Raw genomic sequence first — 115,343 nt, forward strand, 5'->3', positions numbered from 1 at the left:
GACGCCCGAAGGCAAAAGACTCATTAACTCCTTTCCACCCATCAACTACTGGCAAGGCGGTCTTATTTTGACGCGAATAAGATTTTTTGGCGTTTGAATTGTGGCGCAAGTATGGCTGCGGACTTGCCCGGGCCCACTACTAAACTAAAAAGCGTATAAAAATATGAGCATATTGGCTGAAGTTCACAGCCTGCCAAATTTGATAGCTGGTCTCCAAATGGGGTGTAACTATTTATTAAATTATAGTTTTACATACATGTGGTCAGCTCCATATTTGGCAAAATCTTGTCATGAGACAGAATCTATCGCCCAAACAAAGTGCGCTTTCGGGAAAGGCAACAACAACACGGCACAACGTGAGGGTGTTTAAATTTGGCAGGTTCATCAATGGTGAATTTTAACAGGACGCTAGGTTTCACATAGTCATATTTTGGGTCTGCCTGGTCTACGAGATTTCTGTTTTAGGCGGCGTCAGGCAAAGCTTGGTCAGCTGCAAGCCCATTGGCCTTTCCGGTCGATGTGCTCGTGCGGTCTTTCATATGTTTTCGGGTCGTGTGGTGCCTCTAAGCAGAGGTTGGGTTTGTTCTGAAACGGGCATCAATATTCTTCGTGTAAACTACAATTTCCCTCTCGCACTCGTTCAAAAGCTTTGCTATTGAGCGGCATTCCGGCAGCAGCTGCTGGTCGTGCGGGTGTGGCGAAATTGGTAGACGCACCAGATTTAGGTTCTGGCGCCGCAAGGCGTGGGGGTTCAAGTCCCTCCACCCGCACCATAGTTCTGTGTATTGCATTGATTATATTTTATAAATTAGACCCAATAGAGCAACTTTCCCGATTGCCCTGGGACCTTCGCACGAAAGAAGACGCGCTTCTGACAGCTTTTCGAGACATTTTGGGTTTGTCGGATCACCTTAATGGCGAGACTGCGATTCCAACAAAAACAGCTACTTAGAGTTTTGAATTTTTGAGACTCCAGAATCCGCGATTTTCTAACCGAACAATTAACAAGCAGTCCTTCATTCAACGCGCAGAGAACGACTGCAATGAGCCCAACCCAGTCATCGCGGTTTCTCGCTGCGCGGGCTCGCAGCGCGAAAATCGCTGCACGTGCGCAGAGACCAACGCTGTTTCGCAGAAGGAAAACCGGCCATTGATATACCGAGCAGCGAGATTTTGTCAGCCACTAGGGTGAAACTCTCGCTGGCTGTTACCGTCGACAGAGATGGCTCAGAATTGTACCAGTTCTGCGCTTAGGTACGGTCAAAACATTGTATTCCCTGTTATGGATCGGGAACGCAGGCCAATCCGTTCCCGATCAGGTGAGGCAGGTCGTGTAGCATGAAAGATGCTTCGCGCTGCCGGAAGCCGTTCTTCGACACTCACTTCGAGATGGGGGACTCTGAGACCCTGGGGTCGCAACCGAACAGCGGCAGCAGTTTCATGCTACGAGCCAAATCTGCCACATACTGTTTTAGTTGAATAGCGAAATTGCTTCATGCATTATATTTGAAAATCGAATAGATACCCCATGGATATTGAACTCGCACGAACATTTCTGGCGATTGTCGAAACGGGCAGTTTTCTGGAGGCTGCCAACAAGGTTTACGTCACGCAATCAACAGTGAGCATGCGTATTCGGTCGCTCGAACAACAACTTGGACGACCAGTATTCGAGCGCGGAAAATCAGGTGCTACACTTACTCCGGCCGGGCACCGCTTTCACAAGCATGCGCAGGCCCTTGTCAGATGCTGGACACAGGCCCGGATCGACGCCTCCCTGCCTGATGCTGTGGAAGCTGCTCTGGAAATCGGTGCCGTGCCCAGCTTGTGGGATGGGTTTCTGATCGACACGATGCCAGAGTTGATGCAAGCGTTTCCGAATGTGGCGGTTCACGGGTCTACGGTTTCAACTGAAACATTGCTAAGCCAAACGACTGCGGGCGCTCTGGATTTGGCCGTAATGTATGATCCACGGAACACAGTCGGGCTGACCGCAATGCAGTTGTTCGAGGATGACTTTGTACTCGTGAGCAGCGATTTCGATACATCGCGAAACCTATTTGAAGAAAACTATGTTCTAATCGACTGGGGGCCTGAATTCCGAGCCGATCACTTGCTGAACTTTCCGGGAATTCCGACGCCAATGTTGCAGCTTGGTATTGGCACTCTCGGCCTGAACTACTTGAAAGCCCAGCCTAGCGCCGGATATTTCCCGTGGCGGGTTGTTGCGCAGGAAGTCGAAACCGGTTGGTTGAGGGTGATTGAGGATGCTCCTCGGTTTGCTTATGCCGCCTATGCCGTTTTTGCAGACGATGATCCTGAAAGCCTCCCCTGCAAGGCCGCCCAGCTATTGAGTGCCTTTGCAAAAGAACAGTTTCCCGTCACGGCCTGAGATAGCGGACTACTCGCAGCTTACCATGTAGAAGGCGAATTTTCAGTTTTCGGAAGCCTCCAGGGCTTCGGTTGCTGCGGGTTGCATTTTGCCAGACTCGAACATTAGACCTGCAGTAATCCCGACCATCAAAACGCCGCCCATGATGGCCCAGTACCTCCAACCAAAAGACCTGTGCAAACGCATTTTTCTCTCCACGGTCGTCCATCGAGACCAGAACAGTATAAGGAGGGATAGAAATCTGCCAAATCGTGGGGACTGACCCTCAAAGAGGCAATATACTGAAAACAAACATCTATTCAGATCGTCGATAACATGGTTGAGAAAAAATCATAAGGTTTTGCACTCCGAAAACGAACATTGATCTCCTAAACTAACGAAGTGGAGGGAAAGGAGGAATCGATGGATAGGCGCTGGGTAAATCGCGTTACCGAACATATAAGGCGTTTCATTGCGTCACAACGGTTCGGGGTCGTGAAGCGCTCGGTAGCAAAACAGCAGGATTTGCAAATCTCACAAGATTGGGACGATGCCGCCGAGATATGGGACCCGTCCGAATTCGACCCGGAAAAAGAAAACCGGGAACGACGTTTGCGCCCAAGCGATTACGAATGGGACACAACCGGCGAACTTCCTTGGCGCGGGCACAATCACCGATTCAAAGGAGGCTGAGGGAAATCCAAGGCCTGAACATTGGATATTACAGTCACAGGTGACGCAATACTCGCGTCCCTTGATCCTGCATCGTTTACCGTTTGGGATCCGAGAGCGCCGAAGGTGAATTCCCACTCCGGATAGCACGACCGAAAACACTTGAGATTGTGGAAAAAATTACGTCGCTTTCGGCCTCTTAGGTCGAAAACAGCGCAGCGCCTTCTGTGTGTTTTGGCAAAATTCAGTACCAATCAAAATGGTGTACAGAATGCTGGAAGTTCATTCGATTCCCGGTGCATTTACCGCGCGGGAATGTGAGCAAATTGTTGCTGCATCACAAAAAGCCCCGGCGAACGAGGCTCTGCTTGTCGGGCAAAACAAGGATCACAATCTGCGCAGAGCGGATGTGACTTGGCTGGACGACGTCGACGGCTCTGATTGGGTGATGTCACGCCTGATCAATCTGGTTCGTCGCTCCAACACCAGCAAGTTTGACTTCGATCTTCGCGAATTCGCGGAAAGCCCGCAGATTGCATGCTACAAAGCATCAGATGGTGGTCATTTTGCGTGGCATTCCGATATTGGCGACGGGCCCGTTGCCCGAAAAAGAAAGCTGTCTATGGTCGTACAGCTCAGCAAACCCGGGATGTACGACGGCGGTGACTTGGAGATTATGCCGGGTGCTTATGCTGTAACGGCCAGCCGCCATCAGGGGAGCGCGACCATCTTTCCAAGCTTTTTGTTGCATCAAGTGACACCGGTTGAGAATGGTGATCGGTATTCGTTGACGGTCTGGGCACATGGCCCGGCGTTTCGGTGATGATGTCATCCGTAGACTGGCATTAACTCGTGCTCAAAATGAACTCATCAGATCAAAAGCGGCATCATTGCCGTCGCGAGGCTCAGAACAAGGAAGAACCCTGCCATGTCGGTGATAGTCGTCAGCAAAGGGCCGCTGGCGACCGCAGGGTCCTGGCCGATGCGCTTCAACAACAAAGGCAAAACACCACCGATTGACACAGCGATGATTGTATTGAGCCCAAGCGCCCCGCCGATCACCAAACCCAGAAACGGATTGCCTTTCCACATCCAGGCAACGACGCCGATCAGAAGCCCCAGAACGAACCCGTTGATCACCCCGACCGACACTTCTTTGAACCAGACACGCATTGCATCAATCGGTCGGGCAAGGCCGAGGGACAGTTCGCGCATGCTGACGGCGACGGCCTGATTGCCCGAGCAGCCGCTCATGTCTGACACCATCGGCAGGAACACTGCAAGCGCGATTACTGCGGCAAGGGTTTGTTCATAGGCGGCGATTACGCTGGCCGCGATCACATTGAGAACAATGTTGGCCGAGAGCCATTGAAGCCGTCGCCTCGCCCGAAGCGGCAGTGGCATCGACCGAAGCTCATCGCCGAAAACACCCTGGCGTTTCAGGCTGGACGATTCCGCGCGTTTCAGCAGAGCTTCATCGACGGCAGACCTGGAGACTACGCCCACCAAATGCCCATCCGCCTCAACGACCGGCAATCCAAGAAACGGGTTTTCATCGAACAGGTCTTCCAGTTTCTCCAGCGGCATGTTGGCTTGGACGGTAATTGGCGGCACCATGATATCGGTCAAACGCGCGCTTCGGCGAGTGGACACGAGGCTGCGTAATGAGACCACGCCAATTGGAGTGCCATTTGAGTTTAGTACGTAGGGATGCTGGCCCCGATACCGTTCGAGGTCATATTCTTCGTTGGCGAACCGCCTGAGCACTCTTCCCACTGTATCGGTCTCGGAAAACGTGAAGGCTTCTGCAACCATGAGGCCGCCCGCGACATCGTCCTCGTACTCGACCAAACGACGAACATCTGCGGCGTCTTCGGGGTCCATCCGAGTAAGGATCGCCTCCGCATCCGCGTCCTCAAGCTCTCCGATGACATCGGCCTGTACATCAGAATCCAGCTCTTCGATAACCTCTGCGGCCTGCTCCGACCCCATGCGCTCGACAAGATCGACCGCCAGCGCATTCGGCGCCTCTTCGACAAGTTCGGCAGCCAGCTCCGGTGGCAGCAACGACAGTGCGACGCTCCGCTGTTCTACCGGCAGATTGAGTAACTCACGCAATGCATCGCTCAACGGAAGCGGATCAAGCAGGTTGGCGAGCTCCGCCCCGTCACGCTCTGACAAAGCCTGCTGCAACTTCATTTCCAATTCCCTTGGGAAAGTATCTGTGTCGCTCATATTCTCTTCTTTGGTGTGGATTCTGGCCAATGCTGGACTTATAGCAGAATTTTTTTACCTATAGACAAATAAAAATTGCCAATATAGGTAAAAGTCATGCATGAAAATGACTGGATATCTATTACCGCCGTACGTCTGGCCGAACTTTACGATCAGGACTTTGGCGGCAAGCCAAATGGACGTTATCGAATTCCGGATAAGCTCTTGCGCCGGATTGCAGGGCGCAGGCGATTATACGAAACAGACATCCGCGCATTGTCGGTCTCGCTTTTCGAACTTGGGTACGTGTTAATCGATATGGACACATTTTATGTCGTGATGAGCGCTAATTCGTTTGTGAACTACAGGCGCGCCAACGATGACTGCGTAGAGTAGATGCTATGGTGAAGCGTGTTGCACACCCAGAAATCATAGGTTGGCGCGAACGTATCAGCCTGCCCGACTTCGGAATAGAGAATATCCCGGCCAAGATAGACACCGGCGCAAGAACCGCAGCACTCCATGCTGTGGACCAAACCGTGTTCGAGATTGACGGCGAACGATGGGTCGAGTTCATGATACCAGTCCAAAACCGCCGGTCGCCAAATCGCGTACGCACGCAGGTTGTCGACGAGCGCGAGATCAAGAATACCGGTGGTGTCCCTGAACGTCGACTGATCGTGAGAACGCAGCTTTTGCTTGGGCGACATCGCTGGCAGATCGACGTCTCTCTGGCCAACCGTGCGAAGATGGAATTTGACCTGATCCTAGGCCGCACCGCTATTCGCAGGCGGGGGATTCTTGTCGATCCGGGTCACTCCTATCTGCTGGGTTCCGGTAAAGCTCCAACAGGGATCAAAAAGAAATTAAGAAGCAGGGACCCGGAGGTACAACGCCCGTGAAATTTGTCATGCTGGCCCGGAACCCGGACCTTTACTCGCACCGCCGTCTGAAAGAAGCCGCCGAGCAGCGCGGCCACGAGCTTGATATCGTGAACACGTTGCGCTGCTACATGAACATCGCTTCACGCCGACCCGAGGTCTATTACGATGGTAAGAAGCTGGGGCGGTATGATGCGGTGATCCCCCGGATCGGAGCATCGGTCACATTCTACGGGTTGGCCGTGCTGCGGCAATTCGAAATCATGGGGGTCTTTCCGCTCAACGAGTCAGTGGCGATTGGCAGATCGCGCGACAAGCTGCGTTCTATGCAACTCATGGCGCGGGACGGCATTGGACTGCCTGTCACCACCTTCGCTCATGATCCGAAGCAAACCGGCGAAGTTCTCAAACTCGCGGGGGACGCTCCACTGGTGGTCAAGCTGCTGGAGGGTACGCAGGGCATCGGGGTGGTTCTTGCCGACTCAAACCGGTCGGCAAAATCCGTGGTCGAGGCATTTCGCGGCGCGAAGGTTAACATCATGGTGCAGGAATTCATCAAGGAAGCGGGCGGCGCGGATATTCGAGCGCTCGTGGTTGGTGGGCGCGTGATTGCAGCCATGCAGCGCAAAGGAGCCGAGGGCGAGTTTCGATCCAACCTGCACCGAGGTGGGAGCGCCCAGCCTATCAAGATCTCACCCGAGGAACGCTCTACCGCTGTGCGCGCAGCCAAGACGATGGGGCTGAATGTCTGCGGCGTAGATATGCTGCGCGCCAATCATGGGGCAGTTGTCATGGAGGTGAACTCCTCACCCGGACTAGAAGGGGTGGAAAAGGCAACTGGAATTGATGTTGCGGGCAAGATCATCGAGTTTCTGGAAAAGAACGCCGCCAAGGGAAACACCAAGACCAGAGGGCGCGGATAGCAGCCATGCGAGAGCCATTTGAAATCGGCGGTTTCAGCGTTCCGGCAGGCACGCGGGCTACGCTGGACCTGCCGGTGAGCGTGATGTCCGATCATACGCCGGTCAGCATGTCAGTGCATGTGGTTCACGGCCGCCGCCCAGGACCAGTCCTGTTTGTCAGCGCGGCAATTCATGGCGATGAGGTGATTGGCGTCGAAATCGCACGGCGATTGCTACGGGCACCTCAACTCGACAAGATCGCGGGCACGTTGCTGGTTGTGCCCATTGTGAACGCGTTCGGCTTCATGACCCAATCCCGGTACCTTCCGGACAGGCGCGACCTGAACCGGTCGTTTCCCGGCAGCGAGGGCGGATCATTGGCGGGCCGCCTCGCACATATCTTCATGACCGAAATTGTTGAGCGTTCCGATCTCGGTATCGATCTTCATTCTGCCGCGATCCACCGCACCAATCTGCCTCAAATTCGAGTGTCTCCGGCTTCTGATGCGACGATCAGATACGCCGATGCGTTCGGTGCACCGGTCGTCATGATTTCCAAGTTGCGCGAGGGGTCCCTGCGAAAGGCGGCACAAGAGCTCGGCGTCGATGTGTTGCTGTTCGAAGGTGGCGAAGGGCTTCGTTTTGACGAGCTTTCGGCGCGGGCGGGGCTCGCAGGTATTCTTCGGGTTATGAACGCCATGGGCATGGTTGCCAAGCGCGGGATCGCCGCTGTGCGTGAGGCGCCCGTTCACGCAAGAATGAGTTCCTGGGTACGCGCTCCGGCCGGTGGATTGCTAAGAACATTCAAGGCAGCGGGCGAATATGTGGAGGTCGGCGACTTGCTTGGCCGGATCTCGGACCCGTTTGGTGAAATCAGAATGGACGTTCTTGGAGAAGCGGACGGCATCATTGTGGGCCGCACCAATTTGCCATTTGTGCACGAGGGCGACGCCTTGTTTCATATCGCCAAAACGACGAGCGCAGATGTTGAGATGCGGGTCGACTTGATCGCCAATCAGCTCGACGGTGATCCAATGTTCGATGAGGACGAGATCATTTAGGTGACCTGAAATAGAGAGCGCGGGGCAGTTGCCCGCCCCGCGCCAGTCTACGAGACCGCTCGCAATCCGCGGCTCGCCATTACCTCCCATACAGCGAGCGCGATCAGCGCCGATCCCGTTAGCCATGCATTGGCCGTTGCCACAATGTGGCCAGTGAAGTTCAGCGCCGCAGGTGCGACGATTAAAGAAGCCCCCAGTGCTGATCCCGGAGCCACCCGTGCGAGAAGGTGGCTCCGGCCGTCAGCGCCGGACATAACCAGAACACCAATGCCAATGGCCATGAAGGCGAGAGCTTCAAGTTCAGCCATGCCCTGCAACAGTGTTTCCTCACGAAACAGGACAAACGGGGACAAAACCAACCAGATACCCATCGCGGCAAGCAGCCATTTGTGGGGCGGGACTGGCTTCCTCATAACTGTGACAATCTTTGCTTACTGATCCCCTGTGGGACCAGGGAGAAGTTCTGCGTCAACGGCGGCAGTCAATTCGTCGTCATTGATGAAACCGTCGGCATTTGCGTCGATCTCCAGGAAGAGATCATCCGAGACTTCAGGATACTTGGTCTGAAGCTCTGCCAGCGACGCCAGGCCATCACCGTCCATGTCAAGATCAGCGGGCATGGCGAATGCCGGAACAGCAAACAGTGAAGAGAGCAGAGCAACTATAGAAACTCGACTCATTTTGTTTTCTCCATGAGAAGATGGGCATTCCACCCATTGTTGGGTTAGTGTAGCGCTCCGGTGTCGGTGGCATCTCTACGGGTATAAGGTTGCAACGGTTCCTCAGGTCGAGATCTCCACTACAAACGAGAAATGTTGATTGGCGTTCCGATCTGGTAGGGGCACTTTCGCGCTACACAGGGTATATGGCACAATCACTTCATCCTGAATATCGAATTTTTTTCGTGGATAATATCGGGAAATCGAATAGAAAGTTTTGGGTACTAAGGTCTGTCCAAACTAGCCTCGATACGGTGGCCAAGCTCCACCTGCGATCCAAGAAGTGCGAGCGGGCTTCGACAATCTAGAAGCCGTCCTGAAAACGATTGGGCGGCACTCTCCTGAGAATCGCTTTGGGTTGCCTACTCTCGGAGACACGAACACACCAATGCGCGCGCCAAGTCCGGCAAATCAAAAGCCCCAACCATGCGGACACTCAAAGTAGCGTACCAAACAATGACTAAGTTCTTCGCCCTTCAAGTTCTGGAGCCAATCAGCGAAGAATCCGATTTGGAATAGTTAAGATGGCTTGGTCAAAATAACCGCTCTGACGAAATTACTGCGACGGAAATCTTCAGATGGCGCAATCATTCGGGTTCAATCTGGTGATATGTTGCGTGGGCGCTGTGGCGGGTTTGTCCGCACCTCGATAGTTGCACCCGACCGTAGCGAACGGGCAGGTCAAAAACCGGCGAGATCAACACCGGTGAACGGCTGGTTCGGTGAAATCTGCTGCGCCGCCGAATTTATCGCGCCGCAAGGGCGAGGGCCTTCTGCGCAAGCATTGGCTGCACTGGCAAAAGGCGGCTCCGTCCGCGTTGCGGTCTTTCCAATCAAGCCTGACGTGCGGCCGGTTCGTGCCACCAAACGACGTTGCCGACAGGGCTAGGTCGTGATAGCTGAGATCATGCCCTGATTGTTTTCCACTTAATCGCACCCAACGCGGATTTCTCCGTGCCTGCTGTTGTGCGGATTGAAAGGAAAACGAATGAAACGACCAAAGTTACCACCAATCCAAGGCAGACGTTTTGACGTCGAGATGCTCCAAGATACGGCATTTAGTCTGACCGAGCATGCTTCTAAGGGGCCGACGTGGCTTAGACATAGAGGACGAATTTCCTTCGTTGTTCTGACAGAGGAGCTGTTCGAACAAATTTGGCCTGACCAGCGGCGCGCTTGGAGCGTGGATGATATGCCAATTCGCCACGAGCAAATGTTGCTCGAAGCGCTTGAGGCTTCGCTTTCTCACGACAATGAAGAATAGAGCACAAAAAGCGTGAGGGCAGGGTGGTCGGGGGTTCTGTAAATCCTGGCCACCTGACGGAGTTCAGGAAAAACTAGACAATCACCCTTGCGACAGTTTGAAACCACGAGAAAACAACATCTCGCTTAACAGACATGCACAACAAGATATGTTATCTGTTATGAACAAAAAAATTTGCAGAGAACGATGACTAAGATCGGCGACAGCCTCATTAGAGGTTCAAAAGAAGCACTGGAAATTGCAAAGGGTAAACTCGACCCTGCTGGAGCATCTGTGCCAACACACAAAATACGGCGACTGGTCCGGCCATCATCGCACATCGAAGAGCATGCCATAAATTCGCAGGATGACTGCAACACGCGTTGAATAGGCGGATGAACCCAGTGGCGACGTCTCCGGAGGACGTAGATCGGGAATTTGAGGCCTGGCAGACTTGGTTGAATGTGCTTGCCAAATATCAAAAGAACATCAAGGTCGGGTAAACTGGTGAAAACCGCAAAAATCCTAAGGCGTTGAATTCAATGGGAGGCGCGTCTCAATAATTCAGTCTCATTATTTACGTCCTCCGACAGGGTTTCCGGTCCCGCAGTAAATATCGCAGAATGAAGATTATGTTAAAATAATGCGACATCCTTTGAATATCGTAGCTGCAATTCGATTTTAGGTGCTGGCTGCTGGACACAGTTGGTTCAGCCCGCGCTCATCATCGTCCAGCAAGTAGATTGTCGTATTGAGACAATTATGGGCGGCAGAGTTGACCCCTATGAAATCATCCCCCATCCTGAGCTGATCCGGTCACCGGCATGTATTTTCGCCTGGTGGCCAATTTCTTTTGTTTTTGGCAAGGTTGCATCATGTCTGACGTATCGGAAAAGCAATATGTGCTTGATACTCATCGCCTGCGAAGCCCCAGCCAAACATTGGAAATCGTAACGCCCTATTTGCGTGAAATGGGCATTACTCGAATTGCGAACTTAACCGGCCTGGATCGTATCGGATTGCCCACGGTCATGGTTGCGCGCCCGAATTCCCGATCGGTTTCGGTGTCGCTCGGCAAGGGATTGTCAGTCCCGGCCGCGCAAGCGTCGGGGGTTATGGAAGCGATCGAAAGCTGGCACGCGGAACGGGTAACGGCGCCTCAACGTCTGGCACGATTTACCGATATAGCGCGCGATGCGCCGGTGGTGGATGTTGATAAGCTACCTCGGGTGACTGGTGGCCGATTTGATCCTGATGCGAACAGATTGTGGGTAGAGGGTCGGGATTTGAATTCCACTTGCGCCCGTTGGGTTCCAATGGAGATGGTCGATACCGATTATACGTCTTTGCCGATGGGTGGGCAGGTTGCTTTTCCCAGAACGACAAACGGTTTGGCATCCGGCAACAACCTGTTTGAAGCCAGTTGCCATGCGATCTTTGAACTCATCGAACGCGATGCCACCACACTGTGGCAATTTCAGTCCGCGCCAGCACGGATCCACCCAGACACTATCGATGATGACAGGTGCAAGGACGCAATAAGCATGGTTGAGGCGGCGGGCCTGAACCTGGGCATCTGGGACACCACCTCGGACATCGGAATCGCCTGTTTCCGCTGTACGATCTGCGAGCCGGACGGGCAGAACGGCCACATCGGTATCGGTGATGGCTGCCATCCAGATCGCGCCATTGCTTTGTTGCGGGCCCTGACCGAAGCGGCACAAACCCGCCTCACCTATATCTCTGGCGCGCGTGATGATCTGGACCCAGAAGAGTTTACTGACCAGGCGCAGATAGAAAGATGTGCCTATATTCGCAATCAGATAGACAGTTCGGACGCGACGCAGGATTTTTCGAATACTCCGACATATGCCACCGGATCATTCCAAGAGGATTTGAACTTGCTGACTACCCGCCTCGAAACTGTAGGTATTTCGCAGGTGATCACGGTCGATCTATCGCGCCCGGAGTATGAGATCGCCGTTGTCCGAGCTGTCATACCGGGGCTTGAAGCGCCTCATGACGACCCCGATTACATCGCCGGGGAACGCGCGCAGCGTGTAATGGAAACATACGGATGAGTGTCGTTATTTTTGTGGGCCCGACGTTGACAGCCGATGCTGTGGCCCAATGCTTAGACCCTGTGATCTTGCCCCCGGTCCGGCAGGGGGACGTATATCGCGTGGCACGTGATCGTCCGCGCGCGATCGGGATAATAGACGGCTTTTTTGAGGGCGTCCCGTCGGTCTGGCACAAAGAGATTCTTTGGGCCATGAATCAGGGAATCCCCGTTTATGGCAGTGCCAGCATGGGTGCTTTGCGCGCGGCAGAGTTGGCTGATTTTGGTATGATCGGCGTGGGTCGAATCTTTGAGGATTTCTACAGCCGAACCCTGCAGGATGACGACGAAGTTGCGGTCCTGCACAGCCCGGCAGAATTGGGTTATTTGCCATTGAGCGAACCCATGGTCTCGGTCCGAGCAACGGTTGAGGAGGCGCATAATCTAGGCATGTTGGTCGCTGAACGTGCCGCAGAGGTTCTGCGGATTGCCAAAGGCATGAACTATCGTCAGCGCAGTTGGCCTAACATAATTGACGCGTTGAACGGGCTTTCTGATATCCAGAGTTTTGTGGACTGGCTGCCAAACGGCAAGGTTGATGCAAAAGCGCGTGATGCCATTGAGATGCTTGGGCGTATGGCCGAAGATCTGGCAAACGACCTTCCCTTCCCGGCGACGCAGCAACCGACCGAAGAAACGCTGATGTGGAAAGGGCTGCGTGCCCGAGTGGATGCCGATCAGAAGGCCGATCAGGCGGTTATCGACGAAGTCAGGCTGAACCCGGACATGTATACGCGGCTGCGTGAACGGGCCGCGCTGACTCTGCTGGCGCGGGAAGAGGCTGATCGGCGGGATGAAGAGCCTGACCGCCCTGCCCTGATGGCACAGATGGATGCGCACAGGCAAAAAGCCGGCCTGTCGCGCCGCGCCGCTTTGATGGCATGGCTGGACGAGAATGATCTGAGTGTCGAGGAATACGAGGCGATGCTGGCCGATGCCGCTCGGGTGCATGGCCACATTACCTCTCGGGCTTCGGTCCTTGAGTCATCGCTTTTGCGCGAGTTGCGCCGTGACGGGAGCTATGCCGAATTGCGGGATCGTGCCCATCGCAAGGCACTAAGGGGAGCTGAATCATTGACTGCCCGAGGCGGTCCCGCAAGCGGGCGCCTACCTATGGTTATGTGGTATTTTGAAACACAGCTTGACCAACCAGTGCCGGATGATCTTGAATCATATGCAGTTTCACTTGGATTGGCCGGGCGGGAAGCATTTTTTGATTTGATAGAAGCAGAGTATTTGTTTTGTCACGCGGATGCCGGATTAAATAGTACCGTTGACTAGCCGCCCCAAGGCGGATCCGAGGCGTGGCCTGAAAGGGGGGTATTGTGAACTTACCAGATCACCTTGATGACGAAGAGCCTGGAACGCGATTTCTGCTGTATCCGCAATCCCCTTTTCTGGAAGAGGACCCACAGCTTGAGCTAGTCGAAATATCGGCTCCGCAGGGCAGTATCGGCCCTGGTCCATCGGGTCCGCGCATGTACACGGTTAACCCTGTCGGAAAGACTACACCCTATGGGGCCATCGTGCCCGGACCGGATGGTCCGGGAATGTATCTGCCGCCCTGGAACGGATATATCCATCCCCCGGCAATGCCTGATGAGTTCGGTAACTTTATCCATATTGGCCCGTCGGACCCGGCTTTTGAGGCAGCGCATCTGTTTGGCTCGGCGCATTTCACGATGGACGTCTGGCAGGGCTATTTTGACCGACCAATCCCATGGCATTTCGCCCGTGATTTTAACCGGCTCGAACTGTCGCTGCTGCCAAGCCTGGACAATGCGCATATCGGTTGGGGTTTCCTTGAAACCGGGGGCACCCATGAACACGGGGACGAATATCGCCCCTACAGCCTGAATTTCGACGTGGTCGCACATGAAATCGGCCACTCAATCATTTACAGCGTCGTGGGCATGCCCACCGACGGAGATGTCTCGGGTGAGTATTACGGGTTCCATGAATCCGCCGCCGATATGGTGGCGCTTCTGGCCTCTTTGCATTTTGGCTCGGTGGTAGAGGCGCTGTTGGAAAACACCAAAGGCAATCTCTACAGCTTCAATCGACTGAATCGCTTTGCCGAGCTTTCGGAAAATGCACAGATCAGAACGGCCGCAAACAACCGGTCACTATCGGAATTCGCTGCCGGATGGTCCAGTGAACATGCACTTTCCGAGCCACTGACAGGTGCAATGTTCGACATTTTGGTGGACATCTATCATGAGCGCCTGTTGGTTCATGGCCTTATCACACAGGCAGAGGAAGACCTGTCCGATCAGCTAGAGGATTCACCCGATTACAGCGAGGTCATGCAGGGTATTTTTGACAAGCGATATGCCGAAAACCCCGATGGATTCCGCGTAGCACTTCTTGAGGCGCGCGATTTCCTGGGCACCTATCTGGCCGACGCCTGGAGCATGTTGGACGCCGATATGCTCAGCTATTTCGGTGTCGAAAAGGCCATGCTGGCGGTGGATCAGGAAATTACCGGGGGTGCCTTCCGGCGGATCATCGAAGGAAACTTTCGGATGCGTGATATCGGGGTGGCAACTGCCGGTCCGCGGCTGCCTGACCCTGATGAAGACAGTCACGCACACTCCGTCCGCACGCAGGTTCCAGACTGATGACAGCAAAATTCTTTTTTTTTCGGCAGATTTATGGCATTTAGAGGCGGGGTGATTTTTGAGGAGACACCGATGCGGTCATCCTCGGGATTTAATCGAAGGGGGTTCGGGTGATGGACCCATATTTGGGAGATGAGTTTATGGCGGAATCCTTGCTCAGTTTTTCGGAAGTGTTGATTTACGGCAGAGTTATCGACGATTTGGATTACGACCCTGCGAAAAAGAAAAGCAGAGGAAAAGGCAACAACAAACATCTTGATGAGCAACTCGCGAATTCAGGAAATGACGAAGCCAAATTTGCCAAGATCTACGGGTTTGCCTATGAAGGCACCTACTACGACCTGCCCGAGCCGGTGATTTTCCTGGTTCACGGCGATGGTCAAGATGTCGCCAAAAAGGGCGAGCCACCAAACCAGGCCTCGCGCGCGCCCACGGATCCTTCGATTGGCGGTGTTGCGGCGGCGGACTATCAGGTCGCTGACGGTATCAAGTTCTGGAGCTATGATAAGTCCGATCAGACCATGCGCATGGATGTCATGACAGGCCAGTTCGAACAGGTTCTTCTAGACCTCTATTTTGGCTTTGACAGCCCTGCTATCAGCGGTGCAAAGGTCAGCGGTGCCAAAGTGAGTGGTGCCAAGGTCAGTGGCGCGAAAGTCAGCGGTGCCAAGGTCAGTGGCGCCAAGGTTAGCGGAGCCAAAGTACGCGGCGGCGACTGATCTTCGGACAAAGTCAGCAAAGAAGGCGCGGGATCTCGCGCCTTTTTCCGTTCTAAAATCCCGCTTTTTTCAGCCCTTCGACAAAGTGCTGCGTGTCGTCTTCCAGACGGTCGGGCAGCACCTTGGCCCAGCGTGACAAAGAAAAGTTCGGGTGTGCGGCGCGGTGCTTTTCAGCAATCATACGTGCCATATCCATGTTGCCCAGCTGCGCATGGCTGGCGGCCAGCATCCGTTGACCCTCGGTCGGATTGTTCATCTTGTTGACGGTTTCGATAACATCTTCATAGCGCCTGAGATTGTAATAGGCGCCGCCGAGGTGCCAGAGATACTGATCCGGAAAGTACGGGTTCAGACGCATGGCCTGTTGCAGATGCGTGATGGCGGTCTCATTTTCCCCCGAATGTGCAAGCGCATCGGCGAAATCCGAATGCATATCCGCATCATTGGGGTTGAGAGCCAAAGCACGTTGGTAAGACTGTAGCGCCGCACTATGCTCCTTGCGATACAGATGGACAAATCCCAGCTCGCCAAATCCCCGTGCGTCTGTCGGGTCCAATTCGATCGACCGCTGTGCCAAAGACAGCGCCTGCTCGAATGCACTGCCTGGATCTTCGGTCCACGAGTATCGCCAATCCAGATTCAACGTTCGGGACAAGGCGGCGGCGGCACGGGCATAGTTGCCGTCCCTTTCCAGCGCAGATTGATAGAAATTCTGTGCCTTGCGGTTGTCGTTGCGCGTGTATTTGAAGATGTGCTGCTGCCCCTGCAGGACAGAGCCATATGCCTCCAGATCTGAAGGAACGGCCTGAACCATAACTTGGCGCTCATGGGATTCGATCATTACGGCCGTGGCCGCGACGATACATTCAGTCACCTCGTCCAGAATATCAAATATATCGTCAATGTTTCGATCAAACCGCTCACCCCAAATCGTGCGTTCAGTGTTAGCATCGACCAGTTCCGCAGTAATGCGGATTCGACTGGAAGAGCGACGCACACTGCCACGGGCGATATACCGGACATTCAGCTTTCTTGCGGCTTCCTTCGGTGGCATGGACTGCGCCCTGAAGAAGAATGATGAGTTTCGGGCAATGACGAAAAGGTTTCTGAATTTGGAAAGGTTCAGAATGATGTCGTCGGTCAGACCATCGGCAATCCAGCCGTCAGACTCATCCCCGCCGCTGATGCTGAACGGTAGCACAGCGACCGACGGAGTGTCCGGGCGTTCCAACAGATCGACAATAGCGTCGGGACGCATAGTGCCCGCCAAAGTAGCACCGGCAACCTCGCTGCGGACACAGTAGGTTGAAACCGGCGAAAGAATGTTCTTCAGATGCTGCGGACCAAGAAATTCGTACCCATACCGCAACCGGTTACAAACCTGATCATACACCGCAGAGCTGACATAGACCCGCTCGGGTTCCGCAATTTCTTGCAATCGCGCTGCAATGTTGACGTTGTCGCCATGAATTCCACGCTCATCTATCAGGATCTCTCCAAGATGGATGCCAACGCGAAACTTGATTTGCTGTTGATCTGATCCTGAATCGTTGTGCTGGGCAGAAATTTGGTGCAGCTCAACACCAAATTCGACCGCGCTGGTCGCTGTTTCAAACAGGGCCAGGATGCCGTCACCGCGCACTTCGACCACACGCCCCTGATAACGGGCGCATGCGGCTTCGATCTGCGATAGAAGTGTCTTCAAAGCGTTGTAGGTGTCGAGTTCGTTCTCACTCATCAGGCGAGAATAGCCGACGACATCTGCAAATAAGACTGCACCCAGCTTCTGAGTGATTGATGAATTCGGGTTAACTGTATTCACTGGCGGTACTCGATTCCTGAGTTCTGAACGAACCCTAACTTTTGTATAACAAAAAAAGATTTGAAATGATTGGTAATAACGTCTCTTAGTCCGACCCAGTCTCTTGCGGGGGCCAACACCAGCAATCCGAGGCATTATTGCCAAGCTTAACGATGGTTTCACCGCCCAATTCTTTCGCCAGTGAATTTCGGTTTTCGAACCAATCGCTGCTCAGCAACCCGACCACAACCATATCGTGAAATTGACCATCTGCAAACCAGGCCTGACGCATCGACCCCTCGATCTGGCACCCCAGTCTGGCAACCAGGTCTCTGCTGCTGACATTATCCGCCCTATAATACGAAGTCAGCCGGTTCAGCCCCAGTTGTCGAAAGGCGAAATCGGCGACCAAAGCCGTCGCCCTGATACCAACTCCATGGCGGCGCACCGAATGATCGACGAACATCGCAACGACAGCATCGCGATTGATCGGCGATATCCCCTCGAGGCCGCTCATGCCGACCAGTTTTCCCGCCGAATTCTCAACAACGAACCAACACCTGCGGCCGATGGCTGAGCCGGTGAACATGTCGCTCCAGCTTTCCTCTGTCTGTGCAAGATTAAGAGGAATGCGGGACACGCGTTCGAATTTGGCTAAATCCTCTACATTTTGAAACCAGGGCAGAATTGTCTCAAGATCGGATTTTTCCAGGGGACGCAGGACATAGGTCTTGTTGCTGGGCTTTTTTTTCACCGGAATTTCAACCTTTAATAAACATCAAAAAAATAACCTGTAGAGGATACCATGAAAACGCCGCAAACAGAAAAGATGATTATTGCAACCCAGTAAGACAAAAAAACCGGTCCGCCGATCGGGCGAACCGGTCCGTATTAAGCTGTCAGGCTCTTAGTCGTAAAGAACTGCCGCGATCTTCGGATCGTCAATATTGGAAGCATCGTAATAGTAAAAGCCGGTGTCGATTAGGGCGGGGACTTCTTCGCCTTTCATCGCCGCGACGGCCGCCTTGACCGTTTCATAGCCGATACCAACCGGGTTCTGGGTGATTGCCCCGGTCATCAGACCACTTTTGATCGCGTCTTTTTGGGCTTTGCCGCTGTCATAGCCAATGATGACAAGGCCTTCGGTGCCCAATTCCTGTACCCCGTTCACGACACCAATGGCAGAGCCTTCATTGGTGCCAAAAATACCATCCAGATCGGGGTTTGCAGTGAGGATCGCTTTTGTCACCTCGGTTGATTTCAGATGATCGCCCTGCCCGTACTGAACGGTGACAACCTCGATATCAGGGTATTTTTCCGCAATGCGGTTCACAAATCCATCGCGGCGGTCAATGCCAGTGCGGCTGGTCTGGTCGTGGGCTACCACTGCAACTTTGCCTTTTCCACCAATCTTTTCGGCCATTTTGTCAGCGGCAAGCCCCGCTGCAGCTAGGTTATCAGTTGTGGCAGTAGAAACAGGAATATCACTGTCGACACCGCTGTCAAAAGCGATGATCGGGATACCCTTGTCATTTGCCTGCTTCAGCAACGGAATGGCGGCCTGACTGTCGAGTGCGGCAAAGCCGATAGCTTTGGGATTGTTTGCCAGTGCTGCGGCGAGCATGTCGATCTGACGGTCGACCATCGTTTCGTTGTCCGGTCCTTCGAATGTGATTGTGACGTCAAACTCTTCGGCTGCCTGTTCGGCGCCCTGCTTTACCGCCTGCCAGAATTGGTGCTGGAACCCTTTGGATACCAGCGGAATATAGATTTCTTCCGCCATGGCCATCGAGGCCGGAGCTGCGAGGGTGGCTGCGCTGAGCGCCCCCAGAACGAAACGACGTGTTAACATGATATTCTCCTCCAGTTGGTCGTCATCTTCTTTGGTCCTAAAATTGTTCACCCGGTCTTTTTGCGCCGCGCCATGTCGGCATAGACGGCCAGAATGATGATCGCGCCGGTGACAACGGTCTGCCATTCCTGCGCTACAGATAGAACGCGCAGCCCATTGGTCAGGACAGCCATGATAAGCGCGCCGATGAGCGTTCCCAGGATCGTGCCGCGCCCGCCGGACAGAGAGGTTCCGCCAATGACCACAGCCGCGATGGCCTCAAGTTCGTATCCCAGCCCCAAAGCGGGTTGTGCCGAGTTCAGGCGCGAGGCGATCAGGATGCCGCCGATGCCGCAAATTCCCCCGGCCAGCGCGTAGATTCGCATCTTCCAGGCGTCGGTGTTGACACCCGACAAGCGGACCGCCTCTTCGTTTGATCCCAAAGCAAACGTATAGCGGCCCAAAACAGTGCGGCTGAGGATATAGGATGCTGCAATCGCGACCAAAAACAAGATCAGCACGCCGTTCGGGATAGGCACCGAGGGGATGATTTCTCCGATCAGAGACCCGCGCGAGATCTGATCGAAACCAGGCGTGTCATTGAAATAGATCGGTCGTGTGCCCGAGATAACCAGCGATAGACCCTTGAGGATCAGCATCATGCCCAGCGTCGCGATGAAGGGCGGGATTTTCATTTTGGCCACAAATGTGCCCGAACACAGACCACAAAACGCACCCGCTGCAATGGCTGCAGCAACACCCAAAAGCAGGGGCATGCCGAGATAAGTCAGGGCTACGCCCGCAATCACGGCGCAGAAGGTCATCAAAGTGCCAACCGACAGGTCGATTCCGCCCGTGATGATCACCAGAGTTGCGGCAACGGCCAGTACGCCGTTGACCGAAGTTGCCTGCAGAATGGCGATCATGTTCGAAGTTTGCATGAAGTTCGGCGATGCGATCGAAAAGCCGATCAACAGGGCGATGAGACTGGCAAAGGCCAGCAGCTTTTGATACGCGCCGCTTTCCGACAGGCCCGCAAGGGGCTTTTTTTTGTCTATATCCGTTGCTGTGGTCATATTGCTGTCCCTGTGACCTGCATCGCCGCCGTGCGTTGGGTGGCCAGATGCATGATGTCTTCCTGAGTGGTGTTGTTTCCGCCGGGCAGAATTCCGGTCAGCCGGCCTTCGCACATGACGGCGATGCGGTGGCTGAGGCGCATGATTTCCGGCAATTCGGATGAGATCACGATGATCGTCTTTCCCTGCGCGGCCAGTTCTTCGAGCAGTTTGTAGATTTCCGATTTTGCACCGACATCAATACCGCGCGTGGGTTCGTCAAATATCAGGATGTCGCAATCTCGCAGAAGCCATTTTGCGATGACTACCTTTTGCTGATTGCCGCCGGACAACAGGCGCACCTCCTGCACATCCGAGGGTGTGCGAATGCCAAGCTGGGCGATATAGCCCTTGGCGGTCGAGCTGATTGCGCCGTCGTTTAGTACCCCGGCAGCACTGGTGAACATATCCATCGAAGCGAGAGCGATATTGTCGCGGACATTCATCCCGGTGGCGAGGCCGAAATGCTTGCGATCCTCGGACAGGTACCCGATCCCGGCGCGCACCGCGTCCTGGGGTGAGCGGATGGGAACGCGGTGCCCATGCACGCGGATTTCGCCGCCATCTAAGGGATCAGCGCCAAAGATTGCTCGGGCCACCTCGGTCCGCCCCGCCCCCATCAGCCCGGCAAACCCCAAGATTTCACCCTTCCGGACCGAAAAGCTGACATCTTTCAGATCCGTGCCCCGCGTCAGTCCTGCGACTTCCAGAGAAACCTCGGCATCGCTCAGGTCCGGCACATCCAGAGGGTCTTCGGATACTTCGCGCCCAACCATCATCGCAATGATTTTGCTGATCGGCGTGTCACTGGCACCGACAGTGCCAACATATTCACCGTCGCGCATGACAGTCACACGGTCGGCGATTTGTTTCAGCTCGTCCATTTTGTGGCTGATATAGACAATCCCCACCCCTTCCGCCCTCAGGCGGCGGATGATGACGAACAGCTCGGCAATCTCGGCGTCGTTCAGGGCTGCGGTCGGTTCGTCCATGACCAGAACCTTGGAGCGATAGGACAGCGCCTTGGCAATTTCGACCATCTGCTGCTTGGCAATGGTCAACCCGCCGACCAGCGCTTTGGGATCAAGGTTCAGGTTCATCGCCCCGAAGATTTCAGCGGTTTGAGCGTTCAGCGCGGCCTCGTCCAGGCGACCAAAACGTTTCCGGGGCTCGCGTCCGATAAAGATGTTCTGCGCTACGGTCAGATCATTCATCAGACTCAGTTCCTGATGGATGATCCCGATCCCGAGGTTCTGAGCCTCACGCGGGGATGTGGGACTGGCTGATTTGCCTTGAATGGCCAAGTCGCCGCCATCGCGCTGATAGATCCCGGACAGGATTTTCATCAACGTACTCTTCCCCGCCCCGTTTTCCCCCATAAGCGCGTGGACTTCGCCCGAAAACAGATCGAACTGCACGGATTTCAGCGCGTGCACACCGGGGAAATACTTTTCGATCCCCTTCATTTCGACCAGTTTTTCCATCTCTCCTCCCATTTTGCCCCTACCTCTGACGAACCTGCCGCTACATCACAGCGCCGATTTGCCAGGGGACAAATTCAACGCCCCCAAAACCAAGCTCTTCGCTTTTTGTTTGATCGCCCGATGCGACACGGATCAACATTTCGAACAACTCTTCGCCCTTGGCCTCGATACTGACCCCGTCAGTGACGATGTCGCCGCAATTCAGATCCATGTCCTCGGACATGCGGGCGTACATTTCCGAATTCGTCGCTAGCTTGATGCAGGGCGTGGGTTGATATCCGGAGACCGACCCCCTGCCGGTGGTAAACACGATCAAATTGGCACCCGCCGCCACCTGACCCGTGACTGAGCAAGGATCGAACCCGGGACTGTCCATGAAGACAAAGCCCTTTTTGTCGATAATTTCGCCAAATCTGTAGACGTCGCGCATCGGGGCCGTGCCCCCCTTGGCCACCGCACCCAGAGACTTTTCAAGAATGGTCGTCAGTCCACCGCGCTTGTTTCCGGGGCTTGGATTGTTGTCCATCTCGCCACCATTGCGCTTGGTGTAATCTTCCCACCAATGAATACGGTCGATCAGTTTTTTGCCGATTTCCGGCGTTTCTGCGCGCCGGGTCAAAAGATGCTCGGCGCCATAAATTTCAGAGGTTTCCGATAGGATTGTTGTTCCGCCATGGCGCACAAGCAGATCAGAGGCATATCCAAGCGCCGGATTGGCAGTGATGCCGGAATAACCATCCGAGCCACCGCATTGCATCCCGACCGTAATCGCACTGATCCGAGCGGGCTTGCGGACGGCCTGATTGGCGAGCCGAGCGATCCCCTCCACCTCGGCAAGCCCGCGCTCGATCGTGCGGCGCGTACCGCCTTCGTTTTGGATGGTCATATAGCGCAAGGCACCGTCCTCGCGGATGGGGCGGCCATCAACCAGACTGGCCACTTGCATGACCTCACATCCCAGCCCAATCAGCAGAATGCCGGCAAAGTTCGGGTGCTGGGCGTACCCGGCCAGGGTGCGCATCAACGTAGCATAGCCGTCATCCTTGGCCGACATACCGCAGCCCGTGCCATGCACGATGGGCACCACCCCGTCCACGTTGGGATATGGATCAAGCAACCCACGTTTTGAGGCAGCTTCAGCGATGAACCGGGCTACTGAACCCGAACAATTCACCGTCGTCAGAATTCCGATATAGTTGCGCGTACCAACCTTCCCATCGGACCGGTGATACCCAAGAAAACTCCGCTCTTCGCCGATATGAGGCAAAGGGGTATTTGCGGTCGCATGGGCATAATCCTGCTGATGGGCCCCCATACCAAGATTGTGGACATGGACGTGATCTCCGGCTGCGATATCTGCCTTTGCCTGACCAATGATCTGACCATAGCGAATGACGTTTTCTCCGGCAGAAATTGGGGCAATAGCAATCTTATGCCCACGCAGAACCTGATCCCGAAGCGGGACATTCAGCCCGGAAGGCTGCGTGCCGATCTTCAGATCTCGGAGTGCAATGACGATATTGTCGTCCGGGTTCAACCTGACTGTATCGCGCGCTGCGGGCTGAGAAGCCTTTATTTTCTGATCTGGTTGCATCATTTTCCTGTTTGCTGATCCCGACTGCTAATCGTCGGACACGCACTTGTCAACTAACATGTTAGTATGCTAGATCACCAAATATGAGTAAACCACAGGACATAAACGCTCTGCACCTGCGCGATATTTCTACGTCTGAGGGCTCGTTGTCTCAGCGCGTTTACCTCTCAATCAAGCATGCAATCCTGTCGCTGGACTTCGCGCCGGGCGACAACCTCAGGAAGGCGCCGATATGCGAACGCCTTGGCGTTTCGCGTGCGCCCGTGACCGAGGCGATTGCCCGACTTGCTTCAGAGGGACTGGTGGATGTCGTGCCCCAATCCGGCACGCGCGTATCCTATTTCTCGATGTCCGAAATTCGCGAGGGCATGTTCCTGCGTGAAGCACTTGAACTTGCGACGGTCGCCAAAGTCGCGCGCGATTTGACCGAGGATCAGCGCAAGATACTGGGCCGCAACATGCGTCTGCAAGAGCTGCTGATCGAAGATGAAGATGTCCCCGGCTTTTACGAGGCGGATGAAGAATTCCACGGCCTGCTGATGAAATTCACAGGATTCAACAGGTTAAGCGACGTCGCGCAAACCGTTTCACTGCAAGTGACCAGAGCGCGAATGCTGCTGCTGCCTACCCCGGGCCGGGTGGTGGAAACGCTGGCCGAACACCGCGCCATTTTCAACGCGGTTCTTGAGAGAGATGAAAAAGCTGCACAGGACGCCATGCAACGTCATCTGGGGCAGTTGATGCCTCGGATTCAACGCTTGCAGCAGGAACAGTCCCACCTTTTCACGGACTCCCCTCATCCAATACGCGAGGCAGGATGACAGTTACCGCAACAGAGCTTCTAAATGGCCGCACGGCGCGACCCGTTCCGCTGACTCGGATGGGTTTTGGTGGCGCGCCTTTGGGGAATCTCTATCGCAAAGTATCAGACGAGGATGCGCAGGCTGCGCTGCAGGCAGCCTTTGATTTGGGTATCCGATTTTTTGACACCGCACCGCAATATGGGTTGGGCCGCTCCGAGCAACGATTTGGCCAGGCTATTGCCCGGTTCGGACGCGAAGAGATTCAACTTTCGACCAAGATCGGGCGTCTGCTGCTGGATTGCGCACCGCATCAGGTCACACCCGAAGCCTTTGTTGATGTGCCGCAGAAACGTATCGTTTTCGACTATACCTATGACGGGGTCATGCGATCCTACGACGCCAGCCGCGACCGGTTGGGTGTCTCATGCGCCGATATCCTGCTTGTGCATGACGTCTGTGCGTTCAGTCAGGGCAGTCAGGAGGCATCTGATGCCAAGATCCGGGAACTGTTCGATGGCGGCGGATACAAAGCTCTGGTCGAACTTCGTGAAGCCGGTGAAATCTCCGCCATTGGAGCCGGTGTAAATGAATGGCAGGTCTGCGAAAGATTATTGGGCTTGGGCGACTTTGACGGGTTTCTTCTGGCAGGCCGTTATACCCTCTTGGAACAAGACGCTTTAGACAGCTTTCTACCCCTTTGCGAAAAGCGGGACGTGGGCATAATTCTTGGCGGGCCGTACAACTCGGGTATCCTCGCAACCGGCGCTGTTTCCGGTGCGAAATACAATTATGCTGATGCACCCGAAGAGATCCTTGCCCGAGTTCGCCAGATCGAGGCTGTCTGCTCAGCCCATGATACACCACTGATCGCTGCTGCCTTGCAATTTGTCCTTGGCCATCCCTGCGTCAAAACCGTTGTCCCCGGCGCGGTGAATGCGGCCGAGGTGCAGGCCAATGCGGCCCTGCTCGAACGTCAAATCCCCGCTGCGCTTTGGTCTGATCTGTGTTCGGAAGGATTGATCCGTTCCGACGCCCCCCTTCCCGGAGAGGCTGCCTATGCTGCGTAATATTGATCCCATCCTGTCGCCTGACCTGTTGTACACCCTGCGCGCTATGGGGCATGGCGATGAAATCGTGATTGCGGATGCGAATTTCCCCGGCTCCAGCTCTGGGCCGGGCTGCATACGTGCCGACGGGTCAAGCGCCAGCGAAATCCTAAGAGCTATTTTGTCTGTCATGCCGTTGGACACATTTGTCCCTGACCCGGCCCTGACCATGCAGGTTGTTGGCGATCCGGATGCTATACCTGAGGCCATAGCCGATTTTCAGACCATTATCAGCGAAATAGCGGACCACCCGGCCACGATACAGGGCCTTGAACGTTTCGCCTTTTACGACCGGGCGGCCACAGCTTTTGCGATCGTGCAAACCGGCGAACGTCGGCTGTATGGCAACATCATCCTGAAAAAGGGTGTTCTTGGATGAAGATCGACGCCCATCAGCATTTTTGGACATTGGCGCGCGAAGACTATGGCTGGCTGACACCGGATCTGGGGCCGATTTACGCGGATTTCGCGCCCGCGGATCTGGCCCCATTGCTGAAAGGAGCGGGAATTGACGGTACGGTCTTAGTACAGGCTGCGCCGACAGCTGCTGAGACCGAATATCTGCTGTCACTCGCCGAGCAGGCCCCGTTCATAAAAGGCGTTGTCGGATGGGTTGATTTTGAGGCCGCCGACGCACCGGAACAAATCGCACGACTGGCTGCCCACCCGGTCTTTGTCGGTTTGCGCCCCATGGTTCAGGACATTCCCGACCCATTATGGATGCTCAGGGATGGGCTGACACCGGCTTTTGACTCTCTGCAACAGTCAAACCTTACCTTTGATGCGCTGACCCTGCCGCGACATCTGGGGCCGCTTCAACAGCTGCTGGAACGGCACCCACATATGTGCACGGTAATTGATCACGGTGCCAAGCCCCTGATCCGGGAGGGAGTCATGGAGGGCTGGCAAGAAGACATGTCGACATTGGCCCGAAATACAAATGCCTGGTGCAAACTTTCCGGGTTGGTGACCGAGGCCGGGGCGAATTGGACGGTAGAAGATTTGAAGCCTTATGTGAATCACCTGCTGAACACATTCGGGCCCTATCGCCTGATCTGGGGCAGCGACTGGCCGGTTTGCACATTAAACAGCAGTTATGAACGATGGCTCGAGGCGACCGATACGCTGTTAACCGGTCTGTCACCACACGAGCATCAGGCGATACGGGGCGGTAATGCTGCCCATGCCTATGATCTCAGGAACTAGATTGATCTTTCCGAGGCTGTATGCCGATGGGATTTTGCCGTCGTGGTTCCCAGAAGCTTGGATTTTAGAAGGAGATTGAATTAGATATGACATCATCCGAAAACCTTGGCCGTCTGGCTGGAAAAACTGCTCTGATCACCGCTGCGGGACAGGGCATAGGGCGTGCAACAGCCGAATTGTTCGCCGCCGAAGGTGCACAGGTTTTTGCCAGCGACATTAATGATACCTCTCTGGCAGAGTTGCAAAATATCCAAGGCGTTACGTCGGTAAAACTTGACGTAACCGATGCGGCGGCAGTGCAGGACTTCGTCGCGGGCACGCCCCCGTTGGATGTTTTGTTCAACTGCGCAGGATATGTGGCTGGCGGGTCCATTCTGGAATGTGATGAACGTGACTGGGATTCCAGTTTTGAGCTGAACGTCAAATCGATGTACCGGCTGATCCAATGTGCCCTGCCAACAATGCTGGAACATGGTGGCGGGTCTATCATCAACATGTCTTCGGTCGCCTCTTCGTTGAAGGGCGTTCCAAACAGGTTTGCATACTGCGCCTCGAAAGCCGCCGTAATCGGACTGACGAAATCGATCGCAGCCGATTTCGTTACTCAAGGCATCCGGTGCAATGCGATCTGCCCCGGCACTGTCGACAGCCCCAGCTTGCACGACCGGTTGCGCGCAACTGGGGATTACGAGAAAGCAATGACTGATTTTATCGCGCGGCAACCCATGGGCCGCATCGGAACCGCAGATGAGATCGCGGAACTTGCGCTCTATCTGGCCAGCGATGCCAGCAAATACACAACCGGACAGCCCTTTGCCATTGATGGCGGCTGGACGATCTGAAGCAAATGAGGAATGTGAAATGAAATTGCTACGATACGGCCCAGCAGGCGCGGAAAAGCCGGGCATAGTTGATAAAGACGGCACTATCCGGGACCTGTCGGGGATCGTCGCCGACATTGCTGGGGAAGCGCTTAGCGATGAAACCCTCGCACGGCTGCGCGCGCTGGATCTTGAAACCCTGCCACCCGTCGATGCCGACAGCCGTATCGGCGCCTGTGTTGGACGTGTCGGCAAGTTCATCTGCATCGGTTTAAACTTTGCCGATCACGCGGCCGAAAGCGGCATGCACCTACCTGCTGAGCCGGTGGTCTTTTTCAAAGCGACATCCGCCATCATAGGCCCCGATGACACGGTTGAAATCCCCCGCGGGTCAGTCAAGACCGACTGGGAGGTGGAACTGGGCGTCGTCATCGGAAAAGAAGCAAAATACATCTCGGAGGATGAAGCACTGGCCCATGTGGCAGGATATTGTGTGATCAATGACCTGTCAGAACGGGATTTTCAGCTTCACCGTTCAGGTCAGTGGGTCAAAGGTAAATCCGCAGATACGTTCGGCCCAATCGGTCCCTGGCTGGTGACACGGGACGAAATCCCTGATCCCCAAGACCTGCCAATGTATCTTGAGGTGAACGGGCATCGGTATCAGGATGGCTCGACCAGAACGATGCATTTCAGTGTCACAGCGGTGATCTCGCACCTGTCGCAATTCATGTCACTGCAACCCGGCGACGTGATCTCGACCGGGACACCCCCCGGTGTGGGTCTGGGGCAAAATCCGCAGGTTTACCTCAAACCTGGAGACAAGATGGAACTGGGGATCGAAGGTCTGGGGGTTCAACGTCAAAACGTTATACAGGGATAGCCCCTGGGACCTATCAAGTGGTGCTCATCCAGTCATTCTGGGTGGGTTTCCTCGGACCAGGATCGCCGGAAATTATGCGGTGATATTCTGAATCGGTTCCGGAAATGCACAGAAAGCCTATCCGTACTGGAAAACCCGGATGCAAAGGCTATCTCAGAAACGCTCAGGTTTGTTTCATTCAACAGGGCAAAAGCACGGTCCAGCCTGAGTTCATTATAGAACCGTCCCGGCGACATGTTAGTGTGCTGCCTGAACAGCCGCTCCATATGCCGGCGGGACAGGGACGCCTGATCCGCTATTGCCTCGAGGCTAAGCTGCGTTTCAATATTCTCGCGCATGATTTGCACCGCTTCGATCAATTTGGCATTTCGCGTGCCCAAAAGCGCCGAAACTGGCGATACCTGTTTGCTGCCGCCTTCTCCCAGCCTTCTGTGCAGGCACATTTCCGAAACATTGTTCGCCAAGGCGTTGCCAAACAATTCCTCGATAACTTCAAGCATCATGTCAGTGCTGGCGTGCCCGCCCCCGCATGTTCTAAGTTTCCCGTCAATTTCATAGAGGTTCTGGGTCGGCTCCATTGTTGGGAAGTTCTCACAAAAGCCAGGCCGGTTTTCCCAATGGACGGTAAAGTTTCTGGTTCCGATCACGCCCGCCTTTGCTAAGGCAAATGCACCGGTACAAATCCCACCGAACTCACATCCATGCGCCTTTTGTCGCCGAATCCAGTTCAGGACATTTGTGTTGAAAGACCTCATCGGTTGCGTTCCGGAACACACAAAGACAAACGCTCCCTTCTCCAGGTCATGGACCGAGTGATCCGCCTGAACACGTATGCCGTTGGAACAGGTCACGGGTTCTCCGTCGGTGGAGAGCACGTACCATTCGAACAGCTGCTTTCTGGACAGTTGATTTGATATGCGCAGAGGCTCAATCGCGGCACTGAAAGCCAGCATCGTCGTGTTGGGTAAAAGCAGAAAATAGAAGGCCTTGGGCGGCCCGTCATAGGAAACGTCCACGGAAATTGCGCCTTTTGGCAAAAAGCGCGGATTATCCATACGATCCTCTTTCATGTTTAATCCTTATAGAACGTGACCATTTTTACTGTGGCAGCCGAGGCGGCTTGAAATCAATCAACACTTTATATTCATTAGTGAATGCAAGGCTCTTGGAAAATCGGTGTCTATTTTGTATTTTGGATACAAAATTACACCAGCAGAGACTGTAACAATGCCAAGAACCCGCGCAATTCCCAGGCAAAGTTTGCCCGATGTCATCACAAATGACCTGCGCGAGCGGATTCTAAGCGGTGAGATGGCAGAAGGTGAAGCCATCCGTCAAGAAGCCCTGGCAGAAGACTATGACGTGTCACGCATGCCCATACGAGAAGCGTTAAAACGGCTTGATGCAGAGGGTCTTGTGCAACTGACCAACAATCGCGGCGCTGCGGTGACAAGACATTCGCTGTCAGAAATCGGTGAGATATTTGACCTCCGGATAATGTTGGAGGTCGATCTGTTCAGGCGTGCAATTCCACAGATGACCGAAGCAAATTTTGCCGAATGCGAAAGGTTTCTGGACGAAATGGAAACGTCCTACGAAGCCTATGATGTAGGGCGGTGGGGTGGTTTGAACTACGAGTACCATAATGCGCTTTACGCTGCTGCAGACCGTGGGATCACCAATGATATACTACAACGGATCAATCTACAGTCCGATCGCTATGTCCGTATGCACCTGAGCGTTATGGAACAACGCGAGCCCGCAAAAAAGGACCATCGCCAACTGCTGACGCTGGCCGAGAATGGGCAAGTTGAGGAAGCCTGCGCGCTGTTGACCCAACATATTGGGCGTACAAAAGACCATTTGCTTGCGATGGTCACCGCAACGCGCAGTTCCGAGAGCTAACCTAACCCAGCGGATGCAGGCATGCAGCCTGATGGGTTGTTCCTTGCAGATCGGGTGGTGCCGCACGGCATTCGTCAGTTGCCAGCCAGCATCGCTGAGCAAAGGCACATCCCTTGGGGATATTCATCGGTGAGGGCAACTCACCTTCCAGCTTGATCCGTTCCTTACGCGCCTCGGGGTCGGCACGCGGTGTCGTCGACAACAACGCTTTGGAGTAAGGATGCCGGGGCGCCGCGAACAACTGTTCTTTCGGAGCTTTCTCGACTGCACGTCCCAGATACATGACGATTACGTCATCAGCGAAATGCTTCACCACCGACAGGTCATGCGAGATGAACAGATAGGCCAGGTTCAGACGCTCTTGCAGTTCAACCAGCAGGTTCAGGATTTGTGACTGGATCGAAACATCCAGCGCCGATACCGGCTCATCCAAAACCAGAACCTTGGGGTTCAGCATCAGGGCTCGGGCAATCGCAATCCGCTGCCGTTGGCCGCCCGAAAACATGTGGGGGTAGCGATCATAATGCTCGGGGCGCAGACCGACAAGATCAATCATTTCGCGTGCGCGAGTTTCCCGTTCCGCAGTGGTCATATCGGGCCGGTTGATGATCAGAGGTTCCTGCAGGATCTGACCGATCCGTTGTCGCGGATTAAGCGAACCATAGGGATCCTGAAACACGATCTGCACGTTTTCGCGCATCTCAGCCCATTTTGACGGGGTGATATCGACGCCGTCGATGGTCAGTGTTCCCGAAGTGGGCTCTTCAATCATCGTTACGACGCGAGCGAGGGTGGATTTACCGCACCCGGACTCTCCTACAATGGCCAGCGTCTTGCCAGGCTCTAGGGCAAAATCCACACCGGAAAGGGCTTTGACCGTTGCCGATTTCGACAGCAATCCCCCTTTGACCTCATAGTGCCGGGCCAACGCGTTTGCCTGAACGATCGGGGCGGTCATGCCAATTCTCCAGCGGTGATTTCCTTGACGTGGTGACAGCGGGCCTTGCCGAAATCTGCTCCATGCGGAGCGGGTGGTGTGTTCCGGCACAAGTCATCGGCGAATTGGCATCGCGGGCTGAACAAGCAACCTTTGGGACGGTCAAATTGACCAGGAACAACACCTGGAATCGTCGGCAGCAATTTCGAAGTTGCCCGTTCAGGCAAAGCGTTCAGCAAAGCTGAGGTATAAGGATGGCGCGGTGTGCGGAACAGATCGCGTACCGGCTGTTCCTCGACCTTTTGACCGGCATATTGGACCTGAACCCGCTCGGCGGTTTCTGCCACAACACCCATGTCATGGGTAATCAGAACAAGGCCCATCCCCTGCTCATCGCGCAATCGGACCAACAGATCCAGAATCTGCGCCTGAATCGTTACATCAAGCGCGGTAGTGGGTTCGTCCGCGATCAGAAGTTTCGGGGTGCAGGCAATCGCCATCGCGATCATGACCCGTTGATTCATGCCGCCCGACATCTGGTGAGGGAACGTATTCAGACGGCTCTCGGGTGCCGGGATACCCACCAGGTCAAACAGCTCAATCGCGCGCTGATGACGGTCTTTGCGGTTTAGCCCCAGATGGATACGCAGTGCTTCCTTGATCTGGAAACCGACCGTGAAACAGGGGTTTAGCGAAGACATCGGCTCTTGAAAGATCATGGCAATATCTTTGCCGATGATCTTGCGCCGATCCCGTGCCGAGATTTTGGTCAGGTCGCGACCCTCAAAGCTCATTTCATCTGCAGTGATTGTCGCCGTCCATGGCAGCAACCCCATCAGCGCCAGCATTGACACGGATTTCCCCGAGCCGCTTTCCCCGACAATGGCCATCAACTCGCCCTTGTTGACAGACAGATCAACGCCATCCACAGCGCGGAACTCACCCGACGCAGTAGCAAACTCGACCGAAAGATTTCGGATTTCCAACAGGCTCATGTCGTCAGCTCCGTTTCAGCTTGGGGTCCAGCGCGTCGCGCAGACCGTCGCCCATCAGGTTGATTGCCAGCACCGTGACCAGAATGGCCAGGCCCGGGAAAGTTACCACCCACCAGGCGCGCAGAATGAATTCGCGCGCTTCGGCCAGCATCGTGCCCCATTCCGGCGTGGGCGGCTGCGCCCCCATGCCCAGAAAGCCAAGTGCCGCAGCATCCAGGATCGCGGTCGAGAAGGACAGCGCCGCCTGGACAATGATCGGCGCCAGACAGTTCGGCAGCACGGTTTTGAACATCAGGCGTGCCTTGCTTGCGCCGGCCACACGGGCCGAGGTCACATAATCCTTTTGCCGTTCGGCCAGAACCGAGGCGCGGGTGAGGCGCACGTAATGTGGTTGAAACACAATGGCGATGGCGATCATTGCATTGGTCAGAGACGGGCCCAGAATGGCGACCAGAACCAGTGCCAGCAGCAGCGACGGAAAGGACAAGATAATATCCATCACGCGCATGATCATCGTGTCGACCCATTTGGGTGCAAACCCGGAAAGCAGGCCAAGAACCACACCGCCTGAGACGGCCACACAAACCACGACGATACCGACAAAGAAGGAATAGCGAGATCCCATAATCAGCCGCGAAAGCATATCCCGGCCCAGTGGATCAGTCCCCAGCGGGAAGGCCCAACTGCCGCCTTCCTGCCACGCCGGAGGCTGCAGGATATGCTCGCGGAACTGTTCGGTTGGATCGTAGGGGGCCAGCAAAGGTGCGAAGGCAGCGCAAAAGACAAAGGCGGCGAATACCCACAGGCCAATCACCGCGCCGCGGTTTTCACTGAAATAAAACCAGAATTCGCGCAAGGCGCTTGGGCGGTCTTCGGTTTTGGGTGCGTTTGCGGATAGTTCAGCCATCACCGCCTCCGGATTTTTGGATTGATGATGCCATAAAGGACATCGACCAGTAGGTTCACCAGCATCACGATCACGGCGATCATCAGAAGACCGCCCTGCACCACCGGGTAATCGCGCCGGAAGATGCTGTCGACCATCCACTTGCCGATGCCCGGCCAGCTAAAGATCGTCTCGGTCAGAATTGCACCAGCCAGCAAAGTTCCAACCGACAGGCCGATCACCGTAATCACGGGGATCAACGCATTACGCAGAGCATGCAGCCCGTTGATCCGAGTGGGTGACAGACCTTTTGCCCGCGCGGTACGGATGTAATCCTCGCCCAGAACCTCAAGCATTGCCGAGCGCGTCTGACGCGCAATGACAGCCAGCGGGATCGTCCCCAGAACAATCGTTGGCAGAATCAAATGCCGAACAGCCGACGTGAATGCCCCGGGTTGCCCCGACAAAAGACTGTCGATCAGCATAAAGCCGGTCACGCTGGGGAAGTAATACAGAAGGTCGATCCGACCCGAAACAGGTGTCCAGCCCAAATTGCCCGAGAACACGATGATCAGCAGCAGCGCCCACCAGAAGATAGGCATCGAATATCCCACCAGCGCAGATGACATCAGCGCCCGATCAAAGAATTTGCCCCGGTTGACTGCGGCAATGACACCGGCGGGCAACCCAAGGGCCACCGCGAAGATCATCGCGCAGATTGACAACTCCAGCGTCGCTGGGAACAGGGCAAAAAACTCGTCCCAGACCGGTTTCTTGGTGACAAAGCTTTCGCCCAGATCGCCCTGCATAACGCCGGTCAGATAGTCCCAATATTGTTGGAGGACCGGCTTGTCGAAGCCCAGTTTGACCACCATTTCCTGATAGCGTTCCTCGGACATTCCGCGTTCACCGGCCATGACGATGATCGGATCACCGGGCAAAACCCGAATGAACATGAAGGAGATAAGCGTTACACCCAGGAATGTCGGAATGAACATACCGAGACGAGAAAGAAAGTAGCCAAACATCAGCGACCTATGATTGTGAGATCTTTGGGAAAGTGGGTCAGCGACCGACAGCCATCCCCTGTAACAAGCACGTCATCTTCTATGCGCACGCCGAAATTGTCCAGCGCGTAAAGGCCCGGCTCGTTTGTCCAAACCATGCCCGGCAGGATTTTCTGGTCGTTTCCACGCATGATATACGGCGCTTCGTGAACGTCGCGGCCCAGACCGTGGCCCGTTTTGGTGCGGATCCGATCGGCATAGGGCGACGCTTCGAGAACGCCGATCACGGCATCGTCGATATCATGCGCCGTGACACCGGGACGGCAGGCTTTGAACCCTGCCAGATTGGCGCGCAGAACGGTGTCATAGACCGCCCTGCCCTCGTCCGAGACCTCTTCGACAAAGAACGTGCGGGTGATGTCGGCGGCAAACCCATGTTTGCGGGCTCCGAAATCAAACAAAAGCGCATCGCCCGGTTTGATCTGGTAATCCGCCCGCGCCTTGCCATGGGGCCGCGCCGAGTTGTCCCCGGCGGCAACAATCGGCGAAAATGCCAGCGAGGCGGCGCCTTCCGCAAACAGTGCCTGAATCAAGGCCTGTTCAATCTGCAATTCGGTCTGACCGACGCGCACATCCGCAATCACGCGCTCTAACGCGCGTTCAGAGATGTCGATCGCGGCTTGAAGCGCTGCGATATCGTCTTCTGTCTTGATAATGCGCAAGCCAGAAATTTCACGCTCGGCATCGACAATCCGCAGGTCCGGTAACGCGTTGGTAAACGCTTTCGACACAAAGACTCGCATCACCTGCCCTTCCACAGCCAGCGATGTCAGCGGCATATGCTTGGCGAGGGCTGCAAAGGCGTCATCATATCCGGTCTGGTCGAACCAGTCGAAAACGGCGCCTTCAAATTCAACCAGGTCCCAACTGCCGAGCTCAAGGTTGGGAACGATGGCCGCAGGAGAACCTTCGCCGGGGACCACGACCACAAAGGGCCGCTCGTGGCTCATGAAAGGTTTTCCCAATGCACGGGTGAAATTTGGGCCGGGCACAAGGGCCACGGCATCAACTGACATGTCCTTTGCCAGTTGACGGTACTCGGACAAATTCGGCATCAGGGCCGACCTCCAATAAGAAACCGGAGCCGCCACGCGGGCGGCTCCGGTCGGTAAGTGATGAATTATTCGACGCTCACACCGTAGAAGATGTGGCCGCCCAGCGGGTGCACTTTATAGCCCTGCACTTCGTTGCGCATCGGCATAAAGACCACCGAGTGTGCGATCGTTGCCCAAGGCGCCTGCTCTTTGAAGACCACCTGAGCGTCTTCATACAGCTTGGTGCGTTCGGCCTGATCGGTGGACTGCTTGGCCTTGAGGATCAGCTCTTCGAAGGGCTCGTGGCACCACTGCGCCCGGTTCGAGGCTTCGCGTCCGTCACAACCCAGCAGAACCGCCAAGAAGTTGTCTGGATCGCCATTGTCACCGGTCCAACCCAGCAGAACGGCTCCGTCACGGTCCAGATCTTTCGAACGCGACAGGTATTCACCCCATTCATAGGACACGATTTCGACGTCGACACCAACCTTGGCAAAATCCGCTTGGATCAGCTCGGCCATACGGCGTGCATTCGGGTTATAGGGACGCTGTACCGGCATCGCCCAAACCTTCATCGACAGGTCGGATACGCCTTCGGCTTCCAGCATCGCCTTGGCCGCTTCGGGATCATACGCGTCATCGGTGATGGCGTCGTTATAGCCCCACATGGTTGGCGGGATCGGGTTCTTGGCAACTTGGCCCGAGCCCTGGAACACGACGTCGATGATCGCATTCTTGTCGATCGCCATGTTCAGCGCCTTGCGGACCTTCGGATTGTCGAACGGTGCCATGGTGGTGTTGTAGGCGAGGTAGCCGACGTTCAGGCCTTCCTGCTCCAACATGTTGATATCCGCATCGTCCTGCATCGCCTGAATGTCGGCCGGGTTCGGATAAGGCATGATATGACATTCGCCCGCTTTCAGCTTTTGATAGCGAACCGATGCATCCGGCGTGATCGCGAAGATCAGGTTCTCCACATCCGCAGGGGCCTTCCAGTAGTCGGCATTCTGCGCATAGCGGATCACCGCGTCTTTCTGATAGGCTACAAACGAGAACGGACCAGTCCCGATCGGTGCTGTGTTCAGCTTCTCAGGCGTACCCGCGGCCATCATCGCATCCGCATATTCCGCAGACAGGATCGAGGCAAAGTCCATCGCCATGTTGGCCACAAAAGGCGCTTCAGGCTTGGACAGGGTGAACTTCACTGTGTAGTCGTCGACTTTTTCAATCGACTCGACCAGGTCCGGCATACCCATGCCCTGGAAATATTCCCAGGTACCACCAGATACCTGATTATAGGCATGGCCTTCATCCTTCTGGCGCATGAACGAGAAGATCACGTCATCAGCATTGAAGTCACGCGTCGGCGTGAATTCGTCATTCGAATGGAATTTGACGCCCTGACGCAATTTGAAGGTATATTCCAGACCATCATCGCTGGCCTCAACGCTTTCCGCCAGACCGGGGATAACATTGGTAGTACCGGTCTCAAACTCGAGCAGACGGTTGTAAATCGGGTGTGACGAGGCATCAAAGGTTGTCCCTGCAGTAAATAGCGCCGGGTCAAAGCCTTCGGGTGATCCTTCCGAGCAATATACCAAAGTATTTGCTTGGGCCGCAGCACTGGACAACGCAATCGCTGCAGTTGCGGCCATCAATCTAAGTTTCATGAGTTTCTCCCAGAAATGTTTTTTCTTCAGATTTTCGCGTTGTTCTAATTTCTAGTCAGAACAATCTTTGATGACTGTCACCGCCGCGAAATCCCTGCCCAATGTATCCAAAATACAAAATCCATTGTCAACTGAGTTCACCGCCCAGCGATCAGGAAGTAAAAAAGAGGGCAGGTACAGCGTTATGATTTGCCTGGTCGAGCCTGTTTTCTAACTGATTTCGGTTCTTTGGCGATTAGAGCCAAGCAGTGGCGAAGCCACCGGGCAGGAGCGTCCGAACTCTTGAATGCCATCAATCCTAAATGCCGCGGGCTTCAGGGATCGACCTCCACATCCATATCTTGAATCGAGTCGATCCGACCCAAATGTCAGGCGCCGTAACGGGCCATGAACATGTCGACAGCCTGCAGCGCTACCTCTTCAATCTCAGCCTCTGAAAAGCTGCTTTGAATGCCGAATGTGGATCGGGGCCAAAGGCGGACCTTGCACAATTCCGAAAACTGTTCAGCGGCAAATTGAAGGTCCTCGATAACCAATTCGCCTTTGTTCACCGCTTTTTGCAGATATTCTGCAAGTTGCCGGGTGCCATTTTGCGGCCCCGCCTCATAGAAGGCGCGGCCAAGTTCGGGGAACCGATCTTGCTCGGCCACGCAGATGCGGAACACCTGCTGCGCAAAATCCGACACCAGAAATGCGGCCAGCTGGGTCGCAGCGATGGTCAGCACCTCGCGTGCGGGTTTTGTATCGTCAACCATCGAAACGACATTCTCGGCCATACGGCAGCACTCGTTCTGAGCGACCTCCATGAAAAGAAGACGCTTATCCGGGAAATAGCTGTACAAAGTCGCCTTGGAAACACCCGCCGCGCGCGCAATGTCATCTACACTAGCTCCTTCGAAACCATCTGCCATGAACACTGATCGGGCTCCTTGCAGGACCTGATCAAATTTTCGGCCTGTTCGCAAAATGGCAGTTGCTTCGGACATGCGCTCTCCTTCAGGGGTGAATTCGTCGAATCTATAAACTGATCAGTTCAGATACAACGATTCGCATAGGATTTCGGCCATGGGCAGGCGGGATTATGGTAATTTTTCCGTTAGGTCAGTCCGCGAAGGTCGTTCGGCGGGGCCTGATTGGCCAGGGGTTGCCGCCAGAGAAAACCGTGCTAACACTCTGGCCATGGCTGATATTTTTCTGCGTACGCTGCCGTTCTTTGCGATTATCGGCCTGGGGTATTGGGCTGGGCGCAGTCGGTTCTTTTCGGAAGAAGCCACGGCCTATCTGACGAAATTCGTGTTCTATTTCGCGCTTTCGGCAATGTTGTTCCGCTTTGCCGCCACCCTGCCCTTTGCCGAGATATTCGACGGCAGATTGGTCGCGGGCTATCTGCTGGGAACGCTTACGGTTTATGCTCTGGCCAGTCTGATCGCGTGGATGCGCGGCCTTGACATACCAACCTCGGCCGTCGAGGCCCAATGCGCTGCGATCGGCAATGTGGGCTTTCTGGGGCTGCCGATGCTTGCGCTTTTGTTCACCGAAGCAGCAATCGGCCCGGTCATGCTGGTATTGACTGTCGACCTTGTGGTGTTTTCCTCGCTGATCGTGATTTTGATCAATGCCGGACGCGATGGGCGGCTGACGCCGGCAACATTTAGGTTGATTGGCCTCGGTTTGCTCAAAAACCCGATGATCGTATCTATTTCAGCGGGGCTTTTGTGGTCAGCCTTCCAAATTCCCGTGCCCGTTCCACTGAACGATTTTCTGACAATCCTGGGCGGGGCAGCCACTCCGGGAGCCTTGTTTGCGATAGGGGCATCGCTCGCCAGCAAATCCGCCGAGCGTGTTCAGATCGCTGCCTGGCTGAGTTTTTGCAAGCTGATCATTCATCCGCTCTGCGTTGCTGTCTTCGTAATCTGGCTGATCCCGGCGGAAAGCTTCTCGGCTTCGGTTGCCATTGCAGCGGCAGCACTGCCGGTCGCTGGGAATGTCTATATGCTGGCGGCCTATTACGGGGTCGCACCCCATCGGGCTTCGGCCGCAATTCTCTTGTCTACCGTGGTCAGCATCCTGACACTGCCACTGGTGATTGCCATAGCCGGAACATTCTAAGCCACAGATAGGGAAAATACTCGCTGGCCGCAGGAACACAGACTTTACGCACGGACCGAGTAACGATAGCCATGGCGCGAACCTAACGTAAGGACGGAACCAAATGGAAACCCTTTCGGAAAACGCTTGTTTCGGAGGCGTCCAGGGCGTCTATCGCCACGCCTCGGCTGCCTGCCAATGCGACATGACTTTTGGACTGTTCCTGCCCGCCGAGGCAAAGGACGGCCCGGTTCCGGTTCTATGGTATCTGTCTGGTCTGACCTGCACCCATGAAAACGCCATGACCAAGGCCGGGGCGCAGGCCTGGGCCGCGGAACAGGGTATCGCCCTTGTTTTCCCTGACACATCCCCGCGCGGCGAAGGCGTCGCCGATCACGAGGACTACGATCTGGGCCAGGGCGCGGGGTTTTATGTGAATGCCACGCAATCACCCTGGGCACCGCACTTCAACATGTGGGACTATGTGGCCGAGGAATTGCCCGCTCTGCTGGTTGAAACCTTTGCAATCGACGCAGACCGCCAGGCCATTACCGGCCATTCCATGGGCGGCCATGGCGCCCTGACATTGGCAATGAACCTACCGGGTCGGTTCCGATCGGTTTCGGCATTTGCACCGATTTCAAACCCAACAAGCGCCGATTGGGGCCGCAAACAACTGAAGGCATATCTGGGCGATGACGCGGCCCAATGGGCCAAGCACGACGCATCGCTGATGATGAAGAACACCGGTTTCGACGGCCCTGTCCTGATCGACACCGGCGACAATGACCAGTTCATCGACCTGTTGCGCCCCGAGGCGCTGGCCCAGGCGATAGCCGAACGTCGCCAACAGGCAGTTTTCCGTCTGCAGCCCGGCTATGACCATTCTTACTTCTTTGTGTCGACCTTCATGGAAGACCACATCACTTTCCACGCCGAAGCACTGTATGGAGACTGAGGCATGAGCAAATACGACTATGACCTGATCATTGTCGGGTCCGGCCCTTCCGGTCGTTCGGCGGCGATTCAGGCAGGCAAGTTGAAACGCCGGGTGCTGGTTATCGACCGCAAGGATCGGTTGGGTGGGGTCTCGGTCCATACCGGGACCATCCCGTCAAAAACCCTCCGCGAGACAGTGCTGAACCTGTCTGGCTGGCGCGAGCGCAGCTTTTACGGGCGCTCGTACCGGGTAAAGGATCAGATCCGGGCCGAAGACCTCAAGGCTCGGCTGCACATGACGCTGGACCATGAGGTCGATGTGCTGGAACATCAGTTCAACCGGAACCACGTGGAAACCTTAAATGGTCTGGCAAGATTTGTCGGTCCCCACGAGATTGAGGTTGCAACCGACGCAGGCGAAACCACACGTCTGTCCGCCGCAAAGTTCCTGATCGCCACCGGAACCAAGACCTATCGTCCCGATTATGTGCCCTTCAACGGGAAGACCATCGTCGATGGCGATGATTTTCTGGAGATGGCCGAGATACCGCGCTCGCTATGCGTGATCGGGGCCGGTGTAATCGGTGTGGAATATGCCACGATGTTTTCCGCGCTTGATGTACGTGTCACCCTGATTGAACCCCGTGAGACGTTTCTGGATTTCATCGACAGCCGGCTGATCCACGACTTTACCCACCAAATCCGCGAAAACGGTGTGGATTTGCGGCTGGGCTCTGCCGTTGAAAAGATCGAAGATGGAGGTAGCCACGTAGAAGTGACGCTCGAGAATGGACGGCATGTCCGGGCCGAGATGTTGTTGTTTGCTGCCGGGCGGATGGGCGCGACCTCGGCCTTGAATCTGGATGCTGTCGGGCTGACAACCGATCACCGCAACCGGATTGAGGTCGATCGCAAGACCTATCAGACAGCGGTACCGCATATCTATGCGACCGGAGATGTAATCGGACATCCCTCGTTGGCATCAACCTCGCTGCAGCAGGGGCGCGTGGCGGCATGTCACGCGTTGGAGACCCCAACCCTGCCGGAAAGCCCCTGGTACCCTTACGGCATCTATTCGGTGCCCGAGATATCCACCTGCGGCATGTCCGAAGAGGAGCTACAGGAGCGCGATATCCCTTACGAGGTCGGCGTCGCGCGATTCCGCGAAACTTCTCGCGGGCATATCATGGGGTTGGAACATGGCATGTTGAAGATGCTGTTTTCGCTGAAAACCCGCCGGGTTCTTGGTGTGCAAATCGTAGGCGAAGGCGCGACTGAGCTGATCCATATCGCACAGGCTGTATTGAACCTGAAAGGCACAGTGGATTATTTCGTTCAAAACACATTCAACTACCCGACCTTGGCCGAGGCCTATAAGATTGCTGGTCTGGATGCGTTTAACCGAATGCCCATCCCTGAGGAGTTCAAGGTCAAGAAGAAGCCTGCCGAGAAACAGGCAAAGAAAGCGTGACAACCCTGTACATAGACGCAGATGCCTGTCCAGTGAAGGCCGAGGCCGAGCGTGTAGCGACCCGACATAAGATTCCGATGGCTCTGGTATCGAACGGGGGCTTGAGGCCTTCGGCCAATCCTCTGGTACAGGTTGTGATCGTGTCTGCAGGTGCGGATGAGGCCGATAAATGGATCGCAGACCGTTGTGGTATAGGGGACGTGGTTGTGACCTCTGACATTCCTTTAGCCGCGAAATGTGTTGAAGCAGGTGCGCGTGTATTACGTCACAACGGCGAGGCCTTTACCGCCGCCAATATTGGTCAGCAACTGGCGATGCGCGACCTGATGGCAGACCTGCGTTCAGCAAACCCTCTGGGCGCCGGGGGCGGTGGCAAGCCTTTTGGCAAGGCCGATAGGTCCCGGTTTTTGGATGCGTTGGAACGGGAATTGCGGGCGGCACTAAGGGCATGACCTTCCCGCCCGTCACAGACGCATAGGAGATGCTTCTCCTCCGGTTGGGCCGGGCAGCGCTGCGCGCTGCAGTTCCTGTCTTGAAAAGCGCAGCAAGGATTGATTCAGTCAGCCCCAGCAGAGATTCTAAGAAGGATTATTCATGCCAATAGAAGCGGTGGTTTTCGACATCGGGAATGTCCTGATAGAATGGCAGCCAGAACGGTACTACGACGCGGTTATTGGTGAAGACCGTCGCCGGGCCATGTTTGCCGAGGTTGACCTGCATGGAATGAATGATCTTGTTGATCAGGGGCAACATTTCACTGACACCATCTATGGCTGGGCTGATAAATATCCCCAATGGCGGGATGAAATTCGGATGTGGCACGACAAGTGGATCGAATTGGCCACGCCCGAAATTCCCCACTCGGTACGGTTGCAACGTGCGCTGCGCGCCAAAGGCATCTCGGTCTTTGCGCTCACAAATTTCGGGGTGCAGAATTTTGAGTATGCAACCACGGTCTATCCATTCCTCAACGAGTTTGACCGGCTGTATGTTTCAGGTCGCATGCAGACCGTGAAACCGCATGTCCCGATTTACAAGAAGGTAGAGGTCGATTGTGGTCTGGCGCCTGAGGCGTTGTTGTTCACCGACGACCGGATCGACAATATCGAAACGGCGCAGGCGCGAGGCTGGCAAACGCATCATTTTGAGGGCCCGCAAGGATGGGCAGACCGGTTGGTGGCAGAGGGGCTTTTGACCCGCGAAGAGGCCCGCTAGATCAGGCTGCGACGGAGAGCGGCCGGTTCTCGCGGATGGGAAGGTGAACGATGGCGCTGAAGGCGCCGATGGCCACGCCGACCCACCAGACAAAGGTGTAATCTCCGTACTGGTCATACATGCGGCCGCCTAGCCAGACGCCAAGAAAACTGCCGACCTGATGGCTGAAGAAGATGATGCCGTAAAGCGTACCCATGTAGCGCAACCCGTACAAATGTGCGACAAGCCCCGAGGTCAGTGGAACCGTTGCCAGCCAGAGCGAACCCATGACCAATGAGAATACAACGACCGTGATTGGCGTGATTGGCAGGATTATGAAAGCCGCCGCTGTAAGCGTGCGGGCGGCATAAATAGAGGCCAGAAGGTATTTCTTGGGAAAGTGCATTCCGGCCCACCCCGCCAGCAATGTCCCTCCGATATTGGCCAACCCGATCAATGAAATCGACACAGCCCCTAATGCGGAAGTTGTCGTTATACCAATGGAATGCAGTATTCCACCCGGCTGAATCGGGCCGCACATTTCGGTAACGAAAGCGGGAAAATGCGCTGTGATAAAGCCAAGCTGATAACCACAGCTGAAAAATCCCAGGAAAATCAGGGTATAAGACGGGTCCCGGAAGGCCTTACCCAGAATCTGGCCCATGTTCTCTTCGATTTCGGCTTTGGTTGCGGCTTGGGGCGCGCGCATGAAGGGCAGAGTCAAGACCAGTGCCAGGATGGCAACGGCAAACACGATGAAAACCTGTTGCCAGGGCATAAAAGACAAAAGCCATTCCGCCGTTGGAGCACCCAAAACCTGGCCAAAGCTTCCTGCCGCTGTCACGACGGCCAGAGACATAGAGCGGTTATGATCAGAGGACGCCCGTCCAACTACGGCAAGCACGACACCAAACCCCGTGCCGGCAATCCCAAAGCCCACAAGCCAGGCGTACATCTGATGCTCGAACGGGGTAACGGACCAAGCCGACAACACCATGCCCGCTGCATAGGTCAATGCCCCGAGCACAATCGCACGGCGATCCCCCACCTTCTCGGCGATGGCGGCAAAAATGGGTTGTCCAATTCCCCAAGCGAGGTTCTGGATCGCAATCGCCATCGAAAAATCGGAGCGCAGCCAGCCGAATTCAGTCGCAATAGGGATCTGGAATACGCCAAAGGATGCCCGCACGGCAAAACTGACGGCGATAATTATACAGCCGACGATCAAGATCGGGTTTAGCAGGCGCGCGTGTTGGGGCATTGAATCCTCGGGATGGCAGAGCCGCGACGGTACGCAAATTTGTACCGTGGTCAATTCAGGAGTTTTGACGCCGCGGATAAGCAAAATTGATGCATCTTCCAAATGCCTTCTTTTCAACGCCCTGAGGTGAAGGTATCCCTCGGGATATGTCAGATTTGATATCGCTTTACGAGACACGCATCGCCGATGGCACTTTGACGCGGGACGATGCGCAAGAGGCTGTCCTTCCGCATTTCGAACGCATTCGCGCGGCCTTGGCTACCCCGGTCAAGCGTGGTTTCTTTCGCAAGGCACCCCCGCCGCCCCAGGGACTTTATCTTTGGGGCGGAGTTGGTCGTGGCAAGTCGATGTTGATGGATATGTTTGTCGACGCGCTTGGCGACATCCCTGCCCGTCGCGTCCATTTTCATGCTTTCATGCAGGAAATCCACGCGGGAATGCATAAAGCTCGTAAGGACGGAGTTGAGGATGCGCTTGCACCGGTCGCGGACTCGGTTGTCAAATCCGTAAAACTGCTGGCATTTGACGAGATGCAGATCACCGATATCACCGATGCGATGATCGTCGGGCGGCTGTTTGATCTTTTGCATGCTGGCGGGGTCGTGGTCATCACCACATCCAACCGGCACCCGGATGAATTGTACAAGAACGGCTTGAACCGCCAGCTCTTTTTGCCATTCATCGCGCATATCAAGGAACAGCTTCAGATATGGGAACTGGTCTCGCCCACTGATTACCGACAGAACCGTCTTGAAGGTGCGCCAGTCTATTTCACGCCGATCGGCCCCGAGGCTCGACAGAATATCCGATCCGTCTGGAACGATCTCGCGGGCGGTGCGGCGGAACCGCTGGTGTTGCAGGTAAATGGCCGTGCTGTCGAATTGCCGGCCTTTCGGAACGGGATAGCCCGAGCAAGCTTTTATGACCTGTGCGGACGGATGCTGGGCCCTGCAGATTATCTGGCCGTTGCCGAGGCAGTCAAAGTTCTGGTTCTGGAGGACATCCCGCGCCTTTCCCGGAATAATTTCAATGAGGCCAAGCGCTTTGTGACGTTGATTGACGCCTTGTATGAGGCGCGGGTTCGCCTGATCTGTTCGGCGGCAGCAGAGCCCGAGATGTTGTATGTCGAGGGTGAAGGGACGTTCGAGTTCGAACGCACTGCCTCGCGACTGCGCGAGATGCAGGCTGAGGATTGGGGGGCATAGGGGCGCTGCCCTGTCACGTTTTGCGCGCCTCCCCCAAGGTATTTCAGCCAGGTGAAGACTTATCCGTTTTCGCGTAGGATGTTGCCCGCCAAATAGAGTGATCCGCAAATCAGGATACGGGCCTGAGGGTCTTGGTCTGTGATTTTCTGCAGGGCCGCGGATACACTCTCTGCTGTGTCGGCTTTCATGCCAACCTGGTCAGCAGCCTGCGCCGTATCTTCAGCGCTAAGCGTCGCGGCCTCACCCGGTATCGACACTGCGGTCAGGCTTTGAGCCTGCGTGGCAAGCGGTGCAAGATAGCCAGCGACATCTTTGGTGTTGAGCATTCCGCAGATCAAATGTGTCGGAGATTGCGGTAATTTTCTCAGCACTTCAGCAAGCGCAATTCCCGCGGCGGCATTGTGTCCACCATCCAGCCACAGCTCGGCCTGTGCGGCCTGTTCAACAAGCGGGCCGGATTTCAGACGCTGCATCCGTGCTGGCCACTCGGCCTTGGTAACGGCGGCCTCATAGGCCTGATCACCAAGTTCGAGATGGCGCAATACCGCTATTGCCGCACCCGCATTCTGAATTTGATGTGCGCCAAGCAGGTTGGGCAGCGGCAGATCCCGCAGCCCGATTTCGTCCTGATACACAAGACGTCCGTTTTCCTCGGTCACATGCCAGTGCTGACCGTGTACCAGCAATGGGGCGCCCAGACGGGCCGCTGTATATTCGATGACCTCAAGCGCTTCGTCCTGCTGTGGGCCGACGATACAAGGGACGCCCGGCTTGATGATCCCGGCTTTTTCGGCTGCGATCTTGCCCAACGTGTCGCCTAGAAACTGTTCATGGTCGATGGAAACCGGCGTGATAACCGTCACGGCGGGTTCGTGCACTACGTTTGTTGCATCCAGGCGCCCGCCAAGGCCGACCTCAAGCAAGGTATAATCAGCCTGTTTGCGGGCAAAGGCCAGCAGGGCCGCACAGGTCGTAATCTCGAAATAGGTGATGTTCTCACCACCATTGGCGGCATAGCACTCATCAAGGACGTTTGTCAGTTCGGCTTCCGAAATCAACTCACCTGCCAGCCGAATACGCTCGTGAAACCGGGCAAGATGCGGAGAGGTATAGGCGTGAACCGTTTTCCCCGCCCCTTCCATACCGGCGCGGATCATAGCCTGCGTAGACCCCTTGCCATTTGTCCCTGCGATATGAACGACCGGAGGCAATTTGGTCTGAGGGCTTTCCAGTGCGGCAAGCAGACGCCACACCCGATCCAGCGTCAGGTCAATGATCTTGGGATGCAGCGCCATCATCCGATCAAGGATGACGTCTGACGATGGCGAAGTCATTCCTGATCCGCGTCTTTCTCTGGGGCTTCGGGGGTGGGCGCGGGCAAATCACCTTTGACCGCAGGAGGCTGATTCATCAGCATGCGGGTAATCGTGATCAATTCGTCACGCATTTCGGTACGCTTCGTTACCCGGTCCAGCATTCCGTGGTCCAGCAGGTATTCTGCGCGCTGAAATCCTTCGGGCAGCTTTTCCCGAATGGTCTGTTCGATCACGCGCGGGCCTGCAAAGCAGATTAGCGCATTGGGTTCCGAGATATGGACGTCGCCCAGCATCGCATAAGAAGCGGTCACGCCTCCGGTGGTAGGATGGGTGAGTACAACGATATAGGGCAGTTTTGCCTCTTTCAGCATCTCAACCGCCACGGTGGTTCGCGGCATCTGCATCAAGCTCAGGATGCCTTCCTGCATTCGCGCGCCACCCGCTGCCGAGAACAGGATCAGCGGGCGTTTCAACTTCACTGCCTCTTGCGCCGCCGCAATGATGGCATTGCCGACATACATACCCATCGAGCCGCCCATGAACGAGAAATCCTGGGCCGCTGCCACGATCGGCGTACGTCCGATATCACCTTTGGCGACCAGCATCGCCTCTTGCTCGCCAGTTTTCTTCTGCGCTGCTTTCATTCGGTCGGGGTATCTCTTCTGGTCCCGGAACTGCAGCGGATCATCTTTGGGAGCGGGAACATCGACCTCGGTAAATATACCACCGTCAAACAGGTGCCCGAACCGGTCGCGCGGAGTGATCGCCATATGATGATCACATTGGGTGCAGACATTCTGGTTTTCCGCCAATTCGCGGTGGAACAGCATCGTGCCGCATTCGTCACACTTGTGCCAAAGGTTTTCCGGGACTTCCCGGCGTGAGAAGATCGAATTAATCCGGGGACGGACGTAGTTTGTGATCCAGTTCATGTCGGAACCTTGCTAGTACGGCGTTGACGTCACATAAGACGCTACGGAAAGAATTGCAATCAGCGCCTGAGCGCAAGGCGCGCGATAAACCAGCTGACAATCATCACGGCAAAATCCACATATAACCATTGCCGCAATGTCAGAGTATCGGTCATATCAAAGGGCAGTACAAATAAGGCAAGACCGCTGAGGGTGTCAGGTAGCGAGACAAACAAGAGCGCTATGACATTGTTGAAAAAATGCAGCGCTATGGCCGGGCCCAGGGTTCCCGCCCGCGCGGTCAAATCCGCAGCCAAAAGTCCAAACAGACCAGTCCACAGCACCAGCAACTCTGCATTGCCGCCCGCCGCATCGGGCGAATAGTGCCCCACCGCGAATAGAAGCGACGGTACCCCCATCCAGATGATCGGAGAACGGAATCGCGCCGCCAGGCTTTGCTGCATATATCCGCGGAAAAGCAGCTCCTCCGCACTGATTTGGACAAACACAGCCAATAGCGACAGAGGCAGGAATACCAGCCAAACCGAAAAGGACAGGTTTTGAACAAGCGGCGCGTCCATAATGACGTGCGGCACGGTTACGATAACCACGCCAAGCACCATCAGGGCGCGCAGCACAAGCCAGAACTGTCTGGCCGCTTTGCCCCGAGTCCCTAAAATAGAACCCAGGGACCGTTTCTGAAACTGTCGCGCTGCGGTCCACACACCAAATGTGACAAACCCAAAGCTTGACAGCAGGATCACCATCGAGATCGGGGTCGAGCCGTTCATCAACCCGCTGGCCCATTCCTGCGGTCCGGCCACGGTTACGACTGCAAACAGGATCAGATTGAAGACGGTTGCAACGACTACGATTGTTGCCAGGCCGGCCAGCAGGCGCCACAGCTGTGGTTTGTCGCGTGCGTCGGCGACCAGTTGCTCATGCGGGGCGTAAGAGGGCGCGCGGATTTCAGACATTCTGGTGGGAACTTTCGGTCTGGTCCTCATCATCGAAGAACAAGGTCGATGCTTTGGTGGCGTTGATCTTTTCCGAAATGGTTGTCAGGTATCCGGCAACTGTTTCAAGCAACTGAACCGCAACGCTTGCATCGCTTTCGATCACCGCGCGCAGTTCCACTGCACCAATCCGCAGGAATGAACAGTTTTCGCCTGCCACAAGATCCAACTGTCTGGTCTCACCGGTGATAACAGACAGGTCACCGATCAGGCGCCCGGGTTCAATGACAGATATGGACCGGGTCGAACCGTCTTCTTCGTGCCACATCAGCTTTGCATGACCCGAAATGCACAGATAGGCCGCATCCGGCGCCTGCCCACGAGAGAAAATGACCTGACCAGCGGCAGCATCATACCACTGCGCCGAAAATGCCAGCAATCTCTGGTTGCGACCGTCGATATTGGCAAAAAGCGGAGTTGACGAGATAATCTTCAGCTTTCGGCTGAGGTCAGCGGTGGTGCCGGATTCTTGTTCGAGCTGCGTTTTCGAGACACCGTCAATGCGGCCATCCTTGATTTCAACAAACAGATCATAGGCCTCGGGATGGGCGAAACTGTCCTCCATGAAAATCATGATGGAATCGGGCAGCAGTTCGCGCAGTTTCAACCGGGTGCGTAAACGGCTCTCAGAGTCATGGCTGGCCAACGCTTTATCCAGGATTAGCAAATCCGGCCGTTTAATCCCGGCGCGCGAGAAGGCAATTCGTTCCTGAAAGACGGTTGTCAGATTGTTCCCACCCAGCCCTGCGGACAGATCATAGACGATGGCCGCTGCCTGTCTGCGCAGACCTGCGGCATTGATCACTTCGGCAACCACATCCTCTATCTCGTCAGCATGAGCACCCGCCGTCACAGACACCCGCCCGAAAAGCGCATTTTCCATAACTGTCATACGCGCGATGTATGTGTCCGGTGTGACCGGTACAAATATCTCTTGCAGGCTTCCGCGTAGCCTCTCGCCCTGTTCAGTGCGGATTTTCAGAATCTTCTGTTTGTATTCATCCGGGAAATCAGGGCCAATCTGTTCGGCGGTCAGCAGGAACGGAACGGTCAGAAGAAAGGCGTGTTCGCGCTGCGACAGCTCGTCCACTCCTTTTGCCTTGCGCTTGTCTTCGATTGCCAGCAGCCGGTGGAACATATCCTTGCTCAAGCCCAGGCGCAGGAACAGCGGATGGTCGGTTCCGTCCCGCCCAAATGCATGGTTCAGCGTTTCTAGAACAGCGCTTGAGATACTCAGCGCGTCGTCATCAAGCTCATGTGTACGCAGCATTTGCATGAACCGATTATCGCCGGCCAAAATGTCCGGCGAGATTTCCTGCGACGGTGCTGCATAAAGAAGGTTGCCACCCAAAGGCACAGTTGGGTTGAACCTGTCCGGATCGAACCGGTAGACAAAGCGGTCCAAATCTTTTTCCACCAACTTGTCATGGATGGGGCCACGGAGGTCGATGATATTTTGCACAAACTCGGGATGCTGATCCGGATTCAACTGGCTGCGCAGGGTGCGGCGGAACATGAATTCATCCGTTCCCATCGCCTCGACCAGCTTGAACCACCAATCCTGGATGTCGTCAGTGTTGTTGAGCCCGGCCAGACCGGGATCAATCCATTCATCTGACAGCGAATCCACCGAGTTCCCCGCTCGCGCGGCCTCGATCTGGCGGCGGCTAGGGGCCCTGGCGGCGTCGGCTTCATGCTGAGGGCGTGTTTTCAGGGGCATCATCAAGTTGTCCCCAATCGACCCATCAAACAGATATGGTCGAGAATAGGCATATCCGATCCGCGCCGCGATGACGGATTGGTGCAAGGATTGGATGTCATGCCCGGCAATCGTGACGTCGCCCTGAACCGGCAGCAATTCGCGGGTCAGCAGCTGAGCCAATGCCCCTCTTTCGGCCGCATTCGAGGATTTGATGGCCACGCGGGCCCCTTTGGGTATGACGAGGTCTATATCCTCGAGAACAGTTTTCCCATCGTTATCCCGAACGGTAATATTCTGCAGCTTGATCTCGCCAGTCAGATGCGGAATGGAATCAGGCTCGCCCTCGAACAGCTCTTCGGGCACCATGTTGTCGGGTGCGAAGCGTTCGGTCACTATTTCCCACCGCAACGACATGTCCTGAACCTGATTGTAATAGGTCAGCAGATCCTTCCAAGGTCCGCTAAGATCCTTATACGCTCCCAGCGCCGCCACCAGCGCGCCCACTGTTACCTCGCCCGTGATCGCCAGGTATCCGCCCACCGAATAAAACAGGAACGGGGTCATCTGAGTGATCAGATTGTTGAGAAACTTCATGAAGAACTTTTTGTTATAGATCTTGAATCGGATCTCGAACAAAGTTCCCAAACGATGGCTGAACTGGGCCAATCTGTGCCGCCAGCCTCCGTTGGTGCGCAGATCACTAATCCCGGCTGCGCTTTCGCCGATTTCTGAGCTCAAGCGCCTAACTTCCTGGATTCGGTCTTTGTTCAACAGGTTGATCTGGCGCTGCAATTTTGGAATCAACCAAGCCTGCAGCGGGATCAGCGCAATACTTGCAAGACCAAACCACACGCTTTGCATGAACAGAAACGTCACAATGGTCATCATCTGACCAAACTGGAATACAGGTTGTGCGATCGCATCCCCCATCAGGCCGCCCATCGGTTCAGCCTCGGACGTGATCATCGACACCAACTCGCCCTGACTGGTGGTGGCAAAATAGGATTTCGGGAACCGCAGAGTTCGGTGGATCAGCGTGTACCTCAGTCGGCGCAACATGCGTTCGGCCAACACACCTTTCATCGTGTTGATCCGCATTTTCATCAGACCGCTGGCGATGACCGTCGCCAGAAAGGCCAGACACAGAATCAACAAATACTGCACCTGCGTCACCGTAACTCCTAAGAAAGTTACCGAGCTGCCTGGTGCACCAATCGCATCGTTAATGATCTGCTTGGGCAGTTCCAGTGAAGCATAGAGGAAGGGAAAAGAAAACAATGTCAGCAGCAACAATACCAGTTGCTGTTTCTTGGAATGCTTCCAGATGAATGCGAATAGAGTGGGTTCCATGCCCCGTCTTTGCCTCGGAAATATTGCTATAGGGTTGTAACGGATGGTCCACTGCAATCAGGTGTCAGACGGTACGCACTGACCGGGTCGATTGCAAGAACGGCGCCCTCCGTAACAGGTCACAACTTTGCTGCCTAGCCAAAAGCGTGTTCACATTTTCGGTAATTTACCGACGCTATGATGCAAATCGGCTTTATCCTCGGGTGGATATCCGACAAAAGATGTGTGGAGCAATAGATTGGGATCATGGGCAAGCTACTGGATCGCTATATTCACCGCAAAGCACTGACGCGCTGGCAGCGGGACGCCCGGGCAGCGCCCGAGGCTGTGCTTTCTGAATTGCGGCTGCAGCGTGATGATGCACGTCGCTTGCGATCCGAGCTGGATGCGCTGATCCTTCAGGCCAACAGCCGCCTTACACGGCCTGTGGCGGGATCAACCCATTTCCCGAAACCGTTGGGCACCGACTGGAGCTGGAGGCCTGAGCTGTGGCGCTATCCTCAGCCCCGCCCCGGTGTCGCCTCGGCCCCGCGTAAGGCACGTATCAACGATGAGGCAACGCTGTTTCACGACTGTCCGCGCCAGGAAATCAGCACGCGCCAGATCAGGAACACGCGCAAGCATGATCTGTCACCGTTCAGCTTGGCGGTCGAGGTTTTCGGGTTCGAGGGATCATTTCTCTCTCTCTCTATCGAGCTTCCACAAGAGGCTGTGCAAGGGCTGACGCGGCAGCATCTGATCCGAGTCGATTGCCATATTGAGGCCGAACGCCCACAGGAATTGTTCGCGCGGCTCAATATTCGACACGGCCCAAACGCCGAACAGGTTCTGCGCAAACTTGATCCCACTGGTCCTTCAAACAGCGTGGATTTTGATCTTGCACATTTACCACTGAATGAACGCCGCATGGACAAAGTCTGGCTGGATATCATTCTGGATAATCCTCGGATGAACCGGATAGTGTTGCAGGACCTGACCGTCTGTCGTCACCATCGCGCCGATTTATGAGAACCCAGCCATGACTAATCTGATACTCACATCACTGGGCCTGGAAAATGGCACCTGGATGGGCCACCTGCAGGCCGATACGCAGCCCGAGATCAGCGTGTCCTACCGTGGTGACGCGCTCGATGAGGTTCACCTGTCACCAGCCGACACCGGGTGGGAGCTTTGTGTACAGGTGCCTGATGTGGCCCTGTCTGACGGGGTCCACAGTTTTGTAATCTCAGATTCCGTTTCAGGGCTTAAACTGGGCGGGTTCTCGATCATTGCAGGAAACGCCGCCGCCGATGACCTGCGCGCCGAACTGGACCTGATGCGAGCAGAGCTTGATATGCTAAAACGAGTCTTTCGCCGGTCTCAGTAGGCGGTAGAAGGGCGGACGAAGTGCGTGCCTATAATTCAGGTGTCATTGTACGCTTACTGTTGGCCATGACCCGATCACATCGAAGAATCATCAATTACCAATGAGGGTTGAAATTTTTCTTTCGGCAGGAGCTTGAAGCGCGTTTCGCCCATTGAGACCCCAAGCATCCGGTCGCACCGAAATGTCCTTGGTTCGTTTCTCAGACGGTCGATCGCAACGACGTACCAAATGGGATACTTCAACAAGAGATACTGAGGCTCAATTTGCCGGTTGGAAATAACACCGTCTTCTCTTTGATATCGCAGCTCCAAGACCTTCTGATCGACGAAAGCCTGATGAACCGCTTGCACAATCCTTTTTGGCGGGGCGCTCGCGCTGGCTTGAACATAAGTCGAAGCCGTGACGCCTATGAGAATACGGGACTTGAGCTGGTTCACCTTGTTGCGTTTCTCGGGTGAAAACGAGGCCACAAGCTGCCGCCTTACCGATGCCAAGTTCGCAAGCAACATTGGTGATTTCATCTGCTCTGCGACAGCGATACTGATTAGCAGATCGACCGCCTCAGCGTATGTCAGGTTCATGCGACCAACGCCCCAGTTGCGGTCGAGGCGCACACCTCCTCCACGACCGCGATCAGCGTCTATCTGCATGCCTTGGTCCCGCATAAGCACAAGGTCGCGGGCTATCGTGCGCATACTGACACCATGCTGTTGCGCCAAGTCTCTAACCGTACAATGGGCATCTTGCTTGAGTTGAACCGCAAGCAATTCCAATCGCCTCAGTCTGTTGTGTGTATTAGCCCGTGCCATGAATCAAATAAGACATAAAATGGCACATTAGTCGATATAGCTTGGGTCACTGAAACCAATGCCTGACGCAGGCCACTCACTTGCAGGAGCTAAATCGATGAAAATGAATTACTTTGTTGTCGGAACGAATGACATGGCAGCTGCAAGAACCTTCTACGACACACTGTTTTCGCAATCGGGTCTCCAAAGCATGTCGCCTTCAGAAAGAATGACTTACTGGCTTGGAAAGGATTTTGCCTTCGCCGTGGCCAAACCCTTCGACACGTTGCCGGCCACCAACGGTAATGGAACGATGGTTGGATTTTGCGTTGGTGGCGAAGCAGAAGTCAGAAGGCTGCACGCTTTAGCCACAGATCTCGGGGGTGATTGTGAGGGGGCCCCCAACCAACGCGGGCCAAAGTTCTCTGCATACGTTCGAGACCTGGATGGAAACAAGATGTGTTTTTCTGACTAGCTTTTCACAGAGCGGACGTTGGTTGGGAGACAACATAGGTGGCATCGGGCTCTAATCAGCCACCTTACCTCGATCGGCAGCGGCCCCATCAGGAAAAGGGCCGCCTGTCAGGCGGCCCGGTTTCTTTATTGCGATGGCCCGTCCGGGTTGAAGGCTGACAGCCCCTTGAGGATGTCGATGGCATAGGCCAGCTGGTAATCCTCTTCCCGCAATTCGGCGGTGGCTTCGGCCTTGGCCCTATCTTCTTCGATCTGGCGGATTTCATCCTCGCTCAGGCTGTCATTGTTCAGACTGCCACGCAGATCGGCCTCGGAACGGGTGTTCCCATTGGCCTCTTCTTCCTCGGTCTCCGGGGCTGGGCGGGGCTGTTCAACGATGATGTCGGGGCTGACACCAAGCGCCTGAATAGACCGGCCCGACGGCGTGTAGTAGCGCGACGTGGTCAAACGCATCGCGCCATCGCTCCGCAGTGGCATGACAGTCTGGACCGAGCCTTTGCCGAAACTTTTGGTTCCAACAACGATTGCGCGGCGATGATCCTGCAGCGCGCCGGCTACAATCTCGGATGCTGAGGCGGACCCGCCATTGATCAGCACCACAATCGGCTTTCCTTCTGCCAGATCACCCACAGTTGCGTTGAAACGCTCACCATCGCTTGGATCGCGGCCACGGGTTGATACGATCTCACCCTCGTTTAGGAATGCGTCCGAAACCTTGATTGCCTGTGTCAGCAGACCACCGGGATTGTTGCGCAGGTCCAGAACGACACCATTCACCTTGTCGATCCCTCCGGCCTCTTCGATCTGCTCGGCCAGACCTTCCTGCAAGTTGGGATAGGTTTGGTCGTTAAAGGTGGTCACACGCAGAACCACACTTGTCCCTTCGGTGCGCGCGCGTACTGCCGTCAGTTTGATTGTGTCGCGGATGATAGGCACGTCAAAAGGTTCCTGTTCACCCTCGCGGACAACGGTGATCACGATTTCCGAGCCCACCGGCCCGCGCATCAGATCGACCGCTTTGTCCAGGGTCAGGCCCAGTATGCTTTCGCCATCGACATGGGTGATGAAATCTCCGGCTTCGATCCCGGCCTCATCCGCAGGCGTATCATCGATCGGCGAGACAACTTTGACAAAGCCCTCTTCCTGCGTGACTTCGATACCCAGACCGCCAAACTCGCCACGGGTCTGGACCCGCATTTGTTCGGCATCATCCGGCGACAGATAGCTGGAATGCGGATCCAGCGAGGTCAGCATACCGTCAATGGCCGCCTCAATCAGGTCTTCGGGCTCAACCTCTTCGACATATTGCGCGCGGATGCGTTCGAAAATATCGCCAAACAGATCCAGCTGTTCATAGACACTGGCCTTGTTTTCGGCTTCTTGGGCAAGCAACGGACCGGCGATCTGCGTCGTTACAATCAGGCCTGCTATAGTTCCAGCCAAACCGGCCATCACAAATTTCTTCATACTCGTTTATCCATCCTTGTCGGTCCGAAACCACGATTCCGGGTCCACGGGGCTGTTATCCTGTCTTACCTCTATATAGAGCGTTTCTGATCGGTCAGTTCCAGTGCCATCACCGCTTGTTGACAAAATTGCGCCGATTTCCTTCGATTCTGCAGGCATCAATCCGACTGGCGTCCCCCGGGGAATCACCTGACCGGCTTCTCCGTAGACCTCTTGTAGCCCGGAAAAGACAAATAGAAGCCCCGGTTGCGGCTCGAGGATCACCAGATTCCCCAACTCCAGTAGTGGCCCGCGATACCGTATCGTGGCCGCCGTTGGCGAGGTGACTATTGCGCGCGGTCGGGTGCCCAATACGATACCAGGGCGTTTGACACCGGCCGCATCGGTTTCATTTGCCCGGTGCAGGATGACGCCCTGCGTCGGCAGCGTAATTTGACCCTTGATACTTGATATATCCGCATCCGTTTCGGCGATTTGCCCTTCGGAGATCTGGGAAAGCCCGCTGGCAAAACCGTCAAGCGTTTCAGTCGATGAGATCAGGATCGCTGTGCGGATCGGGTCCTCGACAAAGCGGCGCGGCAAATCCGTTCGGTCTGCGATGGCGGTGCTGAGCTGGGTGCGGGCATTCTGAACGCCGGTCAAGCCCTCGACCAAGGTTTCCGAGGCGCTTTGCTGCAACAATCGCAGCGTGCGCACTTCCTGAAGATCACGCGCAAGAGACTGCGCTTTTGCGTTCAGACCCGGCGTAACCTCGGACAGCATCATACCGGCCCGGGCCGAGCCCAACGGCCCTGACGGGTGTAGCATCAGAACCGGAGGCGCCGTGGTTTCGATCGTTTGTAATACGCCCAACAGCTGTGCCACGTCCTTTTCCCGACTGCGCAACTCGGCTGTTAACTGGGCTTCGCGTGTTGCCGCCCGTCGTAGGCCATCCCGCATGGCCGACAGGCCCGCCTCATACGCCTGTATGGTTTCGGTCAGGGCACGGACCCGGTCGCGGGCGCTTTCGGCCTCGGTCAACGATACTGATGCCTGCTCAAGCATCTGCGCTGCATTCAATGCAGCGGTTGCGGGGTCGGTCTGGGCAACCGCCCTGGATGCAAAGAAAATCGCCAGAAGCAGCGCACGAAGCGTCATGAAAGCAGGCTCTTTCCAGTCATTTCAGGGGGCTGATCCAACGCCATCAGTTCCAGCAGTGTGGGCGCCAGATCGGACAGGCGACCATCCCGCAAGGATACCCCTGCTGGTCCCCCGACTAACGCCACGGGCACGGGGTTCAGCGTATGGGCTGTATGCGGCCCGCCGGTTTCGGGATCGACCATCATCTCGCAATTTCCATGATCGGCCGTTACAATCATTGCGCCCCCCACTTTTTCCAACGCGGCGACCACTTGCGCCAGCCCTTGATCCACAGCCTCACAGGCGCGGATTGCCGCTTGCAGGTCGCCGGTATGCCCAACCATATCCGGATTGGCATAGTTGGTTATGATCAGATCATAGCCCGCCCCGATGGCTTCGACGAATTTTGCGGTTACTTCGGCCGATGACATCTCGGGTTGCAGGTCGTAGGTCGCCACTTTGGGTGATTTAGGCATAAAGCGGTCTTCGTTCGCCTCAGGCACTTCCTTGCCGCCATTGAGGAAGAAGGTCACATGCGGGTACTTCTCGGTCTCGGCCAGTCGGAACTGGCTGAGCCCATTTTTTGCCACCCATTCGCCCAGTGTATTGATGATGTCACGTTTGGGGAAAACAGTGGTCATATAAGCGCTGTGCCCGTCGGAATATTCGACCATGCCCAGCAGGGCTGAAAGCTGTGGGCGCGGGCCGGTGTCGAAATCATCAAAGCCGGGTTCGCCAATCGCCCGCAGAATCTCGCGGGCCCGGTCGGCGCGGAAGTTGAGGCAGAAGAACCCATCTCCGTCTTTGATGCCGTGATAGCCGTCGAGGACGGTCGGGACGATAAATTCGTCCGTTTCCGACTGCTGATAGGCCTGATCCACGGCATTGCGCGCCGAAACAGCGCTGCGCCCCTGCCCTTTGATCATTGCACCATAGGCTTCGCTGACACGTTCCCATCGGTTGTCGCGATCCATTGCAAAATAGCGCCCGCAGACCGAGGCAACACGGGCGCCGTCGGGCAAGCGCTCCTCAAGCTCTGTGATATAGGTCAGCGCTGATTTCGGGGCCACATCCCGGCCATCCGTAACCGCGTGCAAGGCAACGGGCACACCAGCATCCGTTATCGCCTTTGCCGCAGCAATGATATGGTTCAGGTGGCCATGCACTCCCCCGTCCGAGACCACCCCCAACAGATGTGCGGTGCCACCTGCAGCCTTTACCTTACCGATAAAGTTCTGCAGCGCGGAGTTGGCAAAGAAAGAACCGTCCTCAATCGCCAGATCAATCTGGCCCAAATCCATCGCAACAACGCGGCCAGCCCCAATATTTGTGTGACCGACTTCGGAATTGCCCATCTGACCACTTGGCAGACCAACATCCGGACCATGGGTGATCAGCTTGGCGTGTGGGCCCTTGGCCATGATCGCATCAAATGTTGGCGTGTCGGCAAGGTAAGGCGCATTGGCCTCGGTGTCCTCGGACAGGCCCCAGCCATCAAGAATACACAGGACGACGGGTTTCGGGGCGGTCATTTCGGCTCTCCGGGTTTGCTGCTCTTGGTTGGTCTTGTATCGCCTGCCCCGCGCAGGGTGAACCGCCTTTTGCCCTGATCAGTCAGAATTCATGTTACAAAGGCTATTCCTTGCCGGTATGGTCCTGATAGGGGCGCGCTTTGCGGCCTCTGTATTTCACGGTCAAATCCAGTGGTGCGTCGTTTTCGTCATAGATTCCAATAACCACCCCTCTGCCCCGACTATTGGTGCGCATATCGATCAGTTGCTGTTCGGAACGTGTTGTGCGCTGCGACGGGCGACGCGCCCAAGTGAACAGATGGTCATACATCTTGGCGATGATATCCGCGTGTTCAGCACTGTTGCCAAGGTCTGTTAGTTCATTCGGGTCGTTTTCAAGATCGAACAGCAGTGGCCGATGCCCGCCTTCGCAATGGATCAGCTTCCATTTCTTGTTGGCCACCATGAACATCACTGCATCCCGAACCGAGGCATTCAGCTTTTCCGCCATGGGCGAGGCGGAATAGTCATACTCACTGATTGCCACTTCCCGAGGTGTCTCGACCTGATGGCCACGCAAGATCGGCAACAAGGAGTGACCTTCCAGAATGTGACCCGACGCTTCGCCTCCGGCTATGTCCAAAAATGTTGGGGCGAGGTCGATGGACTCGACCAGCGCGTCGCTGACAGTGCCACGGGTTGCCTCAGCCTCGGGGGATGGGTCATAGATGATCAACGGCACCTTGACCGATGCGTCCTGGAAAAAGGTCTTCTCACCCATCCAGTGATCGCCCAGAAAATCCCCGTGGTCCGAGGTTAACACGATCATCGTGTCCTCCATCCGACCCGTCTTTTCCAGCCATGCGAACAGCCGGCCCATTTGGTCGTCGGCCTGCTTGATCAGACCCATATAAGCGGGGATCACGGCCTCGCGCACCTCTTGTCGGGAAAACGCCTCGCCCACCTTGGTGCCCATGAACGCGCTCAGCACTGGGTGGGCATTCTGGCGTTCCGCCTCAGACCGGACCACGGGCAGGACATGTTCGGGGCCATACATCGAGGCATAGGGCTCTGGCACCACATAGGGCCAATGCGGCTTGATAAAGCTCAGGTGGCAACACCAGGGGCCGTCATGGGCTTCCATGAATTCGATCCCGCGCCCGGTCAGATAGGGCGTTTCGCTGTCTTCCTCGGCAATATTCGCCGGCTGGGAAGAGTTCTTGAGAAACCAGCCCGACAGAACATTGCCCTCAGCGTCGAGACCTGAATTGGCGAAGTCATGCCAGGGGTTGTCGCTGTCATATCCTTTGGCCGATAGGTATTTGTTGTATTCCTTGGCCCCGTCCGGGTCATAATACCCATCCGGCCCTTCGGGCAGCATTCCGTCATCACGCTCGAACACGTCGAACCCGCATTCGGCCACGCGGGCACCGATCAGACTGTCCGGTTCCAGCCCCAACCGCGCCATGCCTTCGGCATCCGCGCGCATATGGGTCTTGCCCACCAGCCAACAGTCCATCCCAGCCTTGCGCAGATGATCACCCATGGTCGTCTCACCCACTTTCAGCGGGATTCCATTCCAAGAAGCCCCATGCGAATGCACATAGCGCCCGGTATAGGTCGACATACGGGAGGACCCGCAAATAGGTGACTGAATATAGGCCTTGTCAAACCGCACACCACGCGCAGCCAAGCGGTCAATGTTGGGGGTGTGCAGATGCGGATGTCCGTAACAGCTCAGATAGTCCCAGCGAAGCTGGTCGAACATGATGAACAGGATGTTTCTTGCTTTGGCCAAATCTGCGCCCCCGTTATTCAGGGACCTGCTTAGCCAATTCCAACCGCCAAACGAAGCGCTAAGTTATTAGGCCTGCCGTTCCATCTGCTCAAGCATCTTTTGGGCGCGTTTGCACTGAAGCTTGTCGCGCAAGGGGCTGTTAGGGTCCACGTCCTTTTGGCAGACCACACATTTATCCGCCCCCGAGATCGCATTCAGGCCACCGCAGCTGCCCTTGATGGTCTTACCCATCAACATCACACCCAGCGACATGCCAACCATGATAATCAGCAGCAGAATGAAGGCCAGAATAAAAGTGTTCATCTCAGCTCAACCCGTCAGTTGGTGCCCAACGCCTCTTTGAACGCTGTGCTGTGTACCGTGATATAGGCATCCTCACCGCCTGTCACATCCCGCGAGATGAAATACACGGCAAGTTTATGCGTCTCGGCAAGTTTCAAACCCTTTTCCTGACCCAAGGCCAACATCGCTGTCGCCCAAGCATCTGCCATCATAGCATTTTCGGCCAGTACCGTGACTGAAGTGGTCCGATGCGTGATCGGGCGGCCAGTAGTTGGGTCAATGATATGCGAATACCGCACACCATCTTGTTCAAAGAAATTCTTGTAGTCGCCCGAGGTCGCCATGCCCAGATCATCAAGCTGTACGATCAACTGCAGATTCTGCGCATCGGCCTGGGGTTTTTCGATCCCGATCCGCCAAGTCTCACCCTTGTCGTTATCGCCTCTTGTGACCAGATCGCCGCCGATCTCGACCATATAGTCCTCAATCCCAGCCGTGCGCAGCGTTTCGGCCACGGCGTCGATGCCATACCCCTTGGCAATGGCGGACAGGTTAATGCCGACTCCGGCATCGGCCTTCGCCAAAGTTCCGGCATCGCGATCCAGTTGCAGCAATCTGGCCTGTCCGACCTTGCCCAAAGCCGCCTGGATGTCAGCATCTGCGGGCACCGGATCTTCCGGTTTGCGCGGACCAAAGCCCCAAAGCTCAATCAGCGGGCCGAGAGTCACGTCGAATGTACCCCCGGATTTCTCGTGCACATCATTCGCGGCATCAAGCACCAGCGCAAATTCATCCGAAATGGCTACAGGTTCAGTGCTGCCCGAGTCCGAGAAGGTCGAAACCTCGGAATTCGGGTCCCAGTTCGACATCTTTGCGTTAACTTCGGCCAGTGTCTGTTCGACCGCACCCGCCAGCGCTTCTTCATCAACATCGACACCGATGGCCGTGATGTTGAATGACGTCCCCATCGTTTCGCCTGACAGGCGTACCACCTCGGGCTCTTTGTCGAACAAGCAGCCGGAAATAAGTGTGGCGACAGCCAGGACTGGCAAGAAACGCATATGGGTCCCTCCTGAGGAAAAGCGTGCCCGGCATATGACAGCGGCCCCAATCAGAGTCAAACCTGCATCAGGCTTTCAGCGGCAGTAAGCCTAGCGCCAACAAACCGATTCCGGCGGGCACCCCGAACAGCCATGCTTTCTTCTGCCATCCCGGAGCCTGCTGTTTCCAGGTCATGCGAAAATTATGGCCACAAACGACAACCGCAAAAAAAATCAGCGCGGCAACAGGGGGGGTCAGATAAAAGTTGGACAACGGGCCGGATTTCCTTGGTTTTTGGCAGTTTTCCTCGGTTAGGGCATTTGTACCCTATACAGGTCATATGGCTGCGGTAAGGTGAAAAGCAAAGCAAGAGGAGATTGCCCATGGCCCCAAGCTCTTACCAGCCACCGACACGCGGCGACAAGGCCGCGGCTGCCTCGCATAGCCAGTCGGTTGAATCGAACCTTTCTCATACACAGACAACAGTCGAAAAGCTGCTTGTTGGCAAAGGGGACGCGGTTTTTTCCGTGCGCCCGAAAGACACAATTCATTCGGTGGTGAATATCCTCAAGGAAAAGCGGATTGGCGCTGTGGTGGTGACAGATCAGAACGGTACGCTTCAGGGTATCCTGTCCGAGCGTGATATTGTGCGCCGTATGGCCGATACTCCGGGCCAGACCCTGCCCCAATCTGTCGAAGATCTGATGACCCGGAGCGTACAAACCTGCGCGCCCGAGGATCTGTTGAACGATGTGCTGAAAACCATGACAGAGGGGCGCTTTCGCCACATGCCCGTCCTCAGCGATGGCCATCTTCGTGGCGTGATCACGATCGGTGATGTCGTGCATTTCCGCCTCAAAGAGCTGGAGTATGAAGCCCTTCGCATGAAGCAGATGATCGTCGGTTGACAGCTATTCCGGCTGCTCGTCGGTTGCGATGAACCGGACCTCGCCGGCGCGAATATCAGTGGCGGTCAGCCTGCCACTGAAGAAGGCGCCGGTGTCGATCGAAACAACGCCATTCTCAGCGCGGGGCTCTGACGTGATTGTATGACCATGGACAACCCACTGGCCATCTTCCCGCATCTGCCGTGAGAAATTCGGATGGCCCCACAGGCGGACTTGGCGTGTCTGCTCATCCAATGGCTTGCCCGGGTCCAGCCCTGCATGCACCACGGTGACATTGCCGCTGGTCCAGGTCAGGGGACGGTCGTGCAGCCATGACAGCAAATCTTCGCCCATTGCGCGTCGCAATCTGTCAGCCACCAAGACAGCATCCGCACCAACCGTGTCTTCATCCACACCGGTAATTCCAAATGAGGCGAGCGTTTGCAGGCCACCGTTTTGCAGCCAAAGCCTGCCGACCCGTTTTGGGTCATCGGTGAACCGCAACAGCATCTCCTCGTGATTACCCAGCAGGCAAATGAAATCATTGCCTCGGACCCGGCTAAGGTGCCGTAACTGGTGCAGCACCTGGGCGCTGTAATTGCCACGATCAATGTAGTCCCCGACAAAGATTGTGGGGCAATCTGCATCCAGCCTTGCCAGCAAGGTCTGCAACAGATCCAATCGCCCGTGGATATCCCCAACGGCATAAAACCTCTGGTCAGGCGCGATGTCAGAAACTGAATTCTGTGCCGCCTGAGGTTTTTTCCACCTGGTTTTGATCCAATCCCACACCATCGCAATTTCCTACCCTGACTGGCGGGCAACAACAATCCGCAAGTGAATTAGGGTTCCGGATTGCCCCAATGGCGCGGTTTGTGGGAAAATCCCCTTGACCTTGAGGGGCTGAAAGTATCCCTGATGTTTCAAATGGTTTTGGTTTGGGTCGAGGGTTAAATGAAGCGCGTATTAGTCACAGGCACAGCAGGGTTCATCGGTTTTCACCTGGCAAAACTACTACTGGCCGAGGGGTTTCAGGTTCACGGCTACGATGGGATGACGGATTATTACGACGTCTCGCTCAAGCAGCGCCGCCATCAGATGCTCTTGCAATCCCCTGGGTTTTCCGCAACCGAGGATCTTTTGGAAAACTACGACCAGCTTGCAAAGGTCACCGAAGAATTCCAGCCCGAAGTGATCGTGCATCTCGCGGCGCAGGCTGGTGTCCGCTATAGCCTTGAGGACCCGCGCAGCTATATCAATTCCAACGTGGTCGGCACGTTCAACGTCATGGAAATCGCGCGCGAGCATAAGGTAGACCACCTTCTGATGGCTTCGACATCCTCGGTTTATGGCGCCAACGAGGTCATGCCCTTCACCGAGGTCGAAAAGGCCGACACGCCGCTCACGATTTACGCCGCGACCAAAAAGGCAAATGAGGCGATGGGCCATTCCTATGCCCATTTGTGGAACCTGCCCACGACCATGTTCCGGTTCTTCACCGTCTATGGCACCTGGGGGCGACCCGATCTTGCGCTCTATAAATTTGTGGACGCCATCCTGGATGACCGCCCGATCGATATCTATAACCACGGCGACATGTATCGGGATTTCACCAATGTCGAAGACCTTGTCCGCGGTATCCGACTGCTGATCGACGTCCCTCCGGTGCGGCCGGACAGCGCAGATGAGATTGAAGAAGGTGACAGCCTGTCGCCGGCGGCGCCCTGGCGCGTGGTGAATATCGGCAATGGCGACAAAGTGCGGCTGATGGATTTTATCGAAGCCATTGAGGAAGCTATCGGCAAGAAAGCCATCCGCAATTACATGCCTATGCAGATGGGTGATGTTCCTGCCACTTGGGCGAATAGTGATCTGCTGCAAAAGCTGACCGGCTATCGTCCGCAGACAAATTTCAAAGATGGAATCGCCCAGTTTGTCGAATGGTTCCGCGACTATCATGGTAAGTGACGCATATGCTTGAAACCGACCCCAATTCCCGAAAGATTGCTGTGATCGGGCTGGGTTATGTCGGCCTGCCCCTGGCCGTGGCCTTCGGCAAAATTGGCAAGGTGATCGGATTTGACATCAATGCGGCGCGGGTCGAGGCACTACGCGCTGGCGTAGATGCAACGCATGAGGTTGAGCCACATGACCTGAGCGCGGCGGGCGGCCTGAAATTCACAACCAACCCCTCGGAGATTGCCGATTGCGATACCTATGTCGTAACCGTCCCCACGCCGATCACCGCAGGTAAGCAGCCTGATTTAGCCCCCCTTCTGGCTGCGTCGGAAACAGTTGGCCACGTATTGAAATCCGGTGATTTGGTGATCTACGAATCCACCGTCTATCCCGGCGCAACCGAAGAAGATTGCGTTCCGGTGCTGGAACGCGCCTCGGGCCTGACTTTCAACACGGATTTCTTTGCAGGCTACAGCCCCGAGCGGATCAACCCCGGTGACAAGACCCACCGTATCGCGGACATCTGCAAAGTCACCGCTGGTTCAACCCCGCAGGTCGCTGATCTAGTTGACGCGCTCTATGCCCGGATCATCACCGCTGGAACCTACAAGGCCGAAAGCATCCGCGTGGCTGAGGCCGCGAAGGTGATCGAAAACACCCAGCGCGACCTGAATATCGCTCTGGTGAACGAGTTGGCGATGATCTTCGGTCGCATGGGCATCGATACCGAGGCTGTGCTGCGCGCAGCCGGAACCAAATGGAACTTCCTGCCCTTCCGCCCCGGTCTGGTCGGCGGGCATTGCATCGGCGTGGATCCTTACTACCTGACGCACAAGGCCGAGGCCGTGGGCCATCACCCGCAGATCATCCTTGCAGGGCGGCGCCTGAATGACAGGATGGGCAGCTATGTGGTGTCGCAACTGGTCAAACGTATGACCCGTTGCGGTATCAATGTTGGCGCGGCCCGTGTTCTGGTGATGGGCCTGACGTTCAAGGAAAACTGCCCCGACCTGCGCAACACCCGTGTCGTCGACATTATCGAAGAATTGCAAAGCTATGGCATAAGCGTCGATGTCCACGACCCTCATGCCGACCCCAAAGCTGCGCAAGAAGAATACGACCTGGACCTGATCGACCAACCTGAGCCAGGGCTCTATGATGGGGTCGTCCTGGCCGTCGCGCATGCGGAATATCGGGCACTCGATCCTTTGCAGTTTCGAGCCTATGGCAAAGAAAACAGCGTAGTCTTCGACATCAAATCCTGCCTGCCACGCGAGGCAAGCGACCTGCGCCTGTAATCGAACCAAAAGACCTAAAATGAAACCGGCGCCACAGGGCGCCGGATAACTGATTACCCGCCGAAATCGTCGAGCATGATATCTTCGCGGTCCACACCCAGATCCAGCAGCATGTTGATGACCGACTGGTTCATGATCGGCGGTCCGCACATGTAGAACTCGCAATCCTCGGGTGCCGGGTGGTCCTTGAGGTATTCGTCGAACAGAACGTTATGGATAAAGCCGGTATAGCCTTTCCAGTCATCCTCGGGCTGGGCATCCGACAGGGCGACATGCCATTCGAAATTGTCGAACTCTTCCGCGAGGCTGTCGAAATCCTCGACAAAGAACATCTCTTTCTTGGACCGGGCACCGTACCAGAAGGTGATCTTACGGTCGCGATTCTCAAGCCGTTTGAGCTGGTCGAAAATATGGCTGCGCATGGGCGCCATACCAGCACCACCACCGATGAAGACCATCTCTCTTCCGGTCTCGCGGGCGAAGAATTCACCGAATGGACCCGAGATCGTGACCTTGTCACCCGGTTTCAGGTTGAAGATATACGACGACATCTGGCCCGCCGGTATCCCTTCGGAACCCGGAGGCGGTGAGGCAACCCGGACGTTCAGCATGATCATGCCCTTTTCGTCCGGATAGTTGGCCATGGAATAGGCGCGTTCGATGGGTTCGGCAACGACCGAGTCGTATTGCCACAGATTGAAGCGATCCCAATCTTCGCGATATTCCTCCTCGACATCGAAATCAGTGTATTTCAGCGCATGGGCGGGGGCTTCGATCTGGATATAGCCACCAGCGCGGAAATTCACATCCTCACCTTCGGGCAGGTCCAGCGTCAGCGCTTTGATAAAGGTGGCAACGTTTTCGTTCGACCGAACCGTGCATTCCCATTTCTTGACGCCAAAGACCTCTTCGGGGACCTCGATATCCATGTCTTGTTTAACTGCAACCTGACAAGACAGACGGTCGCCACAAGCGGCCTCGCGCTTGGTGATATGGCTTTCTTCGGTCGGCAGGATCGAGCCACCGCCGGAATGGACGCGTACGCGGCATTGTGCGCAGGTCCCGCCGCCGCCACAGGCCGATGGCACGAACAGTTTCTCGGCCGCCAACGTTTGCAGCAATTTGCCGCCGGCGGGCACGGACACGGTTTTCTCACCATTGATGGTGATGTTGACATTGCCTGTCGACACCAACCGCGACCGGGCGGCCATGATAAGGGCGACAAGCGCCAATACGATCAGCGTGAAAAGAATGACGCCAAGGCTAAAGGTTTCCATTGCCGCCCCCTTACAGTTTCACGCCCGAGAAGGACATGAAGGCCATCGCCATCAGTCCCGCGGTGATAAAGGTGATCCCCAGACCTTGAAGGCCGTCGGGAATGTCCGAGTATTTCAGCTTTTCGCGCACGCCCGCCATTGCAGTTATCGCCAGCGCCCAGCCAAAGCCCGAGGACAGACCATAGGTCGTCGCCTCTGCAAAGTTATAATCCCGCTCGACCATGAACAGCGATCCGCCCAGGATGGCACAGTTCACCGTGATCAAAGGCAGGAAAATCCCCAGCGCGTTGTAGAGCGGCGGAAAATACTTGTCCAAGACCATCTCAAGGATCTGAACCATGGCCGCGATCACACCGATATACGAGATCAGGCCAAGGAAGGTCAGGTCCACATCCGGGAACCCAGCCCAGGCCAATGCGCCGGGCTTCAACAGATAGGTCAGCAGCAGGTTGTTGGCGGGAACGGTGATCGCCTGCACGACCATGACCGAGATCCCCAGACCCAGCGCGGTCGAGATTTTCTTGGACACGGCGATGAAGGTACACATGCCAAGAAAAAAGCTGAGCGCAAGGTTTTCGACAAAGATGGCCTTTACGGCCAGTGAGATAAGCCCTTCCATCAGTGTGCCTCTACCTGCTGGATTTTGTATTCACGTTCTTCGACCTGGTTCGGCTTCCATGTACGGAAGGCCCAGATGATCAGGCCGATGATGAAGAACGCCGAAGGCGGCAACAGAAGCATACCGTTAGGCACGTACCAGCCGCCATTGTTCACAGTCTGCAAGATGGTGACACCGAACAGCGACCCGGCCCCCAACAGCTCGCGGATAAAGCCGACTAGCAGCAGGATCAGCCCATAGCCCATGCCGTTGCCAACACCGTCGATAAAAGATGCGATTGGGGGGTTCTTCATCGCAAATGCCTCGGCACGGCCCATCACGATACAGTTTGTGATGATCAGCCCGACGAATACCGACAGGGTCTTCGAAATCTGAAAAGCATAGGCCTTGAGAACCTGATCCACCAGGATCACCAGCGATGCGATGATCACCATCTGGACGATGATCCGGATTGAGCCGGGTATCTGGTTGCGCAACATCGAGATGAACATCGACGAGAAGGCGGTCACGAAGGTCACAGCCAGCGCCATTACAAAGGCCACCTGCAACGAGGAAGTCACGGCCAGCGCGGAACAGATGCCCAGGACCTGCAGCGTGATCGGGTTATTGTCGACAAGCGGGTCGACCAGCATCTCTTTCTTGGTCTGAGACATCAAAACTCTCCTGCTTGCAGTTTGGCCAGGAACCGGGCGTAGCCCGCGTCACCCATCCAGAATTTCACCAGGTTATCGACACCAACCGAGGTCAGAGTAGCCCCAGCCAGCGCGTCGACATAGAATTCGGGACCGGCGGCGGGTTGCGACTTGGCGACGGTAATCTGCAGCTCGCCTGCATCGTCGCGCAATTTCTTGCCATTCCACAGACCTTTCCATCGCGGGTTGTCCACCTCGGCGCCAAGGCCGGGGGTCTCACCATGCTGATAGAACTGCAGGCCGTAAATGTCGTTGCCGTTATTTTCTAGAGCGATAAAACCATAGAGCGTCGACCACAGGCCATAACCATGCAGCGGCAGGATCACTTTGTCTAAATCGCCCGCATCATCGCGCAACAGATAGATCACTCGGTACTTGGCCTGACGACCAATACCCGCCGGGTCAGTGTCCAATGCTACGCTGAGTTCAGGATCACTTGCAGCAGCCTGGTCATCAAAGGTTGCCGGATCGAACTGATCGTCGACAAATTCGCCGGTGGCAAGCTCGAGCACATGCGGCTCGAACGCAGCGAAGGCTTCGGTCACATCTATGCCCGGCTCGAAGACACCAGCCACCTGCAAAACGTTAACCTGTTTGTCCTTCAGCGCGTTGGCTTCTTGCACCGGGCGCAGGCTGACCGCAGCGGCGGAGACCACCATCGAGGCAACAAGACAGACAGCAACGGCGACGAAGATCGTCTTGCCAACCGAATCCGGCGAGGCGGCCAGAAAGCGAGCCAATGCGCCCTTGGGTTCTTGAGGTTGCGGATCAGACATGGCGACGCGCCCTCCGTTTGATATTGGCCTGCACGACGAAATAGTCGATCAGCGGTGCAAAGACATTGCCGAACAGGATGGCCAGCATCATGCCTTCGGGGAAGGCCGGATTGATCACGCGTATCATCACAACCATCACTCCGATCAAGGCGCCATAGATATAGCGGCCCAGGTTGGTGTGGCTGGCGGAAACCGGTTCGGTCACCATGAAGGCCAGGCCAAATGCATACCCACCCAGAACCACATGCCAATACCACGGCATCGCGAACATCGGGTTGGTATCCGACCCGATCAGGTTCAGCAGCAGCGTAAATCCGATGGTCCCGGCCAGACAGCCAACGATCAGGCGGTAATTGGCAATCTTGGTCATCAGCAGGAAGGCCATACCAATCAAGCAGGCCAAGGTCGAGGTCTCGCCAAAGCTGCCCTGAATGGTGCCGTAAAAAGCGCTGGACCATGTGATCCCTTCGGCAGCAAGAGCCTGTACGCCCTCGGCCGCTGACACCGCCAGCGCGGTTGCACCCGAGAACCCGTCAACCGGGGTCCAAACCGAGTCACCCGACATCTGCGCAGGATAAGCGAAGTACAAAAACGCACGACCAACCAGCGCGGGGTTAAGGAAGTTCTTGCCGGTGCCGCCAAATACCTCTTTGCCGATCACCACACCGAAGATAATGCCCAAAGCCACCTGCCACAAGGGTGTAGTGGCCGGCATAATCAGAGTGTAAAGCATTGATGTTACGAGGAAACCTTCGTTCACCTCATGACCGCGCACGGTGGCAAAGATGACCTCGAATATGCCGCCTGCGACCAGTGTGACGATGTAGATAGGCAGAAAATACATCAACCCGTGCATCACATTTGCAAAGACACTGCTGGGGTCCAGCGAGATACCAAACATCTGCAGCAGAGCGATGCGCCAACCGGCGGCAGAGTCCGGCCCGAGGCTGGCGATGGCCGAGTTGGCCTGATAGCCGGTGTTCCACATCCCCCAAAGGATACAGGGAATGGTCGCGATCACGACATAGGTCATGATCCGCTTCATATCCACGTAAGACCGCGCATGCGGGGCCACAGAGGTCACGGTTTTCGGAGTGTAGATAAAGCTTTCGACCATCTCGTAGATGGGGAAATACTTTTCGTACTTGCCGCCCTTGGTAAAGTTCGGCTCGATCCGATCGAAGAAGCTGCGCAAACCCATTTGGATCAGCCCTCCTTTTCAATCTTGTTCAGGCAGTCGCGCAACGCCAGCCCGTATTCATATTTTGCCGGACAGGCAAAGCCGACAAGGCCCAGATCCTCTTCGTCCAGCTCTAGCGCGCCCAGAGCTTGCGCAGTATCGGTGTCCATCACCAGTAGTGCCCGCAGCAGTTGCGTCGGCAGATAGTCCTGCGGCATCAGCTCTTCGAACGTACCCGTGGGCACCATGGCGCGGCGCCCCCCATTCAGATTCGAGCTGAGCGCGTACAGCTTTTTGGCGAAAGCAGAACCCAGCACCGGCTGAACCGCAAATTTCGAAGGCATCGGGCGGATCCAACCCATCGGAATCTGGTCGTGGTCCTCACGGATGATGGTCATCTGCCTTGCAAAACGCCCCAGATAAGCCGTTGGGCCATCCGCATGCTGACCAGATAGGATCGAGCCCGAAATGATCCGTGCCGTGCCCTCCACATCAATCTCATCCCTGGTCAGGTCTTCGGTCGACGCTCCCATCACCGTACGGATCAGGCGCGGCTGACGGGCACCCGGGCCAGTCAGGGCGATCACCAGATTAGGGTCCAGATGGCCCGTCTGCATCAGGCGGCCAATGGCGATGACATCCTGATACCCGATGGTCCAGACCTGCTTTTCGCCCGCAAGCGGTTCGAGGAAATGGATGTGGGTTCCGGCCAAACCCGCAGGATGCGGACCAGAGAATGCCGCCGCCTCTACGTCTGGCAGATCGCTACCCGGAACTGAAGCACCGTCCTGCTGGCACAAATAGGTTTTGCCCTCGGTCAGCTTGGATACGGCTACCAGACCATCCGCAAATGCTTTGCCCGCGTCATTGATGATGAGTTCTGCATCTCCGGCCAGTGGCTCGCTATCCATGGCGGTGACGAAAATCGCTGCTGGCTTGGTGCCCGGAACTGGTATCTTGGAATAGGGACGCGTACGGAAAGCGGTCCACAGCCCCGCGGCGCATAGCTTGGCGGTAACACCCTCGGCGCTGTCCGCATCACCAACACCCGAGAAATCGATACCCGTGTCGTTGGCATCCGCAACCTCGATCACAACGCTTTGCAAAACCCGGCGCGCACCACGGTTGATGGCAACGATCTTACCACTTAGCGGGGCGACCATCATCGCCTCGGGTGCGTCCTTGTGACAGAAAAGCGGAGTGCCACGTTGAACGTCATCCCCCTCCTGAACCAGCATTCGCGGTTTCAAGCCAAGGTAATCGCCCCCCAAAACCCCAACAGTCTTGAATTCTGGACCCGGATGGATGGTTTGTTCCGGTGCGCCTTGCACCGGCAGCTCCAACCCTTTTTTCAGTTTGAAAGTTTGCATGTCGCTACGGTCTTCCAAGCCTCTTTACCTGTGCCGGCTGAGCCAACACCTATCTAGTGTCAGACAATAACGCGAGAATTCCAAGCAGTCGTCGCAAAAGCGTCGAATTGCGACTGAAATCCGCGGCCGTCCCTCTGATTGTGGCCCCTTTACGCGGGGATGATACCAAAAGCAAACCTGTAACCGTCAAAATTCCCTCACGGTATTCACTTTCTTGTATCACTTTCGCTGAAATTGCCTGTCGCGCCCCGATCATGTCCGGTGTAAGCACCCTTGATGGAACAAACGAACGATCTGGAAATTTTTCTGGTAGCAACGCCCGGACTAGAGGCGCCGCTGCATGCCGAGGCCACCGAACAGGGATTTGCCGATGCTAAGGTCATTGCTGGTGGCGTGGTTTGTCGGGGCGGGTGGCCCGAAGTATGGCGTGCCAACCTTTGCCTTCGGGGCGCAAATAAAGTTCTGGTTCGGATTGGCAGCTTTCCCGCTGTCCATCTGGCACAACTGGACAAACGCGCCAGAAAATTTCCGTGGTCAGATTTCCTGCGCCCGGAAGTGCCGGTAAAAGTCGAGGCGACAAGCCGCAAATCGCGCATTTATCATGCGGGTGCCGCGCGCCAAAGGATCGAACGAGCGCTGGCCGAGACACTGGGGACTCCAATCTCGACAGATGCAGCCCTGCGCGTGCTTTTGCGGATTGAGAAAGACATCTGCACATTCTCGATCGACACCTCCGGAGAGCCCCTGCACAAGCGAGGTCACAAGACTTCCGTCGCCAAGGCCCCCATGCGCGAGACAATGGCGGCCATGTTCCTGCGCGAATGTGGCTATCACGGGACCGAACCGGTGCTGGATCCCATGTGCGGGTCGGGCACTTTCGTCATCGAGGCTGCCGAGATCTCATTGGGCCTGCTTCCCGGTCGCACGCGTAATTTTGCATTCGAAAGCCTAAGGAGTTTTGATCCCGACATCTGGTCCGACATGCGCGCCGGGTCAGAACCCCCTGCCCCCGAGGTTCAGTTCTTCGGCTCCGACAGGAATGCAGGCGCGATCGAGGCCGCAAAAGCCAACGCGGAACAAGCCGGTGTTTCGACCAATACAACATTTCATTGCCACTCCATCAGCGATCTGAAGCCCCCGCAAGGTGCTGAAGGGTTGGTGATCGTAAACCCCCCTTATGGCGCCCGGATAGGCGATGAAAAACGGCTGCGATCCTTGTATGGGAGTTTCGGCAAGGTTCTGATGTCACGCTTCAAATGCTGGCGCGTTGGCATCGTAACAAGCACCCCATCCCTGGCCCATGCCACGCGCCTTCCTTTGCTTCCGGCAGGGCCGGTAGTGGATCACGGTGGCACAAAAATCCGACTTTATCGCACTGACCGCCTGGTCTGACATGGGTCTAATCGCGGGGATTTTGAGCCTGTCCAAAGCCTGTTATTAATCACAAACCAGACCCAGAATCCCTCTTGCACATCCAAACCCTCAGGTATAAATCACCCGCCACGGTCGGAGTGTAGCTCAGCCTGGTAGAGCACTGTCTTCGGGAGGCAGGGGCCGGAGGTTCGAATCCTCTCACTCCGACCAATAAAGCAAGGTTTCAACTGCAAAGATTTTTTGCTGTTTGACCAATAAACCTACTTTTCCGCACAATTTGGTTCGAGGATTCACTGCATGAATCCAAGGTGATAGCTGTGTGGTATGAACTGCTTTACTCCCACGAAGTCAAAATGACGAACTGGTTGGCCTACAATGAAGCGTTGAAACGGCTCGGCGCAAGGAATGAGGCCCTGCGAGCCTCTATAAACCTCTGTCGCGCCATCAGGTAAAATTGAGACAACGAGCATCGCTGGAGGCGCGTCGAGGGCAAGATAAATTGTATCAAATTGCTCGGCCGGTGCTTGGTGGTTTGCGACTTCAACCAGCAAGTCACAGAGTTACTGGCCCCTATCGACATCCTGAACGGTTACACAGCGACCGACATACAAATCACAAAGCGCGCAGGATATATTTGCCTACGCCCGTGGGCGGCGGCGATCATGCAGCTGTCATGAGAATGTTGATCAAGACTTCAAAGCTCCGCGATGTTGATATCCGTCGCGTGTGCGAAGTGGCACACCATGTCCTGGGCGTCGTCATTCCAGCGCCCGCGCACGCCCCTGAGGCTCTTTCGCCGAAGGTGAGATAGGCCCCAAGATCAGGTCCGTAATTAACTGTGGTCGATGAACAGGAACCGGTTTCTCTGTATCGCTGGCTTCTGGAAAACAACCTGTAACCGCAAGCCTTGTTTCTTGGTGGCTCTGCCAAATCTGTCGCTCTGTCTGGCGTAATAGTCGTATTTAGCTTTCGCAATTTTTGATTATTGCTGATCATCAGGGTGAATTTGATGTATTCTTGCTGAATGTGCTGGGAATTGACCAGGAGGACGACCCAAACAAAGCGCTTATACAAAATTAGAAGCGACTAGGGAGGAATTTGATGATGTACTATAGGCTAAAGGCGGTCAGGGGCTGTCGGATAATGATAGCTGCGCTGTTTTCTACTCTCTCTTTGAGTAATGCGATGGCGCAAAGTAACTCTGAGAGCGAAACCACAATCCCAGAGCCCGGGCCGTCCATCACCTTCACATCCTGGACCGGCCCTTACATGCGAAGTCAGATGCTTGGGTTTGTGCGCCCTTATGAGCAAGCCAAAAACGCTGATGTGCATGTTGCACATTACAATGGTGGCATCTCGGAAATCCGCGATCAGGTCGAAAGCGCAAATGTGATTTGGGATGTGGTCGACCTTACGCAAGCAGATTCACTTCGCGCCTGCGAAGAGGGCTTGCTGGAGAACATATCTGACATAGAACTGCCTGATGGCGTCGATGGCACACCATTTCGAGAGGATTTTGTCGAAGGTGCCCTAAATGATTGTGGCGTAGGAGTCATCGTATGGGGCACCGCATATGCGTATAACAATTCTCAATTCGCAGAAACGCCTCCATCAACCATTTCGGATTTCTTCGACACAGAAACCTATCCTGGGCCACGTGCCATCCGAAATGATCCGACAGTGATCATGGAATGGGCCCTTATGGCCGACGGCGTAGCCCGCGATGATGTGTATCCAACGCTAGAAACCGAAGAAGGTGTTGAGCGCGCGCTGAAAAAGATGGACGACATAAAAACCGGCCTGCAAATCTGGGAAACCGGGCGCGAACCCGTACGTCTGCTGAACTCTGGCGACATTGCTATGTCATCGATTTGGGCCACTACCGGTGCAACGGCCGCCCAGGAAGATGGTTCCGATTTTACGGTCAACATGGACGGCCGTGTGATTGAGCTGGATCTGTTCGGCATTCCAAAAGGAAGCCAGAATAAAGAAGAGGCCATTGATTTTATTCGCTTTGCTAGCAGCTCAAATTCGCTGGCCGATATGGTCGGGCACCTGCCAAATGGTCCAACCCGAAAATCTTCGATGACACTCCTGTCAGATGACGTTTTGGAGCGCATCCCGAACGGTCCGGCGTATGAAGACAATCTTTACATTCTGTCGGACGCCGAGTGGTGGGCCACCAACCACGGGCGCCTGGAAGAGGCGTTCCAGTCCTGGCTCGCAACCTCCGCCCGTCAGGGCGCTGCGGGTTCAACACGGTAAGCCGAAACAACAGGTCTAAGAGGTGCAAAATGAGTGATCAATCAACACAGAAACCTGAAAATCTTGTAGCAAAGAGCGGCTTGTTCAAAGGTATGAATCCGACGATGGGTATCGCTTCGATGGTGATGATATTGGGGTTTGTGTTTTTCACGATCCGTGATGTTGAAGCTTCAAGTGCGATCTTTGCGACAGGTAAAAACTTCATCATCGGTAGCCTGGACTGGTTCTATGTACTGGTCGTTAACGCGGCACTGTTTTTCGTAATTTGGCTTATGATCAGCCGGTTCGGACACGTGAAGCTGGGCAAGGATGATGACGAGCCAGATTTTTCAACGTTTTCATGGATTTGCATGCTGTTTAGTGCGGGCTTGGGATCTGGTCTGATCTATTGGGGCGTTGCAGAGCCAATGTTCCATATCCAAGGCAGCCCATTCCTTGAACGGGCGGGAATTGAACCAGGTTCGGTTGACGCGGCGGTTTCTGCGGTAACGATCACGAATTTCCACTGGGGTTTCCACGGTTGGGCCCTTTATGTGCTGGTTGGCCTCTGCCTTGCATATTTCTCGTACCGCCATGGGCTTCCTCTGACTTTGCGCACCGCTCTTTATCCTGTCCTGAAGGAACGGATCTATGGTCCCTGGGGTCATCTCGTCGATCTGATTGGCGTATTTGGTACAATCTTTGGCCTCGCAACCTCATTGGGGTTGGGCGTCACACCAATCGCCGCCGGTCTTGAGGATCTTGGCTGGATGGCAAACACCCAGACAAATCAGTTGATCCTCGTCGCAATCATCACCTGTCTTGGCACGGCTTCTGCTGCATCGGGTGTTGGCAAAGGCGTGCGTATCTTGTCTGAAGCCAACGTTATGGCAAGTGTTGGCCTGCTGCTCCTGTTCATCATTCTGGGACCAACGGCATTCCTGTTGGGCATAACCATATCCGGATTTGGAGATTACCTCTGGACGGTGATACCCATGGGTTTCTGGATCAACGGTGAGCCCGAAAACCAATGGCAGAGCTGGTGGACGATCTTTTACTGGGGCTGGTGGATCGCATGGTGCCCGTTTGTTGGACTGTTCATTGCGCGGGTATCAAAGGGGCGGACGATCAAGCAATTCTGCTATTGCGTTCTTCTTATTCCAACCTCAGTCGTGATGCTCTGGATGGGTGTCTTTGGTGGCGCAGCAGCCGGGGTTGATCTGTTCTACGACGCAGGTGTCGTCGAGGCGGTCAACAATGACTACGCCGCTGGCGTATTCCAAACGGTCAAAGGATTTGGCTACACATGGTTGGTGTACCCGATCACAGTGTTGATTACGGTTCTGCTGATTTCGTGGTTTGTCACGTCTTCTGACTCGGGGACACTGGTGATGTGCACAATGCTGTCGATGGGTGACGAGCATCCGCCAATCAAGTTCCGTGTGTTTTGGGGTATTACCGCAGGCGTTGTTGCCGGTGTCCTAATGCTGGCCGGTGGGTTGAGCGCGCTACAGACAGCGTCCATCGTCGCAGGGCTACCAATCGCTGTGATCTTGTTGTTCATGATCTATGGTATTGTCTCGTCGCTTCACGCTGAGCACCCAGTGCCAGATGTTGAGGATAAGTACGAAATGGAGTTCCTCAACAGATAGGCAGCCATTGTGGTTCAATTTGTCGAGAGGCAGTTACATCTGCCTCTCGACAATTACAGACTTGGGTTTCGACCTATCCGCGAAGCTTTCTTCGTTCTGATGTGAAGTTTGCCAAACTTTCTGGGAGCAAACGAATACGAAAGAACCTCTGCCTAATGGTTTCCACCAGCATCTCTGCTACCCGCGTGGTACAGCAACTGGATAGGCTTGTCGGCTCTCCATGGTGAGCCTCTCACACAATCTCGACCCGTGAACCAAAGGTACATTGTGGGGGATAGTCCGATCCTGGTCGTGATGGAGCGGTTTCTTTCGCCCATGCCTTCCATTGTCCCTTAAAGGTAATGCCCAGAGCCAAAAAACCAGGTTCGGAATGGAATGCAGGCTAAGTCTTCCGCCGTTTCGGGACAGAATCGCCACCTTTTGTAGATTTGGCCGCTGCGACTCGCGCTCGGTTCTTCTTGCTGCTTGACTTACCTTTGGGTGGAGGTGGACCCTTTGATGCTGTTCGGGCAGATTTGATATCGCCGCCTTTGGCTTCAGATTTACCGCCCTTACGTGCCTTTGGCTTTGCACCAACCGGTTTGAACAAGGCATCTGCCTCGTCTTTCGAAGCACGCTGGCGTTCTACTTTGGCTGATTTGACGGCCCTTGTGGAACGTTCTGCAGGGCTGGAAGGTGCCCGGCCTTCGGGTTCAGGCTTGCGACGTCCATAGGTTGCAGTGCCGCTCCGTTCGGTCGGAGTCGTATCTCGTTTGCTCGTAATCGGTTTGCCTCTTTGCTTTCCGGTGGGCTTGGTCCGGCCAGTTTCAGCAAAGTCCGGTGCCGCGTCCAGACGCACGAGATTCTTGACCTTTTCGATCTTCATCTCGGGCCCAACGGCTGTCAGAAACCCTTCGACGCTGGGCTCACGGATCTCGAAATAGGTCACATCATCGGCAATCCGGATGGCCCCAATGTCATCCTTCGTCAGATTGCCTGACTTGCAGATCATCGGCAGCATATAACGCGGCGACGCATTTTGATTGCGCCCCTCGGACAGCGAAAACCAGACGCTGGGGCCAAAGGCCGCGCGCGGTTTCTGGCTTTGCTGATCGACCGTCGACAACTCTTCTGGCGCGGAATGACGCAGCTTGTACTGCCGCAGGTAAGCTGCTGCAATCTGCTCAGGGGTAAAGCTTTCTACCATTTTCTGAACTGCTGCGCGTTCACTTTCCGTAATCTCTGCTTGCCAGTCATCCGATGCGAACATCCTCACCTGATCGCGTTCGGTCACCTCTTCGGCTGACGGGGCTGTCCCCCAATCGGCGGTCAGCTTGGCGAATTTCAGAATACGTTCCGCCTTTTTCCGCGACGCGGGTGCAACCACTAGTGCGCTAACGCCCTTGCGCCCGGCCCGGCCTGTTCGACCCGAGCGGTGCAGCAGTGTTTCATGGCTGTTTGGAAGTTCCGCATGGACCACCAAATCAAGGTTAGGCAAATCAATACCGCGGGCGGCAACATCCGTTGCCACACAGACCCTGGCACGCCCATCGCGCATGGCTTGCAAGGCGTTCGAGCGTTCGCTCTGGGTCAATTCTCCGGATAGGGCGACGACCGAAAAGCCCCGGTTTGACAGGCGCGCGGTCAGACGTGACACCATCGCGCGGGTATTGCAGAACACGATGGCGTTCGGCGCCTCATAATAGCGCAACACATTGATAATTGCATTCTCGCCGTCGCGCGGACCGACCAACATAGCACGATAATCAATATCGGCGTGCTGCGTCTTTTCGCTGACGGTGCTCACACGTTCTGCATCGCGCTGATACCGTGTCGCCAAATTGGCAATCGCACGTGGGACAGTGGCAGAAAACAGCAAAGTCTGACGGTCTGATGGTGTTTCATCCAGAATGAATTCCAGATCCTCTCGGAACCCGAGATCCAACATCTCGTCGGCCTCATCAAGAACCACGGCGCGAATGGCCGTCAGGTCGATCGAGCCCCGCATGATATGATCCCGCAGCCGTCCCGGAGTGGCGACAACAATATGCGCGCCACGCGCCAACGCACGGCGTTCATCCCGAATATCCATACCTCCGACGCAGGACGCCAGAAACGCGCCCGTATCGGCGAACAACCAGCTGAGTTCACGCTTTACCTGCAGCGCCAGTTCCCTCGTTGGTGCTACAACAAGTGCCAGCGGTGCGCCCGAGGTTTCGAAAGTCTCAGCGTCACCCAAAAGTCGCGGCGCAATCGCCAGACCGAATCCGATGGTTTTACCCGATCCGGTTTGGGCCGAAACCAGCATATCCTTCCCTTCCAGTTCGGGCCGGGTTACAGCCTGCTGAACTTGGGTTAAGGTGTCATAGCCCTTGCGAGCCAGCGCATTTGCAATGGTTTGTTTCACAGCGGTGGTTCTTTTCATCGGTCAGGAGATGGGATTGTGCGGTATTGCAATCAATGCATCATCCATGGGTAAAGACAGCCCCTTAACGAGTGTCTTGACTATTGTATAGCCACGAACCGGGGCAGATGCGGTGAAAATCCCGTATCCTGTCCGTACTGCTCCCTTTCAGTAGCGGCTTGAGACCCTCGCCGCTTTCGGTTCAATTTGTTGAGACGCGGCAGAAGCGCAGGCTTGGAATAATCAAAACAGGCGTTTTTCTGTAGAGCTTTCAACCGTCTGTAAACCAGCTGTCCCTGTCGGGCTGGCGGTTAACGTGACTACTCCTTCGGGAAATCTACTACAAGCAGTCGGATTCGATAGCTTCTACGACCACGTTTTCTTCGAATTTAGGGCATGACGTTGAGCCAATGGCGCGGTCCCTCTTGCGTCTATGCTGACGCCAGCCGTTTCATTGCGCTCATGAGAGGCATAGCCCGCACACCTCCCTGCCCCGGCACTTCCTTGTCGTTGGCATAGACAAGGATGCGCTCTGAGACGTCCAATTCTTCTGTCGCGATGTGAAACCCACGCGTAACCTTCGCTGATGTCGTCCGCTTGATCTCTATGGCCCAGAGGCCGCCGCGGGGAAGTTTCAATAACAAATCTACCTCAGCCCCTGCTGAAGAGCGATAGAAGTTTGCTTCTGTTCCGCGCGGTGCCGCGGTGATCAGGCTTTCGATGCAGAACCCTTCCCAACTGCCGCCGACAACCGGATGCCCCAGTAGGTCTTCTTGCGTTTCGATCCCAAGAAGTGCATGGGCCAACCCGGAATCGCGAATATAGACCTTAGGGGACTTGACCAAACGCTTTCCGGCATTGGAATGCCATGGCTGCAAACGGCGCACCAGCATCAGGTCGACCAGCAAATCAAGATAGCGCGCAACGCTCTGGCCAGAGACACCCAGGTTTCCCGCAAGTTTCGCCGCATTGAGTAACCCGCCTTGCTCATGGGCAAGCATTGTCCAGAACCGGCGCAATGTTTCCGCCGGGATGCGCAACCCAAAAGCCGGAACATCGCGTTCCAGATAGGTGCGGATGAAATCCTCGCGCCATGCCAGGCTGGTTTTGTCGTTCTTGGCAAGGAAGCTATCTGGAAACCCACCCCGCAACCACAGCGCAGAGATCGAGTCCGCTCCGGTTTCCGACAAAATGAAAGGCGTCAGCTCGTGATAGCTGACCCGGCCAGCCAAAGATTCTGCGCTTTGGTGCAGAAGCGTGTTCGAGGCCGACCCCAGCAGCAGGAATTGCCCAGTCCGATACCCTTGTCTTCGTCGTCGGTCAATCTGACCGCGTAATGCCTTAAACAGGCCGGGCATAAGCTGAACTTCATCGATCACCACCAGGCGCCCAACCTGCTCGTCGAGATAGAGGTCTGGCTCTTCGAGCACCTGGCGATCAGCAGATCTCTCCATATCAAGATAGACAGCGTCACGGCTTTCAGCGATATCCTGCGCGAGGGTTGTCTTCCCAACTTGCCGCGGCCCAAGCAGGACTACACCCGCCTGGTTCTCGAGAGAGTCTTCAACTGACTTCCTATCACCGCGCTTGATCATACCTTGCATTTATTCCATTTGATGGAAGATTTACAAGGTTAAAATTCCAAATTACTGTCCAGTGAAACCCTATCGTCTCGGCCCTTCACCCCAGAACCATGACACGCAAGTCTGGACCTTAGGTCGAGCATAATCGTGGAAAGCTGCGTCCCATTTGATCAAGAGAAAATAGAACCTGAGTACGTTCTTCTTTCTTAACTATTAAATTCGAAGAGTCCTCTTTGCATCCCTCAATTTCATTTCCATTGCCCTGAAGGGCGAAGCCAACTAGGTACTTGCCGCGCACAAACCCCTAAGAATCTGCGAAAAATCAAATCGCAGAAAGGACCAGGATCATGACCATACCAGCAATCAAAAACGCTGACACAGGCACGCTGGCTGGCTCGGGAATGCATATTCTGGTCGATCATTACGGCAGCCTATACCTAACCGACGTAATGCACATCGAAGAGGCACTGACCCGCGCTGCGCGGGAGGCTGGCGCAACGATACTGTCGGGCAAGTTCCACAAATTTGGCGGGCATGGCGGTGTGACCGGAGTGTTGTTGCTGGCAGAATCCCATATCTCGATCCACACTTGGCCGGAAAATGATTATGCCGCCATCGACATCTTCATGTGTGGCACAACGCAACCGGACAAAGCGGTCGCATATCTTGAGAAGCACCTGCGCCCTGCCCGAGTTGAAATTACGCGCGTCAACCGCGGTTTACCGGAACCAGTAGTCCCAACCGTCTAAGTAATATCCCATCAGTGCGTGCGATTGCAGTGTATTAGGTTCGGCATCGACCCGGTCGGTATCACCGTCAAAAATCTGTGCCGCGCGCCAAACATCATCGTCGAGATAGCTCAACCCATCCGGCAGTTCGATTCTGCGGTCGGTCAATGGTTCAAATGTAGCCAGAACAAACCCCCATTCGCCGAAGCTCGGCACGTAGCTGCGATAGGGAACCGCCTGCAGTCCCCGCCCGGGTCTTTGCGGATTGCGGCTGCTCTCGATCGTTTCGGCCACCGACCAAAAGGCCTGTCGGGCAAAGAACGGTGATCCGGCCTGAGTGACAAAGACCCCCTGCCCGCTTAGCCGTTCGGCCAGCAAGCCGTAGAATTGCTTGGTGTATAGTCTGGACAAGGCGATGGATTTGGGGTCTGGCAGATCAATGATCACCACGTCGTAAATCTGGGTTTCCCGCTCCAGAAACCTCCAGGCGTCTTCATTGACAACCGTCACGCGCGGGTCGCTGAGAGCATTGTCGTTCAGCTTGGACAGATCTGGATGGTCGCGAAACAACTGCGTCACACGCGGATCAAGATCCACCAGCGTCACGGACTGCACCTCGGGATAGCGCAGCACCTCGCGCGCGGCCATGCCGTCTCCACCCCCCAGGATCAGAATGTCACGCGCGCGCGGCGCAAGGGCCATGGCCGGATGCACCAGTGGCTCGTGATAGCGGTGTTCGTCAAGGGAATCGAACTGGATCGAATGATCCAGAAACAGGCGCACCCGGTCGCGGTACCGGGTGACGGTGATCTGCTGATACGACGTGGCCTCGGACAGGATGACATCATCTTCGAACAGTTCGGCCTCGGCGACCGAGACCAGCCGTTCGGACTGCCACAGTGCGCCCAGTGTTGCCACAAAGGCCACCGCCCAAACCGCAACCTGGACTCGCGTGGCCCATTCCCGAAACACCAACAGAGACAGGCCTGCGACGGCAAGGTTCAACCCTCCAAAGGCCAGGCTGGCCGACATCAGTCCCAGATATGGGATTACCAGCAGTGGAAAAGCCAGCGAGGCAACCAGCGCACCGATGTAGTCGACGCTCAGCACGTTTTCAAAGCGGAACTTCAACGCCCCAATCTGTTCCAGAACACGGGCGATCAAAGGGATCTCCATCCCCGACAGGATACCAATGGCAATCAAGGCGCCGTACAGCGGCAGGGCCACCTGCCCCATCCACGCGTAGTTCAGAAACAACACCGGCGCCAAAAATCCGCCGACAATGCCCAAAAGGATCTGAGCCCAGACAAATCCGGAAAACGCATCCGAGACAAAGCGCGATAGCCAGGCCCCGACCCCCATTGCTGACAGAAAGATACCAATCACCAGCGAGAACTGGCGGACGGAGTCCCCCAGCAGATAACTGGAGAGTGTGGCTGCAATCAGCTCATAGATCAGACCGGCGACGGCCACCAGAAAGGTGGCCAGCAACAACCACGCGGCGCGCGCCTCAACCGCGCGGGGCGGGGTCATGACAAGATGACAGCCGCAATGATGATGGAAACTGCTACAAACAGCAGCCCGATCAGGATCGCCAACGCGATGTTCTGATCTTTTTCGATCTCGTGCACGACCGAGAAGGGTGTCATCCAGTCGATCACCTTCCACACGACCCACATCAGCGTCACGCCCAGAAGGGTGTAGAAGATTGTGCTGATGATTTCTGCAATCTGAATTGCTGCTATATAATCCATTGATTCCTCACTATTTTATCCGATTTGACCGATAGTACCCGCCGCCGCCGCTGCCGACCCGAACCGAGGTGTCCAAGTCACGGCTTTCGGCCCAATACCCATGCCACGAGACATAACCTGTGGCAGCCACGGCCAGAGTTGAAATGACGACGAAAATGATCCTGAAAGCTGTCACTTTAATCCTCATTTACCCAATCAGTTCCCGACCACCGGGCGCGTTGATGCAACCATTTGCGCCCGAACTGAAACAGGAACAGCGCTCCAAAAACCCCGGCCAGCGCGAATGTCCAAAGACCACTGGACAGTCCGGTTTTGACACTGACCTGCAACTGGCTGAACGGCTGCCCCGGTACATGGCCTACGCCCGACCCGGTCCAAAGCCCCTGCTCAGGCACGTCTAATACCAGTGTGTAATCGCCTGTGCGATCTGGTCGAAACGTCAGGCTCGCAAATTTGCTGCCTTCGCTCCACGATCCTTCCGAGTCGCGCCCGGTGTAATATTCGATCGTTCGGCCCGCCTCGAATACTGGCTCTCCTTCGGGATCAAGCAGCTCGATGTCCAGATAGATCCAACTGTTTTTGACATTGCCCGAGAAGGAAACGCGCGTCAGTTGGCTGTCGGCTTCAAGCGGGATTGTGATCTCGGCCGGGAAGTCGCCACGTTTTAGCGCCTGACGCTCTATCGCCCTCTCTCCTGATCGTTGAGAGAAAGAGACCGCCATCACAAGACAGAGGATCGTAAACACGAATGATACGACCAGCAAAAATCTATAGTTTGGGCCCTCGATGAAAGGTTGCAGCGGATGCACCCGATGTGGGTTCAGGTTCAATGAAACCCCAAAAGCTGCTTCGGCCTGCTGTTTCGAAACATAGAACGAGCGATAGGTCTCACGCTCGGACCCGGTGGTCGAAAACCCCAGCATCGCCGTATCAGACATCGCCGAAATTGTGGTTGTCTTTTCCCCCAGTGACGGCGGCCAGGTGAATTCACCCTCAACATAGGTGACCGCACTTGTGGTGGTCTCGTAATACACAAAGCGCCCATCCTCGATCGTCACAGAGGGAGGGGATTCCGCCGTCTCAACCCACCGCTCCGACATCCAGGCCGATCCGCGATAGCGTCTGGAAAACACCAGATGACCCGCCTCAAGCGTCAGCCAGGCATAGCCGTGAGTTGGCGAATAGAGCTGATGGTCTATCCATTGGTAGACCCGTCCGCCCCAGCGCTCGGCATGTTCGATCAGACCAATTATGGTGAACTCGGCACCATACAACGACCCACTCATCCCAATCGAAAGCGGGGTTTCCGGGCGTTTCTGATCCTTGAACTGCCGCAATGTCCGATAGTTGTTCTGTGCATCCAGCTCGGCCCCGCAATACGAACAGATCTGCACGATCACCCGGCCACCGCCCAGTACATCCAGACCGGCGCCGCAGCAGGTGCAGTTGATCGAAAGAAGACTTGGATCTCGGGTCATGGCTGCCGCTGAACCTTCACGTCAAATGCGTCATACCACCGACCGTAGAACCAGATCGCATGACCGGGCCAGAATTCGCCGGACAACAAAGCCTCGTCCCCGGCGGAAGCGTTCACGAATTCATGGCTTTCCCCGACCTGAAGCACCTCATCGAACTGTCCACGCAGCGCGATACATTCGGCATGTTCAACTTCGGTAACCGTGAATGTGGCCGCGTCGAAATCCAGCGTTTCGCCCAGCTTGAACGGAGGCATGAATTTCGGCGTGTCCTTTCCGGTCAAGCGTTTCTGCCGAACGACATCTCCCTCATCGAGCGATATCCAGCAGGTGCGGCCATCACCATCGACACCGCAGAACTCATCCCAGAACCCCCGCCCGTAGGAATAGCGCGCATGACCAAGAATCAATGTCGGCGTTCGACCCAGTTGCACTTGATCGCCTATCCCGAACAAAAGCGGTGCATCGTGCATCTCACCCTGCTGGCCCGCCGATTGAACCTGGACATCATTGATCATCAACGTCGTACCGCAGGACGCACAGGTGGCAACCTTTATCCCTTTCAGCGCAATCGGGGTTTGCGCACCGCAGTTTGGACAGTTCAAAGTCTTCATGCTTTCAAGTCGCGCAAAGAAAATGAAATTTCAAGCCGTTATTGGTTCTGGAGAATACACGTCCGGTGCCGCCTCGCCCTTGTTGCCAGAATTCAAACAGAACCACTTAGGTGGAACTGAACATGCTGGCGGTTCTGTTAGAAGTGCCGTCAGCCCCAGCAATCATCTGAGTTAGTCGTGAAATAGGATTTCAGCTGCGTCTTTGCTTATGGTTGTGCCCTTCCTGCCCGCAACGATATCCGCCAGATCGGCCAGTGCGCCGATGGCTGCGGTTTTGCCGGTAAGCCGCGCAAACTGGGCGGCGGCCTCGACCTTTGGGCCCATCGAACCGGCGGCGAAATTGAACTTGGCCATGGCCTTTGGTGAGGCGGCTTTTATGCCACGCTGAGTATCGGTACCCCAGTCCAGATAGGCACAATCAGCATCCGTTGCCGAAATGAACAAATCGGCCCCGACCTCTCGGGCCAGCAGCTCTGAGGCCAGATCCTTGTCGATCACCGCTTCTATCCCCTCCAGATAACCCGGAGAAGTATAGGCCGTGGGAATGCCCCCGCCACCGGCACAGATCACCACGGTTTGCCGTTCCAGCAGCCATTTAATCGGCCTGATTTGAAAAATCCGTTTCGGCAGCGGAGAGGCAACAACCCGTCGCCATTTGTCACCATCCGCACGAATTTGCCAGCCCTTGTCGGCGGCCAATCGTTCTGCCTCGGGTTTGTCATATACCGGACCGATGAATTTTGTGGGGTCGTCAAAGGCGGGATCCTTGGCATCGACCTCAATCATGGTCAGCAGCGTGGCCAGAGGCGTCTCGGGCGGCAGACGGTTGCCCAGCTCCTGCTCGATCATGTACCCGATCATGCCCTCGGTTTCCGCCCCAAGCACGTCCAGCGGATAGGCCTCATCCGGGTTATAGGCGTTGCCCTGTAGGGCCAGTAATCCCACCTGAGGGCCATTCCCGTGGGTCACAATCAACTCGTTCCCCTCGGCAATGGTGGCCAGCGCCTGCGCGGCGATGGCCGTGTTTTCACGCTGGTTCTCGGCGGTCAGGGCCTGACCCCGCCGCAGCAGCGCATTGCCCCCAAGGGCGACGACGATGCGCATGACTCAGGCCCCCAGAGTGGCGACCAGAACGGCCTTGATTGTGTGCATTCGGTTTTCGGCCTGTTCGAACTGAATACCGGCGGGGCTTTCGAATACCTCTTCGGTGACCTCCATTTCGGTGATGCCGAATTTCTCGTGGATGTCTTCGCCCACTTTAGTCTCGGTATTGTGAAAGGCGGGCAGGCAATGCATGAATTTGACGTTTGGATTGTTTGCCGCTGCCATTAACGCGCTGTTGACCTGATAGGGGGTCAGCTGCTTGATCCGGCTGTCCCAGACCTCTGGTGCTTCGCCCATCGAGACCCAGACATCGGTGTGGATGAAATCCACGCCATCCACGGCGGCCGCAGGATCATCGGTGATGGTCAGCGTCGCGCCGTAACGCGCGGCGGCTTCTTCTGCCGGACCGCGGAATTCGTCGGACGGCCACAGATCACGTGGGGCGGCGATGCGGACGTCCATCCCCATCATGCAGCCCGCGATCATCAGCGAATGGCCCATATTGGACCGCCCGTCGCCCACATAGGCGTATTTGATGTCATGCAGGGGCTTTTCTCCATATTCCTGCATGGTCAGCAGATCGGCCAGCATCTGGGTCGGGTGGAACTCATCGGTCAGCCCGTTATAGACCGGCACGCCCGCATTGGCGGCCAGAGTTTCCGCCAGTTCCTGCCCAAAGCCGCGATATTCGATGCCGTCGAACATGCGACCCAGCACGCGGGCAGTGTCCTTCATGCTTTCCTTATGCCCGATCTGTGATCCCGAGGGGCCGAGATAGGTGACGCCAGCCCCCTGATCCATCGCGGCCACTTCAAAAGCGCACATGGTCCGTGTCGAGGATTTTTCGAAGATCAGGCAGATGTTCTTACCCTTCAGATGCTGGATTTCAGACCCCGCATATTTTGCGCGTTTCAGATCGCGCGACAGGTCCAGCAAATAACGCAGCTCGCGCTGGTCGAAATCGAGCAGTTTCAGGAAGCTGCGGCCCTTGATGTTAAATGCCATTGGTCAATCTCCTTTTTCAGTAATCGGGTTCAATAATCCACGGGGTCACGCCAGATCGGGCAGGTCATGCAATGCCCGCCGCCTCGTCCACGCCCCAGTTCCGAGCCCGAGATCGTGATCACCTCGACCCCCGCCTTGCGCAGCAGCGTGTTGGTATAGGTGTTGCGGTCATAAGCGACGACCACGCCGGGCTCTAACGCCACCACGTTGTTGCCGTCGTCCCACTGCTCGCGTTCCTGATTGAATGCGTCTCCGCCGGTCTGCACGATGTTCAGAGATTTGATCCCCAGACATTCGGCGGCCACATCGAACAGATGTTTGTCATCGCGCCGGAAGTCGATCGTGTCCTCTTTGTTTCCGGGGCGCAGGCTGATGCACTGGATGTCGTTACAGACATCAACATAGGCAGTCGCGGTCTCGCGGTCGCAATGGCTGAACACTGTATCCAGATGCATAGCCGCGCGGCTGCGGGGCATCTGACAGGCAACAACCCTCTCCGCCGCGCCTTTGGCAAACAGAGCGCGGGCAACCTGACCAACCGCCTGCGGACTGGTACGTTCGCCCATGCCGATCAACACACTGCCATTGCCCCAGGGCATGACATCACCGCCTTCGACCGTGGCCGCGCCGTGATCCTTGTCTGGGTCACCCCACCAGATCTCGAAATCTGCGTCGCGGAACTCGGGGTGGAACTTGTAGATCGCGGTCACCAACAGGGTTTCGGGGCGCCGCGCCGGCCAGTACATCGGGTTGACCGTAACGCCGCCATAGATCCAGCAACTGTTGTCACGAGTGAACTGCGTATTTGGAATCGGTGGGATCACAAAGCCCAATGGCCCCAGATAGCTGCCGAACATACCTGAGGGTTTGAACGGCATATCTTCGACCGCGATGCCACCGATCAGATATCTGGCCAGATCCTTGGCCGCCATCTCATCCAACCAGCCGCGCAGCTCATTCAGCATACCGACGCCCACCTGATTTTCGGTAATGCGGCGGTCCAGAACCCAATTACGGGCTCCCTTGTCCTTCAGCGTTTCTGCAAGCAGCGTCTGGAATTCTAAAACCTGAACCCCGCGATCCTCCATCTTCATGCGGAAATCGGCATGGTCAGAGCGGGCTTTGTGCACCCAAAGAACATCGTCATAAAGCAATTCTGCCGCATTGCCGGGGGTCAGGCGGGAATGGGCCAGACCCGGTTCGCAGACCATCACCTTTCGAAGTTTCCCAATCTCGGAATGTGCGCCAAATCCAGTCATGATATCTCCTTTGATGTAATCGCGCCGGACTGCCAACGCAGCCAGACATGGATGGGCAACCCAGCCAACAGCAACAGGACGCCCCAGAAAACGACGTCTTTTCCAGCGCCGAAAATCGCCCAGAATGAATAGACAAAACCGAGACCCGCCAGCACAAAGGCCTGCGGTGGCAGGCGGGTGCGTTCTTTGCGTTTTGCGCGGATCATAATTTCGGCACCTGCGCACAGCAGGTAGGGAATCAGCGTGGATAGGGTGGCCAACAGAATAATGAATTCAAACTGTTCAGCCAGGGATCGGGTGTAGTTCATAGCGATCAAAGCGCTGGCTAGCAGGCTTGAGGAGATCAGGCCAAATGCCGGCGTACCAGTCCGTGACACCCGGGCAAAACCGGCCGGGAACAACCCGTCACGCGCCGCGCCCAGTGGCACTTGCCCGGTCAGCAGCACAAATCCGTTGAGCGTGCCGAAGGTCGAAACGCAGGCCCCGACCGCGATGAATACCGCACCGCCAAACCCCCACATCACATGCGCAACATCCGCCAGCGGTGCGTTGCTTCCGGCCAGCGTGCCGGATGGCACCACCCCAAGCGCCACATAGGTCGTGGCAATATAGACCAATGCGGCAACACAGGTTCCGACAATCGTCGCAAGAGGGATCGTTTTGGTAGGGTTCCTGACATCGCCCGCCGGAACCGTTGCGGATTCGAGCCCCACAAAGGCCCAAAGCGTCAACGCCGCGCAGGCCGAGATCGCCGATATGTTCGACATTCCACTAAGGTTGGCCGGCCGGAAGTTGGCCGGTTGGACATGGGACAGTCCCAGCAGGATCAGCACCAGCAGCGGGGCCAGCTTCATCACCGTGGTCACCACTTGTACAATCCCGGCCTGCCGAACGCCGCGCAGATTGACCCAGGTGAGCAGCCAAATCGCACCAAGTGAGACCGCCAATCCCGCGAGCGCAGTTTCCCCAATGGCGGGCACCATAAAGCTGAGATAGCCAGCAAAGGCGACGGCAACGGCGGCATTCCCAGACCACAGCGCGATCCAATAGCCCCAAGCAATCAGGAAACCGGCAAAATCACCAAAGCCCTCGCGCGCATAAGCGTATGGCCCGCCGGTATTGGAAGACAATCGCGCCAGCCGACCAAAGATCAGGGCCAGCACAATCGCGCCACCTGCGGTCAGAACCCATCCCGCCATCGAGATTGGCCCGAACACGGCCAGAGAAGACGGCAGCAGGAAAATACCGGACCCGATCATATTGCCCACCACCAGCGCGGTGCACATCCAGAACCCAAGGGTTCCTTTGGGTTTAGATCGGGTGTCGGTGGGCATAATGCGACCTCATGCCAACGCGGAAAGGCTGAGCCCGGCCATGATGATGACGATCAGGATCAGTAAAAGCGGCCACATGAAACTGAGCCAGCGTTCATAGGGCACACGCCCTAGGGCAAGCCCGCCCATGACCACCGCAAAGGTGGGGTTAATCAGGTTCACCAAACCGCTGGCTGACTGATAGGCCGTCACGACCAAAGACCGTTCTACGCCGGAAAAGTCTGCTAGCGGCGCCATGATCGGCATCGTCAGAACCGCCAGGCCCGAAGATGACGGGACGAGGAAGGACAACAGCCCCTGCAAGGCGAACATCGCATTGATAAAGGCCACTTTGCCCAAACCATCCACGGCACTTTCTGCCCAATACAAAATGGTATCGGTGATGTTTCCTGCGTCCATGACCACTACGATCCCGCGCGCGATCCCGATCACCAGCGCAACCCCCAGCAAATCCCGGGCACCGTCAACGAAGGTCGAGGTGAATTCCTCTTCCCCGATCCGTGCGATCAATCCCACGACTATCGAGGACACTATGAACAGGCCGGACATCTCGGCCATCCACCAGCCTCCTGCCGCGACACCCCAGATCATCACGCCAAAGCTGGCCGCAAAGATCAAAAGGATCAGCCCATGCATACTCGTAAAGGTCGGAGCTTCTCCGCCCGTGCGGCCACCTTTGAGGAAATGCGCCTCATTGCTTTCGCGCTTGTCGGCAACGATGGACAGATCCGGATCGGCTTTGACCTTGGCTGCATATCGCATGACAAAGACCACACAGGCCAACCAGCATGCCAGCAACAGCGCAAAGCGCAGCATTATGCCATTGGTGAAGGGCACCCCCGCCGCATCCGAGGCGATGACTGTGGCAAACGGGTTAATCGTCGACCCCAGCGTGCCAACCCCCGCCCCCAGCATGATGATGGCCACACCCACTACCGCGTCATAGCGCGCGGCAATCATCACTGGGATGATCAGCGCGTAAAAAGCCAGTGACTCTTCGGCCATGCCATAGATTGTGCCCCCCGCAGCAAAGAAGGCCATCAAGATGGGGATCATCCATTTCTCGCGCCCCTTCAGACGCACCATTGCGCGCGCAATCCCGGCGTCAATCGCCCCGGTTCGCGTTACAACTCCCAAAAAACCGCCAATCACCAGCACAAAAAGTGCAACATCAATCGCCCGCGCTTCATAACTGACAGGGTCATAGAACCCCCCGATAGGGGCCAGTACGACGTCATAGAACCCCTGCGGATTGGGCTCGACAACCTGATAGCTGCCCGGTACCGGAACATCGCGTCCCAGGGCTTCGTTAGCGACGCGGTCATATTGGCCAGCGGGAACAAACCAGGTTGCAATGGCGACCAGTGCTATCAACGCAAACAGAATTGTATATGCAGTTGGAAACTTGAGCTTCATGTCATCAAACTCCTAAAAGAGCTGAGATTGGGTTTCGAAACTTCCGGTCCCTTCATACAGTCTCAATATGAGATTTCTAAGGATGAATGACCCCGAGGCGACCTGAACGGTTCTACATGAACGCCATTCGCTGGCGCTGCGCATTGACCTGCATCAAAAGAATTCAGGCTGACGCCGGATTCAGGTTCGTCAGTTTTTGCTTTCCTACAGATCGTAAGTTGCTCATTTGTGTGCAGCGTTTAGCACCTTGCGATCCATCGCCCCATTCTGGCAGAAACCCGCTTGAGACTGTGGTGATCATGTTGACATATCAGCCCATTTCCCTGAACCGGGAAGTCGCACATTTGCATTAGGCTTACCAAAGGCTAATGTGCAAGAAATTAAGGCGCAAATGCCCGTATCGAACAGTAACCCAAGGCTAACAACGTGAGCTCTGAAATTCCCAGGTCCCTGCCTGCCAGACATGAGTTGCGCAAGGTGCGCAACAAGGGGCTGTCATTTCTGGCACTGGCCTTCCTGTTCAGCATCTTTGTCAACCTGCTGATGCTGACGGGGCCTTTATTCATGCTGCAGGTTTATGACCGGGTCCTTGCCTCTCGGGCGGTTGAAACCCTCACGGCGCTGTTTCTGATTGTCGCTCTATTATATAGCCTTATGGCCATGCTGGATTTTGCGCGAGGACGTATCGTTGCGCGGTTCGGAGCGAGGTTCCAGTCGCAACTGGACGAGCGGGTGTTCGAGGCAACGCTGCGAAAATCTCTTGTTCCGCAGGCCCGTGCAGCCCCAGCCACTGCCTTGCGCGACCTTGAGGCAATCCAGAACCTGTGTTCCTCACCTGTTTTGCTGGCCGTAATGGATATCCCCTGGACACCGGTTTTTCTGGCAGCAATCTTCCTATTCCACCCGATGCTTGGATGGCTTGCGGTTGCGGGTGGCGCGATCCTGATTGTCATCGCTCTGCTTAATCAGGCGCTCACTCATAGAAAGGTTGCCGCTGCGCAGCAGGCCTCGGCGCGGGCAGGCTCATTCTCGGAACATGCCAGACAAGCCGCAGAAGTTGTCCGCTCGCAAGGAATGCAGCACGACATCTCGCAACGCTGGCTGACCCAGAGGACCGATGCGCTGAGACAGACCATCTCGGCCAGCGATTGGACCGGAAGCTTTACCTCATTAACCAAGTCGATGCGGCTGTTCTTGCAATCTGCCATGCTGGCATTGGGAGCTTTGCTGGTTTTAAGAAACGAACTGTCCCCTGGGGCAATGATTGCAGGGTCCATCCTGCTTGGGCGCGCATTGGCCCCGGTCGAGCAGGCGGTGGGCCAATGGGCATTGGTGGAGCGTGCGCGATCTGCGTGGATTTCACTGAACCGATTCCTGGACACCACCCCGCCCGAGCCGGACCGGACCAAATTGCCTGTACCAGATGCGCGCCTGATCGCCAAAGGACTGACCGTTGTACCACCCGGCGCCGATTTACCGACACTCAGGAACGTTTCACTGAAACTAGAACCGGGCAAAGCTTTGGGCGTGATCGGCAAAAGCGGGTCAGGAAAATCCACACTTGCCAAGGCCCTGTTAGGATTGTGGAAACCGGCCGTTGGCGAAATCAGGCTTGGAGGCGCTACACTGGATCAATACGGGACTGATGATTTGGGCCAACACATCGGCTATCTGCCGCAGGAAGTCACTTTGTTCAACGGAACAGTGACCGAAAACATCGCCCGGATGTCCCAAAACCCGGATTCGGAAGCGGTCATCGCTGCAGCCAAGAAAGCCAAGGCTCATGACCTGATCCTGACATTGGAAAAGGGGTACGACACGTTTCTGGAAGGCAATGACAGTCAACTGTCGGGTGGCCAAAAGCAACGTATTGCTCTGGCGCGCGCTTTGTATGGAAATCCTGTCCTACTGATCCTGGACGAGCCGAACTCGGCTCTGGATGCTGATGGCACTGAGGCATTGAACACCGCGATCCGAGAACTGAAGGCCGCGGGTAAATCAGCCATCATCATGACGCACCGGCCACAGGCCATTTCCGAATGCGACGATCTTGCAGTTGTTGAAAATGGGCAGGTTGTGAAATCCGGCAGCCGCGACGAGGTGCTAAGCGCCATGGTTCAGAACGCAAATGCGATCAAAAAGGGTCTGGCACGGGTGGGTGAGTAATGCAAAAGCCCAATCATAAAAACACGCGCCCTGTTTGGCGCATTACATTTCCTGCTCTGGTCGGGTTTCTCGCACTGGCTATTTTAATCGGCGGGTTGGGCTTTTGGGCGGTGCAGACCAGGCTGGCAGGCGCCATTGTATCGCAGGGCGTCATCGAAGTTCAAAGCAACCGCCAGGTAGTCGAGCATCCAGACGGTGGCGTGGTCGGCGAGATTTTTGTGCGCGACGGTGATTCCGTCACCGGCGGCGACATTCTGTTACGTCTGGATGACACGTTTCTGACCTCGGAAAAGACCATCGTTGAGGCGCAGCTGTTTGAATTACTCGTCCGAAAGGCGCGGCTTCAGGCCGAACGCGATGGCACTGATCTGACTGTTTTGACATCCGCGCTGAACGACGTACAGAAACAAGAAGACATTGACCCTGAGCTGATCGCCGGCCAGCAACGCCTGTTCGAGGCACGTCTGAATACCCTAAATCAGCAGACTCAGCAGTTGAGCAAGCAACGCATTCAGATAGAAAGCGAGATCGAGGGCACCTTGGCGCAACTGGTCTCGCTGCGCCGTCAGGTCGATCTGATACAGGAGGAGCTGCAGGACCAGCAAAGCCTGCTTCAACGCGGCCTGACACAAGCCAGTCGGGTATCCGCCTTGCAACGCGAAGAAGCCAGCCTGACAGGTGAAATAGGCAGGCTCGAAGCGGCTGCCGCGCGGCTCAAAGGCCAAATCGCGGCAACCGAGATCAAGATTGTAGAACTGCAGGCGACACGCCGCGAAGAAGCAATCACCGCCCTACGCGATGCGCAATCGAAAATCGCGGAACTGTCTGAACGCAGGCTCTCGTTGGCTGTTCGTCTATCGCGGCTGGATATTAGGGCGCCGGTTTCCGGTACAGTCTATGGAAGCCAGGTGTTTGCACTGCATTCGGTAGTGCAACCGGCAGAACCGATGATGTATGTCGTACCACAGGAAATTCCTCTGCTGATCGCCGCTCGCGTAGATGCGATTCATGTGGACCAAGTGTATATTGGGCAGCCCGCCCTCCTGCGATTTCCCGCCTTCAACCAACGCGAAACCCCCGAAATCGAAGGGCATGTTGTCACGATTTCTGCCGATACGTTCACTGATGAGAACACCGGACACACATTTTATCGCGCTGAAATGTTACCTGATGCCAACCAGATCGAGCGCCTGAACGGGCAACGCCTTGTACCCGGCATGCCAGTCGAAGCGATGATCAGGACGGACGAGCGATCCCCGTTTTCATATCTGATAAAACCGATGGCCGATTACTTTAACAGGGCCTTCCGGGAATAGATTCCGTCGTCTTTAAACCGCTTCGAGATTGCCCAACAGGATCGAAGTCATGTCAGTCGTGATCACTCCGTCTACCGCGACGACATCGACACCGGTTTCGTAGGTCACGTTTGAACTTGTGATCCCCGACAAATCGGCATCTGCGTCCAGAAACACCCACTCTGCCTCATGCGCTGTGGGCAATCCGACGGCGATCTGCAAGATAGCCAGCGCATCCAGAGCGTTGATGAGGCCATCTTGATTGATATCGGCCGCAATCAGGTTTTCCGGTGCTGCCTGCCCCCATGTCGGGTCCAGTCCCACGGAAAGTCGCAAGACCTGCAATGCGTCCAGAGCGGTGATCTCGCCGGTCCCAGCCGAATAGGACTTTATGATATCCAGTTCACCGATAAATGTGCCCGAAGGCAGATCCAGATCGAACCTCCCTTCATCGTCGGCTTGGACACTAACCGCGCCGCCCCCTTCCGGGTTGAAACGTATTTCAGCGTTTGACAGGCCCGGATTTGCAGCTTGTGAATCAATGGTAATATCCCCTTGAATGCCTGCCGAACTGTCCGGGTCGAGCCCGCCCAAACCGTTCAAATCCACCGGAATATGGTCTGGTCCGCCAAATCCGGCGCCAAAGACATCTGAACTGGTCAGCGGAGCACCTGACGCCGAAAACACCTGAACCACATTATCCAGATACTCGATCTGCGCACCTTGCACGGTGGACGTAAAAGTGAGCTGTACAGGTGAGCGCAGAAATGGATAGTCAAACAGATCCAACCTGTCCGATCCGACTTCAAAATCGGTAATCGTTGTCATCGCGGCTCCGGTCTGCATCACAAAGATATCAGACCCGGAACCGCCGGTCATCGTAGTGGCCCCAATCCCCGCTATCAGGATGTCATCGCCGCCGCCGCCAAGTAGAGAGGCATCAAGAATGCTGCCACTGAGCATATCGTTCTGCGCGGTGCCAGTGACTGTCCCATAACCGTCCGCGACGATACCCAAGTCAGCGACCGAAAAAGTAAGCTGCGTCAACCCGGCCTCTTCTTGTGAGGCCGCAAAGATCTGAATTTCGTCCCCGACATGGGCCAGGCTGAGCGATTCGACATTTTGCAGCCCGGTGCTCAACGTATCGGCAAAACTGTCCAGATAGACCAGTTGACCATCCGGTGTCAGGGTAAACAGTGTCACCCCATCATCGCCTCCCCCGGCCACGACAAACACCTGACCATTCACTTCGACCACGGCCAGGTCCTGAGCCGATTCAAAGCGGGTATTCAGTGTATCCAGCACATGATCGGTGGGTATCAACCGGCCATCACCAGACAGCTCCATGACGCTGATCGTGTTGCTTTCGCTGCCAGCAACGATGACCCAGGAATGGCCATGCGCCTGCACAATTTCGACGGCCGTTGGGGCGCCAATGCCCAAGGTCGAGACCCCATCGCCGGAATCTGCGAGGCTCAAGGTTCCCGCGCTGCTGTCCACCAAATAGGTCGTTATCGAATTGCTGGTGGCGTCGGTTGCGACGACAAATTGATCCGACCCGGACTGAGCGGTCTTGATTGAGTCGGCCTGACCTGCAACGGCCCCCGCAAAGGTCAGTAAGCCGTCTGAGCCGACCGTATAGGTCGAAATCAACCCGCTGTCCTCTTGCGCCACGGCCAGAATGTCGACCGATCCAAAGGAAACCTGCACTAAGGCCGAATAGCCACCCCCACCGTTCAGGGACCCGGTTTCCTGCAATTCTCCGATAGATCCGTCTGGAAGGATTTCGTAGCTGACAAGGCCGGTTGCGGACCTGACATCCAGAACGATCTGATCGCCCCCAAACAGAGAAACCATTACCCCGGAACGTCCAACGGTGCCCGAGATTGTACCGCTGAAATATTCTATATCTTGCTGCTGGGGAACCGCACCTTCGACGAGGTGCCATACGACAATGCCCCCTCCCTGTCCGGTCAGGCTGTACAGATACGTTTCCCCGTTAAACGTTTCTAAAGCCGTATCGCCGATACCTGAATCGAGCGCTGCGCTCCCTGTTGCAACTACTCCGCCGAACTGAAGCATCATACCAAATCACCCCACGCCAAAATCTGGCTCTTGAACAGGATGATCTGATGCCCGGTCCAATACCAAAGCGGGATTGTGGTGAAAACGAGGAGTTCGGTTTCAGTTTAACACAATTTTTTCTGGTCCGACCGCATGAACATCCGATGGGCAACACACATGAACAAAACGTCGCTGCCCATGATTTCAGCGCGGAAACAGCATGTGAGGGCAAGATGACCAAAACACCTGATATGACACGCAATCCTGCAAGTACCCGGCCCGATGCGGGTCAGCGGCAACAGATACGCAAGTGGATCGACAACAAAATGCGCCGCTGGGTCGGGCGCGGCATCGCAGGCAGCCTAAGTTCGGCCTTGCTTGCCCTTCCTGCGTTGGCACAGGCCACGACCGAAGAACTGGACACCTTCCAATTCGCTGATGCGATTCCCGGCGTTAACAGCGCAAAGCTACTGGCAAATGGCGATGTTCTTCTCAAACTGGAAGATGGGCGCACGATTTTGGTCTCGGCAGAGAATGTTCATATCCTGGACGGCGGCTCCATCATGATTGCCGAAGATGCGGCGGCGGAAGTCGCGCAATTCGCACTGGCCGCCGAAGCCGGGGGAGCCGCAGCAGCCGCTGGCGGCGTTAGCGGCGCCGGTGCTGTTTTGGGGGGCCTTGGTCTGGCGGGTGCAGCCGCAGCAGGAGGAGGTGGTGGCGGTGGCGGTGGAGATGACGAGGCTCCGGCGCCCGCTCCAAATTTCCAGAGCCTGAACCTTGCTGGTCTGCAAGCGAACGCATTGAACAGCGCCAGCGCAAACCTGATGGCACCGACCGGAACCACAACGGTCGAGGTGACAATCGGATCACTGACCAAGACGGCAACGCCCAATCCAGATGGCAGTTGGAGTATTTCCCTTACGGCGGTTGAGGCGGCTAGCCTCCCTCAAGGTGTGACAACAGTCACCGTTCGCAACCTGGATGGAACGGGTGAGGAAGTATCGGTCGAAACGGTAAGATTCGATGTGGACACTCTTCCACCGACGGTCAGCATTACGGGCTTTTCGGACGGGGCCATTCTGAATGCCGCCGAGCAAGCGACTGATCTTACAATCTCGGGCACTTCTGACGCCGAGAGAGGTCAAACAGTAACGGTATCTGTAAACGGGCAGACTTATACTGGGACAGTGAATGGCGGCGGCCACTGGAGTGTTACCGTGCCGGCCACAGACCTGGCCGCCCTGCCTGACGGGGTGACCGTTTCAGTGACTGCCGATGTCGACGACCGCGCAGGAAATCCGGCGATACAGACAAGCGCAAGCTTTGACACAGATTTTAGCGCTCCAACGATCACGCTTGATCCGGTCTCTGGCGGTTCGATTGGCCTGGGGGACATCGGCTCTGACCTGATTGTCACCGGGTCGACATCCGCCGCAGACGGGCAGACGGTCACCGTGACTTTCGATGGCCAGACATATACCGGCACCGCATCGGGTGGCACTTGGAGTGTTACCATCCCCAGCGGCGATCTCGGCTCGCTCTCCACCGGAAATCCGGCCTCGGTAAATGTTGTCGTTGACGATGTGGCAGGCAACCCATCGGTCCCGGCCACGGCTTCGGTACCGGTCGATCTGACGGGGCCTTCGGTGAATATCGCGCCATTGTCCGTTGGTGCGGTCCTCAACGCTGCCGAAACCGGGTCTGATCTGACAATCTCTGGCACAACAGGAAACGTTCAGGACGGCCAGGTGGTGACAGTCACCCTGGATGGACAAACCTACACCGGTACAGTCAGCGGCGGCAGTTGGAGCGTCACCGTCCCTGCAAGCGATCTTGCATCGCTGGCAGATGGGGGCGATTTCACGATCACGGCGGATGTGCTTGACACAGACGGCCTATCTGCACCGCAGGCAAGTGTCCCGCTTTCGAAAGATGCCACCGCGCCGACTGTAAGCATCGACAACTTTTCCGACGGCGCTGTCATGAATGCAGCCGAACAGGGCACTGATCTGACAATCTCTGGAACAACGAACGCTGAGGATGGTCAAACCGTAACCGTTTCCATGAATGGGCAGGACTACACCGCAACCGCCTCTGGCGGTACTTGGTCGGCGACCGTCCCGGCGATAGATCTTGCTGCCCTGTCCGATGCAGCAACCGTCAATGTTACCGCAGATGTCTCGGACGCGGCTGGAAACCCTGCCCTGCAGGCCAGCGGCAGTTTCACAACGGATTTCACAGCACCGGCGGTCTCTATCACCGGGTTGTCGGATGGGGCTGTCATGAACGCCGCGGAACAAGGAACCGACCTTACAGTGTCCGGAACCTCTGATGCGGCAGATGGCACGGTTGTGACCGTAGAAATCGTTCGGCAGGACGGCACAGTTGACGTCACCGGCACGGCGACCGTAACGGGCGGGTCCTGGACCTATACCGCCTCAGCCGCGGATTTGGCCGGACTTCAGGATAGCGAAACCTACGATGTCGAGGCATCTGCTTCGGATGCGGCTGGGAACACAACAGCGACATCAACCAGTTTTGACACAGACTTTACCGCGCCATCGGTCACGATCGACCCTCTTTCGGTCGGGTCAGAGCTGGATGTATCCGAAAAAGATAGTGACCTGACGATCACCGGGACAACGGATGCCGCCGACGGGGAAATGGTTACAGTCACACTGAACGGGCAGTCCTATACAGGCACCGCCTCAAGTGGCACCTGGTCAGCAACCGTTCCGTCCGGTGACTTGGGAGCGTTGGCAGACAGCACAACCTTCCAGGTTTCAGCGACGGTTACGGATTCCGCCGGCAACATCTCTACCGCCGCCGCCACCCCGTTAACCACGGATTTCCGGCCTGTCCTGACAATCAATGACACCGGAACAAACGGTGCCGTTTCATTGAATGACGCCCAAAATTCAGGAGTCGTTGTCTCTGGCACGTCAATAGGCCTTGCCGCAGGCGAGGCTGTAGATGTGACGTTGAATTCCATGTCAGTCGGAACCGCTACGGTCGGTGCCGACGGAACCTGGACACTGTTGGTAAGTGTTGCGACCTTTGCATCAGTCGAGGCGGGGGATGATCTGGACTTTGGCGCAGAGGTATCTGTGGCAGGTGGCCCTGATCCTTTGCCAGTTACGGATGAAAACACGGCCCATGAACCTGCAGCCTATGTGATCACTGAAGCCGGACAAAGTGGATCAACAGTCACATTTGAAATCTACGCAGACCCTGATACGGATCTGTCCAGCGGTCTGGCGATCACAGCCGAACTGGGTTTCGATCCCTCAGTGGTGACGTTTGACACCGGATCAGATGTCGAGAATGGGGCATTCGATTTGTTCCTGACGAACCCGGTGAGTGGATCAGCCGTCAGTTTTGCTGGCGCGGCGACCACCTATTCCGACCTGTCCCAACCCATCGTCACATTCACGATGACAGTTCTAGATGCCTCTGAACCGATTGTTCTGACGTTGACGACTCCGGATGGTGGTCCATCGGTGCTGCAGATCGGGACGTCAGGCGACGACACATTGATTGCAACCAACATCGACAACGTCATTCGTGGCCAGGACGGCGATGACACAGTGGATGTCTCAGGTGCTGGTCGGGACATTGTCGTGTTCGAGCCGGACCCAACAGCAAATGGCGTTGATACGATCACTGGCTTCACGACTGGACCCGCGACTGACACCGCTGATGCGATCATGTTCAGTGGGTTGGATGTCGACAGCCTGCGCGGCGACGGAACAGGTGTGGAAACGCTTTCAGTAGGGGATGCACTAGGCGCGGACACCGGAGTGGTTGGTTTGACGACAGAGCTGAGCGATCTGACTGCTCAAACCATCGAGACCGCGGTCGAAAGCCTTACCGGCGCCGAAGCAGGTGACGAGATCTATGTCCTGGCTACGGATGGAACTGACAGTGTGCTAGTCAAGGTCGACTATTCCGCATCCGATGCGGCGACAGTCGAAACGGTGGCCCATTTCACCGGATTGGATGACCTCAGCGGGCTTACTGCTGACAATATTCTGCATACCGATCCAACCGGGGCCAGTGCCTGACGCTCGACTACACTGCCACCCTGCACGGGTGGCAGTATTCTCGATATTCAAGAGGTTGCCATGGCACAGAATGGCCTAGTTCCAATCAATTTCAACCGTCACAGTCATCAGTATTGGAAGCGTTTCACATCTTATGACTTTGCAGCTGAACGCACCGAGAGCGTGATCGTGGAAGAAGAGGTGCTCCAGATTGCAGCCACTTTTCCGATTGTGTTTCGCAGGACCGGCCCAGAAATTGAACCGATTGCTGTATATTCACTTCTTGCTGGTGAACCCTCGCCATTTGTTTCAACAGAAGGGCGTTGGCTGGCCAGCTATATTCCGTCCGAACTGCGCAGCCACCCCTTTTCGTGCCGCCGAATGGATAACGGCAGCACCTTTCAGCTGGTGGTAGATGAAGGTTCAGGCCTGTTGACCGAAGAGTGCTCTGACAATCCCTTTTTTTCAACTCCGGATACGCTCGGCACTGAATTGAAAGAAGTTCAAAACTTCTTGAAAGCGCGCGCAACCTCTCAGATTAGAACAACCGAAATTTGCAAGATGATAGACGCATTTGGGCTGTTTGAGCCCCTGAGCGGCAATTTGGAATTCGGCTCTGCACATAACTGGTTGCAAATCAACTCTGCACGCCTGGAACAGCTATCGGCAAAACGCAAATTGGAACTGGTCGAAACAAAAGGCTTACGCCTGATCTATGGCCATCAGGCTTCATTATCCAATCTCAGATGGCTTTTTCAGGCGCAAAAGCAGATTTCCCAGGCCGGTGCATCTGTAAAATACACCGAAAATTCAGAACTTACCGGTTTCATGAATGCATTCGCCCAAGCCCAAACCGATGACGTAATCTGGTCCTAATGAAGTGTGAATGACAAATGCCCACATGCGGTCGCTTTTTGAGTTTTCTGATTTCTGCTCTCTCTTTCAGCATAGTATCGGCCTGTACCCAACCACCTGACATTGCCGGTGTCGAGGCTTCTTTTTCAACCGGGGCCGTGGGTTTCCGCACACATGAACCATCTCAGAAACTGACCACCAGTTCCTTTGGCAAGCGCGTACGGCACGCTGTCGAGACCAGCCCCAACCTCGCGCGAACTATGTCCGCGCTGGATGTGGCGGTAGCCAATCACGACGCGGCAAAAGGGGCCTTTCTTCCGCAGGTTTCACTTGGAATCAACGCCAGATCCGAGCGGGTAGACTCGGACACAGCCGACGTGACCCCTTATCTGCGGATCTCACAGCTCGTTTATGACGGGGGGGCCGCATCCGGTGATTTGACTGCTGCAAAAGCACGGGTTTTTGAAAGTCGCGGCGGCCAGTTAACAACAGCCTCGGCAACCGCTCTGGCTGCGATTGAGGTCTATATAGTGGTCTTGGATTTACGGAAAATCCTGGATATTTCGGTGAAAAATGTGGAAGTCCACCAACAGCTCGTTCAACAAATTTCCGAGAGGGCTGCATTAGGCGCTGGTTCGAACGCCGATGTATTGACAGCGCGGTCGCGGATGGCCGATGCACGGACGCGACTGGCGGATGCAAAAGCCAGAGTGGACCTCGCAGATGCCCGGTTTCGTGAAGTTTTTGGCAGCCCGTCAGGTGATCTTCAACCCCCAGTCAAAGCGCCGACGATCTCACAATCGGATCATAGTATCGTAACGGGAAGCCTGCAGATTCGACGTTCGGAAGCGGCCCTGCTTGCCGCCAAGGCAGAACGTTCTGCCGCTTTGGCACGCCGTCAACCCGGCGTGAATGTTTCGGCATTTGCGGATCGCGATGATAGCAATGACGCAAATTTCGGGGTCGACCTGTCCTTCAATTATGAGCTGGACTCTACTGGACAGCGCCGTGCCACCATCACCGCGGCTGAAGCCAAAGTTCGCGAAGCGGAATTCGTTCATCAATCCCTAACGCGAGAAATACAAAGAGAGCTGGACACAATTCGCACTGACCAAATTGCTGGAGCACAACGGCTTAAAGAGGCGCGAATAGCTGCGCAGGCGAATGCTGACAGTGTTGCAGCGGCGCGCGCGCAATTCACAATCGGACGACGCAGTCTGATCGAAATCCTTGACGCACAGCGCGACTATGTGAATGCGCAGGAAAGACTTATCCTAGCCGAACAGAACTATTTCCTGACAGACTACGCAATCCTTAGTTTGACTGGTGACATCCTGGATCTCCTTGGCATTTCAATCAGTTCCGTTGAGGGTTCTCAATGAAACAATTGACACCTGCCTTCGCAATGCCCGAATTATCGTGCTTTGAAAAATGCCTGATGCACGCTGCGGCCCATCTTGACTGTCCAATCACTTTTGCCGGGATTCTCGCGGCCCAAACAGGCTCGAACGGAGAGCTTACAATCCGCGATTCATTGGAACTGGCACGGCGTGTTGGGATCCAGGCGGGATACGGAAGAAGGGCTTTGTCAGCTTTTGACAACACTTTGGTTCCTGCGTTGTTGATTCTTGAAGGGGGAAGATCCGTTGTGTTTCATGGCCGAACCTCAAATGGTCGGGTTCTGATCTATGATCCAGAGGTTGGTTCGGAAATAGGTGAAATTCAGCAAACCGTTCTATCAGATGTCTATACAGGGTTTGCGATCCTGCTGCGGCGCAATCACCGTGAGGATTTAGCCACGGGGTCCAGTTCTGCTTCGGGCCACTGGTTTTGGTCCGCTATGACGGCAAATCGTTGGTCTTACACTCAGGTTGCGCTTGCGGCGGCGTTGGCAAATCTGCTTGGTCTATCTACCTCGGTCTTTATCATGGTCGTCTATGACCGTGTTTTGCCAAACGAAGCCACAGAATCTCTGATTGCTTTGACAGCAGGTGTTGGGATCGCGCTGCTTTTTGATTTCGTGCTCAAACTCCTGCGGGCAGGATTCATAGATCGGGCTGGCCAGAAAGCAGATATTTCGATGGGCCGTAGAGTCTTTGACCAGGTCCTCAACATTCGCATGAAGGCGCGCACAGGTTCGACAGGGGCCATGGCCAGCACCATTCGTGAATTTGAGACACTCCGTGAGTTTTTCACATCCGCCACCTTGGTGGCAGTCGTGGATCTACCCTTCATAGCATTGTTTATCTTTGTCATTTACTTGGTCGGTGGCCCGCTTGCACTTGTTCCAGCTCTGGCTGTGCCTGTCGTTTTGCTAGCAGGCATCATCGTGCAACCTATACTTTCTCGTCTTGCCGAGAAAAGCTTCATCGATGGTCAATCCAAGCAATCGGTTCTGGTCGAAACTGTAACCGGGTTGGAGACCATAAAAACGACAGCGGCGGCCCGGCCAATGAGGTCGCGGTGGGAGGCTGCCATACAGCTTCAGTCATCACATAGCGCGCGCAGCAGGGCAGTGACTCAATTTGCCTTGAATCTGACCGGATTTACCCAACAGGCCGCCCAGGTCCTTATCGTTTTCTACGGTGTTTTTCTTGTGATGGATGGTCAGGCAAGCATGGGCGCGCTTGTTGCTTCGGTCATGTTGACCGGGCGGGCTCTTGCGCCACTTGGGCAACTGGCACAGACCCTGACACGGGTTAATCAGGCCCGAAATGCCTATCAAAACCTTAATGCCTTAATGCAGGCCGACAGTGAACGCCCCGAAGGGCGGAGCTGGATCAGTCGCGATCGCTTTGAAGGGAGATTAACCTTCGAAAATATCCAGTTTGCTTATCCCGAAAAACACGACAACGTCTTGTCCGGTGTTTCATTCACCATCTCGCCCGGAGAGAAGGTTGCAATCCTTGGTCCGATCGGCTCGGGGAAAAGCACGGTCGCGCGGCTAATGCTTGGCTTGTACGATCCAGACGCCGGGTCTGTTCAATTGGATGGGGTCGATATCAGACAAATTGATCCAGGTGATTTGCGACGCAATATCGGCTCTGTTCTGCAAGATATTTGGCTGTTTTCCGGGTCAATCCGCGACAATATCAAAAGCGGCGCAATCAGGCCAAGGGATGAGGACCTGATTTGGGCGGGGCAAGTCGCTGGGGTCGAGGATTTTGTCTCTCGCCATCCCGGAGGCTATGACCAAAATCTGGCAGAGCGCGGTGAGGGATTGTCAGGGGGACAACGGCAGGCCATCGCCTTGGCCAGAGCCTTGATTGATAAACCTCCGGTTCTTCTTCTGGACGAGCCAACAAGTGCCATGGACGTCAAAACCGAAGCTGAGGTCATACAGCGGCTCAAAAAGGCGACCCCCGACACAACTATGCTGATCGTAACCCATCGAACCAGCCTATTGGAACTTGTCGATAGGGTTATCGTCATAGAGGGCGGCAAAGTACGGGTAGATGGACCAAAAAGCATACTGTCACAGCATTCCGGAAAGCAACGGAGGCATCTGAATGTCGCAGCATCATGACCTAGCCTCGCTTGCCCGGGAAATGCGAGGCGGGTCACCGGTCAGGAGTTCATTGCTTCTCTTGGTAATCCTGACTTTCCTGGCGACAGCAGCGTTTTGGGCCCATTTCACTGAACTTGATGATGTCACCCGTGTAGAAGGCCGCATCGTGCCGTCGGCGGATGTTCAGATGATTGAAGCTACGGAGTCCGGCATTCTGCAGTCATTGAATGTCCGAGAAGGCGAGGTTGTTGAAAAGGGGAAGTTGCTGATGGAGTTCGATACCACCCAAATCGACAGCAAGCTCAGCCAAGAGGAACAGCGTGCATATGGCTTGAGAGCCCGATCCCAGCGCCTGCAAGCTGAGATAGACGGGACCGAGCTGACATTTGATACGATCCTGATCCAAGGTGCGCCGACTGTTGTTCAGTCTGAGACAGCTCTGTTTCAAGGCCGGCGATCAGAGTTGCAGGCAGAAATCTCAATTCTGATGAGCCAACGGGAACAGCGGTTAAGAGAATACGAAGAAGGGCTTGTCGATACGGTGACCGCGTCCGAGACTTTGAAAGTTCTGGCCGAGGAACGGGCAATCATTACCCCCCTAGTAGAACAGCAGATGGAACCCGCCACGACACTATTGTCATTGCGACGCAGCGAGGCTGAGTGGCAAGGCCGCCGGACCAGGGCTGAAGCCGCTACCAACCGTCTGAAGACAGGATTGGAGGAAATTGATGATCGGGTTCGGGCGACACAAAGCAGGTTTCGAAGCGCGGCTTTGACCGAACTTGCATTGGCAACTGCGGAACTGGCTACTCTGGAACCATCACTGCCAGCCTTACGAAACAGAGCGGAACAAGCGCAGATCAGGTCGCCGGTACGCGGCATCGTAAATCGCATTCACCGCACGACCATAGGCGGTATGGCACGGAGCGGTGAGGAACTGATCGAAATTGTACCGCTGGATGAGTCTTTGTTGGTCGAAGCCTATGTCCGCCCTGAAGACATCGCATTTTTGCACCCTGAACAGTTGGTTCGGATCAAGATTACTGCCTATGATTTTGCTCGATACGGGGCCTTGGACGGGCAAATTATCCGTATCGGGGCTGATACCGTGACGCGATCTGAGCGGGACGATGAAGAAGTTTTTGTCGTGGAAATCCGGACCAACCACTCGATGTTGGATGGGAACGGGGTAGCGGTTGAAATTATTCCCGGCATGATTGCCGAGGTGGATATTCTTGCGGGCAAGAAAACCGTTTTGGACTACCTGCTGCAGCCGATTGTCAAAGTCAAAGATCAGGCTCTTCGTGAGTAGTAATTGACCGGGCCAACGCCCATTACTTCTCGATGCCGTTCAGAATCTATGTGGGGCCCCGCCCATTCGGACTGAGCTTAGGATCCCGGAAGCTTGAATTGCTGGTCAAACAGTTGGCGGAACGTCCCGTTATGTTCGATTAGCGCATCAAGGTTGCCTTGTTCGATAACTTCACCGTCTTGAACAACCATAATGGTATCTGCCTGAAGCACAGTTGACAGCCGGTGTGCGATTACAATGGTTGTTACATTCTCGGTCAACTTGTCCAGCGCAGCCTTAACAAGCGCCTCAGATTCCGCATCCAAAGCACTGGTGGCTTCATCCAAAAGCAAAATCTCGGCATTGCGTAGAATTGCCCGCGCGATCGCCAGACGCTGTTTTTGACCTCCAGAAAGAAACGCGCCGTTTTCGCCTACCTGCGTATCGTACCCATTTGGCAGTTGTGAGATGAACACATCAGCATGGGCAGCCTTTGCGGCCTCAATCACCTCTTCATCGGTGGCACCAGGTCGCGCAAAACGAAGGTTCTCCATCACGGTTGTCGAGAACAGGAACGTGTCTTGGCCCACATAGGAGATCTTCCGGCGCAAAGAGGCAAAACTTACATCGACAAGGTTTTGGCCATCGATTTCGACCTTGCCCTGATCGGGATCATAAAACCGCATGATCAACCCAAAAATCGTGGACTTGCCACCACCGGACTGACCCACCAGAGCTGTCGTCTTGCCTGCCTCGAAGGTCAGGTTCATATCTCGGATTACTTTTTGCTCACCCTGATAGCCGAACGTCACGTTGTTTAGACGGATTTCACCCGGGCCGGATTTCAGCTTTTCAGGGTTCACGCTTTCGACCATCGGGTCTTCCTGATCGAGCAGCTCGAACATCATCCCCACTGGTACCAGGGCCGTTTCAATCACGACCCGCATTTTTGACAGGCGTTTGGCGGGTTCATAAGCCATCAAAAGGGCTGTGATGAATGACATCAGCTGACCTGCCGAAGTCGGTTCGCCGCCGGTAATATCAAGGGTACTGATGATCAGAACACCCGCAATCGCGACACCGGCCAGAAGCTCCATCAACGGGCTGGCAATCGACTGCAATCTGGAAATTGAGTTCGCCCGTTTTTCAACCGACCTGATCGCCCCATTCATACGGTCAGTCATGTTGTCTTCCAAAGCAAAGACCTTGATGACCCGAATGCCCGCAGATGTTTCCTGCAGAACCTTGATGATTTCAGACAGCGCCTTCATTTCTGACTGCATGATCGACCGCACACCTTTGAGGATGTAACGCACACTCAAAAGCGCAACAGGACCCACAAAGAAGAACAGAATTGACAGTACAGGTTCCTGGTAAATCATCACGAAGATGAGGCCGACCAATGTCAGGGCATCACGAACGAAGCTGGTCACCATGACGTCGATAAGCCGCCGCGCGGCCTGAGCGCCATGAGTTACGCGCATAAGAAGGTTGGACGATTCTGTTTCAGCAAAGAAACCAACACCGCGTTTCAGCAGCTTATTGTAAAGCCTTTCCTGTTGCACCGCGATGATCCGGTTGCCCGCACGCGCCAGAAAGATTGACTGGATATAAGAGGCGACAGCCTTACTCAAAAACAAGCCGACGACCGCTGCGGCAATCAGGTAGACTTGCGACTTCATCTCAGGCGTGGTCATCGCATTGACGATGTTCTCCATCATCCATGCGGTTCCCGCAGTTGTTGCTGCGACGACAATCATCGCCACCATGGCAACACCGTACAACCAACCCTGCTTTCGGAGACTTTCACTCAAAAGTCGACCGAGATGGCTGGATCGCCAGTTCGCTAAGGTCTCTTTGATCATTTTACGCTCCAAAACCTTTTCGAATTCGATATCTGATCACGTTTCAACCCAAGTTAGCCTTAGCCAAAGAACCGCGCGGTTGTGTTAGTTATGCCTGACTGTGCCGAGAATCCAGTGCCTGCCGACAGATTATCAACACGCGACCGACAATAACGGGGTGGCGACCGCAATATCTACTTTAGCGCCCCTACGTTCCGACAGCTTATGAGCCCGTTTCACACCGAACGCCAGATGCACCCAGCTTCGTCATCATCATCGCCAGGCGACGTCGCCCAAAAAGATGTACCCTGCCCCATAGATGGTTTTAATCAATCGCGGGTTCTTGGGGTCCTCGCCCAGTTTTGTTCGCAATCGGGATATTCGCACGTCCATGGCCCGGTCAAAGCTGTCGCCCGCGCCTCCCCCGAGCGCTTCTTGCATCTGCGACCGGCTGATCAACCGTTTAGGACTATCTAGAAACAGACGTAACACCTCGGCCTCGGCGTGGCTGAACGGCGTTTCTGATCCGGAACCGTCTTCAAGAACGTAGCGGTCGAAATACGCGGTCCAGCCGTTGAATTCTGCGATCTCTGACTGAGGAGCTGGTGCCCGCGATGATCGAAGCCGCGCCCGGATACGAGCGACCACTTCGGCTGGATCAAAGGGTTTGGTGATGTAGTCATCCGCGCCAAGCTCCAATCCGGTGACACGATCCTGTACCTGTGCCCGCCCCGAAATAATGATGACTGCGGCACCTTGTTCCAAAGCCAGGCGATGAACAAGTGCCAAGCCGTCTGTGTCCGGCAAAGACAGGTCGACCAGACACACATCGGGCACCACTCTTTTCAACGATGCTTCAAATTCACGAGCACGGGAAAAACTTTGAGTGCGGAACCCCGCCTCTTCCAGTGTGTCGGTCAGGATACGACGTATCTCAGGCTCATCATCTAAGATGGTTACCAGCGGTTGGTTCATCATGCGGCCTCATTTCGGATTAAGGCAGTAAGCTGCGCTTGTGTGAACGGTTTGCGCAGAACTGGTGCCAAAGCCAGTGCCTGACGATGCAGCGGGTCGGAATAAGGCAGCGATGTCATTAGAATACACGGCAAGTCAGGGTTCACTTTCTGCAAAAGGTCAAGCCCCGTCTCTGGTCCTTCCAGCCGAATGTCGGACAATATCAATGCAATGTCTTCGATCTGGTTCACTAATGAAAGCGCCTCATCGGTTGAGGTCGCCTCAATCACGGTGAACCCCATCTCCACAAGCATATCACGGAAATTCCGACGAAGTTGGCTGCTGTCTTCAACCAACAGAACCAGCCCTTCCAGCGCAGGCGGCGCGGCGCGGTATGGTAACCGAAGAACCACCATGGCGCCGCTTGGTGTATTGCGCAGGCTCAGATTTCCGCCGGTCAATTTGACCGTATCGTAAACCATGGGCAAACCCAAACCCGATCCCTTATCACCCTTTGTGGTGAAGAAAGGATTGAGTGCTTTTCCAAGCGCTTCTTCCGAAAAGCCCGGCCCTGTGTCCGAGACGGAAATCTCGATCCAGGTTCCACCAATCGTATGCGCGCTGATCGTGATCTGACCTGTTTCTCCGCACGCATCTCGCGCATTCAGCACCAGATTCAGGATGGCGTCCTGCATCATCCCCTGATCCAACATAAGTGCCACATCCGGCAATGTATTCACGACCGAAAGCCCCATGCCACGCGGCAGTGACGGCGTGGCGAGAATACGCAAATCCTCGAGGAGAGCACGCATATCCGTGGCTTTGGGTTGCGGCGTTCGGTTGCCGGTCATGCCTGCTATGCGGTTCAGCAACTGCCCGCCGCGTTTAGCAGTCTGGCGCGTGGCGGCCACCAGCTTTTGTGCGCCTTCCGGCAGGTCCATTTTATCAAGCTTGCCCTGCATCCCCAGTATAATTGTCAGCAAGTTTGAGAAATCATGCGCAAGACCGCTTGTCATTTGCGCCGCCATTTCCCGGCGGCGTGTTTGTTGCAGGGCCACACGGGCTTGCGTTTCTTCAGTGATGTCGACTGACATCACATAGACACCGCCTTCGCTGTCGGGCGTGAACGAAACACGGATTCGACGTGAATCCTGACCCTCTGTGAATTCAAATACCGTGGCTTCCCCGTCGTAGGCACGGTTCAGGTTCTGTTCGATCCGCGCAAATGCGGCCGGTCCCAAAGCGTCAGAAATATGCATCCCAAGAATTTCAGAGGGACGGCCGGGCAAAACCGAACTGAGCTTGCGATTGGAATAATCGTACCGCCCATCGGCATCCAGATGCGCAATATGCGCTGGCATCATTTCGGTTGTCATCCGGGTACGGGCTTCGATTTCGGTTAACTGACGTTTTGCCTCTTCCAAAGCCGAAATGGTCGACGCTAGCTTTCTGTTGGTCGCTGCCAATTCCTCGGCCCGGGTCAACAATTCGTCCGACAATTCTTCGGAACGCGCCCGCAATAGCGCTTCGGCCTGTTTGGTATCTGTGATGTCGGTATAGACCGTTACCCATCCGCCGTTGGGCAGCGGTGCACCCTCGACCGAGATCACCTGCCCATTCGCCCTGACGCGCTCAATATAGTGCGGTTCAAAAGTGAGGGCCTGACTGACCCTATGTGCGACGATGTCCTCGACAACCTCATCATGGCCATACTCGCCGATGCTCGCCAGAAAATGTATTGTGTCACGGAACAACGCACCCGGCCGGACCAGATCATCCGGAAGGTCGAACATCACCTGAAAAGGCCGGTTGCAAAGCACAAGCCGCAACTGACTGTCGTAGATCGACAACGCCTGACCGATCAGATTCAGCCCAGCTGTCGTCATTGCCTTTATCTGGTTATCTGTGATGTTCAATCTGCCCCCTCTCTGAAGCTATGCGTAACATCAGATTGATCGCAGGTGTAGCAGAGACAGGGCAACATTCCCGACTAATGCCTGAGCTTGGATTTTGGCCCCTCTTTGGTGATGGAATGCAGGGAAAGCGTATGGTCCATATTTCGCATACGGTGCCGCAGCATCTCGCGCCCCAACCTGGCCAGGTCTGTTGCGTATTCCGGGTTGCTCGCCACGTTTTCCATTTCGCCGCGACGCAGGTGGTCAAACAAAAGCGGTGGCAGGTTTGCCGCAAACTCGACCAGCGTAAACCGTTCGTCACGCAAGATGGACAGGCATGAATCGCTACTGCCCGTTCCCAATTCCTGTTGCCAAAGGGTTGGATTTTCCGGCTCGGCAAAGTCAAGCTCGCTGAAAGAAAAGCTTCGCCAATCCTTGGGTCCCTGCCCCTGCAGAAACGGCATCAAAGACCGCCCATCAATAGAATTCGGGATACTCTGGCCCACCCAATCCAAAATGGTTGGCGTGATGTCAATCGACTCGGTCGGTGCCGTCACCACGGCTCCGGCCTGCGCCTGATTGCCTGGCATCCGGACCAGTAAAGGCGTGTGATAAGCTGCGTCATAGACGGTCATCTTACCCCAGCTATGTCGATCACCCAGCATTTCACCGTGGTCAGCTGTGATTACGATCAATGTCTCATCATATTGATTGCTGTCCTTGAGAAACTGGACAACGCGGCCGATATGATAATCGACCTCTGTTGCAAGGCCCAGATAAACAGAGCGCAGCGCCTGAATATTGGCCGTGGAGGGTTGCACCTCATCAAAACCCAAAACGAAATCCGAAGCCGAATACCGAGCCATCGTTGGTCCAAAAAACGGGTGTATTGCCAGTTCATCTTCTGGGCTGACATGACCAACCGGCCGCGGCAACGCGACGGGATCGTACATATCGTTATAGGGAGCGGGTGCGACCAAAGGAGGATGAGGCCGGATATAGGTCAGATGCGCAAACCAGCTTTGGTCGCCGAAGGCCGCGATACTGTCCAGAAAAACGTTGGTCAAAAAGGCGGTGTCGCTGTCTTCGGCGCGGTACACCGCCGGGTCGTTCAATTTGGATGGCTCACCTGAGGTTGAAACAGGTTTGTGCAGATCCCAGTATGTGTCGAACCTGTAACCTTTTTTCAGCAGGTCAGCGCGCCAAGGATAAGATTCTTCAAGCCGCATTTCCACGACCTCTTCAAACCCCTCCATGGGACGTTCGTAAGATTTCAGGATCGGGTCATTGGCATCGTAAACCCGTGGGTCAGCCGAGGTGTCGGTATACCCGTAGAGCAAGGGCAGATATCCCGCCTTACGCATCTCGGTTGCGATGTTTGGCGTGTCGTGCCGCAAAGGCGTTCCATTGCGAACCGATCTATGATTCATCGCATATTGCCCGGTCAGGATGGACGCACGCGACGGGCCACAAGGGTTAGTAACCGAGAAATGGCGCTGAAACGTTACGGCCTCGTCCATAAAAGCGCGCAGATTAGGCAAATTGACATGCTCGGCCAGCGCGCCGGTCAGACAATCTGCCCGAAGCTGGTCAATCACGACAAACAAGACATTTCCGCGCTGCCGCATTCCCTGCCCCCGATTCCACCAAATAGGTCTCAGGGGCAGACTGTGTCGCGGTTCCGCCGCTTGCGCAACAGATTAGTCCAGCTCGTATTTTGTCTCGTAATTCTCCCTAAGTGCGGGATCCTGATCTTCCTTACGCAACAGGCAGTTCCCGATGGACAGGACCTCGATATCCGTTCCCATGAAACAGCGGAACGCATCGGTGGGCGTGCACACAATCGGTTCGCCGCGCACATTGAATGAAGTGTTCACCACCAAAGAGCATCCGGTCAGTTCTTTAAACTTTGAAATCAGCGCGTGATAGGCTGGGTTGGTCTCTTGGTGGACTGTCTGGATACGGGCAGAATAATCAACATGGGTCACAGCAGGGATGTCAGATCGTTTGACGTTCAGTTTTTCAATCCCGAACAGAGCGTCTTCTTCCTCGGTCATCTTGCGCCGGATTTTTTCCTGCACATCCGCCACGATCAACATGTAAGGGCTATCGCCATCCAGTTCGAACCAATCGGCTACGTCTTCGCGCAGAACGGATGGGGCAAATGGGCGGAAGCTTTCGCGATACTTGACCTTCAGGTTCAGCGTTTTCTGCATCGAAGCTGACCGTGGATCGCCCAGAATGGAGCGGGCACCCAACGCGCGCGGCCCGAATTCCATCCGCCCCTGGAACCAACCAACGGCCTTCCCGTCAGCCAGCGCCTGCGCCGTCTGGTCAATCAACTCACCATTTTCATAGGTGGAGAACTTCGCACCGGCCGCCGCCAGTTCTTGTGCGATGTCATCATCTTCGTAACGTGGACCCAAATAGGCTCCCAGCATCTGGTCACCCGAGGTCACCTGCCGCGGCTGCGCTAGCTCTTGATGCCAGGCCGCATAGGCAGCACCCAGCGCCCCGCCCGCATCACCCGCTGCGGGCTGCACCCAAACATTGTCGAAGGCGCCATCGCGAAGAATTTTGCCATTCGCGACACAGTTCAGAGCAACGCCTCCGGCCATGCAGAGGTTGCGTATACCATGCTCTTTCGCCAGGTCCCGAGTGATCCGCAGCATGATCTCTTCGGTTACGGCCTGAACCGACGCGGCAATATCCATGTGGAACTGCGTCAGCTGGTCGGTTTCGGCTTTTCGAACCGGTTGGTCGAACAGCTCTTCCATCGCTTTGCTCGTCATGGTCAGACCAGCTGTATAATTGAAATACTTCTGGTTCAGGCGGAACGAACCGTCCTCTTTCAGGTCGACAAGATGCTCAAGGATCAGATCCTTGTATTTGGGGTCGCCATAGGGCGCCAAGCCCATGACCTTGTATTCACCAGAATTCACCTTGAACCCGGTGTAATAGGTGAATGCAGAATACAGCAGACCCAGCGAATGCGGGAAATGCAACTCTTTCACCATGGTCAGCTCATTGCCGCGACCAATACCCACGGTGGTGGTTGCCCATTCTCCGACTCCATCGACAGTCAGCACGACCGCGTCTTCGAAGGGCGAAGGATAGAACGCACTGGCCGCGTGACTGATGTGGTGCTCGGCGAACAGCAGTTTTTCGAGATCGAATTCCGGGTCGATTTTGCGAAGCTGCTTTGCAAGCAGATCCTTGAGAAACAGCTTCTCTCGCAGCCAGACCGGCATTGCCATGCGGAAGGAATTGAACCCGCGTGGCGCCACCGCAATGTAAGTCTCGATCAACCGTTCGAATTTTAGAAACGGTTTGTCGTAGAAAACCACATTGTCGACGTCTTCAAGCGCAACCCCCGATTCGGCCAGCACGTAATTGATGGCTTCTACCGGAAATCCGGGGTCGTGTTTGCGCCGTGTAAAACGCTCTTCCTGCGCGGCCGCAACGATCTTGCCGTCGCAAAGCAACGCCGCTGCGCTGTCGTGATACAGCGCCGAAATACCTAAAATGTATGCCATGTGATCAGAACAACGTGTAGACGAAAGGTGCAATCGCCGAGCCTTGGCTCAACACGATCAATCCACCAAACACACCCAAAACGATCAGAATGGGCAACAGCCAGAATTTCTTTCTGACTTTCATAAATGACCAGAGCTCGGATACGAATGTCACGCCTGGTACTCCCTTGTTAAAATTGCTGTTTCATGCTGCCGGGCTGCTCTTCACGAACAATCCAGTAGCTATCTGATGAACTGTCCAGTTTCTGTGACAGCAGGTCTTTTCCCAACAGGCGCGTAACCAGCCCAAACGGGACAAACGTAGTGATAAACACCAAAAACATGACGATTGGGGCCACAATCGCACCCAAAAGCATGCCGAGTTTGAACCAAAGCCGGTTCGGCACCTTCAGAGTAGCGGGTGCAAAAACTGTCAAAGCCAGAATAACCCCAGCGATAACCATTGGGATCAGGCGTACCGACCCTCCGCCCCACAAGGGCCAAAGAGCTATAATTATGAAGACAGCGGTGAAGACGTAACCAAAGCCCCGTTCGGACCCAATTTCGACTTCTACCTTCGCGTGATGATCAGACATTGAACACAACCATAATAACCAAACAAAAAACCTGCGCAAAGAATAACACTACTGGTTGCCGAAACAAGCCTTTTGCAAGCTCAAACCATCATTCTTGCGATGAATGCCATCTTGCATCGCCTGATGGCTAAATACTTGAAGCGTGACAAAAACCCGTTGCAGCACCATGCAGATTCACATCAGATACCCCCATGACCCGGCCTACATTCACAACTGACCTGGATACGGATCAGGTTCACCTGCAGATATCGGGTGATCTTCACACCCAATCTCTGGATATGGTTGAGCAAGAATTCGCGAATTTCCATCCCAACGGCGGAACGGTCACAGTTGATTTGACAGGCGTTAAGGCACTCGACACTGGCGGGGCTTGGC

Annotated in this window: 101 protein-coding genes and 2 tRNA genes (2 of these 103 running past the window's edge); 46 read left to right on the top strand and 57 right to left on the bottom strand. The window is 55.5% G+C overall.

Translation table 11 applies throughout. The features are described 5' to 3' along the window. Positions 1-24, bottom strand: the beginning of a protein-coding gene (locus tag FN806_RS09000) for a hypothetical protein (protein ID WP_246097206.1). It extends 459 nt beyond the left edge of the window; 24 of the gene's 483 nt are visible here — the first part of the coding sequence; its start codon is at positions 22-24; its stop codon lies off the left edge, out of view. A 664-nt stretch (positions 25-688) separates the two neighbouring features. Here FN806_RS09000 and FN806_RS09005 point away from each other — a divergent pair. From FN806_RS09005 to FN806_RS09020, 4 genes are all read left to right on the top strand, one after another. After that, a tRNA-Leu gene (locus tag FN806_RS09005) sits at positions 689-773 on the top strand. Between the two features lie 755 nt (positions 774-1,528). After that, positions 1,529-2,392 carry a LysR family transcriptional regulator gene (locus FN806_RS09010; protein WP_142636263.1) on the top strand — a complete coding sequence of 288 codons (864 nt, stop codon included), beginning with the start codon at positions 1,529-1,531 and terminating at the stop codon, positions 2,390-2,392. A gap of 402 nt (positions 2,393-2,794) precedes the next feature. Next, complete coding sequence (locus tag FN806_RS09015; RefSeq protein WP_142636265.1) at positions 2,795-3,064, top strand: hypothetical protein; 270 nt, start codon at positions 2,795-2,797, stop codon at positions 3,062-3,064. A gap of 250 nt (positions 3,065-3,314) precedes the next feature. Continuing rightward, positions 3,315-3,866 (top strand): 2OG-Fe(II) oxygenase, encoded by a 552-nt coding sequence (locus FN806_RS09020; RefSeq protein WP_142636267.1) that lies wholly within the window; start codon positions 3,315-3,317, stop codon positions 3,864-3,866. 47 nt (positions 3,867-3,913) lie between these two features. Here the strand turns inward: FN806_RS09020 and mgtE are convergent, their stop codons facing one another. Beyond that, positions 3,914-5,278, bottom strand: a complete 1,365-nt coding sequence (gene mgtE / locus FN806_RS09025) for a magnesium transporter (RefSeq protein ID WP_142636269.1) — start codon at positions 5,276-5,278, stop codon at positions 3,914-3,916. 96 nt (positions 5,279-5,374) lie between these two features. Here mgtE and FN806_RS09030 point away from each other — a divergent pair, with 96 nt between their 5' ends. From FN806_RS09030 to FN806_RS09045, 4 genes are read left to right on the top strand one after another with little or no spacing between them, the layout of a single operon-like run. Then, positions 5,375-5,653 carry a hypothetical protein gene (locus tag FN806_RS09030; protein ID WP_142636271.1) on the top strand — a complete coding sequence of 93 codons (279 nt, stop codon included), beginning with the start codon at positions 5,375-5,377 and terminating at the stop codon, positions 5,651-5,653. 5 nt (positions 5,654-5,658) lie between these two features. After that, entirely contained in the window at positions 5,659-6,159 is a 501-nt protein-coding gene (locus FN806_RS09035) for an ATP-dependent zinc protease family protein (protein ID WP_142636273.1), read from the top strand. Further along, positions 6,156-7,061, top strand: coding sequence for a 30S ribosomal protein S6--L-glutamate ligase (rimK, locus tag FN806_RS09040; RefSeq protein WP_142636275.1), 906 nt, complete (start codon positions 6,156-6,158; stop codon positions 7,059-7,061). Before FN806_RS09035 ends, rimK begins: the two co-directional genes overlap by 4 nt. A 5-nt stretch (positions 7,062-7,066) precedes the next feature. Next, entirely contained in the window at positions 7,067-8,101 is a 1,035-nt protein-coding gene (locus FN806_RS09045) for a succinylglutamate desuccinylase/aspartoacylase family protein (protein WP_142636277.1), read from the top strand. Between the two features lie 47 nt (positions 8,102-8,148). On the opposite strand, the gene FN806_RS09050 is transcribed toward FN806_RS09045, so the two are convergent. Continuing rightward, a complete protein-coding gene (locus FN806_RS09050) occupies positions 8,149-8,514 on the bottom strand; it encodes a hypothetical protein (RefSeq protein ID WP_142636279.1) in 366 nt (121 codons plus the stop codon). Between the two features lie 18 nt (positions 8,515-8,532). After that, positions 8,533-8,781 (bottom strand): EF-hand domain-containing protein, encoded by a 249-nt coding sequence (locus FN806_RS09055; RefSeq protein WP_142636281.1) that lies wholly within the window; start codon positions 8,779-8,781, stop codon positions 8,533-8,535. A 1,027-nt stretch (positions 8,782-9,808) separates the two neighbouring features. Here FN806_RS09055 and FN806_RS09060 point away from each other — a divergent pair. The 5 genes from FN806_RS09060 to FN806_RS09080 all read left to right on the top strand — a co-directional run bounded on the left by FN806_RS09060 (position 9,809) and on the right by FN806_RS09080 (position 15,522). Beyond that, positions 9,809-10,084, top strand: coding sequence for a hypothetical protein (locus tag FN806_RS09060; RefSeq protein WP_142636283.1), 276 nt, complete (start codon positions 9,809-9,811; stop codon positions 10,082-10,084). A gap of 854 nt (positions 10,085-10,938) precedes the next feature. After that, positions 10,939-12,144: a YcaO-like family protein gene (locus FN806_RS09065; RefSeq protein WP_142636285.1), complete on the top strand. Its 1,206-nt coding sequence runs from the start codon at positions 10,939-10,941 to the stop codon at positions 12,142-12,144. Continuing rightward, entirely contained in the window at positions 12,141-13,463 is a 1,323-nt protein-coding gene (locus FN806_RS09070) for a TfuA-like protein (protein WP_142636287.1), read from the top strand. The genes FN806_RS09065 and FN806_RS09070 overlap by 4 nt, the downstream gene beginning before the upstream one ends. A 44-nt stretch (positions 13,464-13,507) precedes the next feature. Beyond that, positions 13,508-14,803: a gluzincin family metallopeptidase gene (locus FN806_RS09075; protein ID WP_246097207.1), complete on the top strand. Its 1,296-nt coding sequence runs from the start codon at positions 13,508-13,510 to the stop codon at positions 14,801-14,803. A gap of 113 nt (positions 14,804-14,916) precedes the next feature. Then, complete coding sequence (locus tag FN806_RS09080) at positions 14,917-15,522, top strand: pentapeptide repeat-containing protein (RefSeq protein ID WP_246097208.1); 606 nt, start codon at positions 14,917-14,919, stop codon at positions 15,520-15,522. 52 nt (positions 15,523-15,574) lie between these two features. Here FN806_RS09080 and FN806_RS09085 read toward each other — a convergent pair whose 3' ends face one another. The 6 genes from FN806_RS09085 to FN806_RS09110 all read right to left on the bottom strand — a co-directional run bounded on the left by FN806_RS09085 (position 15,575) and on the right by FN806_RS09110 (position 23,347). After that, the gene (locus FN806_RS09085) at positions 15,575-17,344 is read right to left on the bottom strand and encodes an adenylate/guanylate cyclase domain-containing protein (protein WP_281286267.1); all 1,770 of its coding nucleotides are present in this window, start codon (positions 17,342-17,344) and stop codon (positions 15,575-15,577) included. A gap of 85 nt (positions 17,345-17,429) precedes the next feature. Continuing rightward, a complete protein-coding gene (locus FN806_RS09090; protein WP_246097210.1) occupies positions 17,430-18,077 on the bottom strand; it encodes a GNAT family N-acetyltransferase in 648 nt (215 codons plus the stop codon). A gap of 153 nt (positions 18,078-18,230) precedes the next feature. Next, positions 18,231-19,175 (bottom strand): ABC transporter substrate-binding protein, encoded by a 945-nt coding sequence (locus tag FN806_RS09095; protein ID WP_142636294.1) that lies wholly within the window; start codon positions 19,173-19,175, stop codon positions 18,231-18,233. 47 nt (positions 19,176-19,222) lie between these two features. Beyond that, entirely contained in the window at positions 19,223-20,230 is a 1,008-nt protein-coding gene (locus tag FN806_RS09100; protein ID WP_142636296.1) for an ABC transporter permease, read from the bottom strand. Further along, on the bottom strand, positions 20,227-21,753 hold the full coding sequence (locus FN806_RS09105) for a sugar ABC transporter ATP-binding protein (RefSeq protein WP_142636298.1): 1,527 nt from the start codon (positions 21,751-21,753) through the stop codon (positions 20,227-20,229). The genes FN806_RS09100 and FN806_RS09105 overlap by 4 nt, the downstream gene beginning before the upstream one ends. Positions 21,754-21,793: 40 nt before the next feature. Then, positions 21,794-23,347, bottom strand: coding sequence for a UxaA family hydrolase (locus tag FN806_RS09110; RefSeq protein WP_142636448.1), 1,554 nt, complete (start codon positions 23,345-23,347; stop codon positions 21,794-21,796). An 83-nt stretch (positions 23,348-23,430) separates the two neighbouring features. Here FN806_RS09110 and FN806_RS09115 point away from each other — a divergent pair, with 83 nt between their 5' ends. The 6 genes from FN806_RS09115 to FN806_RS09140 all read left to right on the top strand — a co-directional run bounded on the left by FN806_RS09115 (position 23,431) and on the right by FN806_RS09140 (position 28,166). After that, positions 23,431-24,168 (top strand): GntR family transcriptional regulator, encoded by a 738-nt coding sequence (locus tag FN806_RS09115; protein ID WP_246097211.1) that lies wholly within the window; start codon positions 23,431-23,433, stop codon positions 24,166-24,168. Then, positions 24,165-25,217 (top strand): aldo/keto reductase, encoded by a 1,053-nt coding sequence (locus tag FN806_RS09120; protein WP_142636300.1) that lies wholly within the window; start codon positions 24,165-24,167, stop codon positions 25,215-25,217. Before FN806_RS09115 ends, FN806_RS09120 begins: the two co-directional genes overlap by 4 nt. Continuing rightward, positions 25,207-25,635 carry an RbsD/FucU family protein gene (locus tag FN806_RS09125; RefSeq protein ID WP_142636301.1) on the top strand — a complete coding sequence of 143 codons (429 nt, stop codon included), beginning with the start codon at positions 25,207-25,209 and terminating at the stop codon, positions 25,633-25,635. The genes FN806_RS09120 and FN806_RS09125 overlap by 11 nt, the downstream gene beginning before the upstream one ends. Continuing rightward, the gene (locus tag FN806_RS09130; RefSeq protein WP_142636303.1) at positions 25,632-26,462 is read left to right on the top strand and encodes an amidohydrolase family protein; all 831 of its coding nucleotides are present in this window, start codon (positions 25,632-25,634) and stop codon (positions 26,460-26,462) included. Before FN806_RS09125 ends, FN806_RS09130 begins: the two co-directional genes overlap by 4 nt. 86 nt (positions 26,463-26,548) lie before the next feature. Continuing rightward, the gene (locus FN806_RS09135; RefSeq protein WP_142636305.1) at positions 26,549-27,304 is read left to right on the top strand and encodes an SDR family oxidoreductase; all 756 of its coding nucleotides are present in this window, start codon (positions 26,549-26,551) and stop codon (positions 27,302-27,304) included. A gap of 19 nt (positions 27,305-27,323) precedes the next feature. Then, complete coding sequence (locus FN806_RS09140; protein WP_142636307.1) at positions 27,324-28,166, top strand: fumarylacetoacetate hydrolase family protein; 843 nt, start codon at positions 27,324-27,326, stop codon at positions 28,164-28,166. Between the two features lie 32 nt (positions 28,167-28,198). On the opposite strand, the gene FN806_RS09145 is transcribed toward FN806_RS09140, so the two are convergent. After that, the gene (locus FN806_RS09145) at positions 28,199-29,236 is read right to left on the bottom strand and encodes a GlxA family transcriptional regulator (RefSeq protein ID WP_246097212.1); all 1,038 of its coding nucleotides are present in this window, start codon (positions 29,234-29,236) and stop codon (positions 28,199-28,201) included. A 157-nt stretch (positions 29,237-29,393) separates the two neighbouring features. On the opposite strand from FN806_RS09145, the gene FN806_RS09150 reads away from it, so the two are divergent. Beyond that, positions 29,394-30,071, top strand: a complete 678-nt coding sequence (locus FN806_RS09150) for a GntR family transcriptional regulator (protein WP_142636309.1) — start codon at positions 29,394-29,396, stop codon at positions 30,069-30,071. A 1-nt stretch (position 30,072) separates the two neighbouring features. Here the strand turns inward: FN806_RS09150 and FN806_RS09155 are convergent, their stop codons facing one another. The 7 genes from FN806_RS09155 to FN806_RS09185 form a co-directional block, all read right to left on the bottom strand. Beyond that, on the bottom strand, positions 30,073-31,029 hold the full coding sequence (locus FN806_RS09155) for an ABC transporter ATP-binding protein (protein ID WP_142636311.1): 957 nt from the start codon (positions 31,027-31,029) through the stop codon (positions 30,073-30,075). Then, positions 31,026-32,003: an ABC transporter ATP-binding protein gene (locus FN806_RS09160; RefSeq protein ID WP_142636312.1), complete on the bottom strand. Its 978-nt coding sequence runs from the start codon at positions 32,001-32,003 to the stop codon at positions 31,026-31,028. The genes FN806_RS09155 and FN806_RS09160 overlap by 4 nt, the downstream gene beginning before the upstream one ends. Before the next feature lie 4 nt (positions 32,004-32,007). Next, complete coding sequence (locus tag FN806_RS09165) at positions 32,008-32,910, bottom strand: ABC transporter permease subunit (RefSeq protein ID WP_185956667.1); 903 nt, start codon at positions 32,908-32,910, stop codon at positions 32,008-32,010. After that, on the bottom strand, positions 32,910-33,917 hold the full coding sequence (locus tag FN806_RS09170) for an ABC transporter permease subunit (protein WP_142636316.1): 1,008 nt from the start codon (positions 33,915-33,917) through the stop codon (positions 32,910-32,912). Before FN806_RS09170 ends, FN806_RS09165 begins: the two co-directional genes overlap by 1 nt. Beyond that, positions 33,917-35,011 carry a M24 family metallopeptidase gene (locus FN806_RS09175; protein WP_142636318.1) on the bottom strand — a complete coding sequence of 365 codons (1,095 nt, stop codon included), beginning with the start codon at positions 35,009-35,011 and terminating at the stop codon, positions 33,917-33,919. Before FN806_RS09175 ends, FN806_RS09170 begins: the two co-directional genes overlap by 1 nt. A gap of 65 nt (positions 35,012-35,076) precedes the next feature. Next, positions 35,077-36,660, bottom strand: a complete 1,584-nt coding sequence (locus FN806_RS09180) for an ABC transporter substrate-binding protein (RefSeq protein WP_142636319.1) — start codon at positions 36,658-36,660, stop codon at positions 35,077-35,079. Positions 36,661-37,028: 368 nt separating this feature from the next. Continuing rightward, on the bottom strand, positions 37,029-37,646 hold the full coding sequence (locus FN806_RS09185; RefSeq protein WP_142636321.1) for a TetR/AcrR family transcriptional regulator: 618 nt from the start codon (positions 37,644-37,646) through the stop codon (positions 37,029-37,031). Between the two features lie 193 nt (positions 37,647-37,839). On the opposite strand from FN806_RS09185, the gene FN806_RS09190 reads away from it, so the two are divergent. The 5 genes from FN806_RS09190 to FN806_RS09210 all read left to right on the top strand — a co-directional run bounded on the left by FN806_RS09190 (position 37,840) and on the right by FN806_RS09210 (position 42,373). Beyond that, a complete protein-coding gene (locus tag FN806_RS09190) occupies positions 37,840-38,769 on the top strand; it encodes an AEC family transporter (RefSeq protein ID WP_142636323.1) in 930 nt (309 codons plus the stop codon). Between the two features lie 103 nt (positions 38,770-38,872). Beyond that, the gene (gene fghA / locus FN806_RS09195) at positions 38,873-39,706 is read left to right on the top strand and encodes an S-formylglutathione hydrolase (RefSeq protein ID WP_142636325.1); all 834 of its coding nucleotides are present in this window, start codon (positions 38,873-38,875) and stop codon (positions 39,704-39,706) included. Positions 39,707-39,709: 3 nt separating this feature from the next. Then, positions 39,710-41,158, top strand: coding sequence for a Si-specific NAD(P)(+) transhydrogenase (gene sthA / locus FN806_RS09200; RefSeq protein WP_142636327.1), 1,449 nt, complete (start codon positions 39,710-39,712; stop codon positions 41,156-41,158). Next, positions 41,155-41,610 carry a YaiI/YqxD family protein gene (locus FN806_RS09205; protein ID WP_142636329.1) on the top strand — a complete coding sequence of 152 codons (456 nt, stop codon included), beginning with the start codon at positions 41,155-41,157 and terminating at the stop codon, positions 41,608-41,610. Before sthA ends, FN806_RS09205 begins: the two co-directional genes overlap by 4 nt. Positions 41,611-41,752: 142 nt before the next feature. After that, positions 41,753-42,373: an HAD family hydrolase gene (locus tag FN806_RS09210; RefSeq protein WP_142636331.1), complete on the top strand. Its 621-nt coding sequence runs from the start codon at positions 41,753-41,755 to the stop codon at positions 42,371-42,373. A gap of 1 nt (position 42,374) precedes the next feature. Here FN806_RS09210 and FN806_RS09215 read toward each other — a convergent pair whose 3' ends face one another. Next, a complete protein-coding gene (locus FN806_RS09215) occupies positions 42,375-43,613 on the bottom strand; it encodes an MFS transporter (protein ID WP_142636333.1) in 1,239 nt (412 codons plus the stop codon). Between the two features lie 146 nt (positions 43,614-43,759). On the opposite strand from FN806_RS09215, the gene zapE reads away from it, so the two are divergent. After that, positions 43,760-44,818, top strand: coding sequence for a cell division protein ZapE (zapE, locus tag FN806_RS09220; protein ID WP_142636336.1), 1,059 nt, complete (start codon positions 43,760-43,762; stop codon positions 44,816-44,818). 59 nt (positions 44,819-44,877) lie between these two features. On the opposite strand, the gene FN806_RS09225 is transcribed toward zapE, so the two are convergent. The 4 genes from FN806_RS09225 to FN806_RS09240 are packed head-to-tail and all read right to left on the bottom strand — an operon-like array spanning position 44,878 to position 51,113. Continuing rightward, positions 44,878-46,152 carry a bifunctional folylpolyglutamate synthase/dihydrofolate synthase gene (locus tag FN806_RS09225; protein WP_142636338.1) on the bottom strand — a complete coding sequence of 425 codons (1,275 nt, stop codon included), beginning with the start codon at positions 46,150-46,152 and terminating at the stop codon, positions 44,878-44,880. After that, positions 46,149-47,066 (bottom strand): acetyl-CoA carboxylase, carboxyltransferase subunit beta, encoded by a 918-nt coding sequence (gene accD, locus FN806_RS09230; RefSeq protein ID WP_142636339.1) that lies wholly within the window; start codon positions 47,064-47,066, stop codon positions 46,149-46,151. The genes FN806_RS09225 and accD overlap by 4 nt, the downstream gene beginning before the upstream one ends. Before the next feature lie 59 nt (positions 47,067-47,125). Next, complete coding sequence (locus FN806_RS09235) at positions 47,126-48,022, bottom strand: CPBP family intramembrane glutamic endopeptidase (protein WP_142636342.1); 897 nt, start codon at positions 48,020-48,022, stop codon at positions 47,126-47,128. Further along, positions 48,015-51,113 (bottom strand): ABC transporter transmembrane domain-containing protein, encoded by a 3,099-nt coding sequence (locus tag FN806_RS09240; RefSeq protein ID WP_142636344.1) that lies wholly within the window; start codon positions 51,111-51,113, stop codon positions 48,015-48,017. Before FN806_RS09240 ends, FN806_RS09235 begins: the two co-directional genes overlap by 8 nt. A gap of 246 nt (positions 51,114-51,359) precedes the next feature. On the opposite strand from FN806_RS09240, the gene FN806_RS09245 reads away from it, so the two are divergent. Beyond that, positions 51,360-52,121 (top strand): DUF6478 family protein, encoded by a 762-nt coding sequence (locus tag FN806_RS09245; protein WP_142636349.1) that lies wholly within the window; start codon positions 51,360-51,362, stop codon positions 52,119-52,121. A gap of 10 nt (positions 52,122-52,131) precedes the next feature. Continuing rightward, complete coding sequence (locus FN806_RS09250; protein ID WP_142636351.1) at positions 52,132-52,479, top strand: hypothetical protein; 348 nt, start codon at positions 52,132-52,134, stop codon at positions 52,477-52,479. Positions 52,480-52,553: 74 nt separating this feature from the next. On the opposite strand, the gene FN806_RS09255 is transcribed toward FN806_RS09250, so the two are convergent. After that, a complete protein-coding gene (locus FN806_RS09255; protein ID WP_185956668.1) occupies positions 52,554-53,288 on the bottom strand; it encodes a helix-turn-helix transcriptional regulator in 735 nt (244 codons plus the stop codon). A 97-nt stretch (positions 53,289-53,385) separates the two neighbouring features. On the opposite strand from FN806_RS09255, the gene FN806_RS09260 reads away from it, so the two are divergent. Next, positions 53,386-53,742 carry a VOC family protein gene (locus FN806_RS09260; RefSeq protein WP_142636355.1) on the top strand — a complete coding sequence of 119 codons (357 nt, stop codon included), beginning with the start codon at positions 53,386-53,388 and terminating at the stop codon, positions 53,740-53,742. 125 nt (positions 53,743-53,867) lie between these two features. Here FN806_RS09260 and FN806_RS09265 read toward each other — a convergent pair whose 3' ends face one another. From FN806_RS09265 to FN806_RS09290, 6 genes are all read right to left on the bottom strand, one after another. After that, entirely contained in the window at positions 53,868-55,208 is a 1,341-nt protein-coding gene (locus tag FN806_RS09265; RefSeq protein ID WP_142636359.1) for a S41 family peptidase, read from the bottom strand. Between the two features lie 6 nt (positions 55,209-55,214). Beyond that, entirely contained in the window at positions 55,215-56,345 is a 1,131-nt protein-coding gene (locus tag FN806_RS09270) for a murein hydrolase activator EnvC family protein (protein ID WP_142636361.1), read from the bottom strand. Then, a complete protein-coding gene (gene gpmI / locus FN806_RS09275; RefSeq protein ID WP_142636362.1) occupies positions 56,342-57,859 on the bottom strand; it encodes a 2,3-bisphosphoglycerate-independent phosphoglycerate mutase in 1,518 nt (505 codons plus the stop codon). The genes FN806_RS09270 and gpmI overlap by 4 nt, the downstream gene beginning before the upstream one ends. A 103-nt stretch (positions 57,860-57,962) precedes the next feature. Beyond that, positions 57,963-59,636, bottom strand: a complete 1,674-nt coding sequence (locus FN806_RS09280) for a sulfatase-like hydrolase/transferase (protein ID WP_142636363.1) — start codon at positions 59,634-59,636, stop codon at positions 57,963-57,965. A gap of 66 nt (positions 59,637-59,702) precedes the next feature. Continuing rightward, on the bottom strand, positions 59,703-59,939 hold the full coding sequence (gene nqrM / locus FN806_RS09285) for a (Na+)-NQR maturation NqrM (protein WP_142636364.1): 237 nt from the start codon (positions 59,937-59,939) through the stop codon (positions 59,703-59,705). 14 nt (positions 59,940-59,953) lie between these two features. After that, the gene (locus tag FN806_RS09290; RefSeq protein ID WP_142636366.1) at positions 59,954-60,979 is read right to left on the bottom strand and encodes an FAD:protein FMN transferase; all 1,026 of its coding nucleotides are present in this window, start codon (positions 60,977-60,979) and stop codon (positions 59,954-59,956) included. A 363-nt stretch (positions 60,980-61,342) separates the two neighbouring features. On the opposite strand from FN806_RS09290, the gene FN806_RS09300 reads away from it, so the two are divergent. Next, positions 61,343-61,867 carry a CBS domain-containing protein gene (locus FN806_RS09300; protein WP_142636370.1) on the top strand — a complete coding sequence of 175 codons (525 nt, stop codon included), beginning with the start codon at positions 61,343-61,345 and terminating at the stop codon, positions 61,865-61,867. Between the two features lie 3 nt (positions 61,868-61,870). Here the strand turns inward: FN806_RS09300 and FN806_RS09305 are convergent, their stop codons facing one another. Next, the gene (locus tag FN806_RS09305) at positions 61,871-62,641 is read right to left on the bottom strand and encodes a metallophosphoesterase family protein (protein WP_142636373.1); all 771 of its coding nucleotides are present in this window, start codon (positions 62,639-62,641) and stop codon (positions 61,871-61,873) included. Positions 62,642-62,800: 159 nt separating this feature from the next. Between FN806_RS09305 and FN806_RS09310 the strand changes: the two genes are divergently transcribed. Continuing rightward, positions 62,801-63,814, top strand: coding sequence for a GDP-mannose 4,6-dehydratase (locus FN806_RS09310; protein ID WP_142636374.1), 1,014 nt, complete (start codon positions 62,801-62,803; stop codon positions 63,812-63,814). Between the two features lie 5 nt (positions 63,815-63,819). Then, on the top strand, positions 63,820-65,103 hold the full coding sequence (gene tviB, locus FN806_RS09315; RefSeq protein WP_142636375.1) for a Vi polysaccharide biosynthesis UDP-N-acetylglucosamine C-6 dehydrogenase TviB: 1,284 nt from the start codon (positions 63,820-63,822) through the stop codon (positions 65,101-65,103). Positions 65,104-65,156: 53 nt separating this feature from the next. On the opposite strand, the gene nqrF is transcribed toward tviB, so the two are convergent. Genes nqrF through FN806_RS09345 form a run of 6 tightly spaced genes read right to left on the bottom strand, consistent with a single transcriptional unit; the run spans position 65,157 to position 71,017 of the window. Continuing rightward, complete coding sequence (gene nqrF, locus FN806_RS09320) at positions 65,157-66,380, bottom strand: NADH:ubiquinone reductase (Na(+)-transporting) subunit F (protein WP_142636376.1); 1,224 nt, start codon at positions 66,378-66,380, stop codon at positions 65,157-65,159. 10 nt (positions 66,381-66,390) lie between these two features. Beyond that, positions 66,391-66,999 carry an NADH:ubiquinone reductase (Na(+)-transporting) subunit E gene (gene nqrE, locus FN806_RS09325; RefSeq protein ID WP_142636377.1) on the bottom strand — a complete coding sequence of 203 codons (609 nt, stop codon included), beginning with the start codon at positions 66,997-66,999 and terminating at the stop codon, positions 66,391-66,393. Next, positions 66,999-67,652, bottom strand: a complete 654-nt coding sequence (locus FN806_RS09330) for an NADH:ubiquinone reductase (Na(+)-transporting) subunit D (RefSeq protein WP_142636378.1) — start codon at positions 67,650-67,652, stop codon at positions 66,999-67,001. Before FN806_RS09330 ends, nqrE begins: the two co-directional genes overlap by 1 nt. Beyond that, entirely contained in the window at positions 67,652-68,467 is an 816-nt protein-coding gene (locus FN806_RS09335) for a Na(+)-translocating NADH-quinone reductase subunit C (protein ID WP_142636380.1), read from the bottom strand. Before FN806_RS09335 ends, FN806_RS09330 begins: the two co-directional genes overlap by 1 nt. Further along, a complete protein-coding gene (locus tag FN806_RS09340) occupies positions 68,460-69,668 on the bottom strand; it encodes an NADH:ubiquinone reductase (Na(+)-transporting) subunit B (RefSeq protein ID WP_142636382.1) in 1,209 nt (402 codons plus the stop codon). The genes FN806_RS09335 and FN806_RS09340 overlap by 8 nt, the downstream gene beginning before the upstream one ends. A 5-nt stretch (positions 69,669-69,673) precedes the next feature. Continuing rightward, positions 69,674-71,017, bottom strand: coding sequence for a Na(+)-translocating NADH-quinone reductase subunit A (locus tag FN806_RS09345; protein ID WP_142636384.1), 1,344 nt, complete (start codon positions 71,015-71,017; stop codon positions 69,674-69,676). Positions 71,018-71,293: 276 nt separating this feature from the next. Here FN806_RS09345 and FN806_RS09350 point away from each other — a divergent pair, with 276 nt between their 5' ends. From FN806_RS09350 to FN806_RS09365, 4 genes are all read left to right on the top strand, one after another. Then, on the top strand, positions 71,294-72,409 hold the full coding sequence (locus tag FN806_RS09350) for a THUMP domain-containing class I SAM-dependent RNA methyltransferase (RefSeq protein ID WP_142636385.1): 1,116 nt from the start codon (positions 71,294-71,296) through the stop codon (positions 72,407-72,409). Between the two features lie 115 nt (positions 72,410-72,524). Then, positions 72,525-72,601 (top strand) — tRNA-Pro (locus FN806_RS09355). 975 nt (positions 72,602-73,576) lie between these two features. After that, positions 73,577-74,656 (top strand): extracellular solute-binding protein, encoded by a 1,080-nt coding sequence (locus tag FN806_RS09360; protein WP_185956670.1) that lies wholly within the window; start codon positions 73,577-73,579, stop codon positions 74,654-74,656. Positions 74,657-74,685: 29 nt separating this feature from the next. Then, a complete protein-coding gene (locus FN806_RS09365) occupies positions 74,686-76,287 on the top strand; it encodes a BCCT family transporter (protein WP_246097216.1) in 1,602 nt (533 codons plus the stop codon). Positions 76,288-76,669: 382 nt separating this feature from the next. Here FN806_RS09365 and FN806_RS09370 read toward each other — a convergent pair whose 3' ends face one another. Both FN806_RS09370 and FN806_RS09375 read right to left on the bottom strand, forming a co-directional pair. After that, the gene (locus FN806_RS09370; RefSeq protein WP_246097217.1) at positions 76,670-78,691 is read right to left on the bottom strand and encodes a DEAD/DEAH box helicase; all 2,022 of its coding nucleotides are present in this window, start codon (positions 78,689-78,691) and stop codon (positions 76,670-76,672) included. A 410-nt stretch (positions 78,692-79,101) separates the two neighbouring features. Further along, on the bottom strand, positions 79,102-80,265 hold the full coding sequence (locus tag FN806_RS09375) for an ATP-binding protein (protein WP_142636387.1): 1,164 nt from the start codon (positions 80,263-80,265) through the stop codon (positions 79,102-79,104). A gap of 335 nt (positions 80,266-80,600) precedes the next feature. On the opposite strand from FN806_RS09375, the gene speD reads away from it, so the two are divergent. After that, positions 80,601-81,002 (top strand): adenosylmethionine decarboxylase, encoded by a 402-nt coding sequence (gene speD / locus FN806_RS09380; protein WP_142636388.1) that lies wholly within the window; start codon positions 80,601-80,603, stop codon positions 81,000-81,002. Here the strand turns inward: speD and FN806_RS09385 are convergent. The 5 genes from FN806_RS09385 to FN806_RS09400 are packed head-to-tail and all read right to left on the bottom strand — an operon-like array spanning position 80,973 to position 84,728. Further along, entirely contained in the window at positions 80,973-82,514 is a 1,542-nt protein-coding gene (locus FN806_RS09385; protein ID WP_142636389.1) for a polyamine aminopropyltransferase, read from the bottom strand. The genes speD and FN806_RS09385 overlap by 30 nt on opposite strands. Continuing rightward, on the bottom strand, positions 82,511-82,735 hold the full coding sequence (locus FN806_RS09390) for a DUF350 domain-containing protein (protein ID WP_142636390.1): 225 nt from the start codon (positions 82,733-82,735) through the stop codon (positions 82,511-82,513). The genes FN806_RS09385 and FN806_RS09390 overlap by 4 nt, the downstream gene beginning before the upstream one ends. 10 nt (positions 82,736-82,745) lie before the next feature. Next, positions 82,746-82,910, bottom strand: coding sequence for a hypothetical protein (locus FN806_RS20450; protein ID WP_185956671.1), 165 nt, complete (start codon positions 82,908-82,910; stop codon positions 82,746-82,748). 1 nt (position 82,911) lies between these two features. Then, positions 82,912-84,213: a DUF4178 domain-containing protein gene (locus FN806_RS09395; RefSeq protein WP_142636391.1), complete on the bottom strand. Its 1,302-nt coding sequence runs from the start codon at positions 84,211-84,213 to the stop codon at positions 82,912-82,914. Next, entirely contained in the window at positions 84,210-84,728 is a 519-nt protein-coding gene (locus FN806_RS09400) for a DUF4178 domain-containing protein (protein ID WP_246097218.1), read from the bottom strand. Before FN806_RS09400 ends, FN806_RS09395 begins: the two co-directional genes overlap by 4 nt. A gap of 25 nt (positions 84,729-84,753) precedes the next feature. Between FN806_RS09400 and FN806_RS20455 the strand changes: the two genes are divergently transcribed. After that, positions 84,754-84,999, top strand: a complete 246-nt coding sequence (locus FN806_RS20455; protein ID WP_221929480.1) for a hypothetical protein — start codon at positions 84,754-84,756, stop codon at positions 84,997-84,999. Here the strand turns inward: FN806_RS20455 and arcC are convergent. From arcC to FN806_RS09425, 5 genes are read right to left on the bottom strand one after another with little or no spacing between them, the layout of a single operon-like run. Further along, positions 84,996-85,928 (bottom strand): carbamate kinase, encoded by a 933-nt coding sequence (arcC, locus tag FN806_RS09405; protein WP_142636393.1) that lies wholly within the window; start codon positions 85,926-85,928, stop codon positions 84,996-84,998. The two genes, FN806_RS20455 and arcC, sit on opposite strands and share 4 nt — an antisense overlap. Positions 85,929-85,931: 3 nt before the next feature. Beyond that, positions 85,932-86,933, bottom strand: coding sequence for an ornithine carbamoyltransferase (argF, locus tag FN806_RS09410; RefSeq protein ID WP_142636395.1), 1,002 nt, complete (start codon positions 86,931-86,933; stop codon positions 85,932-85,934). Between the two features lie 29 nt (positions 86,934-86,962). Further along, entirely contained in the window at positions 86,963-88,192 is a 1,230-nt protein-coding gene (locus FN806_RS09415) for an arginine deiminase (protein ID WP_142636397.1), read from the bottom strand. Beyond that, positions 88,189-89,526 (bottom strand): amino acid permease, encoded by a 1,338-nt coding sequence (locus FN806_RS09420; RefSeq protein ID WP_142636399.1) that lies wholly within the window; start codon positions 89,524-89,526, stop codon positions 88,189-88,191. Before FN806_RS09420 ends, FN806_RS09415 begins: the two co-directional genes overlap by 4 nt. Before the next feature lie 9 nt (positions 89,527-89,535). Beyond that, complete coding sequence (locus tag FN806_RS09425) at positions 89,536-90,942, bottom strand: YfcC family protein (RefSeq protein WP_142636401.1); 1,407 nt, start codon at positions 90,940-90,942, stop codon at positions 89,536-89,538. A gap of 426 nt (positions 90,943-91,368) precedes the next feature. On the opposite strand from FN806_RS09425, the gene FN806_RS09430 reads away from it, so the two are divergent. Beyond that, the gene (locus tag FN806_RS09430) at positions 91,369-93,108 is read left to right on the top strand and encodes a type I secretion system permease/ATPase (protein ID WP_399169735.1); all 1,740 of its coding nucleotides are present in this window, start codon (positions 91,369-91,371) and stop codon (positions 93,106-93,108) included. Then, complete coding sequence (locus FN806_RS09435; protein ID WP_142636403.1) at positions 93,108-94,424, top strand: HlyD family type I secretion periplasmic adaptor subunit; 1,317 nt, start codon at positions 93,108-93,110, stop codon at positions 94,422-94,424. Before FN806_RS09430 ends, FN806_RS09435 begins: the two co-directional genes overlap by 1 nt. Before the next feature lie 12 nt (positions 94,425-94,436). Here FN806_RS09435 and FN806_RS09440 read toward each other — a convergent pair whose 3' ends face one another. Next, entirely contained in the window at positions 94,437-96,488 is a 2,052-nt protein-coding gene (locus FN806_RS09440; protein WP_142636405.1) for a dockerin type I domain-containing protein, read from the bottom strand. Between the two features lie 212 nt (positions 96,489-96,700). Here FN806_RS09440 and FN806_RS09445 point away from each other — a divergent pair, with 212 nt between their 5' ends. From FN806_RS09445 to FN806_RS09465, 5 genes are all read left to right on the top strand, one after another. After that, positions 96,701-100,531 (top strand): Ig-like domain-containing protein, encoded by a 3,831-nt coding sequence (locus tag FN806_RS09445; RefSeq protein WP_142636407.1) that lies wholly within the window; start codon positions 96,701-96,703, stop codon positions 100,529-100,531. Positions 100,532-100,591: 60 nt separating this feature from the next. Next, positions 100,592-101,386, top strand: a complete 795-nt coding sequence (locus FN806_RS09450; protein WP_142636409.1) for a SapC family protein — start codon at positions 100,592-100,594, stop codon at positions 101,384-101,386. A 137-nt stretch (positions 101,387-101,523) separates the two neighbouring features. Further along, complete coding sequence (locus FN806_RS09455) at positions 101,524-102,747, top strand: TolC family protein (protein ID WP_185956672.1); 1,224 nt, start codon at positions 101,524-101,526, stop codon at positions 102,745-102,747. Then, the gene (locus tag FN806_RS09460) at positions 102,744-104,891 is read left to right on the top strand and encodes a type I secretion system permease/ATPase (RefSeq protein ID WP_246097219.1); all 2,148 of its coding nucleotides are present in this window, start codon (positions 102,744-102,746) and stop codon (positions 104,889-104,891) included. Before FN806_RS09455 ends, FN806_RS09460 begins: the two co-directional genes overlap by 4 nt. A gap of 52 nt (positions 104,892-104,943) precedes the next feature. Continuing rightward, on the top strand, positions 104,944-106,185 hold the full coding sequence (locus FN806_RS09465; protein ID WP_246097220.1) for an HlyD family type I secretion periplasmic adaptor subunit: 1,242 nt from the start codon (positions 104,944-104,946) through the stop codon (positions 106,183-106,185). Positions 106,186-106,262: 77 nt separating this feature from the next. On the opposite strand, the gene FN806_RS09470 is transcribed toward FN806_RS09465, so the two are convergent. The 7 genes from FN806_RS09470 to FN806_RS09500 form a co-directional block, all read right to left on the bottom strand. Beyond that, complete coding sequence (locus FN806_RS09470; RefSeq protein ID WP_142636416.1) at positions 106,263-108,029, bottom strand: ABC transporter ATP-binding protein; 1,767 nt, start codon at positions 108,027-108,029, stop codon at positions 106,263-106,265. Positions 108,030-108,281: 252 nt separating this feature from the next. Next, complete coding sequence (locus FN806_RS09475) at positions 108,282-108,983, bottom strand: response regulator transcription factor (protein ID WP_142636417.1); 702 nt, start codon at positions 108,981-108,983, stop codon at positions 108,282-108,284. Further along, positions 108,983-110,848, bottom strand: a complete 1,866-nt coding sequence (locus tag FN806_RS09480) for a PAS-domain containing protein (RefSeq protein WP_142636418.1) — start codon at positions 110,846-110,848, stop codon at positions 108,983-108,985. The genes FN806_RS09475 and FN806_RS09480 overlap by 1 nt, the downstream gene beginning before the upstream one ends. A gap of 104 nt (positions 110,849-110,952) precedes the next feature. Next, positions 110,953-112,485: a sulfatase-like hydrolase/transferase gene (locus FN806_RS09485; RefSeq protein WP_142636419.1), complete on the bottom strand. Its 1,533-nt coding sequence runs from the start codon at positions 112,483-112,485 to the stop codon at positions 110,953-110,955. A gap of 72 nt (positions 112,486-112,557) precedes the next feature. After that, a complete protein-coding gene (locus tag FN806_RS09490; protein ID WP_142636420.1) occupies positions 112,558-114,393 on the bottom strand; it encodes a carbamoyltransferase family protein in 1,836 nt (611 codons plus the stop codon). A 4-nt stretch (positions 114,394-114,397) separates the two neighbouring features. Beyond that, on the bottom strand, positions 114,398-114,547 hold the full coding sequence (locus tag FN806_RS09495; protein WP_142636421.1) for a DUF5989 family protein: 150 nt from the start codon (positions 114,545-114,547) through the stop codon (positions 114,398-114,400). Positions 114,548-114,563: 16 nt separating this feature from the next. Further along, entirely contained in the window at positions 114,564-114,968 is a 405-nt protein-coding gene (locus tag FN806_RS09500; RefSeq protein ID WP_142636423.1) for an SxtJ family membrane protein, read from the bottom strand. Positions 114,969-115,159: 191 nt separating this feature from the next. Between FN806_RS09500 and FN806_RS09505 the strand changes: the two genes are divergently transcribed. Further along, positions 115,160-115,343: the start of an ABC transporter permease gene (locus tag FN806_RS09505; protein WP_142636425.1), read on the top strand. The gene runs 941 nt beyond the window's last position; the window shows 184 of its 1,125 coding nt (coding positions 1-184); it begins with the start codon at positions 115,160-115,162; the stop codon falls past the right edge of the window.

Source organism: Ruegeria faecimaris (assembly GCF_900182615.1).
GTDB classification, from domain to species: Bacteria; Pseudomonadota; Alphaproteobacteria; order Rhodobacterales; family Rhodobacteraceae; genus Ruegeria; species Ruegeria faecimaris.

Bases quoted from the DNA above. Each gene is read 5' to 3' on its own strand.
- FN806_RS09010 (WP_142636263.1), top strand. From the start codon at position 1,529: ATGGATATTGAACTCGCACGAACATTTCTGGCGATTGTCGAAACGGGC.
- FN806_RS09015 (WP_142636265.1), top strand. From the start codon at position 2,795: ATGGATAGGCGCTGGGTAAATCGCGTTACCGAACATATAAGGCGTTTC.
- FN806_RS09020 (WP_142636267.1), top strand. From the start codon at position 3,315: ATGCTGGAAGTTCATTCGATTCCCGGTGCATTTACCGCGCGGGAATGT.
- mgtE (WP_142636269.1), bottom strand. From the start codon at position 5,278: ATGAGCGACACAGATACTTTCCCAAGGGAATTGGAAATGAAGTTGCAG.
- FN806_RS09030 (WP_142636271.1), top strand. From the start codon at position 5,375: ATGCATGAAAATGACTGGATATCTATTACCGCCGTACGTCTGGCCGAA.
- FN806_RS09035 (WP_142636273.1), top strand. From the start codon at position 5,659: ATGGTGAAGCGTGTTGCACACCCAGAAATCATAGGTTGGCGCGAACGT.
- FN806_RS09045 (WP_142636277.1), top strand. From the start codon at position 7,067: ATGCGAGAGCCATTTGAAATCGGCGGTTTCAGCGTTCCGGCAGGCACG.
- FN806_RS09050 (WP_142636279.1), bottom strand. From the start codon at position 8,514: ATGAGGAAGCCAGTCCCGCCCCACAAATGGCTGCTTGCCGCGATGGGT.
- FN806_RS09055 (WP_142636281.1), bottom strand. From the start codon at position 8,781: ATGAGTCGAGTTTCTATAGTTGCTCTGCTCTCTTCACTGTTTGCTGTT.
- FN806_RS09060 (WP_142636283.1), top strand. From the start codon at position 9,809: ATGAAACGACCAAAGTTACCACCAATCCAAGGCAGACGTTTTGACGTC.
- FN806_RS09065 (WP_142636285.1), top strand. From the start codon at position 10,939: ATGTCTGACGTATCGGAAAAGCAATATGTGCTTGATACTCATCGCCTG.
- FN806_RS09070 (WP_142636287.1), top strand. From the start codon at position 12,141: ATGAGTGTCGTTATTTTTGTGGGCCCGACGTTGACAGCCGATGCTGTG.
- FN806_RS09080 (WP_246097208.1), top strand. From the start codon at position 14,917: ATGGACCCATATTTGGGAGATGAGTTTATGGCGGAATCCTTGCTCAGT.
- FN806_RS09095 (WP_142636294.1), bottom strand. From the start codon at position 19,175: ATGTTAACACGTCGTTTCGTTCTGGGGGCGCTCAGCGCAGCCACCCTC.
- FN806_RS09100 (WP_142636296.1), bottom strand. From the start codon at position 20,230: ATGACCACAGCAACGGATATAGACAAAAAAAAGCCCCTTGCGGGCCTG.
- FN806_RS09105 (WP_142636298.1), bottom strand. From the start codon at position 21,753: ATGGAAAAACTGGTCGAAATGAAGGGGATCGAAAAGTATTTCCCCGGT.
- FN806_RS09110 (WP_142636448.1), bottom strand. From the start codon at position 23,347: ATGCAACCAGATCAGAAAATAAAGGCTTCTCAGCCCGCAGCGCGCGAT.
- FN806_RS09115 (WP_246097211.1), top strand. From the start codon at position 23,431: ATGAGTAAACCACAGGACATAAACGCTCTGCACCTGCGCGATATTTCT.
- FN806_RS09120 (WP_142636300.1), top strand. From the start codon at position 24,165: ATGACAGTTACCGCAACAGAGCTTCTAAATGGCCGCACGGCGCGACCC.
- FN806_RS09125 (WP_142636301.1), top strand. From the start codon at position 25,207: ATGCTGCGTAATATTGATCCCATCCTGTCGCCTGACCTGTTGTACACC.
- FN806_RS09130 (WP_142636303.1), top strand. From the start codon at position 25,632: ATGAAGATCGACGCCCATCAGCATTTTTGGACATTGGCGCGCGAAGAC.
- FN806_RS09135 (WP_142636305.1), top strand. From the start codon at position 26,549: ATGACATCATCCGAAAACCTTGGCCGTCTGGCTGGAAAAACTGCTCTG.
- FN806_RS09140 (WP_142636307.1), top strand. From the start codon at position 27,324: ATGAAATTGCTACGATACGGCCCAGCAGGCGCGGAAAAGCCGGGCATA.
- FN806_RS09145 (WP_246097212.1), bottom strand. From the start codon at position 29,236: ATGAAAGAGGATCGTATGGATAATCCGCGCTTTTTGCCAAAAGGCGCA.
- FN806_RS09150 (WP_142636309.1), top strand. From the start codon at position 29,394: ATGCCAAGAACCCGCGCAATTCCCAGGCAAAGTTTGCCCGATGTCATC.
- FN806_RS09155 (WP_142636311.1), bottom strand. From the start codon at position 31,029: ATGACCGCCCCGATCGTTCAGGCAAACGCGTTGGCCCGGCACTATGAG.
- FN806_RS09160 (WP_142636312.1), bottom strand. From the start codon at position 32,003: ATGAGCCTGTTGGAAATCCGAAATCTTTCGGTCGAGTTTGCTACTGCG.
- FN806_RS09165 (WP_185956667.1), bottom strand. From the start codon at position 32,910: ATGGCTGAACTATCCGCAAACGCACCCAAAACCGAAGACCGCCCAAGC.
- FN806_RS09170 (WP_142636316.1), bottom strand. From the start codon at position 33,917: ATGTTTGGCTACTTTCTTTCTCGTCTCGGTATGTTCATTCCGACATTC.
- FN806_RS09175 (WP_142636318.1), bottom strand. From the start codon at position 35,011: ATGCCGAATTTGTCCGAGTACCGTCAACTGGCAAAGGACATGTCAGTT.
- FN806_RS09180 (WP_142636319.1), bottom strand. From the start codon at position 36,660: ATGAAACTTAGATTGATGGCCGCAACTGCAGCGATTGCGTTGTCCAGT.
- FN806_RS09185 (WP_142636321.1), bottom strand. From the start codon at position 37,646: ATGTCCGAAGCAACTGCCATTTTGCGAACAGGCCGAAAATTTGATCAG.
- FN806_RS09190 (WP_142636323.1), top strand. From the start codon at position 37,840: ATGGCTGATATTTTTCTGCGTACGCTGCCGTTCTTTGCGATTATCGGC.
- fghA (WP_142636325.1), top strand. From the start codon at position 38,873: ATGGAAACCCTTTCGGAAAACGCTTGTTTCGGAGGCGTCCAGGGCGTC.
- sthA (WP_142636327.1), top strand. From the start codon at position 39,710: ATGAGCAAATACGACTATGACCTGATCATTGTCGGGTCCGGCCCTTCC.
- FN806_RS09210 (WP_142636331.1), top strand. From the start codon at position 41,753: ATGCCAATAGAAGCGGTGGTTTTCGACATCGGGAATGTCCTGATAGAA.
- FN806_RS09215 (WP_142636333.1), bottom strand. From the start codon at position 43,613: ATGCCCCAACACGCGCGCCTGCTAAACCCGATCTTGATCGTCGGCTGT.
- zapE (WP_142636336.1), top strand. From the start codon at position 43,760: ATGTCAGATTTGATATCGCTTTACGAGACACGCATCGCCGATGGCACT.
- FN806_RS09225 (WP_142636338.1), bottom strand. From the start codon at position 46,152: ATGACTTCGCCATCGTCAGACGTCATCCTTGATCGGATGATGGCGCTG.
- accD (WP_142636339.1), bottom strand. From the start codon at position 47,066: ATGAACTGGATCACAAACTACGTCCGTCCCCGGATTAATTCGATCTTC.
- FN806_RS09235 (WP_142636342.1), bottom strand. From the start codon at position 48,022: ATGTCTGAAATCCGCGCGCCCTCTTACGCCCCGCATGAGCAACTGGTC.
- FN806_RS09240 (WP_142636344.1), bottom strand. From the start codon at position 51,113: ATGGAACCCACTCTATTCGCATTCATCTGGAAGCATTCCAAGAAACAG.
- FN806_RS09245 (WP_142636349.1), top strand. From the start codon at position 51,360: ATGGGCAAGCTACTGGATCGCTATATTCACCGCAAAGCACTGACGCGC.
- FN806_RS09250 (WP_142636351.1), top strand. From the start codon at position 52,132: ATGACTAATCTGATACTCACATCACTGGGCCTGGAAAATGGCACCTGG.
- FN806_RS09255 (WP_185956668.1), bottom strand. From the start codon at position 53,288: ATGGCACGGGCTAATACACACAACAGACTGAGGCGATTGGAATTGCTT.
- FN806_RS09260 (WP_142636355.1), top strand. From the start codon at position 53,386: ATGAAAATGAATTACTTTGTTGTCGGAACGAATGACATGGCAGCTGCA.
- FN806_RS09265 (WP_142636359.1), bottom strand. From the start codon at position 55,208: ATGAAGAAATTTGTGATGGCCGGTTTGGCTGGAACTATAGCAGGCCTG.
- FN806_RS09270 (WP_142636361.1), bottom strand. From the start codon at position 56,345: ATGACGCTTCGTGCGCTGCTTCTGGCGATTTTCTTTGCATCCAGGGCG.
- gpmI (WP_142636362.1), bottom strand. From the start codon at position 57,859: ATGACCGCCCCGAAACCCGTCGTCCTGTGTATTCTTGATGGCTGGGGC.
- nqrM (WP_142636364.1), bottom strand. From the start codon at position 59,939: ATGAACACTTTTATTCTGGCCTTCATTCTGCTGCTGATTATCATGGTT.
- FN806_RS09290 (WP_142636366.1), bottom strand. From the start codon at position 60,979: ATGCGTTTCTTGCCAGTCCTGGCTGTCGCCACACTTATTTCCGGCTGC.
- FN806_RS09300 (WP_142636370.1), top strand. From the start codon at position 61,343: ATGGCCCCAAGCTCTTACCAGCCACCGACACGCGGCGACAAGGCCGCG.
- FN806_RS09305 (WP_142636373.1), bottom strand. From the start codon at position 62,641: ATGGTGTGGGATTGGATCAAAACCAGGTGGAAAAAACCTCAGGCGGCA.
- FN806_RS09310 (WP_142636374.1), top strand. From the start codon at position 62,801: ATGAAGCGCGTATTAGTCACAGGCACAGCAGGGTTCATCGGTTTTCAC.
- tviB (WP_142636375.1), top strand. From the start codon at position 63,820: ATGCTTGAAACCGACCCCAATTCCCGAAAGATTGCTGTGATCGGGCTG.
- nqrF (WP_142636376.1), bottom strand. From the start codon at position 66,380: ATGGAAACCTTTAGCCTTGGCGTCATTCTTTTCACGCTGATCGTATTG.
- nqrE (WP_142636377.1), bottom strand. From the start codon at position 66,999: ATGGAAGGGCTTATCTCACTGGCCGTAAAGGCCATCTTTGTCGAAAAC.
- FN806_RS09330 (WP_142636378.1), bottom strand. From the start codon at position 67,652: ATGTCTCAGACCAAGAAAGAGATGCTGGTCGACCCGCTTGTCGACAAT.
- FN806_RS09335 (WP_142636380.1), bottom strand. From the start codon at position 68,467: ATGTCTGATCCGCAACCTCAAGAACCCAAGGGCGCATTGGCTCGCTTT.
- FN806_RS09340 (WP_142636382.1), bottom strand. From the start codon at position 69,668: ATGGGTTTGCGCAGCTTCTTCGATCGGATCGAGCCGAACTTTACCAAG.
- FN806_RS09345 (WP_142636384.1), bottom strand. From the start codon at position 71,017: ATGCAAACTTTCAAACTGAAAAAAGGGTTGGAGCTGCCGGTGCAAGGC.
- FN806_RS09350 (WP_142636385.1), top strand. From the start codon at position 71,294: ATGGAACAAACGAACGATCTGGAAATTTTTCTGGTAGCAACGCCCGGA.
- FN806_RS09360 (WP_185956670.1), top strand. From the start codon at position 73,577: ATGGCGCAAAGTAACTCTGAGAGCGAAACCACAATCCCAGAGCCCGGG.
- FN806_RS09365 (WP_246097216.1), top strand. From the start codon at position 74,686: ATGAGTGATCAATCAACACAGAAACCTGAAAATCTTGTAGCAAAGAGC.
- FN806_RS09370 (WP_246097217.1), bottom strand. From the start codon at position 78,691: ATGAAAAGAACCACCGCTGTGAAACAAACCATTGCAAATGCGCTGGCT.
- FN806_RS09375 (WP_142636387.1), bottom strand. From the start codon at position 80,265: ATGATCAAGCGCGGTGATAGGAAGTCAGTTGAAGACTCTCTCGAGAAC.
- speD (WP_142636388.1), top strand. From the start codon at position 80,601: ATGACCATACCAGCAATCAAAAACGCTGACACAGGCACGCTGGCTGGC.
- FN806_RS09385 (WP_142636389.1), bottom strand. From the start codon at position 82,514: ATGACCCCGCCCCGCGCGGTTGAGGCGCGCGCCGCGTGGTTGTTGCTG.
- FN806_RS09390 (WP_142636390.1), bottom strand. From the start codon at position 82,735: ATGGATTATATAGCAGCAATTCAGATTGCAGAAATCATCAGCACAATC.
- FN806_RS09395 (WP_142636391.1), bottom strand. From the start codon at position 84,213: ATGACCCGAGATCCAAGTCTTCTTTCGATCAACTGCACCTGCTGCGGC.
- FN806_RS09400 (WP_246097218.1), bottom strand. From the start codon at position 84,728: ATGATCAATGATGTCCAGGTTCAATCGGCGGGCCAGCAGGGTGAGATG.
- arcC (WP_142636393.1), bottom strand. From the start codon at position 85,928: ATGCGCATCGTCGTCGCCCTTGGGGGCAATGCGCTGCTGCGGCGGGGT.
- argF (WP_142636395.1), bottom strand. From the start codon at position 86,933: ATGGCATTTAACATCAAGGGCCGCAGCTTCCTGAAACTGCTCGATTTC.
- FN806_RS09415 (WP_142636397.1), bottom strand. From the start codon at position 88,192: ATGACTGGATTTGGCGCACATTCCGAGATTGGGAAACTTCGAAAGGTG.
- FN806_RS09420 (WP_142636399.1), bottom strand. From the start codon at position 89,526: ATGCCCACCGACACCCGATCTAAACCCAAAGGAACCCTTGGGTTCTGG.
- FN806_RS09425 (WP_142636401.1), bottom strand. From the start codon at position 90,942: ATGAAGCTCAAGTTTCCAACTGCATATACAATTCTGTTTGCGTTGATA.
- FN806_RS09435 (WP_142636403.1), top strand. From the start codon at position 93,108: ATGCAAAAGCCCAATCATAAAAACACGCGCCCTGTTTGGCGCATTACA.
- FN806_RS09440 (WP_142636405.1), bottom strand. From the start codon at position 96,488: ATGATGCTTCAGTTCGGCGGAGTAGTTGCAACAGGGAGCGCAGCGCTC.
- FN806_RS09445 (WP_142636407.1), top strand. From the start codon at position 96,701: ATGACCAAAACACCTGATATGACACGCAATCCTGCAAGTACCCGGCCC.
- FN806_RS09450 (WP_142636409.1), top strand. From the start codon at position 100,592: ATGGCACAGAATGGCCTAGTTCCAATCAATTTCAACCGTCACAGTCAT.
- FN806_RS09460 (WP_246097219.1), top strand. From the start codon at position 102,744: ATGAAACAATTGACACCTGCCTTCGCAATGCCCGAATTATCGTGCTTT.
- FN806_RS09470 (WP_142636416.1), bottom strand. From the start codon at position 108,029: ATGATCAAAGAGACCTTAGCGAACTGGCGATCCAGCCATCTCGGTCGA.
- FN806_RS09475 (WP_142636417.1), bottom strand. From the start codon at position 108,983: ATGAACCAACCGCTGGTAACCATCTTAGATGATGAGCCTGAGATACGT.
- FN806_RS09480 (WP_142636418.1), bottom strand. From the start codon at position 110,848: ATGACGACAGCTGGGCTGAATCTGATCGGTCAGGCGTTGTCGATCTAC.
- FN806_RS09485 (WP_142636419.1), bottom strand. From the start codon at position 112,485: ATGCGGCAGCGCGGAAATGTCTTGTTTGTCGTGATTGACCAGCTTCGG.
- FN806_RS09490 (WP_142636420.1), bottom strand. From the start codon at position 114,393: ATGGCATACATTTTAGGTATTTCGGCGCTGTATCACGACAGCGCAGCG.
- FN806_RS09500 (WP_142636423.1), bottom strand. From the start codon at position 114,968: ATGTCTGATCATCACGCGAAGGTAGAAGTCGAAATTGGGTCCGAACGG.